Here is a 113,577-nt window from a genome sequence, read left to right as displayed (position 1 = left end):
TTCTGAAAGGCACGCGAGGCGGCGGTGAACGGTACCTTTTCAAACCGCTGAAGCCCAAGCTCCGTCAGCACGAACTCGGCCCAGTCCTGGCGCAGGTTGCCAAAGAACATCAGCCGTAACCGGTCGCACACGTCCATTACGTTAAGGCGCACGATGCTGTCCGACGCTTTTGGCCACCACTCGGTTAACGGTTTTATCTCAGTGAGCTGGGGCGTTAGCGTGGCCTGGAGTACCGCTTTGCCAGCAGACGCGGGCAGCCCCGCATCGCGTATAGGCGTTGCCAAGGCTGAGCGCAGCTCGGCCAAGCGCAGTTGATGAAACAGCTCATTCACACTCAGCGCCGGGGCAGTATCCACCCAACCAAGCGAGGCCAAAGGTGCGAGGGCATCTGCCGTGTCGCCTATTTCCGGGTAGTTGAGTTTGTAAAGCCGGAACAGCTCGCCCTTGCGCATTACCATACGGGTAAGCAACGCCTGGGAAGAGCGCGGCAGCGTATCAAAGCGGCTTATAAAGGTGAGTTCGTCGGTATCTAGAAGGTCAGCGTGGCGCTCACCCACCCACCCCAGCACGAAGCGGAAGTTCGTCAGGTAGTAGAAGGGGTCGTCGAGCGAAGCAGTAACGGAAGTGGCAGAAGCACTGTTCATGCATCCATTGTATCAGCGCGATTTGCCCCGCGTCATGGGCTATTTCAGCCCACGCGGTGCTGCCTTAACACCTCAAGTGCATCATCCACTTCGTCATGGGAAACGCTGGAAGACACGGGGGATTGGCGGGTGGTGCGAGGCTTCGCACTATCACCTACCAGTACGTACCATTCGGCTTCGGTGAGGTAGTGCTGACACCAACGACCCAGGCCGTCGGCGACTACGTCACGGCTCTGCTCGCCACCGCGAAAGCCGTGGGCCAAGTAAAGCAGGTCCTGCCGGGCGGTGCGCGCACGGGCATTGCCGCCATGCACCTTGGAAAGCGGGCAGCGCCGGTCGTAGGCCGCGTTGGTTAACGCATTAAGCCAACGCTCCAATTCATGCCCCTGAATACCGCCGTAAACTGCCACGCCTGCGCTCCCTGCCCGTTAGTGGGGGCGTTAGCCTGCCCTAATAAAGGCCAGCTGTCATCTATCTCGCGAGTTTATCTGCTCAAACCCTTGTAGCACATTGACGACGTTGACACCTATTTCTTCAACCGCATAGCCTCCCTCCATTAAAAAGGTGGTGGGTAGACCGGCTTCTGCCAAACGCTTGCCCAAGGCAATAAAGTCATCGCGCTTGAAAGTGAACGCGCTAATAGGGTCGCCTTCGAAGATATCCACGCCGAGCGATACGATCAACAGCTCACACTCATGGGTTTTGATGGCAATAAGCGCCTGCTCCAGCGTTTGCATCCAGGTGGCTACGCTGGTGCCAGGCGCCATCGGGTAGTTGAGGTTGAAGCCCTGCCCTTCGCCCGTACCGGTTTCATCGGCGTAGCCTAGATAGTAGGGAAAGGTCACATCAGGGTCGCCATGTAGCGAAGCAAATAGAACGTCGTTACGCGCATAGAAAATCTGTTGGGTGCCGTTGCCATGGTGGAAGTCGACATCCAGCACCGCCACGCGGCGTCGGCCTGCATCCAGCGCGTGCTGGGCAGCAATCGCGGCATTGTTAAAAAAGCAGTAGCCACCAAACTGGTCAAATGCAGCGTGGTGCCCCGGCGGGCGGCACAACCCAAAGCTGGGCTCTCCCGTGGCCAAGGTATATTCCTCAGCACCCAACGCGGCGTCCTTACTCGCCATGGCCGCTTCAAAGGTGCCTTCACAGATAGAGGTTTCCGCCGCAAGCGCGTAGTAGCCAAGCTGGCCACTCACCGAGAGCGGAATTTTATCCTGACGCAGGGTGCGCGCTGGCCAGATATTGGGGATCGCCTCACCGCTATGCCCGGCTGCTTGCCATGCCTGCCAGCAGGTTTCAAGGAAGCTGACGTAACTGGCGTCGTGAATCGCACATACCGGCTCAAGGCCATAGGCGTCAGGAGCGCGCACTTCGAAACCGGCCTGGCGCAGTTGTTCGAGCACCAGGTCAACACGCTCGGGGCACTCAAAGGGGCTGACAAGTGCCCCGTCATGAAGCTCCGTTCGCGCCTGGCGCAAACGACTATCCTCAGAGAAAAACGTCAGCATGTTGGCTCCTGAATAACCGGGAAAGGCGGCAGGCTCGTATAAAAACGAGCGCTTTAGCTTTACGTTAGCTTAATCCACTTCTATCGAAAGCGGCCAGCGCGTTGCCCAATGACGTTTTTGAACAGAGGTTTGCTGTTTCAACTGATACTCCGCCCGGCTGGCGGCGGCCCTATCTTCAAACGGCTGGGCGCCCAGCAGAGCAACCGGTGGGTTAGCACGGGTATAACGCGCCCCTTTGCCCGCACAGTGGGCGCGATAGCGTTTAGCGATATTGTTGGTGATGCCCACATAAGTCCCGCGTCGGCACTCTAATAAGTAAACATACCAAGGGGTTGAGGGTAACGACATCCCAGCTCCTTAGGGAGATAAATGGGCAATAAAGGCTTGCAGGGCTTCCACTGGCATCGGCTTGGCCAGTAGATAGCCCTGGAAAATATCACACTGATAGCCCAGCAGGCGCTGATACTGCTCTTCGGTCTCCACTCCTTCAGCCACGACCTTGAGCCCCAAGTGGTGAGCCATGGAGATAATCCCTTGCACAATCGCCGCATCATCGTAGCTATTGGTGAGTTCATTAATAAAGCTGCGGTCAATTTTCACCGTGCTAATAGGCAGGTCCTTAAGATAACTAAGGCTTGAATAGCCCGTACCAAAATCATCAATCGACACGCCAATATGCATACTGCGCAGGGCATGCAGCGTATCGATCGCGCCTTCAGCGTTATCCGTCAAAATACCTTCGGTCAGTTCCAGACTCAGCTGTTCAGCCGGTAGGCCGGTGGTTAGCAGGGTTTGGCGCAGCGTGGCAAGAAAATTGGAGCGCTGGAACTGGAGCGGTGAAAGGTTAACCGCCACACGTATTTTACCCAGCCCTTGTTGCGCCAGTGACTGCATATCCTGGCAAGCACGTTGGAGTGCCCACTCACTGATCGGAATAATTTGCCCGGTGGTTTCTGCCAGCGGAATAAACCGCGCGGGAGAGATAAAGCCTTTTTCCGGATGCTCCCAGCGCAGTAGCGCTTCTACACCGGCAAGCTTTCCTTCCCGATTCATTAACGGCTGGTAATGCAGTGCGAACTCTTCGCGCTCAATGGCTTCCTGGAGATCATTACGCAGCACCATGCGCTCGCTAACCGTATCGGTAAACGCGTGGGTAAACCACTCGTAGGCATTACGCCCTTGCTGCTTGGCCTTGTACATCGCCATATCGGCTTGTTGAATCAGCGTTTTTGGCTGAAGTGTATCTGGCTGGCTCATCGCGATACCGATACTCGCGGTCAGGTAAAGCTCTTGGGATTCAATACGGTAAGGGCGCGCTAACATAGGCAGCAACCGCTCCACCAAATCAACAACGTCAGACTCGTCGTTAATCGCCGTTTGCAGAATAACGAACTCATCCCCGCCCATACGGGCAACCGTATCCTCAGGCCTGACCGCATTGATAAGCCTACGGGCGACTTCGACCAACACCTGATCACCCACTGCATGCCCCAAGTTGTCGTTAATGGGCTTGAAATCATCCAGATCCACAAACAGCACGGCCAGACGCTTTTTATCCTTACCCAGCGTAGAAAACTGCTTTAACAGCATTTCCTCAAAGAATGTACGGTTAGGCAGGCGGGTCAGGTCATCATGTGAAGCATTGTGAGCCAAACGCGCCTCGTACGCTTTATGCTCGGAAATATCTTGCTGCACGCCGACAAAGTGCGTTACCTGATCGTCCTGGTCGCGTACCGGCGCTATATACAGATCATTCCAGAATAGCGTGCCATCTTTGCGGTAATTGCAGATAGTGACGTTGACGTCTTTCTGCTCATTAATACAAGCACGAATGCGTTGGATAACCGCCGGATCGCTGCCAGGCCCCTGAAGCAGGCGACAGTTTTTACCAAGGATTTCCTCCTGGCGATATCCCGTTATTAACGTAAACGCTTTATTGGCATAAACAATGGGCAAATCAGGCTGTCCAGCATCGGCGATCACAATGCCGTTAACGCTGGCTTCCACACTGCGCTCCAGGATACGCAGGCGAGACTCCTGTTGACGGGCAGCTGTCACCTCCTGAGCAATGGCATGCACCCCTTGCACGGTGTTATGCACCACCATCGGCAGATGAATAATATCCAATTGATGCAAACGACCCGCGCGGTCTTTCAGATTGAGTTCATATCGGTCAATCCCCCCTTGCAGGGCCGTTTCAATATAGGCCTCTACGCGCGTCACATCCTGTTCAGCAATAAAGAAGGTGAACGGCTTGCCGAGCATTTCCTCAACGGAGTAACCGGTCAGTGACGCGCAGGTGGCATTGGCCGTTACAAAGCAGCCCGCCTCATCCAGGGTAAATACCGCATCAGGATGATGGGTAAACAATGAGCGATAGCGCTGCTCGCTCTCCTCCAACGAGCTCCGCACCTGAAAACGCTCAACAGCCAGCGCCATCAAGCCAGCCGCTTTTTCAATTCGCACCGTATCGGCACTGCCTGGGGTGCTGGGCTTTGGGTAGTAAACTGCAATAGTGCCTACCAGTTGGCCCTCGCCACCGTAGACAGGGCTCGACCAACAGGAGGCAAGCCCCGCCTGTTTGGAAACGCCATGATAGCCCCGCCAGCGCTCGTCCTCGGCAATATTAGCGCATATCACCGTTGCCCCCTGATAGGCGGCACTACCACAAGCGCCATTATTCGCGCTGATCAAAATGCGTTGTATCGCGCTGCGATAAGCGGCGGGCAGTCGGTCTCCCGCGATGAATTCCAGGTGAGTACCTGTCTCGTTAGCCAACATGACAGAACAGATTGCCGAAGGTAACTCGCGCTCCAACATAAGACACAGACTTTCCAGCGTTTCCTTTAGGGGCTGCTCTTGGGCAATCATGTGCTGAATCGCCTGCTGGTCTTCCAATGACTGACGCGTCTGAACAAGCTCGCGGGCACGAGAAACACTGACGCTCACAACGCCAAGACTAAAAGCCAACAAACCACTAAGCAGCAAGCTGCCTAACGCAACCGCAAACGACAGCAGGTTCAATTGATGCCAGTTGTGCTGGTTACCTGGGTAGACATAAAGCACCAGGTTAATGCCGCCGGGCAAGCCGATATAGCGTGACGCCAGCGCAAGCTCTGGCGTTTCCATGCGGTCGGCAGCAAAACCAGCGGGGTGTAGCTTCATCAGCGGCATGTCATCACGATTCACTCTCACCTGGAAAGGGCCCACCTCTAGGCGCAACTCGTTTTCCAACATGGTGGCCAGGTTAAAACTGGCGAACAGGTAACGATTGTTAGCGGGAACCGGGATAACAAATACCGCTTCGTGGGGTCGGCTGGTATCCGTCATCAACATCCTTGGACGACCGAGCGGAATTTGCATCCAGGCACGTGTTTGCTCTTCCTCCAACTGCTGACGTAGCCATCGTTCCATTTCAACCGTCCGCCCCACTCCCCACTCCCAGGACAACTGCTGCTGATCAACTATCGCAATGGCGCTAATACTGGGGATGTCCCGCAGATAGTGTTGTGCGTCATTATCCAACAGGTTCACATCCCAGTCTGTGCCCATGGCGTTCAGCCGCTCCGCCATTCGTTGCATTAATCGCAAGCGGTCTTGTGTTGCCCGCTCGATATTGAGTTGAACGTTATCCAATAGATAGGCGGCTTGCTGTTGCAGCGACGTTTGTTGATAAGCGTTTAACAATAACCAGATAAAACAACTGATCGTAACGCCCCATAGCGAGGCGACGACGGTCACCCGACCTGGATTTAGACGTTGCGGTTTACCCCGTAAGCCTGCTGCCAGCATGGCGGTACCTAAAAAGCAGGTAATGACCAATGCACTCATGGGCGACGATGAGAACAGAGGAGATGCACCGCTTAGCGTAAGCCATAGTTTTCCAACCACAAAAAGGGCAAGCCCCCACAGGCTTAGCCCACCGGCTATCCATAACCAGCGCCGCCATGCGGTAGAAAGCCCCAACCAAAAGCACACCCCAATCATTAAAAAAAAGCCTGCCGACAAGCTGGTGATACGCGGCCCATTGCTGAGCCATGAGTCGCCTCGACCGCCTTCCAGGCTATTATGTACCAAGGTGTAGGTGACAACCAAAAACAGAGATAAGATACTGATAGTTCTTGTTTTTCTCCACCCCTGAAGCGACGCCAGCAGCGCAATGCCGACCAGCAGAGTGACCAGTGCTCCATCCGGCACTAGCGTTGCAAAAAATGGCCGTGTCGGCACACTGAGACCGACCACCACCCCGACGACTCCCATGCAAACGAGGGTTGCCGATATCATAAGTAGCAGGGTTTCCAACGCCAATTGGCGCGTATTTATCCGCATGGTTCTACGCCCCATCAGGCCTTGGCATTGATATCTTTCACCGTCCCAAGTGTACCCGTTCTGTGAGTGATACCAGCTCATTAAATTGCTCATCCAAATAGTCGCGATAAGTGCTCAGCGACCGATAATCAATTAATGAGCCATACTCATGTGTAATCCGATGACGTAATGGCTCGCTGGCAAGCGCGTAAGCTAACGCATCGTTCAAAACGGCAAGCTCTCCCGGTGGTGTTCCTGCAGGCGCAAACACACCTCGGTCGCTCGTATGGACCAGATCAATTCCCTGCTCACGAAGCGTAAGAACGTCCGGCAACCCAGAGAGTCGCTCACTCCCCGCTACGGCCAGTGGCACCAAGGCACCCGAGACAAAAAGAGTGCCCGCCGAGGGCAGGTTAAGCATGGCGAAATCAATTTCTCTAGCCACCAAAGCTTCTACCTCGGAGGCCGTATCAGGAAAATGAACCAACTGTACATCCGAGAGCGAGATACCGCTTTGTTCAAAAAACTGCAGCCAGAACAAGTGGTCGGTGGAGTTAGCGATAACGCCAAACTTGAGCGGGGTTGAGGAAGTCTGCACTAACGCGCCAATATCGCTGGCTTGTTGAGCCGCATGCCCTGCATACGTGGCGGGAATATTAATCGTGCGAACCAGCAGTGACACCGGCGCAAAGTCTGCATGGGAAAACGAAGCGAGCCCCGCCAGGTACGAAAGATCAATCGTTTGATGACTACCGAGCAACGTATAACCATCGGGCGAGGCATTTTTGACATACTGAGCGCCCCGCATGGCTTCACGACCGGGCATATTAACCACAAGCACTGGCTGGTCTAGATAAATTTGTGCCGTGTCAAAAATATCCCGAAACAACACATCGGTCGCCCCTCCTAAACCAAAGGGAATGACAACGGTAATTTCTCTATCCGGGTACCGATTTTCAGCAAACGTGAACGTCGTTCCCCACAATAACAACCCACTGACAAACCCTAATGTGATGCAATAACGAGCGAGTCCCCTGCCACTATATGCCATGACATCAACCCCTCGTTTTTATTAGTTAACGCATAGCTACTCTTTGCAACATAGCTTTAATTTTCGGCCGCTACCACAAAAGCAGGGATCGTTACGCCGCGGCTTGAGACGCACGACCTCAGGCGTCCCATCCACGTACCACCACCGGCTCTGCTCAAACACGAAACGCGAGTTTTCTTCAAGCATGTGCCAGCGGCCACGCTCTTTGAAATAAGCGCGAAAATGAATATAACCTTTATCAGCATCGGGGGGCGTCTCTTCGGATGCTGCTTTAACAATGATGAGAGCTTTCCACTCGGTGTTAAGGTCCGGTGATAGCGCTTCAGGGCGAGTGCTCACGTGCCAAGTGGCAAGCACGTAGTCGCATAGATTCAGCGCAAAGGCACTGTAGCGAGAGCGCATTAGCGCTTCCGGGGTAGGGGCTGGCGCGCCATCGTGGTAACGGCCACAGCATACGTCAGTCGACAACCCTGTACCGCAAGGGCAACTTTTTTCAATTAGAGACATCATAGAAAGGCTCATATATCACGGTCACTTAAGCCTAACCGATAATCCTTAAAACCGTCCTACACATGGCCTATGTTTTATTCGATTTTGGTCCCATGTTAAGCGTATAGTGGCTGAGCAAGATTTTTTTGGCTTACGGAGTACGAAACACGACCCAATATTCTTTCCAAATGCAGCGGAGGTTCTCATGAAGGTTTATAAACCCGAATGGCAGTGCACGTTTAGCGTAAACGAAGGCGCAGAAGAATCAGCCAACTGGAAAGAGCGAGTCGCCTGGCGGCTGCGGGCGATAGCCGACCGTTTGGACGGTGTTGGTCGGACGCTGAAGGTTAATTGTCATGTTTCTCCTCAGGTCAGCCAGGAGGAAATGGATACCTGCCTGGGCAAAGGGTTTGAAGTCACCCAGCAGCTATTGACCCAACTGGCGCACCAGCAGGCGTGTGAAGATGTAATGCGCAATGCCAAAGCCGAGCTTTTCGAGCATAACCATCAGCACTGAAGTGGTTCGCAAGCAGTCTCGACTTTCCACTCCGCAACGGGGTGGGAAGTTTCTTGTAGGATCACTTTATTGCTTCGTCAGCCTTGCTGATCAACATCCGAATGAACCCCTCCAGCAGCGGATTCGCCTCCCCCTTTCGGCTCACCGCCACCAGCATGGTACTGATGTCAATGTCATTGACAGGTAGAAACACGACATCTCTTCGGTTATTGGTCGTAATCGAACCGCTCACTAACGTGACTCCCAACCCTGCTCCCACCAGAGCCAACGCCGTGTGTATTTCAATCGCGTCATGGATGACCGCTGGGCGCACGCCTCTTTCGTCGAGATACGTCAGCATCTTTTGACCGAAAGGGCTACGTTTATCTTTCGGATAGAGAATGAAGGGTAATTGCTCGAAATCGCGGATGGAAAAGCTGTCGCGCTTGGCCAGCGGATGATCGATGGGCAAGGCGACCCAGAAAGGGTCATTGATGATAACCTCGTACTGCATGTCCGCCTGCCGCTCGAAGGTGCCGATGAATCGCGAGACACCGACATCGATGCGGTGCTGCCTTAATCGCTCTTCCTGATATTCCGACAGTACTTCAACAAGATCCAGATGAACCTCTGGATGCTCCTCACGGTAACTCTTGATCACGCTGGGCAATAATGAAAAAAGCGTTGAGCGGATGAAACCCACTCCCAACCATCCACCGCTCCCATTAGCCACTTGCCTAGCCTCTTGCTCCAACCGTGAAGCCTGAGCCAATAGCTCTTTTGCACGGGGATAGACGAACTTTCCCAGCGAAGTGAGCTTCATCGGCCGCGTTGCGCGATCAAAGAGCTCCCCACCCAAGACTTGTTCCAGCAGCGCGACCTGCGCACTGATAGCAGTCGGCGCCACAAAAAGCCGCTTGGCAGCCGCACTTCCGCCACCGGCATCGACCACTTCGCAGAAATAACGTATCTGTCGTAAATTCATTTTTTTTGGACTTATGTGCGCTATTCGCTGATTGATTAAAGATAATCGATTATAGACAATCAATAGACAATAGTGAAATTGTTGTCAACCTAGGAACACAATAATGATAAATAAGCATCTCGCTTCACAACTCAGTCAGTTCAGTAGCGCCTCTATCTATGAAGCGCAAGGTGCTGTCGGCGCACTCGACAGCGGTATCAAGCCTCTCTGCTCCTCCATGCGCCTTTCTGGGCCCGCGTTCACGGTCGATATACGCCCAAGCGACAATCTCATGCTGCATTACGCCTTACTGCATATTCAGCCGGGTGATGTACTGGTGGTCGATGCCAAGCGCTTCATCGAAGCGGGTCCTTGGGGGGATATTCTCACCGAGCAGGCGATCAGCAAAGGCGTTTCGGGTCTCATCATCAACGGTTCGGTCAGGGATGCCCAAGTGATAAAAACGCTGGGCTTCCCTGTCTTCTGCCGCGGCTTGAGCATCAAAGGCACCGCCAAGAAGCAGCCGGGCAGAATCAATGTTCCTATTTGCATCGGGGACACGGTCATTCACTCAGGGGACTATGTGTTTGGAGACGAGGACGGTGTCGTGGCGGTTCCGCAGCAGAATCTCGCTGCGGTGCTAGAAGCCACTGTAGAGCGCGAAAGCACTGAAGCCTCATACCGAGAAGAGATCAAGAAAGGGCGCAACACAGTCGATCTGCTCGGCCTGAAGGATACCTTGCAGCGCCTCGACCTGGTCTGAAGCCGGCGAAAACTATGTCTTTTCAGACCATGGCCATTAGACGCCAGCCACGCATCCATAACTATAAATCTATACGACAGATATAAAGAAAGAGGTTAAACATGAAAACGATAACAACCATCAGCATACTCTCCTGCCTTTCACTGCCCATGATGTTCGCCGCCCCTGCGGCAGCGGATACCTATCCAGAAAGGCCCATTTCGGCGCTCATATCCTTCGGCGCCGGAGGTAATACGGACGTGGGCGCACGTATCCTGTTTCCGGGCGTCGAGCGCGAGCTTGGCGTACCACTCAATATCATCAACCGTCCAGGCGGCGGTGGCTGGGTAGGTTGGACGCAACTGCTCAATTCACCCAGTGACGGCTACACCCTGGGATACATCAACACACCCAACTTGATCACGGGCTACTTGGACCCCCAATATCGCCGTAATGTCGACCTGGATGACTTCGAGTTCATTGCCAACCATGTCACGGACTACGGTGTTATTTCGATCAATAAAAACGAGACACGCTTCAGCAATATCGACGAGCTGGTGGAGTATGCTCAGTCAAACATATTGACAGCATCCACCACGGGGGCAAATGGTGATGATCATATCGCCATGTTGAAGATGAACCGCCACTACGATACGCAATTCGTGCCTGTACATACCACCGGCACCGCAGAACAACGTGCCGCCATTCAGGGAGGTCACGTCGATGTCAACTTCTCCAATGTGGGCGATACCAACATGGCGCATCGCAACGGTGACCTGAACATCATTGCGATCATGGCGCCGGAACGTTCGGCGTTCATTCCCGACGTTCCCACTCTTGAGGAGCTTGGCTATTCAGGCGTGATCTCTTGGTCGGCACGAGGTATCGCAGCACCAAAAGGGATCGACCCTGCTCAGCGCGAGCTGCTGGAGGCAGCATTCGTTCGCGGCATGCAGGACCCTGAGCACATGGCCAAGATGGAAGAGATGGGCCTGATGGTCGATATCCGCACTGGAGAGGCCTACCGAGAGATGCTGGAGGAAGAGGAGGAGAGCGTTCGCGCACTCGAAGGCCTGCTCGGCTGGTAGTCCGAGTCCCTGGCCGCGGCAGTTTCCCACTTCACGGCCAGCCCCATCTCACGCCGTTCTCTACAAGAATAAATTGGTGGTTTTATGAAAACGCTCCATATGGACGTGGCTATTGGGTTAGCCATGCTGCTGTTCACGATCGTGTTTTATAGTCTCACAGTGATGATGCCCGCTGACCCAGCGGTGTTCCCCAAACTCATTCTTTCCGTTTTAGGCCTGTTTTCGCTACTGATCCTCGCCTCGGGCATCTCCAAGACACGGGGCCCCCTAAAGGCAAACGTCAACTCCGCGCCCATTTTCACCCATGTGCGCGGTCCTGCCGTGACGTTTACCGCCCTGTGTATCTATTTAGCGCTCATCAGCGTACTTGGCTTCTTTACGGCCAGCTCCCTCGCCGCCATTTTTTTCATGTTTTACTTTGGCCTCAAGTCGTATGTCCAAATGTTATTCGTCCTCGTGCTGATGAATACTTTTGTCTATTTACTGTTCGTCTGGCAGCTTCGTATCTCGCTGCCTACCGGACTACTTTTATAGAGGAGAGGGATCATGACTATTGATACGACCCTGCTATTGTCGGTGCTCTCCCAGCTTACCTCTCCAGATGTTCTCCTCATGCTGGTCATTGGGGTCCTGGGGGGCATTTTCCTGGGCGCGCTGCCAGGACTGAGTGCCACCATGGGCATTGCCCTGTTAATTCCAGTAACGTTTGGAATGCAACCCGTAGCGGCGATGGTATTGCTTGCAGCCATTTATGCGTCGGCCGTATACGGGGGATCCATTACGGCGATCCTGATTCATACGCCGGGCACTCCGGCATCAGCCGCGACGGCAGTCGATGGCTATCAAATGACGCTGCATGGCGAAGGGCTCAAGGCACTGGGAACATCCACGCTCTGCTCCGTCATCGGCGGCCTAGTGAGCGTGGTGGCCCTGCTATTACTCGCGCCTCCTTTGGCACAAATTTCGCTGCGTTTCAGCGCACCGGAATATTTTCTAATCGCTATATTCGGCTTGACCATTATTGGTAGCCTCTCGAGCGATGCTCTAGTGAAAGGCCTCTCTGCCGGGCTGCTGGGTCTATTGATCAGTTTAGTAGGGGTCGATGTCATGACCGCCTACCCGCGCTTCACCTTTGGCGTGGCTGAGCTGGAGAGTGGAATTTCGTTGATTCCCGCCATGATCGGCCTCTTCTCTATCTCGCAGGTTATGATTCAGTCGGAGAAGCTGCACAGTACCCACGCCCCTAGCTCCCAAGCCCCCACGTTGAGCGGGCAGCTCTTCCCCAGCCGAGTAGAGTGGAGAAAACTGAGGCGCACGATTTCACGCTCTTCGGTCATTGGCGTAGTGGTGGGCGCCTTACCGGGCGCAGGCGGCGACGTCGCCTCATGGGTGGCGTACAACGAAGCCAAGCGCAATGCCAAACAGCCGGATCGTTTTGGCAAGGGCGAAATCGAGGGGTTGGCAGCAGCGGAAACAGCCAATAACGCCGTGACCGGCGGCGCCATGATTCCCTTACTTACGTTGGGTATCCCAGGCAGCGCGGCGACTGCCGTCATGCTGGGCGGCCTGTACATTCATGGCTTGCAACCCGGGCACGAGCTGTTCAGCGTCAATGCGCATATCGTCTATGCCATTATCGTTGGACTGCTGCTGGCTAATATATTGATGGGTATCGTCGGCTTGGCGTTGGCAAAGCAGGTTGTCAAGGTAGCGACGGTACCTTTTGCTATCCTTGCGCCGATCATCGTGATTCTGTCGGTCGTGGGTTCCTACACCATCAACAACAGCATGTTCGATGTTTATGTCATGGCCGCGTTTGGACTGCTGGGCTACCTGATGAGAAAGACCGGCTTCCCGACCGCCGCCATTGTGCTGGCCATGATTCTAGGTGCGATGGCCGAGATCGGTTTCCGTCAATCGCTGGTCATGTCGAAAGGCAACATGCTGAGCTACTATTTTGATCGGCCATTTTCACTGCTCCTCATGGGGTTGATCCTGCTGGCCCTGATCTCTCCCCTCATCCTGCGCTGGAAGCGGTACAAGGCTCAGCAGGAGGTCTAGCGCGAACCGCTCAACAGCAGCCATGGCGGGTCATCGCCATGGCTGCTCCAGCGCCTTCCCCAAACAGCCCATAAACGCCAGGCACGCCTCAAGTTCGCTTTTCTCAATATATTCATCCGGCTGATGCGCTTGAGCGATACTGCCCGGACCCAGAATAATCGTTTGTAACCCTTGGCCTTGAAATTGCCCCGCCTCGGTGGCGTAGGCCACTGCGTGGTTGCAGCACTTACCTGGCAGGTGGTCCTTGGCCAAGCGCAGTACAGCGTGGTTATCTCGGTCGGCAAGGCCTGGCACCGTTACATTCAGCGGTTCGGTCGTAATCTGTACGTCCTTGCCACGCGCCCTTAGCTCGGCACTTAACGTATCGGCATACGCTTCAAAACGCGCAAACACCTCATCAAACGTCTCGGTGGGCAGGTGGCGTATTTCCCACTCAAACTGGCACTCTCGCGCCATGATATTGATGGCCGTACCGCCCTTGATCTTGCCCACGTGGAGGCTGGTGTGGGGTACGTTGAACGCCTCATCCACTTTGCCCTCCTCCACCAACGCCGCCATGGTGTCTTCGATGAAGGTGACCAGTCGCGCTGCCACATGAATGGCCGAAGTGCCCTGGTTCACCTGACTGCTGTGCGCTTCGCGCCCTACGACGGTGGTGCGCAGATTAGTGGCGCCCTTCTGGGCCACGACGGGCTGCATGCTGGTCGGCTCACCAACAATGACGTGCGCGGTGGTTGAGTAGTGCTCGTAGAACCGTTTGATCAGCGCAGGCGCACCGACACAGCCAACCTCCTCGTCATAGGAAAAACCAAAATAGATCGGCTGCTGCAAAGGCGTTTTCACCCACGTGGGCACCATGGCAAGAGCGCAGGCAATGAAGCCTTTCATATCACAGGTGCCACGGCCGTAAAGCTTACCGTCCTGGCCGTCATGCAGGGCGAAAGGATCCGTCGACCAGGGCTGGCCTTCCACCGGCACCACATCGGTATGGCCAGAGAGCATCACCCCACCCGGCGCATCAGGGCCTATACGGGCAATCAAGTTCGCCTTGGTGCCGCAGGGGCTCATCACCCGTTCGGAGGCGGCGCCGTACTCTTCAAGATAAGCTTCGACAAATTCGATCAGCGCCAGGTTAGAGCCACGGGAGGTAGTATCGAAAGAGACCAGTTTGGTTAATAGCGCTATTGCGTCACTCATACGACTCTCATTAGTTATGCACATTGTCTCAACCCTATCATCGCCCTCGCAGAGCGCCTACTACCAATGCCCTTGGATAAAACCCAAAGCTTTTATAAAACCTTGGTCCAGTTAGCATTCATCAAAATGTCATCTACACTCACTAATGTTCAGTGCACCCACAAATCTTAAAAACGCATTGTGCCACCTGGCTCTCGCCAGGCCCAAAAGGAGCTTACATGTCTCGTTTTATGTTACGCGCGTTATCTGCCGGTATTGCCGCGGCCACTCTGAGTGTTTCTGCCCACGCCGCTACCGAGATCACCTGGTGGCACTCCATGGGCGGCGAGCTGGGCGAGCGCTTGAGCGCGCTTGCCGAAGACTTCAACGCCACCCAGGATGAGTACCGTGTCACGCCTTCCTACCGGGGCGAATACGAACAAACCATGGTGAACACCATTGCTGCCTTCCGCGCAGGCGAGCAGCCCCACATCGTACAAATTTACGAAGTGGGCACCGGCACCATGATGGCCGCCCAGGGCGCTATCTATCCGGTGTTTGAGCTGATGGAAGAGCACGGCAACACCTTTGATCCGGCTGATTATCTGCCCGTGGTAACCGGTTACTACACCGACACCAACGGCAACATGCTCTCCATGCCGTTCAACTCGTCCACACCGATTCTTTACTACAACAAAACCATTTTTGAAGCGGCTGGCCTCGACCCTGAATCACCGCCTACTACGTGGGCTGAGATGGGTGAGATGGGTCAGCAAATCGTCGATGAAGGCGCGGCCTCTTGCGGTTTCACCATGGCCTATGCGGCTAACTGGGTCGGCCTTGAGAACTTCTCAGCACTGCACAATCAATCCATCGGCACCCAGGAAAACGGCTTCGGCGGTCTGGACACCGAGTTTGCCTTTAACGGCGACGTACAGGCGCGCTTTTGGGATCAGTTGAAAGAGTGGTCGGATAGCGGCGTCTACAGCTACGCAGGCCCAGCAAACGGCCCGGACGCGGCACCCTCGTTCTATTCCAGCGACTGCGCGATGTACATGAACTCGTCAGCATCACGCGCCGATGTGTTGGCTAACTCCGACTTCGACGTAGGTTTTGGCATGCTGCCCTACTACGACGACGTAGACGGCGCACCGCAAAACTCGATCATCGGCGGCGCGACTCTGTGGGTGCTTTCTGGCCACGAAGACGACGAGTACACCGGCGTTGCTGAATTCCTTGAGTACCTCTCCTTGCCTGAGATTCAGGCCGAGTGGCACCAGGGCACCGGCTACCTGCCGATTACCACCGCCGCTTATGAGCTGAGCCAAGAGCAGGGTTACTACGACGAAAACCCAGGTGCGGATATCGCCATCGAGCAGATCAACTTAAACGAGCCGACAGAGAACTCCAAAGGCCTGCGCTTTGGCAACTACCCCCAAGTGCGCATGGTTCTGGACGAAGAGTTCCAGGCCGTACTAGCCGGCGACAAGAGCGGTCAGCAAGCGCTGGATGATGCGGCAAGCCGCGGCAACCAGATCCTGCGCGACTTTGAGGCAGCCAATAACTAAGCACTTCGCATTACTTGTCAACAAACCCCGGCTTTTATAGCCGGGGTTTGTTATAGGAGCCATCCCATACGCCCAAGTCACCGGGGCCTATGGGATGGCTTACTTCCTGGCAGCTGAGCACAGCAGCCAGCCGCACCAACGCCCGTACGACAGGATGTGTCATGCAGACCAAACGTTCCACCTATCAAAACCGGTGGCTCCCTTTCTTACTGTTAGCGCCGCAGTTGGCGATTACGCTGGTGTTTTTTATCTGGCCGGCAAGCCAGGCGGTTAAATCGAGCTTCGAGCGCACCGATGCATTCGGCTTTAAAACAACGTTTGTCGGTCTGGAGAACTATGCACGCGTTCTGGCCGACCCCAGCTACCTGAACGCGCTGGGGCGCACCGCGATTTTTTCCGTCTCGGTGACGGTGCTTTCCATGAGCCTGGCGCTTTTACTGGCCGTTTGCGTCAACCGTGTGCTGAAGAGCGCCAAGTTCTACACCACGCTTCTGGTATGGCCCTACGCCGTCGCCCCAGTGGTAGCAGGTGTATTATGGTGGTTTCTGTTCAACCCCACCATCGGCCTCCTGCCGCATCTGCTCGACTGGTTCGGTATCAGCTGGAATCACCGCGTTTCGGGCTCTCAAGCAATGATTTTGATCACCATTGCCGCCGCTTGGAAGCAGATCTCCTATAACTTCCTGTTTTTCCTGGCAGGGCTGCAATCTGTGCCGCAGTCACTCATGGAGGCAGCGGCCATTGATGGTGCGGGCCCCTTCAAGCGCTTCTGGACCATCGTGCTCCCGCTTCTATCGCCCACCACCTTCTTCCTGCTGATCATCAACATCAACTACGTGATGTTCGACACCTTCGGGGTGATCGATGCCACCACCGCTGGCGGGCCTGGCCAAGCCACCATGACATTGGTCTACAAGGTCTACACCGATGGCGTAGCGGGGCTGAATATAGGCTCCTCATCCGCCCAGTCGGTCATGCTGATGGGCATCGTGATTATCTTGACGTTTATCCAGTTCCGATACGTGGAACGCCGGGTCAACTACTAGTGCGTTAAGGAAGTAAACATGGTTGAAAACAGACCCTTTCTAAATATTCTGACCCACCTGGTGCTCATTGCAGGCGTATTGGTCGTGGCGTTCCCGGTATACGTGGCCTTTATCGCCTCGACCCACGAATCCAGCGCCTTCGTGCGTGGGGTGTTGCCGCTGCTTCCCGGCGACAACATGTTTGCATCCTACCGGCAGATGCTCAGTTCCGGTTGGCAGGTAGGCGGCACGCCGCCGGTCTGGCTGATGCTGGGTAACTCGCTGATCATGGCGCTGACAATCGCGATCGGCAAGATCGCCATTTCGATTCTTTCCGCTTTTGCGATTGTCTATTTCCGCTTTCCGTTTCGCATGCTGGCGTTCTGGATCATTTTTATCACGCTGATGCTGCCGGTCGAAGTGCGCATCATCCCCACCTACGCCGTTGTGGCAGATCTCGGCATGCTGAACTCCTATGCGGGCTTAACCCTGCCACTGATTGCCTCTGCTACTGCGACCTTCCTGTTCCGCCAGTTCTTCATGACCGTGCCGGAAGAGCTGATGGAGGCCAGCCGAGTGGATGGCGCCGGGCCGATGAAGTTCTTCAAGGACATACTGCTGCCGGTATCGATCACCAATATCGCCGCTCTCTTCGTGATCATGTTTATTTACGGCTGGGTGCAGTACCTGTGGCCACTGCTGGTCACCACCGACGAAGACTTCTACACCATCGTGCTGGGCATCAAGCGCCTGATGGCCTCGTCCGACCGCGTACCCGCCTGGAACCTCATTATGGCGACCGTCACGCTTGCCATGCTGCCGCCGGTATTAGTGGTGCTGTTTATGCAAAAACTGTTTGTGAAAGGCCTGACCGAGACGGAGAAATAAGATGGCCAGTATTACCTTGGAAGGGCTTAGAAAGACCTACGCTGGCGATGTTCAGGCAGTGAAAGGCGTCGATCTTGCGATTGAAGACGGTGAGTTTGTGGTGCTGGTAGGGCCTTCGGGCTGCGGTAAATCCACGCTGTTACGTATGGTAGCCGGGCTTGAAACGATTACCGACGGCACGCTCAAGATTGGTGATCGGGTGGTCAACAGTCTCGAACCCGCCGAGCGCGATATCGCCATGGTATTCCAAAACTACGCGCTCTATCCGCACATGACGGTGTACAACAACCTCGCTTACGGGTTGAAAAACCGCGGCTTTAAAAAACCCGAGATCGAAGAGCGGGTACGTAAAGCGGCCAAAATGCTTGAAATCGAAGAGTATCTGGAGCGCAAGCCGCGCAAGCTCTCCGGCGGTCAGCGCCAGCGCGTCGCCATGGGCCGGGCATTGGTGCGCGAGCCCGCGGCCTTCTTGTTCGACGAACCGCTCTCTAACCTGGATGCCAAGCTGCGTGTGCAGATGCGGGTGGAGATCAAGCAGCTTCAGCGGCGCTTGAAGACTACCAGCCTCTACGTAACCCACGACCAGTTAGAAGCGATGACGCTGGGCGACCGTCTGGTGGTGCTTAGCGCTGGCAAAATCGAGCAGGTGGGCACGCCCATGGAGATCTACGCGCGCCCTGCGTCGATGTTCGTGGCAGGGTTTATCGGCTCGCCTGCGATGAACATGGTGCCGCTTGAGTACCTGCAAACGCGCGGCACCCATGACCTGCTAAACGATCTTCCCGCCGAGACCGACACAGTCGGCATTCGCCCGGACGATATGCGCCTATCGCCACCCGATACACCGCACCTCGTGGTCGACTCCACGCTTGAGCTTTTTGAAGCCGCCGGCGCCGAAAGCCACCTTTACGTGCGGCTCGCCGACAGCGACCAGCCCACTGTGATTCGGGTGAGTGGCCAGCCGCCGGTCAACGAAGGCGAAACGCTACGCTTCTATGTCACCCGCGAAGCGCTGCACCCGTTTAACAGTGTAACCGGCCAGCGCGCGGGGGATTGACTCGCCTTTTACGAAAACAACAGCCAGTAGAAAAAGAGCAAGTAAAAAGGGGCGCTATAGGCTAGGTTTGAGAAAGCATTATTGACTATTATCCACTTTGGCGCCCCTATAGATGCGAATGGGTCTTCTACCATGCGTCCTAAACCCTCCTTACTCGATGCCCTTTACCGTACTCATGCCAGACGTGTTCAGGCCACCCTGATCCGTCTGCTGGGAGACTTCGAGCTTGCCGAGGAAGCCATGCAAGATGCCTTTGTCGCCGCAGCTCAACAGTGGCCTGCCAAAGGCGCCCCCGATAACCCTCAGGCGTGGCTGATCCGCACCGGCTATTACTGCGGAATCGATCAAATTCGTCGACGCAGTACAGCACGCCGCCGGGCACATTTGCTATTACCGATGGAAGAAACCTGGGAATTCGACGATGTCGCTATCGCGGATGACTCACTGCGGCTGCTGTTTACCTGCTGCCACCCAAGCTTAAGCATAGAAGCACGCCTTGCGCTAACACTACGTGAGATGTGTGGGCTAACCACTGAGCAAGTCGCCCGTGCCCTACTGATGAAACCTTCAACCGTGGCACAGCGCATCGTACGGGCAAAACGCAAGATTCGCGATGCACATATTCCCTATGCGGTACCTGCGCCGGAGGCATTGCCCGAGCGTTTGCCGGACGTCCTCCAGATTATTTACCTGGTTTTCAATGAAGGTTATTCAAGCAGTAGCGGCACAATGGTGGTCGATATCAGCCTGACCCGCGAGGCGCTACGTCTTGGCGAGGAACTGGCAGCGTTGCTACCCCAGGGTGAAGTGTTTGGGCTACTGGCACTCATGCTGCTTACTAACGCCCGCCGAGATGCCCGCCAGGATCAACAAGGCGGCCTGGTCACACTGGAAGCGCAAAACAGGCACCTATGGCACCAGAAGGAAATTCACACAGGTATTGAGTGGCTCGAACAGGCACTCGCCCTTACCCCTGTTGGTTTTTATACCCTTCAAGCCTCTATTGCCGCCGTACACGCCCAAACCCATGACTCTGGGCAAACTGACTGGGCACGGGTTGTCAGGCTGTATGACGCTTTATGTCGCCATTATCCATCGCCTGTCCTGACCTTGAATCGCGCGGTGGCCGTTGCCATGCATGATTCTCCAGCAACCGGATTGAGACTGCTTGATGAGCTATCTCATCATCCTCAACTCTCTCGCTACTATTTATTGTATGCGGCACAGGCGGATTTGCTACGTCGACAGGGCAACAATGACGCAGCGCGCGATGCTTACCAAAAGGCCCTGACATTAACCACTCAGGATCCAGAAAAACGCTTTTTGCTCGACAGATTGACCGAACTTTAAGCATCGTTATAAAAACATCGCTATAAAAACCTTGTTATAAAAAAATAATCTGCAGGCCTGTCGATTTGCGAACACGCCAGACGTCTAGAGAGTATCCACCACAATAAAAGAGACTCTCAATGAAATTCATGCTGATACGGCGTGCCGATGCGGCCACCGAAAATGGCGTTATGCCATCCCAGGAAATGCTTGCCGCCATGGCTGATTACAACGAGCGCATGATGCAGGCAGGTGTACTCGTAAGCGGCAACGGCTTACATCCAACAAGCGATGGCTGCCTGATCCAGTTCAATAACGGCACTCCCACTATCCTCCCCGGCCCTCTGGCTCCTGCCAGTGAGCGTATCGCTGGTTATAGCGTGCTGGAGACACCTTCACTTGACGTCGCTTTGGAGTGGGCACAACAGTGGCCAACGCTGGATGCCGACGGCAACGTACTCCTTGAGCTAAGGCGCTACTTTACACTTGAGGAGTTTGAGCCCGGCGCAGGCCTGGATAAGCATCACGACCATGCTCGCGTACCGGATGCCATGAATGTGTATGTCGCCTTTCCTGGCACCTGCCGGGAAGCCATGCAGTTCTATGCCGACGTGCTCGGCGGCCACATAGAGTGCTTGCTGACTTACGCAGAAACCCCAGCGGCGGAACATGCGCCCCCTTCACTGCATGACCGCATCATCCACGCCTCGCTGAACCTACGCGGTCGTCGCTTGATGGGCGCCGACATGGCGCTTGAACAGCACATGCCACCACAAGGCGTGCAGATTCAGCTGGAGTATCAGGAGATCGAGCAAGCCTCCCGAACCTTTGCACGACTTTCCGAAGGCGGAGAGGTGATCATGCCTTTTGAACCAACATTCTGGTCTGCAGGGTTTGGCATGGCCACTGACCGCTTTGGCGTGCAGTGGATGATCAATGTGTCGGCGGATAGTTGCCTTTCTACTGAAGGAGAAACGCCATGAAATATGCGGCATTAGTGTACTACCAGGAACAACTTATTAGTGCCATGAGCGACCAGGCGTGGCATGACCTTAATCAGGAGTGCATCGCGGGGGTAGAGCGACTGAGCGCTCAAGGAAGTTACCTGGCCGGTGAAGCGCTGCAACCAATAGACACTGCTACCACGGTGCGTGTACGCAATGGCGAGACAGTGATTACCGACGGCCCGTTTGCGGAAACCAAAGAACAGCTGGCCGGTTTTTACCTGCTCGAAGCGCGTGATTTAAACGAGGCACTACAGCTAGCCAGCCGCATCCCACCCGCGAGACTCGGCAGCATTGAAGTACGCCCCATTCGAGAACTCCCGCCCAAAGCCCAGACTGGAGAAGCATCATGAGCACCACCACTCAACGCTATATTGATGGTTTCGTCGCGGCCGTGCCCACGGCTAATAAAGAAATATTCATCGAGCACGCCCGTGTTGCTGCCGAAGTTTTCAAAGAGCATGGCGCGCTGCGGGTAGTCGAGTGCTGGGGCGAGGATGTCCCCGAAGGGGAAATCACCTCTTACTCCATGGCTGTTCAGCGCAAGGATAATGAAACCATTATCTTCTCGTGGATCGAATGGCCATCCCGCGCCGTGCATGATGAGGCGATGCCCAAGGTCATGAAGGACCCACGCTTACAGCCGGATATCAATCCCATGCCGTTTGATGGCAAGCGGGCGATATTCGGTAGTTTTGCCACGCTTATCGATGAGTGACCAAGCTTCTGCGTGGCTTTCATGACTCTGAATAAGGGCCGCCTCTACGTAACGTCCGGACGGCCCGTCATCCGCGTTTAATGCTGGCGAGCCTGGTCCGTGATGCGCCCTTCAACCTGATAAACCACTTCGCCAACAGCCACCATATAGTCACGCAGCATTTCCCAGTCGGTATTGCCAACAATGGTGCTGCGCTCATCATCATAGGCGGCTTCTAGCGCCGTATGGCTGTCGCCACCGGCAGCGGTGAAGTGGTTGGTGGCGATGGTGTAGGTACTTTCAGGGTCTACCGGCTGTAACGTGCCATTGTGCGTCACCTTCAAGCTTACAACGCGCTCACCAACGGGTTGGCGGCTGTCATATACCAACTCGGTACCGTTCGACACCTGCAGAAAACCGCCGCTTTCATCCGGGGCATTTGCCAGTCCGATCTCGAACGTTTCCAAAAGCTCCGCGCCCGTCACACTCACCAGCGCCAGGCGATTGCCAAACGGCTGCACGGCAACCAGCTCACCCACACTCACATCACCTAGGGCAATGGGCTCACGAATACCGCCGCTATTTTGAATAGCCAGCACGGTTTCCAGGTTCACCCGGCGGGCAGCAGCAAGCTGACCATCGGCAATCAGATTGCCCAGCGCCGTTTCATCGGCACGCACGCTCTGTTCATCACCCTTGCCGTGGCGGGGGTTAGGCAGGGCTGAAACCACCCGAGCGCCCACCAGCGTATCGCGTACTTCTTCAATTTTCGCGGTGTACGGCGCCAAGAGGGCGGCAGCTTCGGCGTCTGGCTCGCGCTCGGCAGTGGCAAGCAGCTCCCCGTTAGCCTCCAGTACGTTGCCATTATCATCGAACGTTACCTGCATGACGCCCAGGTGCTGACCGTACTCGCCTGCCTGACCAATCACGGTGGGCGCTATCGGCTCGCCCCGGTCGTTTTCGGTTAGCATAACAGGGGCTTGCAAGTGAGTATGGCTGTGCCCGCCGATGATCACGTCCACCCCCTCCACGTGCTGGGCAAGTAACAGGTCGTTGCCCATACTCGGGTCGCTGTCGTAACCCAGGTGAGTAAGCGCGACGATCTTGTTGACCCCTTGGGCTTCAAACGTTTCCACCATCGCCTCAGCGGCCGCCCTATAGTCGTCAATAGCTACCTTACCAAGGCTGGAGACGGTCTCGCTGCCTTGCGTGCTTAGCCCGAAGATGCCGATTCGCTCGCCACCTTGCTCTACCACAATGCCATCGTAAAGGTGGCCAGGCTTAGGCTTATGTTCGGGCTCGGCACCGATCGAATCACCGAGTAGCTCGGCAAACTCCGGCGAGGTAGAGAAATCCAGATTCGCGCCCACAATAGGAAAGTCTGCGGCAGCAAAGAAAGCCGCAAGAGCCTGATGGCCCTCTTCCGGATCGCCCAGGTCGAACTCATGGTTACCGGGCACGAAAGCGTCATAGCCCATCAAATTCATGAACTCAACGGCGTCCTGCCCTTGGTATTCGGTGAAATAGAGCGTACCCGAAAAGATATCCCCAGCGTCCAGCAGCAAGCCATAGCCGAATTGCTCGCGCGCCTCGTCCAGCGTGGTGATGAGCTGAGGGTAGTGGTCGGTACGTCCGTGCAGGTCATTGGTATGAAAAATGGTCAGCGTATAGGGCGCAGCATACGCCGAGGTAGTCAGCAGCCCCGCCGCTATCCCTAGCGCAATACTGTGAGGAATAAGACGCATCAGTATGGTTCCTTTTATATAAGCGTTATAGCAAAACGATAGCGTGCCCTAAAAGCCTGACAAATTGGTGACGGTCCTTATGCATGTCATTTCAGCGCACTCATTTACCTTAGCTTAAGTGATACAAAAATAGCCTTTTACCTCATTTCACTCACGGCAACAGGCAGACTAAATAGCCCTCACTGTTCCAACCACCATGTCATGAGATAGAGACAAGACCGTCATCTTCGCTACACCAAAGTGTCATCAACAGCTGCCACTCTATGGAGCCATCACTCCATGCTAGGCAAGCTACAGCTGCGTCGCCTCTGATATCTCCTCTCTTGGGAAGCTCACAATGCACAAGTCACTCCTCGCGCTTGCACTCTCCACCGCCGCAACGCTGGCAACAACCGCCACCACCTATGCCAATGAAGATTTAAGCGGCATTTGCCCTAACCCACTGCGCATGGCCGATACGGGTATTGAAGGCATGGGGCCACTGGCAGAAGCGTTTGGCCCCTTCGCTGAGGCGTTTGAGGAAACGACCGGACTTGAGCTTAAGATGTTTAGCCTAAGCAACCGTACAGCGGCAGGCACAGCGCTTCAATATGACGATGTGGACCTGGTATTTGCCGGTCCTTCGGAATTCGTGCTGTTCGATCGCGAAAGCGATATTGAAATTCTGTTCGCCATCGAGCGCCCACACTATGGCAGCAGCTTCTATGTGCCCGCCGATAGCGATATCGAATCTCTTGAAGATTTAGCAGGCAATCGCGTAGCGCTGAAGGATGTTGGCTCTACCAGTGGACATATTTTCCCAAGCCAAATGCTGGTGGATGCCGGGCTGGATATTAACCGGGACCTGGAAATCATCATGGCTGGCGACGCGCGTATTGCTGCCTTGGTCAATGGCGATGTTGATGCCATGGGCGGCGGCAATCGCGACATTGATGAGATTCAGGCCATGGATCCTAACGGCGAATACCGTGTTATCGCCACTAGCGATGTGCTGCCTGGCGATCCGGTGGTTATGCGGGGCTCTTTAGATGATGCCTGTAAAACAGCACTGCGTGACACGCTAAATGCCAATGCCGATATGCTGTGGAGTGCTCTGATTGCCACAGAGCGCAACGAAGGCAAATTCTTAAACCGAGACTCATCACTGGGCTTTGACCGCACCAATGAAGATTACGACGTAGTCCGTCAAGCGTACGAAGCCGCGGGCATTCCCCTTTAACGGTTAGTTACTCAACATGCACAAGGACGTGCCGTTTAAAGGTTTCAACATGATGGCCTATAACCTCCCCCTCCTGGCAGTAACGCAGGAGGTTTTTGTATGAATGCGATCACGATTACCGACTTGCATAAATACTACGCAAAGCTTCATGTACTACGCGGCTTAAATCTCAGCGTTCGCCAAGGCGAATGCGTTATTTTGCTGGGCGCCAATGGATGCGGCAAATCGACGTTGATGCGCTGTCTCAATGGTTTGGCACCTCACGACCAAGGCAGTATCCACATCCTTGGCGAGCCGCTAACGCGCCTGTCGACAGCCCAAATGCGCAGGCTGCGCCAGAAAATAGGCGTTGTGTTCCAGCAGTTCAATCTGGTTCAAAACGTGAGTGTTTTTCAAAACGTTTTATACGGTGCACTTGGCCAGCAGCGTTTAGGACTTCTCACCAGCCTTGCCTGTTTCGCCAGTGATGAGCTGCGCGAACGGGCGATGGCGGCGCTTGAGCGAGTAGGGTTGGCGCATAAAGCACAGGCTGAGTGTCGGGCACTTTCAGGCGGCCAACAGCAGCGCGTGGCCATCGCCAGAACACTTATGCAGGATGCCGAAATTATTATTGCAGATGAGCCTATTGCCAGCCTTGACCCTAAAGCCGGCCGTGAAATCATGGACTTATTGCTGGATGTCGTGACAGAGCGAGGCATGACGGTGCTCTGCACGCTGCATCAGCTAGAGCTCGCCCAGCAATACGGCGACCGTATTGTAGGGATGAAAGCAGGAAGAATTGTCCTAGACTCGCTACGCCAACAGGTCGAATTAGACGATATGCAGCAACTGTATCAAGGCGAGACCCGTGTCGATCAACCACTGCTTTCGACCCCTACTCGTTTAACGCCCGTTACCCACTAACTGCCGAGAGCAGCCCATGCCTACTAATCGTCCGCTTGCGACGGCGTTGCCGCCCCGATTTAAGCGACCGTCACTGTTTACCTGGGGTATTGCCCTGGCGTTTTTAGCCCTGTTTATTCAAGGGGCTATGGCGACCAATGTCACGCTTGAGCGCTTGCTGCGCGGAATCGTGAATCTGAGCCATTTTTTGGGTCGCGCCTTCCCCCCCGATCTCAGCAATCTGGATGTATTGGCATGGTCGATGTTTGAAACGCTAAACATTGCCATTGTGGGCGTGACCATTGGGGTAATACTTAGCCTACCGTTTGCCTTGCTGTCGGCACGTAATACCACCCCCGCCTCCTGGGTTCGCACCCTAACGCGGTTTATTGTTTCGACGATGCGCACCATTCCGGACCTGATTTGGGCGCTCATTTTCGTGGTGGCCGTTGGCTTGGGCCCCATGGCCGGCGTGTTGGCGATCATCATGGACACCATTGGTTTTGCAGCGCGCTTTTTCTCGGAGCGTATCGAAGAAGTCCACCCGGGGCCTTCTGAAGCGCTTAGCGCTACCGGTGCGGGTAAGCTTTCAGTGATCGGCGGCGCAATTTTGCCGGAGACGTTGGCCTCCATGACCGCGACTAGCCTATATAGCGTCGAAAAGGCCCTGCGCTCAGCAGTTACGTTAGGCCTGGTCGGGGCTGGCGGCATCGGTGTTGAGTTAGCTGCTGCCATGCGGCTTTTCAATTTTGATCGCGCACTGACTATTATTCTATTCATTCTGGTGGTCGTAATTGCCTTTGAACAATTGTCCTCACAAATCCGGAAACGAGTGATTTAGCGAACAATCAAATATAAGCGCTTACTTATCTAAAATCGCCGTTGGCTGTCACTATAAATGCGCTAATACAGAAGGCCGCGGCGTCTCCGGAATACTCATTCAAATTCCCCTTTCACGCTTTAACTTAAGTTCAATCCCGAGCCGCCCGCTTTTACAACCCTCCCCCCTTGACTACCTTTTGACCAATACATCTGCGCATTAAAGAGGACTGATACCAGGATAAAAACAAGGGATCCATGGAGGAATGCCCACATGAACCGACCGTGCACGATTACGTTTGATGATAAAACATTAACCGGCAACGCCGATGAACCGCTAATCGACTTTCTAAAAGCCCAAGGCATTAACTTACCCAGCGTCTGCTATCACCCTTCCTTGGGGCCTATCGAAACCTGCGATACGTGCTGGGTTAATGTTAACGGCGAGATAAAACGAGGCTGTACGCTGCGTACCGAAGAGGGTCTTAACGTTTCCAGCCAAGACAGAGAGGCCGAAGCCGCTCGCCATGAAGGAATGGATCGCTTGTTAGCCAAGCACGAGCTTTACTGCACCGTGTGCGAGAACAACAATGGCGACTGCACGGTGCACAATGCGCTGGTAGAAATGCAGATACCCATCCAGCGCTACGAATTCACGCCCAAGCCTCATGAAAAAGATACTTCTAGCCCTTTCTATACCTACGATCCGGACCAGTGCATTCTGTGCGGCCAATGCGTGGAAGCGTGCCAAAACGTCGAAGTTAATGAGACGCTGAGCATCGACTTTTCCAGCGAAGACCCGCGCGTACTCTGGGATGGTGGCGAAAAGATCAACGACTCAAGCTGCGTACATTGCGGCCACTGTGTAACGGTTTGTCCGTGTAATGCGCTGCAGGAAAACAGCATGTACGGCCAGACAGGCCCGCTGACCGCACTGCCCTGGTTGCTTAAGCGGCCGATGATTGAAATAGTCAAGGAAGTCGAAAACACCACCAGCGCCATACCCATCACCGGTGTTTCAGAACTGGATGCCGCTTTGCGCGAGCCGGGCATCAAACGTACAAAAACGGTATGCACCTACTGCGGTGTAGGCTGCGCGTTTGAGATGTGGACCCGTGATCGCAACATTCTTAAGGTTCAGCCCACGCCAGATGCCCCGGCTAACGGTATCTCAACCTGCATCAAGGGCAAATTTGCCTGGGACTTTGTAAACAGTGAAAAACGCCTCTCGACACCGCTGATTCGGGAAAAGGGTCAGTTCCGTGAAGCCAGTTGGGACGAAGCGCTGGATCTGGTGGCGAGCCAACTGATGAGCGTGCGCGACACCCACGGCCCACAGAGCGTGGGCTTTATTGGTTCCAGTAAAGCCAGCAACGAAGAGGCCTACCTAACGCAGAAAATTGCCCGGCTGATCATTGGCACCAACAGCGTGGATAACTCATCCCGCTACTGCCAAAACCCGGCGACTAAAGGGCTTTTCCGCACCGTGGGTTACGGTGGCGACGCCGGTACCATCAAGGACATAGAGCAGGCTGAAGTAGTGGTGCTGGTAGGCAGCAATACCGCCGAAAACCACCCAGTGATTGCCTCGCGCATCAAGTCCTCACAGAAGCTGCACGGCCAAAAGCTGGTGGTGTTCGACCCGCGCCAACATGAAATGGCCGAGCGGGCGAATCTTTTCATGCGCCCCAATGTCAGCACCGATTTAATCTGGGCGTCGGCGCTATCACGCTATATGTTCGATAACGACCTGGCCGACCATGAATTCCTCGGGCGCTGGGTCAATAACGTCGATGAGTATCGTGAATCGCTGGCGCCGTTTACGCTTGATTTTGCGGAACAGAAAACCGGCATTCCCAAACAGCAATTGATTGAGGCCGCTGAATTAATCGGCCGGGCAAAACGTGTCTGCCTGCTATGGGCCATGGGAATTACTCAACATAGCCACGGTTCGGATACCAGCACCGCGCTTTCCAACTTGCTGCTGGTCACTGGTAACTACGGCAAGCCAGGTACCGGCGGTTATCCCATGCGCGGCCATAATAACGTGCAAGGCGCCAGCGACTTTGGTTGCTTGCGCAACATGTACCCAGGCTATGAAAAGGTCACCGACGAAGATGCCCGTAAGCGGTGGGCCAAAGGTTGGGGCGTTAAGCCTGAACAGCTCTCCAGTGAAATCGGTTATGGCAACTTCCTGATGGTGCAAGCCGCCGCCGAGGACAAGCTTAAAGCCATGTACATTATTGGCGAGGAAACGGCCTTCTCCGACTCCAATACCCATAACGTCCATTCCGCATTTGAAAGCCTCGACTTTATGGTCGTGCAGGACATGTTTTTAAGCCGTACCGCTGAGTTTGCCGATGTCGTGCTGCCCGCCTGCCCCAGCGTCGAGAAAGACGGCTCCTTTGTTAATACCGAGCGGCGTATTCAGCGCTTCTACCAAGTGCTTGACCCACTGGGCGATAGCCGCCCGGATTGGCGTATTTTAACGGACCTTGCCGCGCAAATGGGCCACGACTGGGGCTATAACCACCCCTCCGAGATCATGGCAGAGTGCGCATCTATATCCCCCATGTTCGCGGGGGTCAGCTACGAGCGCCTGGAAGGCTGGAAGTCGTTGCTCTGGCCGGTTGCCGAGGACGGCACCGATACGCCACTGCTGTATACCGATGGATTTCCGACGGAGGATGGCAAAGCTAGCCTGTTTCCGCTGGAGTGGAAAGAGCCTTCAGAGGCCTCGGATAAAGAGTACGGCCTAATGTTGAACAACGGTCGTCTGTTGGAACAGTTTCAGGGAACCAATCAGACTGGCCGCTCGCCGGGTATTTGTGACCAGGTAGCCCATGGGTTTGTTGAAGTTAGCCCCGAGCTTGCCGCCGAGCGCGGGATCGAAGACGGCACATGGGTCAAGATAGCTTCACGTCGGGATAGCATTGAGTTTCCAGCTATCGTCACCGAGCGTGCCGCAGGAAAAACTCTTTTTATGCCCATTCACTTCGGCAAACTGGGGGTTAACTCGCTGACCGGCGAACATAACGACCCCGATGTGCAAACACCTGCCTATAAGGAAGTTGCCGTAAAGCTTGAAGTGCTCGACAAACACACCGCCCTCCCGCTCCCCAGTAACAACTACCGCTACGGCCACCGTACGCCCAATAAGGGCGTTGCGGTCGAGGTCAAATGGGCAAAGGATGACTACCAGCTTCCGCCTGCCCAGCAAACCAATCCGAGGAAAATGTGATGGCCGAACGAATTTCCTACGACGTGCCGCCGCCTACTATCGGCCCGGATGCTCAGGAGGAACTTGATAGGCTGGTGCAAACGCTCCATGAGCACGGTCTGCTGCGGTTTGCCAATGACATGGTTGCCTCTAATCATGAGCTAATGCGTATTGCGGTAGACGGGTTAAATAAACCCGGCTCGCTTAACACTATTCAGAACTTATCGGTCATCGTGATGACGCTTTCAACGCTACCACCAGATCGGTTTTACCAAGTGATGTTTGCGCTTAAAGAGGGAATTGAGCAGGTTGGCAACCATCGCCATGAGGACAAGGCCAAGCACAAGGAGCAAGCACGAAGCCAGGACAAAGAGAAAGAAGAAAAAGACAGCGCCCCCGGCATCACCGGGGTGTATCACATGCTCAAAGATGACGAGCTGTGGTATGCCCTTAAACCGATTCTGGCAGGCCTGCGGGCTTTTTCCGAGCGGCTGGACCAGCCCATAGATAAACCGGTGACGGATTTCACCAGCAAGCCTACCGAAGGGCCTTAAACATATTGCTTAAGGCTGTGTATGGTTATTAACGGTGGCGTGAGTTTAATCCTTCTCAAGATAGACAGTCCGAGAGGGGAAGGCAAAATCGGCGTCATGACCATGCACGATAGTGATGATATTAAGGTAGATATCTTGCTGGATCGCCAGCCATTCAGCCCATTTCGTGGTCCTGGTAAAACCATAGACCATAATATTTAGTGAGGAATCCGCAAATTCGTTGAAGTAGACGAGGAGAGTCTGCGTGAAATCAATGCCGTCGTGCTTCTGAAGCATCGCGCGAATATCGTTGACGACGGCGGCAACCTTGTCGGCATCCTCGTACCTGAGGCCGACCGTAGTACTGATGCGCCTGTTACGCATCTGCCCCGGATTTTCGACGCTGATCGTTGAGAAAACGGAGTTAGGGACGAAGAGCGGGCGGTTATCGAAGGTGATGATCTTCGTCATTCTCCAACCGATTTCCTCGACGGTACCCTCAATATTACGGTCTGGAGAACGAATCCAGTCGCCAAACTTGAAGGGGCGGTCGAAATAGAGCATCACGCCGGAGAAAACATTGCTTAGAACATCCCGTCCGGCAATACCGATGGCGATACCGCCGAAGCCGCCAAAGGCCAAGAGGCCCGAAAAGCTCAGGCCCAGATGTTCACCGAACAAAAGCAGTAACACCAGCACCATTGCAAGTTTAAGGATGCGAGCGATGCTTGTGGCCGAGGTTTTATCGCTTCCCTTCGTTACCTGATCGGCCGTCAGGCGGTTAATCAGCAGGAAGGTTTGCTGCATGGCGGTCAGACCAATAGCCACCAAGGTCAGGTCGTCAATGATATCCGGCTTTATGGCGGAGACCTTTCTGTCGACCAGTATCTGATTGATGGTCTTGTTCAGAGTCAGCAGGAAACCCGCATTCGCGGCGAACAGAACAACGTGAACGGAGATGCTGTGGGACCAGCTCTTTCTTTTCCGCATGATAAAACCGGAGGCCAGCGCGACCGTCAGAAAAGCTATCAAGAGCCCCGCATTTATCCAGTCGTTGATCATCATGTTTCCGTTCCTTGTTCCAGGCGCCGCCAATTTCGCCCAGCTTCATCGCCATGTAAACCCGTGTTCATTCATAAATACCCATCCGGGCATGGCAAATCTTCTTTATTAAAACGTTATTAGAGCCTAATTAAACATATCACTTCTTAGCAACGCACTACCAATATGCTCAAGCCAAATCACACAACGTAGTGGCATGCGCCCACGACTCTTTTTAGTTGTCCGTGACAACCCTATTGTCCTAATAACACTGCAGCTCACCCAGCGGTAAAAAAATAACCAACGAATCTTTTATTATAAAATTCCTCTTTCAGTCGCTTTTATCAGGTTGTAATCTCTTAATAATAACGTCGTTAAAAGCAGGCCTATCAATAATTAAATAAACGGCGATTGATATTTGTGTCACTAGTTTTTCACTGTCCTGACTTGGCAATGTCATCGTTACCGACCACACTAAGTTAAAATATGATTAAGGGGCGTATCGTTTATGCGGCTATGTATTGTGAGTGAAACGTGGTCACCCGATATCAATGGCGTTGCGCACACGCTAAGCCGCATTAACCACGAACTGCACCAGCAGGGCGTAACGGTCGATGTGATTCGCCCACGCCCCAAAGTACCCGGAAGCGCTACGCATATTGCCCAGGAAATGCAGGTTAAATCTGTCGCTTTACCTGGCTATGCGGAAGTACAGGTAGGCTTGGTAACGCCCGCTAAGCTGCGCCGTTTCTGGCGTAAGTACCGTCCTGATACGATCTATCTTGCTACCCAAGGCCCGCTTGGCTGGGCAGCACGACATGCGGCGAGGAAACTCAATATTCCTCTGGTGGCGGGCTGGCATACCAACTTTGACCACTACTGCCACGATTACGGCGTGTCGTGGTTATCCTCCGCCACGCGGCGCTATTTGCGCTACTTTCATAATGGCTGTACCACCACGCTGGTCCCCACCCATTTACAAGCCGAGACGCTACGCCGCCAAGGCATCCACGGCGTTCAAGTGCTGTCGCGCGGAATCGACGGAGAGCGCTTTTCACCCACTTTTCGAGATAGCGCGTTACGCCGTCAATGGGGAGTGAGTGACCATCAGCCCGTGGCCGTTTATGTCGGTCGTTTAGCCGCTGAGAAAAACCTCACGCTACTCCAGGAAACACTGCAAGCCATGCGTGAAGTGCGCCCGGATATGGCCCAGGTCATTGTGGGTGATGGCCCAGCGCGTGCGCAGCTTGAAAAGGCGCTACCTGATGCACACTTCACCGGGTTCGTCGATAAACATGAATTAGCCCGCCACTATGCCAGCGCCGATATCTTTGTCTTCCCTTCGCTGTCAGAAACCTGGGGCAATGTGATTACGGAAGCCATGGCCAGTGGTCTGGCTGTTGTGGCCTATCGATACGCAGCAAGCGCTGAACTGATCGAAAATGATCAAAACGGAATGACGATAGCGCTTGATGATGGCGACGCGTTTCAGCAAGCGGCCGTCGAGCTTTGCCAACACCCCGCCGACTATGCACGGCTAGGGCGTGTTGCGCGCCTTCGCGCACTTGAGCAAAGCTGGTCGGGCATTGCAGACCAGTTTATGCAGTACCTTCAGCAAGCCCAGGAGAATTACCATGCGTCCGCGCCCGCTTGTCGTATTCGATCGTCTTGATTTACTGGAGTGGCGCCTCTGCCAGCGGGTGACACGGCTCAACCTGTTTCGCCCGTGGCGAATTCTCTTGCAAGCCGCCAGCCGAATAGGTGACTGGCCTATCTGGGTACTGCTGATAGCCGCTCAGCCTTGGCTACAGCCGGATGGAATCTGGCGTATGGTGCAATACACCAGCATCGCACTGCTGGCGATGGCGGCTTATCGCTTAATCAAAACGCGCCTGTGCCGCGAGCGGCCCTTTATTACCTACCTGGGTGGCGTGCATTGCGGTGAGCCTGCGCGTGACCGTTACAGTTTCCCCAGTGGCCACACCATGCACGCCGTAATGTTTAGCGTACTGGTGGCGGCTCATACGCCGTGGCTACTTCCTTTGGTGGTGCCACTGGCCCTGCTAATTGCCGTTTCCCGTGTTGGCCTCGGGCTCCACTACATTAGCGATGTTCTTGCAGGCGCCGCTATGGGTTATGGCTTTGCTCTACTTAGCCTCTATTGGGCAGGCTAAGCATTAACTATTCGCCAATTTAACCACGACGCACTACGTTAAAACCAACCCTGTCATTTACTTGGTCTTGTGAAGACGGCATACGTCCTCTCGCATTCATTAAGGAGTGATGTGATGACCATGACGGTTGGTGAACTTTTTATTGCACTGGTGATTATCTCTCTCGCGCTCGTCGCAAGTAATGCGCTGCGGCTTCGGATTGGTTGGCTACGTAGGCTGTTCTTACCCAGTTCCGTCATTGCTGGTCTTGTGCTTTTATTGATGGGCCCGGACGTTATCGGCCGCTTGCTGCCTACTTTTTTTGAAGAGAGCCCCGGCCTTTTCCCCGCGTATGTACAAGAGAGCTGGTCTGCGCTACCTGGCCTTTTGATCAACGTGGTATTTGCTGCCCTCTTTATCGGTAAAACGATTCCTGGCATTCGTACTATTTGGCTGCGCGCAGGCCCCCAGGTCGTTGTTGGCCAAACAATGGCGTGGGGTCAATACGTGGTGGGTTTGACGCTGGCGCTGTTGATACTTGCTCCCTTGTTTAACATGAACCCCATGGCGGGTGCCCTTATTGAAATTGGCTTTGAAGGCGGCCATGGTACGGCCGCTGGCATGGCCGATACGTTCGCTGACCTGGGGTTTGAAGAAGGCGCTGACCTTGCACTTGGTCTCGCCACCGTGGGCATTGTTTCCGGTGTACTCATTGGCACGCTCATGATTAATATTGCCGCGCGCCGCAACATCATTACGCCCAGCAACGAGAACGATGAACCTGATGACATGATCCGTGAGGACAGTCGTCCTTCTACTGAAGAGTTTAGCGAATTTAAAAAAGACCTCATGCATGAAGCAGGAACCACTGACCCGCTTAGCCTGCATATTGGGTTGGTGGGCATTGCCATTTTAATAGGTTGGCTGCTGCTCTCTGGCCTGCAGTGGATTGAGCAAGCCACCTGGGCAAGCAATGGAGGTCTTGAGATATTAGCGCATGTGCCGCTATTTCCTATCGCGATGATTGGCGGCGTCATCGTCCAGTTAGTGATCACGCGCTTTGGCCTGGAGCACCATGTTTCCACACGCACCATGGCGCGAATTGCTGGCACCGCGCTTGATTTCACCATTGTCGCAGCACTGGCCACGCTGTCACTCACCACCCTAGGGGAGTACTTCCTGCCCTTTTTACTGCTTGCCGTCGCTGGCATTGCCTGGGGGTTATTCGTTCTTATCGTGATTGCCCCCCGAGTAATTCCAGAAGGCTGGTTTGAGCGGGGCATTGGAGACTTTGGACAATCCATGGGGGTCACGGTGACGGGCTTATTGCTGATGAGAATGGCTGACCCCAGCAATAAATCCGGCGCGCTTGAGAGCTTTGGCTATAAGCAGCTTATGTTTGAACCGGTGGTAGGTGGTGGGTTATTTACCGCCGCTGCTCTGCCCTTGATAGGCGAGTTTGGTGCGCTCGCTATACTGGGCTTTTCGGCTATTTTAACCGTTGGCTGGTTAGTCTTTGGCCTGCTGTACTTCGGACGCATGGTGCCCGACAGAGGCCGTGGCCGCTGGCAGAAACAGTAGCCCGCCGCGTTATGCTCACCCCAAACGATCATGCCCACTTGCGTGGGCATGATCGTTTAGTGTACGTATTCTTTTTAGAACGCGCCGTTGGGCGGTAACCATCAAATGTCGGGCGGTATGTCTTCGTGGTTGTCTGTTGTGACCATAAAAGAACTTTTAAACATCATGTATAACCCGATGGCGGAAAACACCAAGAACAGCACAAACATGCATAACATCAATCCCATCGCCATAACGCTTGTTCCTGAAATGCGCGGCTACTGCATTGGCATGTTCTAACCGCTTAGATTTAGTGTGCTGCAAGGATAGACTAAATCGGCGGCGTCATCTGTACAAATCTTTTGCAAATTATAGCCAGGAATCAACAATTTTATAATTTTCAACAACTTAAAAAACACACACAACGCAAAAAAACCACAACGCTTACGCGAAATGGTCATTTTGCATCTCAGCCAATCCCTGGCCTCGACGATTAGCATATCCTTATGCTAATACAAATGAGCGGGTGAATGTCCTTTAACGTCCTGTTCTTCTACTTGGCTCCTGCCTTCCCTTGCTTCCTATCAATCCGCTCATGTTGTTCCTACTCATAATACTGCAGGCTTTAGGCCAACTGCCAACATAAAAACAAAAAACAAACAAAATCAAAAGTTTGAAATAAAAAACACTTTCCTAAAAACAACGAAAACCCTCTTTAGCCGTGTGTAAAAAAGGCACATGCGACAAAAATACCTGCTCATCGAATGGTCACCGTGACACCAATCACCACTTGGGAAGCTGAACGTTTGGCTATTGCTCACTTTATTTCGGCAAAAACGTACTACTTCTTACCCTAACGTGTTATTGCTGGCTAATATAAAGAGAAGGCAAGATACTTCGAAGGCGCGCTTGGTATGGGCTACTGCGTTGCTGATGGCAGCCTTACTGTTTTATGCAAGAATGGTTTTACGCAGGACTGTTTCTACTCACGACTATTTCTGATCAACAAGAAGGGATCATTCAATGAAACGCACATGGGCGATGGGTGTAGTGCTATTAACCACACTGCTGGCGATCAGCGGTTGTAATACGATTCATGGCGCGGGAGAGGATATCTCGGAAGGCGGCCAGGCGATTGAAAGAGCAGCGGAATAACCATAATGATGACCGTCTATCTTTCACACGGCCTGGAAAGCGGGCCCGGTGCCTTGAAAATTCAGGCACTCAAAGGGATCGCCGAAACGCTCGATGATTGTGAGCCGGTCGTTATGGATTACCGTGGCATGGCAGAGCCCCCCAGGCGGCTGGATCACCTGTTGGATACTCTGTCAAAACGCAATGATAACCCCGCAGCGTGTGTGCTAGCGGGTTCAAGCCTGGGAGGATGGCTGAGCGCTGCGGTTAGCGCTCAGCATCCCCTTTTAGGTTGTTTTTTACTTGCCCCTGCGCTTGGCTTACCGGCATACCCTGAAACCTCGCCGATGATTCAGGCTCAGCTTACCCATATCATCCACGGCTGGCAGGATGATGTCGTGCTGCCCGGCCCCGTTATTGAACGCGCCCAGTTACAACAACTCTCGTTACGGATGGTCAATGACGACCATCGTCTTCACGCTAGCCTGGACACCATACTGAGCGACTTTGAGCGTTTTCTAATGCAGTGCCAAGCGCTTACCAAGCAATCAATGCTCGTTTAGCGCGCACAGTGGCAGCGTTATTCGTCTGCCAGGGCGGGTAGCAACGTCTTTAATTTACGCGTTAGTGTATTGCGCCCCCAGCCTAACAATTCCGCTGCTTCTCCTTTACGCCCACCGGTATGTTTTAACGCCGTCTCAATCAGAATTTTCTCAACGTCGGGTACGGCCTCTTCCAACAGATGTGTGTGCCCTTCGGCCAGAGCACGGTCGGCCCACTCCCGAAAGGCACTGCGCCAGTCGCCGTGACCGGCGCTTTCAGTTGCTTGGGGGGAGCGTAGCTCTGGCGGTAAATCCTCCACCAGAATTTCACGCCCAGACGCCATTACCGTTAACCAGCGACAGATATTTTCCAGTTGGCGCACGTTACCCGGCCACGCTAGGCGCGTCAGGTGCTCCTCGGTTTCGGCCGTGAGTACCTTGATGTCGGTGGCAAGTTCTTTGGCGGCTTCAGCAAGAAAATGCCGTGTGAGGCGTGGGATATCCTCACGGCGTTCGGCAAGGCGCGGCAAGTGAATGCGGATAACGTTCAGGCGATGGAAAAGGTCCTCACGAAAGCGCCCGTCATCCACCAGCGACTCAAGGTTCTGGTGCGTCGCAGCGATAATCCGCACGTCGACCTTGACCGGAGTATGCCCGCCCACTCGGTAGAACTCCCCGTCGGCCAATACGCGCAGCAAGCGGGTCTGAGTTTCAGCCGGCATATCGCCGATCTCATCCAGAAACAGCGTGCCGCCGTTGGCCTGCTCAAAGCGCCCCTGGCGCTGGGCAGCGGCCCCGGTAAACGCGCCTTTCTCGTGGCCAAACAGTTCAGACTCAATCAGATCACGCGGGATGGCTGCCATGTTCAGGGCAATAAACGGCTTGCCCGCCCGGGGGCTGTGCTGGTGGAGCGCCTGGGCTACACGCTCTTTACCGGTGCCCGACTCGCCATTGATGAGCACAGTAATATGCGAATGAGAGAGCCGCCCAATAGCCCGAAACACCTCCTGCATGGCCGGCGCTTCACCAATGATTTCTGCGTTCAAACCTTCGGGAACGCTGATCGGCCGTTGGCGCTCGCGCGCATGAGCCACCGCCCGGCGCACAAGCGCCAGCGCTTCATCCACATCAAACGGCTTGGGCAGGTACTCAAACGCACCGCCTTGATAAGAGGCCACTGCGCTGTCGAGGTCCGAATGAGCGGTCATGATGATGACGGGCAAATCCGGATGCGCCTCGCGAATGTGCGACATCAGATCCAGCCCATCAATGCCCGGCATACGAATGTCAGTCACCAGCACATCCGGTGGGGTTTTCAGCAGTCGTTCCAGTACGGTATCGGCGCGTTCTATGCACTCTACATCAAGATCCGGCTGCGCCAATGCACGTTCAAGCACCCAGCGGATAGCGCGATCGTCATCCACAACGACCACCCGTGCAACCTCGTTACGTGTCGCCTCTATCATGATGCTTCTCCGGTGCAATTAATAACCAATGGAATCAGTAAGCGGAACTCGGTGTGCCCGGGCCGTGAGTCACATTCAATCAAGCCTTGATGCTGATGCAGGATCGACTGAGCGATGGACAACCCCAATCCGCTGCCTTCAGCACGCCCTGACACCATCGGGTAGAAGAGCGTTTCTTTAAGCCCTTCCGGGATGCCAGGGCCGTTGTCGACCACACCCACCTCGCTCACTAACCGGTGGCGCTCAGCCCCCAGGGTAAACTGACGCCGTGCGCGGGTGCGCAGCATCAATTCGGGCACAGGGGTCTCGGCATCGCTCATGGCCTGCACGGCGTTTCTGGCCACGTTAAGCACGGCCTGGATCATCTGCGCCTCATCCCCGGAAAGGTCCGGCAGGCTAGGGTCGTAATCGCGGTGGATGGTGATATTCGGATGTTCAGCCACCAGCAGCGTTCTTACCCGCTCCAGCACTTTGTGGATGTTCACCGGCGCGTGCTTAACAATGCGATTCGGGCCAAGCATCGAATCCACCAGATCACGCAAGCGGTCAACCTCCTCCACGATGATATGGGTAAACTCACGCAATTCAGGCTTATCCAGGTCACGCTCTAATAGCTGAGCCGCCCCGCGGATGCCGCCCAGCGGATTTTTCACTTCATGGGCCAAGCCTCGGGCTAGCACTTTGATGGTTTCCTGGCGCGTGGTTAGCGCTTCCTCGCGGGAAATTTGCATCAAGCGGTCACGAGGTTCTACTTCCAGCAGAAGCTCGTCTGCCGACAGGGGCGTCACGGTGTAATCCACCGTCAGCGCTTCACCGTTAACCGGGGTAATGCGCGCCTCGCGCTGGGTGTAGGGATGAAAGGCATCCCGCGCCTTGGCCAACACCTGGTCAATACTTTCATCACCGCCCAGCAGGGTATCCTGGCTGCTCCCCTGCACACGGCTAAAGCTTACTGCCAACAGCGCTTCGGCGGCAGGGTTCATCCAGCGTACGCGGAGCTCACCGTCCAGCAGCAGCACTGCCATGGAGAGATGTTCTAGTAAACGCTGATACATGAAGTGTCCTGAATGTCGCTGATAAAAACGTTCAATACGCAAGAGAAACTGCAAAAAGCACGCCAGGTTGGCCCCTTTCATCAGCATGCACGCCTTATGGGCGCCAAGCCTTGATTCAACGAGCGTTAAGCGCGCAACCTGCCATGGTGCGATCCACCACATGCACTATTTTAGTGCATGGAGTACCGTTAAGGCGCACCCTCTCACTGGTTAAGTGCAATAAAAAACCCCGCCGAAGCGGGGTTTTAGGGCTATCGCGTCAAAACGCGATTAGCAGCTGTAGTACATATCAAATTCGATAGGGTGCGTGGTCATGCGAATACGCTCTACTTCTTCCATCTTGAGTTCGATATAGGCATCAATCATATCGTCGGTGAACACGCCACCTTCGGTCAGGAACGCACGGTCAGCGTCGAGCGCTTCCAGAGCCTGGTCCAGGCTGTTGGCAACGGTCGGTACCAACTTGCCTTCTTCTGGCGGCAGGTCGTACAGGTTCTTGTCCATGGCATCGCCAGGATGAATCTTGTTCTTGATGCCGTCGATACCTGCCATTAGCAGGGCAGCAAACGACAGGTACGGGTTAGCGGTCGGGTCAGGGAAGCGGGTTTCAACGCGCTTGCCTTTGGGGCTGACCGTATAGGGAATCCGGATAGAGGCGGAACGGTTACGGGCGCTGTAAGCCAGCATAACCGGCGCTTCAAACCCCGGCACCAAACGCTTGTACGAGTTGGTAGAGGCGTTGGTGAAGGCGTTCAGAGCGCGTGCGTGCTTGATCACACCGCCGATGTAATACAGCGCCATTTCCGACAGGCCTGCGTATTCATCACCGGCAAACTGGTTCTGACCATCTTTCCAGAACGACTGGTGAATATGCATACCAGAACCGTTGTCGCCAACCAGCGGCTTGGGCATGAAGGTCGCGGTTTTGCCGTACGCGTGGGCCACGTTGTGGATCACGTACTTCATTTCCTGAACTTCGTCCGCCTTCTTCACCAGCGTATTGAATTTAACGCCGATCTCGTTCTGCCCCGCATTCGCCACTTCGTGGTGGTGAACTTCAACGGTCTGACCAATCGCTTCCAGGGTGTTACACATAGCGCCACGGATATCGTGGAAGCTGTCGACCGGAGGAACCGGGAAGTAACCGCCTTTAACGCGCGGACGGTGCCCCAGGTTGCCGCCCTCTACCTGATTACTGGTCGCCCAGGCGCCCTCGTCGGAAGAAATCTTGTACATGGAACCCTGAATATCAGACTTCCAATGTACTTCGTCAAAAATAAAGAACTCAGGCTCCGGACCGAAGAAAGCAGTATCGCCCAGGCCGGTGGACTCCAGGTACGCCTCAGCGCGCTTAGCAATAGAACGCGGGTCACGATCATAGCCCTGCATCGTGGCTGGCTCAATGATATCGCAACGCAAAATCAGAGTAGCGTCTTCGGTGAAGGGGTCGAGGAAAGCAGTGCCATCTTCCGGGCGCAGGATCATGTCGGATTCGTTAATGCCTTTCCAGCCCTCGATTGAGGAGCCATCGAACATTTGACCATTTTCGAAGAACTCTTCGTCTACATCGCGGGCAGGCACGGTAACGTGCTGCTCTTTACCACGAGTATCGGTGAAACGCAGGTCCACCCACTTAACATCATGTTCTTCAATTAGCGCGAGAGTCTTGGCTGACATTGTGCCTCCGATATGGGCGTGGCTTAAAGCATGTAACAGTAAGCTATCGATAAAAGTGTTATTAGACAAACCCCGTCATTCAATAAAGTACGTGCCTGACAGGCCTATCCTTTTTGTTCGCTTAACATTTGCCTGAAATTGAATCACACATCGCCTAGTGATCGTTTCAAACCGGCTATTGTTGTAGCACGCCGAGAGGCATCTGCCTACGGTGGCTAGCCGCTGACAAGTATAATGCAGAGAACATGCCAACCCTGCACCAAAATGACCGGAACAATTACTAACTTGTTGTTTTAATGAATAAAAAATCTGCGCCTACTTGCCTCTCTATGACGCATAAATATTTCCCGAGGCTTTTAAACACACACGGAGCTGTTTTTTTGACCCAAAATAGATCAAACATAAGCATAAACGCACCTAATTGGTGCATGGAAAGATAGTAGAGCGCCCCTCTCGGCTTCCAACCCACCGCACGGCGCGTCAACGCCCTATACTTTTAGCCGCTTGCCAAACATCATGGCCCCGGCTTTTGTGGTGTTCGCCATTTTACTGAGCAGGATAGAGCCCGTGGCACCCATTACTATCAGCAGCAGCACGTAAACCGTTATAGGCAACGCCAACGGCATCACCAACACATCGGTAATGGCAAAAAACATGGGGTGCGCCAGGTAAATACCAAACGAATACTGGTTGATATAGCGCACCCAGCGAGGCGCTGTGATGTCTTTTAAATAACGCATCGCTACAAGCGTTGAGAGCATGAACAGCGGTATCACCCACACTTCCTTGGATGAGAACTGCAGCCACCCCGCCACGCTGGCCGCGACCAGCAGACAAACCAACACGACCAACCACAAAGGCCACGACAGGTACTGCATCCATAAAGGCCGCAGCGGTGCCTGGACTCCACTATCAAAGGGGTAGTAACGCACCAGCACCAGGGCCAGAAAGAACAGATATATCCAGCCCAGAGGAGCCACCCAGAGCAGATACCCCGGCAGCGCCACACCCAACCAATACGCCACTCCCCAGTACGCCATACTCACCCAACAGCTCACCCACAGCCACGGCACCGGGTTAAAGCGCCACAGCTGCCAGCGGGTAAACAGCCAATAAGCGATATAAAACTGCATGGCGATAATCAAAAAATAACCGTGCCACCCGGCGAAAACAAAGTACGCCAGCGCATTAGCGACAAAGCCTACCGGCTCCCCTGCCACGTATAGCCGAACCCACTCGGCCGTCGAGTAGATAAAGCCATATACCAGATAAGGCAGCATGACGTACTTTACCCGTTGGGCCAAAAAGCCAGGCGGCACCGCCTTGTCATAGCGCATGGCAAACACAAACACTGAAATGAACAAAAAGATCGGCGTGCCCAATACCAGCGGCAGGCGCATTAGGTCGGTGGCCAGGTTATCCACACGCTGATTAACGTGGTCCAGCAAATGAAATAAAAACACGGCCACGCAGCCGTATGCACGCAACCAGTAAATTTCCTCTATCCTTTTATGCATACCTGCTCCGTGTATGCCTGACATTCGCCTGCGCTGAACAGTGTCGGCGGGTACGGTGTACGACGCTATAACCCTGCGATAATTCCCGGAGGCTGTTTGTCGCTCTTCTCATTTTCACGTGTATTTCATGGGTTGTTACGTTCCTTGTTGACCAGCCTGACAGCCCTGGCGGGCCTATGGAGCCTGTTTAACACCGCCGTTGCTGGCGAGGTGCACTACGCCACCTTTGACTCGCCCACGCTGGGCCACGCCTACCCTTACACCGTGTATCTACCCGACCATTATGACGCCACTGCCGCCGAGCCTTACCCAGTGGTTTATCTGCTCCATGGCTCTTTTGGTAACGAACGAGACTGGCTAGCCAAGGGCAACCTTGCCCAAACCGCTGATCGTTTGATTCGCGCTGGGCACATTCCGCCTGCCGTTTTCATCATGCCCGGTAGTCGCAGCTGGTGGGTAGACGGCCATAATGAGGCCGCCCGCAGCGCCTTTTTTAACGACTTGATGCCGCATATTGAAAACCAGTACCGAGTGGGCGCCACGCGAGCGCTTCGCGGTGTAGGCGGACTATCCGCCGGAGGGTTTGGCGCGCTTAATTTTGCCCTGGAAAAGCCCGAGATGTTTGCCGCCGCCGCAGCGCTAAGCCCGGCAAGCTATCTTCCGTATCCGCCGAGCAACTCCTCAGCACACCGCCATCCCGCGTTCTTGGATGAACAAGGCCATTTTGATACGGCTTTATGGGACCAGCTCAACTACCCCGCTTACCTTGAAGCGTATCGCATTAACGTAACGCCCCGGCCCAGCGCAGAAGAGAGCGACATCCCGATCGTGCCACTTTACATTAGCGCAGGGCGCAGCGATGTGTACGACGCCGAGTTTCACGCCCGTAAGCTACGCCAAGCCATGGAACGCATTCAACCTAATGATGTACGCTTGGACCTCTACCCCGGCGGGCACACTTGGCGCGTTTGGCGTGCCAGCCTACCTGCGGCCTTAACCTTTATGTTTCAGCATATTGGCAAAGGTCCCATTAACCCATAACTAGCAAAACTAATAAAAACCAAACTACACTTGTGTTTTTCGGCCCACTTACAAGGAAACCACGATGCATCGACATATCGAATGGGAAGACCCCGGCAAAGACAGCGTATCCAAACTGTTTGCTAACGACCACCATGAACACGCCCGCATTGGCACCGGCGATATTTTATCCGCTCGCTACCAAGGTCACATCGTTCACGTAAAAGTGGAAGCCTACCGAGAAGAAGACGCCGTGAGTATTGGCAGCGTTGCCGCCATCATGGACACCAAAGGCCACCATCTTAAAGGCCTTCCTGATCTCAACATCGGTGACATTGTCCGGCTCCCCGATGACAAGCGCGCCTTTGAACACTGGGACAAGGATAAATAAGCGGTTCCAGCACTGTTATGACAAAGAGCCTCCATTGAGGCTCTTTTGCTTAAAGCTGAACGCTAGCGTTAATTTCAAGACAGCACTACAACCTCGCCAACTTTCAAGTATTAACCCATTCAAGCAGCGCGGCAGTAACCGTTAGCGCACCCGCGATGGAGGGATGGTCATCTAAATACCCCAACTCATTATCGCTCGCGCAGGGATCAACTTTTCCATTATCGCTCATATCGACCACTGACGGTTCATCCCCGCCTGTGCGGGAATCGCCTTTAAGCGCCATTGACCTTAGTCATACTTAACGTCAGGCTTCCGCGAAAATCCCCTTCCAGTACATGCTACGCTTAATGCCATCCCCCTTTGATGACAGGACTTTCCCGATGCGTTTACACCCTCTTTTAGGCGTACTGCTGTGCGTTGTAGCACTGCCAGCCTTGGCGCAACCCACCAATGAATGGGCGGGTTACGACGATGTATTTGAGCGCGGTGCGCGGCAGGCCAATGTGTGGGAGTGGGGGTGGACAGGTATTTATGGCGCAAGCCTTGTGGTGGATGCTTACCAGGCAAGCGAAGCAAGCGACCGCGATGACCGTTTTGATGCGCGGATCGGTGTGGTGAAATCAGCCTTGGCGCTTGGCGGGGTGTTGTTGGATAGCCAGCCACACCAGGCGGCGTTGGCGCAGTACGAGCGCTTAAAAGCCCGTGGCGAGCTAAGCGGTGTGCAAGCGCTGGGGTTGGAACTTGCCCAGGCCGAGCGGGCACGCCGTGGCTGGGGTGAGCGGGTGAACTCACTGGTGATCAACAGCATTGCGGGCGGTATTATTGCGGCCGATGGCCGCGAGCGCGACGGGGCGATGAACTTTGCCATGGGCATGCTGGTCAATGAACTTCAGATTTGGACCCAGCCCAACCAGGCGTCTTCCGCTATTAACCGCTTTCAGCCCGCCCGCGTTTCGCTTGGCCCAGTGACGATGGACGGCGAGTATGCGCTGCTGGTCTCTCCCCAGCAGATTAGCGCTACATGGCGTTACTAAAACGCCCTGTGGATAAGTTACTTTGGGATGAGTGTGTGAGCGCGTTTGTCATTGTCACGACGTGGTAAGCGCGTAAAATATTCAGCAATTTTTTTGGCTTCGCCAATTGTTATGTTATAACTTATTCTATTGTTAAGAGGGTACTCTGTGAGTCATCGCACGCACCGCCATAACCGGGAGGGGCCTTGCCACTTCTCTTTAATGTCATTGTCGGCCACGAAACGGCTGCTACTGGTGACGATACCGCTTGTGGCGCTGTGGGCGCTGGTGGTGTGGGCTGGTGGGTGGCCTAAATGAGTCAGCGCACAACATCACGCTTACAGCTTAAGAATTTGCACTTGTCCCAAGGGCATCGCACCGTGCTTGAGCATGTGGATGGCGATATCAGGCCGGGGGCTATTACGGCGTTAGTGGGTGCCAATGGGGCCGGTAAAAGCACTCTGATCCAGGCCATTATGGGCGAACTTCGCCCGGCAGGTGGCAACGTCATATGCAGCGTTCCTTCTGAGCGCCGTGCCTGGCTGCCCCAGCAGTTGGCGCTGGACTTAACCTTTCCCATGAGCGTGGAGGAGTTGGTCATGACCGGCAGTTGGCCAAGCCATGGGGCACTAAAAGGCTACTGTGCGGCGCACTACCGTAAAGGTCGCGACATCATGGCGCGCTTGGGTATTTCGCACTTGGCTCACCGCCCGTTAGGCGAGCTTTCCGGTGGCCAGCGCCAGCGGGCCTTGATTGGGCGTACGTTGATGCAGGAAGCCGAGCTGTTACTGCTGGATGAGCCTTTTGCCAACGTGGACAGCGACACGGTCGATATTTTAATCCGTATCCTGCGCCAGATGGCCGATGACGGTACGACGATTATTATTGTTCTGCACGATATGGACCATTTACGCCGCTTGGCCGATGAAATATTGATGTTAAACGGCGGCCATGCCCGCTGGGTGGCACCCAGTGAACTACATCATCAGCCACTGCCCGCCCAGGCAGTACCTTTTACACTGGGGGAGCACCATGCTGGAACTGCTTAACACGTGGCTAATTGCGCCGTTTGATTATGGCTTTATGCGCCGCGCGGTAGTCGGCGGGTTAGCGCTGTCCATTGCGGCCCCGCCCTTGGGCGTTTTTCTGGTGCTACGCGGCATGAGCCTGATTGGCGATGCCTTGGCGCACGCCATTATGCCAGGCGTGGCAATCGGCTTTCTACTGGCCGGGTTCTCGCTGCCCATTATGAGTATTGGCGGCGTATTGTGCGGGTTAATGGTGGCGCTACTTGCCGGAGCTGTATCGAAGATAGGCGGCCAGCGTGAAGATGCGGCCATGGCGAGCTTTTTTATTATCTCGCTGGCGGCGGGGGTCATGCTGATCTCGATGGGAGGCAGCAGCGTTGACTTAACCCACGTTCTGTTTGGATCGATTTTGGCCGTTAACGCCACTGCATTACTACTGATTGCAGGCATCAGCACGCTGATTTTGGTGACCCTGGCGATCATCTTCCGCGCGCTAGTGGTGGAGTGTTTGGACCCGCTTTTTTTACGCGGCCAAAACCGCCGCAACGGCTGGGTGCACAGCGTATTTTTAGCCTTGCTGGTGCTCAACATGACGGCGGGCTTTCAAACGTTGGGCACGATGATGGCGGTAGGTTTAATGATGCTGCCCGCCACCGCCGCGCGTTTTTGGAGTAGGCGCCTTGAAGGCTTGATGGCGATTGCCGTTGTGATCGCCATGGTCGCCAGTACCGGCGGCTTGCTGCTCTCTTTTCATCTGGATATTCCCTCAGGGCCGAGCATTATTCTGCTGGCCGGCGTGGGTTATCTTTTCTCGGCGATGTTCGGGCGCTACCACAGTCTGGCTGCCCGGCTAAGGCGTAAAACAGCCCCGCTCAGTGCGGAGGCATCTACGTAACATCATTCAACAGGAGTCGGTATGTCTTTACGGTTATCTTCGCGCTTATTGGTTGGCGTATCCGCCATGTTGGCACTGCCCGCGGCCATCGCAGCAGACCGCGTTCAGGTGGTGACAAGCTTCTCCATCCTGGCCGATATGGTCGAGAACGTGGGCGGTGAGCACGTTGAAGTAACATCACTGGTGGGGCCTGACGGTGATTCGCACGTCTACTCCCCTCGCCCAGGCGATGCACGCGCACTGACAGAAGCGGATCTTGTGGTGTTCAATGGCCTACTGTTCGAAGGCTGGATGGAGCGGCTCATTGAATCCAGCGGCTACAACGGCGCATTGATCACGGCCACTGATGGCATTAACAAGCTCGACTACCATGATCATGGGCACGACCACGGGCATGACCACGATCATAATCACGACCATGACCACGGGCACGACCATGCGCATGGTGAATTTGATCCTCATGCCTGGCAGGATATGGCCCAAGCGCGGATTTACGTTGCCAATATTCGTGACGGGTTGATTGAGGCCGATGAAACTAACGCCGATGAGTACCAGGCTAACGCCGATAATTACCTGGCCAGCATGGCAGAAGTCGATGCTGAAATTCGTGAGCTCATCAGCGAAATCCCGGCCTCGACCAGCGTGATTACTGGCCACGACTCCTTTGGCTACTTCTCGAATGCTTACGGCGTCAACTTTTTGGCACCTGGCGGCTTATCGACCGAAGTAGAACCCAGCGGCGCCAGCATGGCCGAGCTGGTGGACGTGATCAACGACCAGAACGTACAAGCCCTGTTCCATGAAAATATGACCAATCCTGCGGTCATTCAGCAGCTTTCTGAAGAGACGAGCCTGCCGATTGCCGGAACGCTGTATGCCGATGCGCTCTCTTCCGAGGGCGAAGCGAGCACCTACCTTGGCATGATGCGCCACAATGCGGTAGTGCTGCACGAAGCACTGGCCCAGCCGGGCCATGATGACCATGCGCATGACCATGACCATGACCACGGGCATGATCACAGCGAGCACAGCCATAGCCACTAGGCATTGGTTGCTAAGGTCAGCCACTCTCTAAAACAGGCCATGGCCTGGGTTTCTGGCCGCGATTGTAAGCGCGTCAGCCAGTACCCGCCTAAACTCACCGCGGTGCTGAACGGTTGTACCAAAGCACCGCTGGTGAGCTGGCGTGAGAACATTGAAGGCGGTGCCAGGGCGATGCCTACGCCCTGCTGTGCGGCTTCTATCATGGCAATAGAAGAGTCAAACACGATACTTCTTGGCACAGAAACACTGCTGGATAACCCCGCCGCCAGTAGCCACTGCGTCCACTCATCGGTGCGATAAGAGCGTAGCCATGTTTCACCCACGACATCGGCCGGCGTCTTTAGCCGGGTGGCGATGTCAGGCGTGCACATGACCGACAGCGAGGCTGGCAACAAGGGCTGGGCCGCAATACCGTGCCAAGCGCCTGTTCCAAAGCGGATAGCAAAGTCGAACCCTTCCGCGGCCATATCCGTACGGTTGTTATGGGTCGAAAGGCGCAGATCAATAAACGGATAACGCTCCTGAAAGTCAGCAAGCCTGGGCAGCAACCAGCCAACAGCGAACGTGCCCACCGCGCCCACATTCAATACCTCCCGATAGTTCTGCTCGCCTAATTGATCCAACGTGTGCGTAATCTGATCAAACGACGCCTTGAGGACCGGCAGTAGCATTTCGCCCTCTTGCGTTAACATCAGCCCGCGCGGCAGGCGGGTGAACAGCGCTACCTTCAACTGGCTCTCCAGCAGTTTTACGTGATGACTTACGGCCGCTTGCGTCACGCATAGCTCGGCAGCCGCTCGGGTAAAACTCAGGTGCCTGGCCGACGCTTCAAAGGCACGCAGGGCTTTTAGTGGTAAGTAGGGACGCACGACACAGACCCCCAAATTTTTCTAATGGCTTATGCAAAATATCGCTGTTTGTCACCTTGTACGGTTCGCCGTAACGTAAGCAACGAATCAGCGGGGCCAACACCCGATGTTAACCAACAACACGTAACGGGTTTTCTGATGAACAAGATGTTAACAGCAAAGAATGCGCTTATTGTGGCAGGTTCGTTTCTTATCAGCGCTTTTGGCTATGCGAATGATGATCCGCGCAGTCTGCCGGTGGCGTCGGTGGTCAACGACACTATCGTAGCCTTGATGGACGCGCACAGTATCCCGGGCATGGCCGTAGCGGTGAGCGTTAAGGGCACGCCCTATTACTTTAATTATGGGGTCGCCGATCAAGAGGCTGGCGTGCCGGTAACCACCGATACGCTGTTTGAGTTGGGTTCCGTCAGTAAGACGTTTACGGCGACGCTGGCGGCTTACGCTCAGGCCAGCGGTGCTCTGTCACTTTCCGACCCCGCCAGCCAGTACCTGCCAGCCCTTGAAGGGAGCTCCTTTGATAACATCAGCCTGTTGGAACTGGGCACCTACACGGCGGGCGGGCTGCCGTTGCAGTTTCCAGATAGCGTCAACAACGAAGACGACATGGTCGCCTACTACCGCCAGTGGGCACCGACGTATGCGCCAGGCACCCATCGACTCTATTCAAATCCGAGCATTGGATTACTCGGTTACCTGACCGCCCAGCGGCTTGGAAAACCTTACGCCCAGTTGATGGAAGCGCACGTGCTTTCAGCACTCGGCCTTGAACACAGCTACTTGCAGGTACCTGAAGACGCCCAGGCGAACTACGCCTTCGGGTACTCAAAAGAGGATGAGCCGATTCGAGTGAACCCCGGCGTACTGGATGCAGAGGCCTACGGGGTAAAGTCGAATAGCGCCGATATGCTGGCGTTCATTAACGCCAACATGGACAACTCAGCGGTGGATGAACCGCTGCGCGAAGCACTGGAAGCAACCCGGATGGGCTACGTCAACATGGGCGATATGACCCAAGGCCTCGGTTGGGAACGCTATGCCTACCCTGTGTCGCTTGACCAGCTACAAGCAGGCAATTCAATGGAGATGGTGCTGGAGGCGAACGAGGCCGAGCAGCTTCAGACACCGCTACCGGCAGATGACGATGTGTGGTTTAACAAGACGGGCTCAACCAATGGCTTTGGCGCTTATGTCGCCTTTGTACCCAGCCAGCAAATAGGCATCGTGATGCTCGCCAACCGCAATTATCCCAACCAGGCACGCATTGAGGCCGCCCACCATATTCTGACGACACTTACGGCGACGCCCTGAAAAAAACCGCCTTTATGCCACGAGCCTTCCTAAAGGCTCGTCATTAAAGCGCTCTTTTATGCATTGCATTTTGGGTGGTGGATAAGGAGACTTGCACTACCGCGATCCCCCCACTGCAAAGAGCCAATACCATGCGCCTTAACGCCGACTTTAGCCACTTTGCCTGCGTAACGCCGGACCAATATCAATGGGTCGATTCGCCCAGTGCAGGCGTCACACGCATGATGCTTGATCGCATCGGCGAGGAAGTCGCCAGAGCGACCAGCCTGGTACGCTACGCGCCCAACAGCCAGTTCACCGCACATACCCACGACGGCGGGGAAGAGATCCTTGTACTAGAGGGCGTGTTCGGTGATGAGCACGGCCGCTACCCCGCGGGCACCTATCTGCGCAATCCTATCGGTACGGGCCACACCCCGCACATAGGCGATGAGGGCGCGCTCATCCTGGTGAAGCTTCACCAGTTTGCAGCCAATGACATTCTTCAACTGGCCGTTCCTGCTCACCGTTTACCTTGGCAGCCGGACCGTCGCCCAGGCATTACCTATAAAATGCTGCATACCTTTCACCAGGAGCGCGCCAGCCTGGAGCGGTGGGAGGCGGGCGTGACGATTGCCTACCCGACGCTGGGCGGTGGCCTGGAAGCGTTTGTTCTGGAAGGCTCCTTGTGCGACGGCGATACCGAATACCCGACGGGCAGCTGGTGTCGCTACCCTCCCGGCGCCGCTCCCCAACTTAGCGCGGGCAGCGCAGGGGTCAAGCTCTACTTAAAACGCGGGCACCTGCGGCTTGATTAACGAGTCAGGCCAAGAAATGGCAGCAGCGTAAGCAGTGCCACCATAACGACCGCCACCATTACCAGGGTGACCTGAAAGGGATGCGCCGCCAAGCGGCGCCATAAGGTAGGTGCATCGCCTTGGCTCACGGCCTCGGCGTGCGCTTGCCGAGCCTTGGTGAAGCGCTCGGCTTGATACACCGCCAGTGCTGCTTCGGCCGCCTCACGCTGGGTTTCATCACGCAGCCAGATCGCGTCCACCCCTAAGCGGAAAAAACCGGCCTGCGTTTCATAGGTATCAAAACCATGTTCTGCCAGTAGTGAGCGGACTTCCATGGCTTCTTCATCGGTAACGTAGCGCAGCCGAAACAGCAAGTGTGCCATATCAGTCGCCCATCGCCGCCATTAGGTCGGCCTGGATAACTTCGATCCAGTAGCCGTCCGGGTCTTTCACAAAAATGACGCCCTGCATTTTGCCTTGATCCGCCCGCTTTATGAACGTCACATCGTGCTCATCAAACCATGCCTGGGCCGCTTCCAAGTCCGGCACGCTAAAGCAGATATGTCCAAAGCCCTGCGGTTCGGCATTGCCATCGTGGTAGGCAAAATCGTCCTGGTCTTCGGTGCCCCAGTTATGGGTAAGTTCTAACAGCCCCTTTTGGCTGAAGGTCCAGGCCGTACGCGCCTGGGTATCTTCCGGCACCTGGTCGTTGGCTTCCAGGTTCGCCAGAAAGTAGAGCGAAAACTGCATCTCTTCGAAATCCAGCCGACGCAGCACCTGCATGCCAAATACCTGGGAGTAAAAGGCCAATGAACGCTCGGGGTCTTTCGCCCGCAGCATCGTATGGTTTAAGCGAAACCCTTGGGTTTGCGCAGGGGCCGGACGAACGCCTTTATGCTGTTCACCTTGCAAAGTCATCTTGGGCTCCTTGTGGGAATTATGCTGTTAAATGAATTGATTGAGCGGTTATCTTTGACAAAAACCATACCGTGTACAAGCCTATCGCTAACCGTTTCACACCGCATGATGCCGTTGTGATGACATACCATGAGGGCAGAACAGCCATTATTCCAGCCCCGCTTACCCTACCGGCCTCCCCTTACACATCGTCTGCGCTTTACAGCACCGCCCAAGGCAAGGATAGTAGCCTGACGACAGGGGCGCTTGAGACTCTCAAGCTGAGATGCACCCTTAGAACCTGAACCGGATAATACCGGCGTAGGAAGTCGCGGTGTCATCACACCCGATCTACGCTGTGAGGTGGCCATGACATCACTCCCGCTGAGCGACGCGCTTTCCGCTGTACAACGCACCACGCCGTTAGTGCACTGTATTACCAATTTTGTAGCGATGAACAGCACAGCTAACTGCCTGCTGGCTGTCGGCGCTTCCCCTGCCATGCTGCATTCAACTGAGGAAGTCGCTGAGTTTACTCGCTTGGCCGGGGCACTTTCGATCAATATCGGTACGCCTTCACCACACTGGGCAGAAGGTATGCAACTTGCCGCCAAAACGGCCAACGAGCACAATACCCCCTGGGTATTGGACCCGGTTGCAGTGGGCGCCACTTATTACCGTCAAACGCTTTCACAAACGCTATTGGCTTTTAAGCCCAGCGTGATCCGTGGCAATACCTCAGAAGTCATGACGCTTTCCGGCTTGACCCACGCGGGCCGTGGGGTGGATGCCACGGCCTCTACGGATGAAGCGCGTGAGGCCGCCATTAACCTCGCCAAGCAGCAGCGCTGTATTGTCGCGATGACCGGCGTGCAGGATTTTATTACCGATGGCACTCAGCACTGGCGCTTGAGCGGCGGACACGCGCTTATGCCGCGTGTCACTACGCTTGGCTGCGCGTTAAGTGCCACCGTTGCCGCCTTTGTAGCGGCCAGCCCCGGAGCTCCCTTGAACGCCACGTTAGCCGCACTTACAAGCTTTGCTATCGCGGGTAGCCGCGCTGGACAACAGGCGGCAGGCCCGGGTAGTTTTCAGGTAGCCCTGTTGGACGCCTTGTATCAGCTAACGCCTACAGACGTCCGTCAGTTTACCGGGCTGGAGGAAGGATAATGCGTTTTGATCTTTCGCTTTATCTGGTCACTGACGCTCAACTCTGTCAAGCCGCAGGGCTAGAGCGCACCGTTATTGAGGCCGTCAAAGGGGGCGTCAGTTTTGTTCAACTGCGCGATAAACACGCAAGCGATACCGACATGATTGAACAGGCCAGGCGCTTGAAAGCCGCCCTGGCGGGTAGCGGGGTACCACTGGTGATTAATGACCGCTTGAACGTTGCCTTGCAAAGCGGCGCCGATGGGCTGCATGTCGGCCAAAGCGATACAGCGGTTCAAGAGGCACGGGCGGCCATGGGGCCAGAGGCAATTATCGGGCTTTCGATTAATACGCTTGAGCAGCTTCATGCAGCCCCCGTGGCCCTGCTCGACTACGTGGGCCTGGGCCCGGTGTTTACCACCCAAAGCAAGCAGGACCATGCTAAACCGTTGGGGTTTGAAGGCCTGGCTCAATTAGCCGCGGCCTGCACCTTGCCAAGCGTGGCCATTGGTGGGCTCAAGGCTGAACACGCCCAGCAGGTCGTTGCAGCCGGTGCCAATGGCCTGGCGGTTATCTCCGCCATTTGTGGCCAGCCTGATCCTTACCAGGCCGCACGGGCGTTGGCTCGGCCATGAACCAGCTCGATCATATTGCCGCTTTTGTCAAAGTTGCCGAGCTTGGCAGCTACACGCGGGCCGCTGCAGCATTGGATCTTTCCCGCACGCGGGTATCACGTATTGTCATGGCCCTTGAAGAGACGCTCGGGGTGCGGCTTATTCAGCGCACCACGCGGCGCCTGCATTTAACCGCCGAGGGCGAGCGCTACCTTGCGCATGCCCAAGCGATTTTACAGGCGCTTGATGAGGCTGCCGCCGACGTAGGCAGCGGTGTTTCTGAAATAAGCGGCCGTTTACGCATCAACGGCCCCATGAGTTTTGGCATGCGCCACCTCTCCCCGCTGGTGGCGCGCTTTATGGTGGCGTATCCTGGCCTGGACGTACGCCTGGACTTAGGTGACCGCCGCGTGGATCTTCTCGAAGAGGGCTACGATGTGGCCATTCGTATTGGCAACCTGCCCGACTCAAGCCTGATCGCCAAGCGTCTGACGCGCTGTCAAATGCTGTTTTGCGCATCCCCGGCGTACCTTGAAACCCATGGCGTGCCGGAAAATGCAGAGGCGCTTGCGCACCACCGCTGCCTGCGTTACCGCAGCGATTTAGCCAATAGCAACTGGCGTTTTGAAAATATGACGCTGACACCCCAAGGCCCGCTTGAAAGCAACAATGGCGATGTTTTAACCCATGCCGCCGAGGCAGGTATCGGTATCGCTCATCAACCCAGCTTTTTGGTAACGGAGAGCATTATCGCTGGGCGCCTGGTTCAGTTACTGCCGCACATCCCTCCCAAGATGCTGGATATTCATGCCATTTACCCTGCGCGACGCTTTTTACCTGCCAAGGTAGAGCGGTTTATTGAGTTGTTAACGGATGCCTGGGGTAGCCCGCCTTACTGGGAGCAGGAGATGGGATTGTCGCCTATTTCGCAACAGTGATGTTTGGTACGCGTGGATTATCTCTGCCGTCAATGAACGTAAAGTGTCCCCATTGAACTTTCATCACTGCCCAATGGAGATACCCCATGAATGCATCTTCTTCCACCATGAGCACAAACCTTCAACCCCACGCCATCGCTCTGCTGCGACTATCACTTGGCGTGATGGCACTCGCCCATGGCCTGACCAAGGTGTTTGTGTTTACCCTGCCGGGCACGGTCGCCTACTTTGAGTCACTGGGCCTACCAAGCGTTATAGCCTACTTAACGATTCTGGGAGAAGTTGGCGGCGGCCTGGCCTTGATTCTGGGTATTTATACGCGCTGGATTAGCCTTGCAATGATTCCTCTGCTGCTGGGTGCTACGTCCGTGCATCTTGGCAACGGCTGGGCGTTTACCAACGCTGGCGGTGGTTGGGAGTTCCCGGCATTCTGGACCGTTGCCCTGCTCGTGCAGGCAGGTTTAGGCGGCGGCAGCTTTACACTGAACCGCCGCGTTAGCTAATCGCGTTAGGCGCACCCAAACGAGTTTATCTATCACCTTTTCTCCGCCATGCCTTTGCTCGCGCCCTGGTCACTGCCAGGGCCTTCTGCCAGGAGACGTTGTTATGCTACCCAGTCTTTTTATATCCCACGGCTCTCCCATGCTGATCCTCACCCCTACGCCTGCCCATCACTTTTTACGTTCGCTGGGCAAGCGACTGACGCCCAAGGCGATCATTGTGGTTTCGGCGCACTGGGAAAGTCAGACGCTGAAAGTCAGTAACAGCCCTTCGCCAGAAACCCTTCATGACTTCGGCGGCTTTCCCCGCGAACTGTTCGAGCAGCAGTACCCGGCACCTGGCGAGCCTGCACTGGCCAACCGCTTGGCCAAATTACTGGGGGCCTCAGAAGTGGAACGAGGGTTTGACCACGGCACCTGGGCACCTCTTTCGCTGATGTTTCCCAAGGCGGATATTCCTGTCGTTACGCTATCGCTGCCTGTGCGTTGGTCTAACGACAAGCTCGTTGAGCTGGGTAAGCGCCTGGCGCCACTGCGTGAAGAAGGTATTCTAGTGATCGGGTCGGGCAGCCTGACCCATAACCTTTACGAAACCATGCCGCTTGATAACCCGATGCCCAACTGGGTCGGCGCTTTTGCAGAGTGGGTCGATACTCAGCTTGTGAACAATGACCGTGAGGCGTTGCTTGCCTGGCAAACGGCCCCCGAAGCGAGCAGGAACCATCCAACGCCCGAGCATTTTCAGCCGTTACTGGTAGCCATGGGCGCAGGCGATGATGTCACACCGCTCCACCGCAGCGTTGAGCATGGCGTGCTGGCAATGAACGCGTACGCCTTTGCCTAGCCTAAGCGATTGCGCGCGTACGTGTGCACTGGTGAAAAGCCGTTGTGGGTCGTGACATCAACCATAAAAAAACCCCACCAGCTCATAAAAGCTGGTGGGGTTTTTTGACATTTAAAACAAGGCTTAAAGGCTTGCGTTGACCACCATGCACTCCATGCCTTGCAGTTGTAGTTCACGGCAGGCTTCACGGGCGCGATGCTCATCCAAAGCCACCAGGCGAGCACGGTATACCGGCGTCTGGCCTTCAAGTGTATCCACCTCCACGCGCCCGGCCAAGTTTTGCGTTAAGCGTTGGGCCGCTTGTTGGGCCAGCTGTTGAGCCTGCCCTTGCTGGCTAAATGCACCCACCTGGATACCCCAGGCGCCGGCCGGGGGAGCTTCCACCAAGCGCTCACTTTGAATAAAGTCCTGCAAAGGGTCAGCGTTAGACGCGCGGGACGCCTCGGCCGGGCCTTCAACGGTGATCGTGGCCAGTTGCTCGTCTACGCTGGTATTAGGGGCAGGTGACAGCGTGGTCGTTTCAATACTGGCAAGCATTTGGCTTGGCGCAGGTGTTGGCGCCTTGGGGGGTGCCACGGGAGGTGTAGAACCACCAAACCCCATAAACTCCTGAGAAAAACTGGTATTGGCGACCCATGTACGCTGATCGCGCAGCTCAGCGCGCATAAAGCCTCGGTCGAGTAAATCGGCCATATGAGTATCACGCGATGAAGAGCTAAACCCTCCCATCACAATGGCAACCAGCCGCCGGCCATCATGCACGGCAGTCGTCGCGACGTTAAAACCAGAGGCACGAATAAAGCCGGTTTTTAAGCCATCAGCGCCAGGGTAGTCGCGCACCAGCCGATTATGACTGGTGTGGCGCTTGTCGCGATAAGTAAATTCCTGAAGACCGAAGTAATGGTAATACTGTGGAAAATCCTGCATGACACGCACCGAAAGTGTGAGCATGTCCCGCGCGGAGGTGATTTGCTGGTCATCAGGAAGTCCCGAGGCGTTGCGGAAGGTCGTGGCTGTCATACCTAACTCTCGCGCCTTTTCGGTCATAAGCCGCGCAAAGCGCTGCTCGCTACCGCCCAATGCTTCAGCCACCACAACGGCGACATCATTCGCCGAACGCACAGCCAGGGCGCGGATAGCGGTATCGACAGGAATCGTACTGCCCGCAGAAAGCCATAATTTGGTAGCGGGCATGGCCGCGGCCTGGGCAGAAACAGCGAGGGGCTCATTGAGCGTTAAAGTGCCACTTTCCAGCGCTTCAAAGGTCATGTACAGCGTCATCATTTTGGTCAGCGAAGCAGGATAACGCGGTGCATCCACATTTTCTGCGTATAAAACTTCACCGTTATCAAGGTCGACCACAATACCTGCGTAACGTGGATTCGCCTGCACGGTCGAGGTGGTGATGATCAATAGCAGTAACATCGTTACCGTAAGCCATGCCCTCGACGCCTTGTTATCGTTTACTCCCCTCTTCACCATGTCTGCCCCTTGATGATTCATTTACGCTGGAAACGAGACGCACACTTCTTCCTCGGCTTGCACGCGTACACCCCCGCATTGAATAATGCGCCATGAATCAGTTCCCAAGGGTAAACAACTGCAGCGCCAATGGCCCCGTCAATTCACTCTAGACTAGCACGCTCGTCGGACAATTTAACGTTTATAGCGGCATTACTCGATACGCCAGGCATAAAAAAAACCGACCCAGCTGGGTCGGTTTTCATTCTGCTTTAAAGAGGCAGCAACTAAAGATTTACTCTTCAGCAGCGGCTTCTTCAGCAACCGGACGGTCTACTAGCTCAACGTACGCCATAGGCGCGTTGTCGCCGGTGCGGAAACCGCACTTGAGAATACGGATGTAGCCACCCGGACGCTCGGCGTAACGCGGACCCAGCTCATTGAACAGCTTGCCAACGGCTTCTTTGGAACGTGTGCGAGAGAACGCCAAACGACGGTTCGCAACGCTATCCTGCTTGGCTAAGGTGATCAGCGGCTCGATAACGCGACGCAGTTCCTTGGCCTTGGGCAGGGTTGTCTTGATGACTTCATGTTCGACCAGCGAGACAGACATGTTCTTGAACATGGCCTGACGATGCGAGCTGGTGCGATTCAGATGACGACCACTCTTACGATGACGCATGGTTGTAATTCCTTACCAAACTGGGACTCAAGTCGACACTCACGCGGTGGCCTTGTCGTCCTTCAGGCTAGCGGGCGGCCAATTTTCCAACCGCATGCCGAGGGACAAGCCGCGCGCCGCCAAAACGTCCTTGATTTCATTCAAGGATTTTTTACCGAGGTTCGGTGTCTTCAACAGCTCAACTTCTGTGCGCTGGATAAGATCACCGATATAGTAAATATTCTCGGCTTTTAGGCAGTTCGCGCTGCGAACGGTCAACTCAAGATCGTCTACGGGGCGCAATAGGATTGGATCAACGTGATCTTCTTCCTCTTCGACTTCCTGCTCTTTATCAGCTTCAAGGTCGACGAAGGCGGCCAGCTGCTCTTGCAGAATGGTCGCACTGCGACGGATAGCCTCTTCCGGATCCAAAGTACCGTCGGTTTCCAGATCGATAATCAGCTTATCGAGGTCGGTGCGCTGCTCAACACGAGCGGCTTCAACCGAGTAGGAAACGCGGCGGACAGGGCTGAAGGTGGCATCCAGCTGCAGGCGGCCAATAGCACGGGTCTCTTCATCAGAGCCACGGGCGTCAGCCGGTTCGTAGCCACGACCCAGCGCTACCTTAAGCTGAATTTTCAGCTCGGCACCTTCATTGACGTGTGCAATGACGTGGTCCGGGTTGACGATTTCGACGCTATGATCAAGCGCAATGTCGCCAGCAGTGACGACGGCTGGGCCCTGCTTGTTCAGCGAGAGCACCGCCTCATCGCGGCTGTGCATCTTGATCGCAACATCTTTCAAGTTCAGGAGGATTTCGATGACATCTTCCTGCACCCCTTCGAGCGCACTGTACTCGTGCTCTACACCCGCAATTTCAGCCTCTACCACGGCAGCGCCGGGCATAGACGAAAGCAGAATGCGACGCAGTGCATTCCCCAGGGTGTGACCAAAACCACGCTCGAACGGTTCGAGAACGATTTTGGCATGATGTGCGCTGATTTCTTCGACCTTGATGTCGCGAGGACGAAGAAACTCTGTCACTGAACGCTGCATATGAACACCTTTCAGGCTGCCAAACGGATACTGAGTTCTTAAGAACCGTACTCAAGAGCATCTGGGCGGTTAGCTTTGCTATCCCGCCCAGGCTTCAAGAAGCAGATTAATTAACGCCGCTTACTTGGAGTACAGCTCGACGATCAGGTTTTCGTTGATGTCGGCAGTCAGGTCACCGCGTTCAGGCAGAGCCTTGAAAGTGCCTTCCATCTTCTTGGCGTCGATTTCAATCCAGAGGATATCGCCACGGTTGGCCGCAATGGTCAACGCGTTTTGAATACGTGCCTGGTTCTTCGCCTTTTCGCGAATAGCAACAACGTCACCCGGCTTCACTTGGTAGGAAGCAACGTTAACGGTGCGGCCGTTCACGGAAATCGCCTTGTGGCTAACGAGCTGACGCGCTTCAGAGCGAGTCGAGCCGAAACCCATACGGTAGACGACGTTATCCAGTCGGGATTCAAGCAACTGCAACAATACTTCACCGGTCGCACCTTTCAGGCGAGCAGCTTCTTTGTAGTAGTTACGGAACTGTTTTTCGAGTACGCCATACATGCGACGTACTTTTTGCTTCTCACGAAGCTGCAAGCCGTAGTCTGAAAGACGCTGACGACGCTGGCCGTGTACACCCGGGATTTGCTCGGATTTACACTTTTTCTCGAAGGGAGTCACGCCACTCTTCAAAAAGAGATCGGTGCCTTCACGACGAGACAGTTTGCACTTCGGTCCAATATAACGAGCCATGAATCTGTCTCCTTAAACGCGGCGTTTCTTAGGCGGACGGCAGCCATTATGGGGAATGGGCGTCGCGTCTACGATGCTTTGCACGCGGAAGCCTGCGGCATTGAGTGCGCGCACGGCGGATTCACGACCGGGACCTGGGCCTTTAACCAGTACGTCTACGTTTTTCACACCATACTCGGCTGCAGCAGTCGCTGCACGCTCGCTTGCTACTTGAGCAGCGAACGGGGTGCTCTTGCGAGAACCACGAAAACCCGAACCACCGGCAGTTGCCCAAGAAAGAGCATTGCCCTGGCGGTCTGTGATCGTCACGATCGTGTTGTTAAAAGAGGCATGGATATGCGCAACGGCGTCCACTACCTGCTTTTTAACCTTTTTACGGTTACTACGCGGGTTAGCCATGTTGATGTCTATTCCTGTCGTTACGCCGGCTCTCTATTAAAGAGCCTGCGTATTATTTGCGGATCGGCTTACGCGGGCCCTTACGGGTGCGCGCGTTAGTCTTGGTCCGCTGACCACGCAGCGGAAGACTACGACGATGACGCAGACCACGGTAGCAGCCTAAGTCCATGAGACGCTTAATGTTCAGCGTAACATCACGACGAAGGTCGCCTTCTACGGTGTACTTACCAACTTCAGAACGCAGGGTATCCAGCTCTTCGCCAGATAGGTCCTGGATCTTGGTAGTCAGCGCGATACCGGCAGCAGCACAGATATGCTGCGCGCGAGTACGGCCAATCCCGAAGATATAGGTCAGCGAGATCGCCGCATGCTTGTTGTCCGGGATATTGACGCCTGCAATACGGGCCATCAGCTTACTCCGAAATTTGAGCGGCTTGCTCGTTTATTCATCTACAAAAGGCGCAACAGCATACCCCTTTAAATGCCCTAAGGCAAGGGGTATGCCGAACACCCACTTAAAACAACGTAGGAATTAACCCTGACGCTGCTTGTGCCGTGGTTCGATGCAGATGACGCGAACAGCGCCATTGCGACGAATGATCTTACAGTTACGGCACATTTTCTTTACGGAAGCTCGAACTTTCATCGTTCTTTCTCCAAAAACGGCTCGCGGCGCGCCAATCGTAAGGCGGCGCCTCAGCGCATGATGCCGCCGCTACCGTAGCCTTTCAGGTTGGACTTCTTCATCACCGAGTCATACTGATGCGACATGAGGTGTGACTGCACCTGAGCCATGAAGTCCATGATGACCACCACCACGATCAGGAGCGAGGTGCCGCCAAAAAAGAATGGCACATTCCACGCAACGATCAGGAACTGGGGCATCAAGGAAACCGCAGTGATATACAGGGCACCGAACAAAGTCAGACGCGTCATGACTTTGTCGATATAGCGAGCGGTCTGCTCGCCGGGGCGAATGCCCGGCAGGAACGCACCTGACTTTTTCAAATTGTCAGCTACATCCTTCGGATTGAAGACCAGCGCTGTGTAAAAGAAGCAGAAGAATACCACTGCCGCCGCGAAAAGCAAGATGTAAAGCGGTTGCCCAGGGGCTAATGCTTGTGATGCACGCTGTAACCACTCCATACCTTCACCTGCACCTACCCACTGACCAATAGAAGCCGGGAAGAGTAGGATACTGGACGCGAAGATCGCAGGAATAACACCCGCCATATTCACTTTCAAAGGCAGGTAGCTGCTTTGGCCTGCATACATCTTGTTGCCAACCTGGCGACGTGGGTAGTTCACTTTCAAGCGGCGTTGACCGCGCTCAATGAACACCACAAACGCGACGGTGGCAATACCTAGCACTGACAGCGCTAACAGCGGAAGGACATTCCAGGCCCCTTCGTTACGAGCAAGTTCAAACGCTTGCCCCACGGCACTGGGCAGCCCAGCGACGATACCAGCGAAGATCAGCAACGAAATACCGTTGCCGATGCCCTTCTCGGTAATCTGCTCACCTAGCCACATCATAAACACCGCGCCTGACACAAACGTAATCACGGCGGTGAAATAGAAGCTGAAGTCAGCGCTGTAAGCGATGCCTTGGCTAGCCAGACCGACCGACATACCGGTAGCCTGGACAAGAGCCAGTATCACCGTGCCGTAGCGGGTGTACTGGCTAATCTTGCGGCGGCCGGACTCACCTTCCTTCTTGAGCTGTTCAAGATGGGGTGAGACCGCAGTCATCAGCTGCATGATAATCGACGCAGAAATATAAGGCATTATGCCCAAAGCGAGGACGCTCATGCGCTCCAGGGCGCCACCCGAGAACATGTTAAACATGCCCAGGATGGTGCCCTGTTGCTCCCTAAACAAGGCAGCAAGCTGGTCAGGATTGATACCGGGAACGGGAATGTGGGCACCGATACGGTACACCACGATGGCGAGGAGCACGAAGCGCAAACGCGCCCACAGTTCACTCAGACCGCTGCCCATCGCCGGCATATTTCCTGACTTGGCCATTTAGTCCTCTACCTTGCCGCCAGCAGCTTCGATCGCTTCACGGGCACCTTTGGTGACCTTGATTCCACGAACGGTAACTGCCTTGTTCAGTTCGCCTGAAAGGATGATTTTCGCGTGTAGCGTTGCATCCTTCAGCACGTTGGCTTGCTTCAGTGTTTCCATAGTGACTTCGTCACCGGAAACCTTGGCAAGTTCAGCCAGGCGTATTTCTTCAGAGACCAATGATTTAGCAGACGTAAAACCGAATTTCGGCAAACGACGCTGCATGGGCATCTGACCGCCTTCGAAACCAGGCTTGACGCTACCGCCACTGCGTGATTTCTGACCTTTGTGACCACGGCCGCCGGTCTTACCAAGACCGGAACCGATACCACGACCAACGCGCTTTTCAGCGGGTTTGGAGCCCGGGGCCGGGCTTAAGGTATTAAGTTTCATGGATTACTCTCCCTCAACACGCACAAGGTAATTTACCTTGTGGATCATGCCGCGAACGGCAGGGGTGTCTTCCAGTTCAACCGAGTGACCGATGCGACGCAGGCCCAGGCCTTTCATAGTAGCCTTGTGCTTGGGCAAAACGCCGATGGTGCTGCGGATCTGGGTAACCTTGATCGTTGCTGCCATGGTGCCTTACCCCGTGATCGCGTCGACAGACAGACCGCGCTTGGCGGCGATGTCTTCCGGTGCATGCATAGCAGAGAGACCTTTAACAGTCGCTCGTACCACGTTAACCGGGTTGGTGGAACCGTAGCACTTGGCCAGTACATCGTGGACGCCAGCAAGCTCTAATACAGAGCGCATAGCACCACCGGCGATGATACCGGTACCTTCGGAGGCTGGCTGCATGTAGACCTTGGAAGCACCGTGACGGGCTTTCACAGGGTACTGCAGCGTGTTGCCTGCAAGGTTAACCTTGACCATGTTGCGACGAGCCTGGTCCATTGCTTTCTGAATTGCGACCGGCACTTCACGCGCCTTGCCACGACCGAAACCAACACGACCTTTACCATCACCTACGACGGTCAGCGCGGTGAAGCCGAAAATACGACCACCCTTGACCACCTTGGCGACGCGGTTAACCTGCACTAACTTCTCTTGCAGATCACCGTTTTGCTGTTCGTTCTTCGCCATCGTAAAACCCTTTAGAATTCCAGGCCGCCTTCACGAGCGGCGTCGGCCAGAGCCTTGACGCGACCGTGATACTTAAAGCCAGCACGGTCGAAGGCCACCTGGGTGATGCCTGCTTCTTTAGCGCGTTCAGCAATCAGAGCACCGACCTTGGAGGCCGCATCTGAGTTACCGGTCGCACCCTCGCGCAGTGCTTTGTCCAGCGTTGAAGCGCTGGCCAACACTTTGCCACCATCCGGCGAGATAATCTGCGCGTAGATGTGACGCGGGGTACGGTTGACGCACAGGCGATACACGCCCAGCTCGCGGATCTTGGCGCGAGCACGGCGGGCACGACGGAGACGAGATTCTTTCTTCGCGTTCATAACCCTGCCTTACTTCTTCTTGGCTTCTTTGCGACGCACCTGCTCGTCGGCGTACCGAACACCCTTGCCTTTATACGGCTCAGGCGGACGGAAAGCGCGGATTTCCGCGGCGCACTGACCGAGCATCTGCTTATCCGCGCTTTTCAGCACGATCACGGTGTTTTTCGGCGTTTCCGCTGTGACACCTTTCGGCAGTTCGTAGTCGACCGGGTGCGAGAAGCCCAGTGAAAGATTGAGCGTCTGGCCCTTAGCTTGGGCACGATAACCGACGCCAACAATTTCGAGAGTTTTTGTGAAACCCTCGGATACGCCCGTTACCAGGTTCTGAACCAAGGCGCGGGTAGTACCGGCCATTGCCCAGCTCTTGGCAGATTCGCTCGGGGCGAAGGTCAGCTGGCCATCTTCTTGACCAATCACCACGTCCTGGTGAATGGGCAGTGACAGCGTGCCTTGGCCGCCTTTGGCGGTCAGCTGGCTAGCATCGATTTTGATCTCGACACCAGCAGGCACTTTAACCGGATATTTCGCTATGCGGGACATTCCAGCCTCCTAGAATACGGTGCAGATGACTTCGCCACCTACACCCGCCTGGCGTGCGGCACGAGCGGTCATGACACCATTAGAGGTGGTGACAATCGCGATGCCCAGACCATCGGCAACCTTGGGCAGGTTGTCCTTGCCCTTGTACTGACGCAAAGACGGCTTGGAAACCCGCTGAATGTGCTCAATGACCGGCTTACCCTCAAAGTACTTGAGAGTCACGGTTAGTGCAGGCTTAACGCCTTCATCAACCGCAAAGTCGGTAATGTAGCCTTCTTCCTTTAGCACGCGGGCCACTTCCACTTTCAACTTGGAAGACGGCATGACTGCCGTCTCCTTGGTGGCCATCTGCGCATTGCGGATACGGGTAAACATATCCGCCAGAGTGTCTTGCATGCTCATTTAATGTGCGCTCCTGATGATTCTACGTGGCGTTACCAGCTGGACTTTTTCAGACCAGGGACGTCGCCACGCATGGCGGCTTCACGCAGCTTGTTGCGGCCAAGGCCGAACTTGTTGTAAAAACCGTGCGGACGACCCGTGATGCGGCAGCGGTTACGCTGACGTACCGGGCTTGAGTCGCGCGGCAGTTGCTGCAGCTTCAGCGTCGCCTCGAAGCGCTCTTCCTCAGACGTATTCACGCTTGAGATGATTGCCTTGAGCTCAGTACGCTTGGCCGCATACTTCTCGACCAGCTGCGTACGCTTGAGCTCACGCTCTACCATACTTTTCTTAGCCATGATCCAACCCTTATTTCTTAAACGGGAAGTTCAGTGACGCTAGCAGCGCACGACCTTCCTCGTCGGTGTTGGCAGTAGTAGTGATAGTGACGTCCAGCCCCCGAATGCGATCGATTTTATCATACTCGATCTCCGGGAAGATGATCTGCTCACGCACACCCATGGAGTAGTTGCCGCGACCGTCAAAAGACTTCGGGTTAAGACCACGGAAGTCACGCACGCGAGGAATCGCAATGTTAACCAGACGGTTCAAAAAGTCCCACATACGCTCACCGCGCAGCGTTACCTTGACACCAATCGGCCAACCTTCGCGCACCTTGAAGCCCGCGATGGACTTACGTGCTTTGGTCACCAGCGGCTTTTGACCGGACAATTTCTCCAGGTCACCGACGGCATTGTCGATCAGCTTTTTATCACTAACCGCTTCACCGATACCCATGTTCAGAGTCACTTTCGTGATCCGTGGTATCTGCATAACGTTGTTGTAGCTGAACTGCTCTTTGAGTTGAGCTACGACCTCGTTTTGATAACGTTCTTTCAAGTTCGCCATTTTGCTACCCGACTCGCGTTAGGCGTCGATCTGCGTCTGCGTCGACTTGTAGATACGTACCTTGGTACCGTCTTCCTTAACTTGGAAGCCGACGCGATCCGCCTTACCGGTCTCCGAATTGAAGATGGCTACGTTGGACGCGTGAATCGGAGCCTCACGCTCGACGATACCGCCCTGATTTCCCGCCATGGGATTCGGCTTGGTGTGACGTTTAATCATGTTCACACCCGATACCACGAAGCGGTTTTCTAATACCCGCTTAACGGTACCACGTTTGCCTTTATCCTTCCCGGCGATGACGATGACTTCATCGTCACGTTTGATCTTTTGCATATCCGCCTCGCTCCTTACAGCACTTCAGGCGCTAGGGAAATGATCTTCATGAACTTCTCATTACGAAGCTCACGAGTAACCGGCCCGAAGATGCGCGTGCCGATCGGCTGTTCGTTGGTGTTATTCAACAAAACCGCCGCATTTCCATCGAAACGGATCAGCGAACCGTCACTACGACGGACGCCACTACGGGTGCGAACCACTACCGCTTTCATGACTTGGCCTTTTTTGACCTTGCCACGCGGAATAGCTTCTTTCACCGTTACCTTAATGACGTCACCAACGCGGGCGTAGCGACGGTGTGAACCGCCTAGCACCTTGATGCACTGCACCCGGCGCGCTCCGCTGTTGTCGGCGACATCCAGCATTGTCTGAGTCTGAATCATCGGTTTTCTCCAAACCTAATCTGACTGCACTGATCGGCAGACTTTAGGTAATTAACCCTTAGCCTGCTCAACCACCTCGACCAGCGTCCAGGCTTTCTTTTTGGAAAGCGGACGGCACTCCTGAATGGAAACCGTATCGCCTGCCTTAGCCTGGTTCGCCTCATCATGGGCGTGCAGCTTGGTGGAGCGCTTAACGTATTTTCCGTAGATCGGGTGACGTTCACGACGCTCGATCATAACGACGATGGATTTATCCATCTTGTCGCTCACCACCTTACCGGTGAGCGTACGGGTTTTTTTCTCTTCGGCCATCTCAATCACCTGCCTTCTCGTTGAGCACAGTCTTAACGCGGGCGATATCCCGACGGACCTGCTTGAGCAGATGAGTCTGGCTCAGTTGGCCAGTGGCCTTCTGCATGCGCAGGTTAAACTGCTCGCGGAGTAGCTCGAGGAGCTGCTCTTTGAGCTCTCCTGCTGACTTTTCACGAATTTCCTGGGCTTTCATCACATCACCGTCCGTTTCGCAAAGGTGGTGGATAAGGGCATCTTCTGTGCGGCCAGTTCAAACGCTTCACGGGCCAGCTCTTCGGATACGCCTTCAATTTCGTACAGGACCCGACCCGGTTGGATCTGGGCTACCCAGTACTCAACAGAACCTTTACCTTTACCCATACGAACTTCGAGCGGCTTCTTGGAAATCGGCTTATCAGGGAAAACGCGGATCCAGATTTTACCGCCACGCTTAACGTGACGTGTGATCGCACGACGGCCGGCTTCGATCTGACGCGCAGTGATGCGGCCGCGACCAGTAGCTTTCAGACCGTACTCCCCGAAGCTGATCTTGCTTCCGCGATGCGCCAGGCCACGGTTGCGGCCTTTCATCATCTTGCGGAATTTCATACGCTTGGGCTGTAACATCGACTCGCTCTCCCCTTACCTGGAACCTTTCTTCTTGGGCGCGTTGCCGGCAGGCTGCTGTTGCTTAGCCTTGGCACGTACTTCCTCGATACCGCCGAGGATTTCGCCCTTGAAGATCCACACTTTAACGCCGATGACGCCATAGGTGGTGTGAGCTTCGTAAGTGGCGTAGTCGATGTCCGCACGCAGAGTGTGCAGCGGAACGCGACCTTCGCGGTACCATTCGGTACGTGCGATTTCGGCACCACCAAGACGACCTGACAGCTGAATCTTGATGCCGCCAGCGCCAAGACGCATTGCGTTCTGTACCGCGCGCTTCATGGCACGACGGAACATGACGCGACGCTCAAGCTGACCCGCTACGTTAGCAGCGACTAGCTTGGCATCCAGCTCTGGCTTGCGAACTTCTTCGATGTTCACATGAACCGCAACGCCCATCATTTCGGTAAGATCGCGACGCAGACGGTCGACATCTTCACCTTTTTTACCAATCACGATACCCGGACGGGCAGTGTGAATGGTGATGCGGGCATTGTTAGCCGGACGCTCGATGTGAATGCGGCTTACGGAAGCGCTTTTAAGACGCTCTTCCAGGAAGCTGCGCACTTCGAGATCGTTATTGAGCTTATCGGCATAGGCGCCGCGCTCGGCATACCAGACAGAAGCATGGTCTTTGACGATGCCCAGTCGAATGCCTGTTGGATTGACTTTCTGACCCATCTGGTCGACTCCTACTTCTCGGCTACCTTGACGGTGATGTGGCAGGTGCGCTTCAAGATACGATCCGCACGGCCTTTGGCGCGCGGCTTGATACGCTTGAGCGTCATGCCCTCATCGACGCAGATGGTCGAGACACGCAGCTCGTCGATGTCCATGCCGTTATTTTCTTCCGCATTCGCGATGGCGGACTGAAGCACTTTCTTGACCAGTTTGGCAGCCTTCTTCGGTGAGAAGGTCAGCAGGTCAATAGCTTCGGCGACCGGTTTACCGCGCACCTGGTCAGCCACCAAACGGGCCTTCTGTGCGGATAAAGCAGCGCCACTCAGCTTAGCTGTGACTTCCATCTCTAAATCCTCTCTGGCTTACCGTTTGGCTTTCTTGTCCGCCACATGCCCGCGATATGTGCGAGTAGCAGCGAATTCGCCAAGTTTATGACCCACCATTTCCTCGGAGACGTGCACCGGGACATGCTGGCGTCCGTTATGGACCGCAATAGTCAGACCTACCATATTGGGCAGGATCATCGAACGACGCGACCAGGTCTTGATCGGTTTACGGTCGTTCTTCTCCACTGCAGCCTCTACCTTCTTCAAAAGATGAAGGTCAATGAAGGGACCTTTCTTTAGTGAACGTGGCACAGCCGTTACCTCTTAAGTTCTTGGCAATTTCGATTAACGCGTCTTGTTACGACGACGGATAATCAGCTTGTCGGTGCGCTTGTTCTTACGCGTCTTGTGACCCTTAGTCGGCATGCCCCACGGGGATACCGGGTGACGACCACCGCTAGAGCGGCCTTCACCACCACCGTGCGGGTGGTCTACCGGGTTCATCGCGACACCGCGAACAGTCGGACGCACGCCTCTCCAGCGCTTCGCACCGGCCTTGCCAAGTTGACGCAGGCTGTGCTCGGAGTTGCTCACTTCACCCAGCGTTGCGCGGCACTCAGCCAGGATCTTACGCATTTCGCCAGAGCGAAGACGCAAGGTGGCGTAGTTACCTTCACGAGCAACCAGCTGAGCGCTAGTACCGGCACTGCGAGCAATCTGCGCGCCTTTACCCGGCTTCAGTTCGATACCGTGAACGGTAGAACCAAGCGGAATGTTGCGCAGCGGCAAGGCATTGCCTTTTTTGATGGGCGCGTTGACACCAGATTCCAGCACGTCACCCGCGCTGACACCTTTCGGTGCAATGATGTAACGACGCTCGCCATCTGCATATTTCAATAGTGCAATATGCGCGCTACGGTTCGGATCGTGCTCAAGACGCTCAACAGTGGCTGGAATGCCATCTTTGGTGCGTTTGAAGTCGATCAAACGGTAGTGCTGACGGTGACCACCGCCCACGTGGCGGGTGGTGATGCGACCGTTATTATTACGGCCACCGGACTTGGACTGTTTTTCCAAAAGCGGTGCATACGCACGGCCCTTGTACAGCCCCTCGCCAACGATCTTGACGACGTGGCGACGACCGGCGGATGTGGGTTTGGTCTTGACGATTGCCATTATCCGTACTCCTGCCCTTATTCGGCGCCAGAGAAGTCTTCGAGCGTTTCACCCGCAGCCAGGGTCACATACGCTTTGCGGTAACCCTTACGCAGGCCAACGCCGTGTGCAGTACGTTTGGTTTTACCCTTAACGTTCAACACTTGAACGCTGCCGACCTGTTTGCCGAACAGTATTTCAACGGCTTTCTTGATCTCGGGCTTGGTAGCATCAGATGCCACCTTGAAAACGTACTGGTTGCGCTCTGCAGCCATCGCGGCCTTTTCGGTCACGTGCGGTCCAAGCAGAACCTTGAATACGCGTTCCTGGTTCATGCCAGCTTCTCCTCGAATTTACGCAGGGCGGAGACGGTGACCAGGACCTTATCAAAGGCAACCAGGCTCACCGGGTCAGCTGCCGCGACATCCACCACGTCAACGTGGGGAAGGTTGCGTGCGGCTAGATAGAGCGTTTCGTCCATTTCTTCAGTGACGATCAACACTTTCTCAAGGTTGAGCTCTTTCAGCTTGGCAGCTACCTGCTTGGTCTTGGGCGCTTCGACGCTGAACTCTTCAATTGCGACTAAACGCTCTTGACGGACAAGTTCAGACAGGATGGAGCGCATCGCCGCGCGGTACATTTTGCGGTTAACCTTCTGGGTATAGTCTTGCGGACGTGCCGCGAAGGTTACGCCGCCACTGCGCCACAGCGGAGAACGGATGGTACCAGCACGTGCACGACCGGTACCTTTCTGACGCCACGGTTTTTTACCACCACCGCGAACATCGGAACGGCTCTTTTGAGCGCTAGTACCTTGACGGCCACCAGCCAAATAGGCGGTAACAACCTGGTGAACTAGCGCTTCGTTGAATTCTTTGCCAAAAGTGGCGTCGGCTACTTCAACGGTACCCGTGCCTGCAGCAAGATTCAGATTCATTGGTAATTATCCCCTTCAGCCAGCTTTCACGGCGCTGCGAACGATAACGTCGCTGCCGGGTGCTCCCGGTACGGCGCCCTTGATCAGCAGCAGGTTACGCTCGGCGTCAACACGGACGATCTCAAGGCTCTGTACGGTGCAACGGGCGTTACCCATTTGACCGGCCATTTTCTTGCCTTTAAATACGCGACCAGGTGTTTGACACATGCCGATAGAACCCGGCGCGCGGTGCGACAGGGAGTTACCATGGCTGTTGTCTTGGGTACGGAAGTTCCAGCGCTTAACAGCACCCTGGAAGCCTTTACCCTTAGAGGTGCCGGTCACGTCGATCATTTGACCAGCTTCGAAGAGGGATACGGTGAGCTCGCCACCCACTTCTGGAGCTTCTTCGCCTTCTGCAAGGCGGAATTCCATCAGTGAACGACCAGCCTCAACACCCGCTTTGGCAAACTGACCAGCCTGCGCTTTGGTGAGGTGTTTGGCTTTACGAGAACCTGTAGTGATCTGAACCGCTGCGTAGCCGTCAGACTCAATGGTCTTAACGCGCGTCACACGATTAGGATCAACTTCAATAACGGTCACGGGCACGGATGCGCCATCTTCGGTAAAGACACGGGTCATCCCGGCCTTTGTACCGACTAAACCGATAGTCATACTCAGTCTCCTATAGTGTACGGGGCTATCACCCGCTATGGCTGCCCTTTCCAGAGCATTCCACTAGCACATTGTGTGGCGCCTCACGGCGCGGCGGCTGCTGTTCATGCGATAAATGATGAACGCTGGGCCGCAAGTGTCTAGTGTAATTAGTTGAGTTTGATTTGCACGTCTACGCCAGCGGCGAGATCAAGCTTCATCAACGCATCAACTGTTTTTTCAGTTGGCTCAACGATGTCGAGCACACGCTTGTGCGTACGAATCTCATACTGATCACGCGCATCCTTATTGACGTGCGGTGAAACCAGGATGGTGTAACGCTCGCGGTTGGTCGGCAGCGGGATCGGCCCACGAACCTGAGCACCAGTACGCTTAGCGGTTTCAACAATCTCCGCTGTGGACTGGTCGATCAGGCGATGGTCGAACGCTTTCAACCGAATGCGAATCTTTTGGTTCTGCATTTGCCCTAAACTCCAATGGATGTCGACGGCGCGAGCCGTCTACCCACGCATTCAAAGGATGCGCATTATAGGCACGCCAAAAGCCCATGTCAAACATTTGCTATTGGTGCGCAGAAAAGGGGGCTCGCGAGAGCCCCCTTCATCGATCAAGTAAATCGATTACTTAACGATTTTTGCCACAACGCCAGCACCAACGGTACGACCACCTTCGCGAATAGCGAAGCGCAGACCGTCGTCCATAGCGATCGGAGCAATCAAGGTAACAACCATCTGAACGTTGTCACCCGGCATTACCATTTCAACACCTTCCGGCAGTTCACAGGTACCGGTGATGTCAGTGGTACGGAAGTAGAACTGAGGACGGTAGCCCTTGAAGAAAGGAGTGTGACGACCACCCTCTTCTTTGGACAGTACGTAAACTTCTGCTTCGAAGGTAGTGTGCGGGTGAATGGTGCCCGGCTTGGCCAGAACCTGACCACGCTCGACGTCATCACGCTTAGTACCACGCAGCAGGGCGCCGACGTTCTCACCTGCACGACCTTCGTCGAGCAGCTTACGGAACATTTCAACACCGGTAACGATGGTTTTAGTGGTGTCGCGAATACCCACGATTTCCACTTCTTCACCAGACTTAACGATACCGCGCTCTACACGACCAGTAACAACAGTACCACGACCAGAGATAGAGAAGACGTCTTCGATCGGCATCAGGAACGGCTGATCAATAGCACGCTCCGGCTCAGGAATGTAAGCATCCAGAGCTTTGATCAGATTAGCAACGGCGGTAGTACCCATACCGTTCTCATCTTCACCGTTAAGGGCCATCAGCGCTGAACCAGTGATGATCGGCGTGTCATCGCCCGGGAAGTCGTACTCGTCGAGGAGCTCACGAACTTCCATCTCAACCAGCTCAAGCAGCTCTTCGTCATCGACCATGTCCGCTTTATTCAGGAACACAACGATGTACGGAACACCAACCTGGCGAGACAGCAGGATGTGCTCACGCGTCTGCGGCATCGGGCCGTCAGCAGCAGAACATACCAGGATCGCGCCGTCCATCTGCGCAGCACCGGTGATCATGTTCTTGACGTAGTCAGCGTGTCCTGGGCAGTCAACGTGCGCGTAGTGTCGCTCTTCAGACTGATATTCCACGTGGGAAGTCGCGATAGTGATACCACGCTCGCGCTCTTCAGGAGCGTTATCGATAGTATCAAATTCACGCCAATCGCCGCCGAAAACCTCAGCAGACACGCGGGTCAGGGCCGCAGTCAGAGTCGTTTTACCGTGGTCGACGTGACCGATGGTGCCGACGTTGACGTGCGGTTTGGAACGTTCGAATTTTTCCTTAGCCACTGCTATAACCTCTTTACGTTAGCTAACGGTTAACCGTTTTGATTGATGACGGCTTCAACGACGCTGGAGGGCGCCTCGTCGTACTTCGAGAACTCCATAGAGTAGCTCGCACGGCCCTGGGTTTGTGAGCGCAGGTCGGTTGCGTAACCGAACATCTCACCCAGCGGCACCGTTGCACGAATGACTTTACCAGAAGAAGAGTCATCCATACCCTGCACCAGACCGCGACGACGGCTCAGGTCGCCCATGACGTCACCCATAAATTCTTCGGGAGTCACGATTTCGACCTTCATCACCGGCTCCAGCAGCACGGCCTTGGCCTTCCTGGCACCTTCCTTCACTGCCATAGAAGAAGCAATCTTGAACGCAGTCTCGTTAGAGTCTACGTCGTGGAAGGAGCCGTCGAACAGCGTCACTTTAACGTCGATCATCGGGTAACCCGCGATGACACCGTTTTTAAGCTGCTCGTAAGCGCCTTTCTCAACCGCAGGGACGTATTCCTTGGGAACCGTACCACCTACGATCTCAGAGTTGAATTTGAAGAAAATCTCTTCTTCGCCTTCACCCTTCTCTTCAGCAGTCAGCGGCTCAATACGCAGCAAAACGTGACCGTACTGACCACGACCACCGGACTGACGTACAAACTTGCCTTCCTGCTCAATGCTGCCACGAATAGTTTCGCGGTATGCTACCTGCGGCTTACCGATATTGGCTTCCACCTTAAACTCGCGACGCATACGGTCAACGAGAATATCCAGGTGAAGCTCACCCATACCAGAAATAATCGTCTGGCCGGTCTCTTCGTCGGTTTTCACCTGGAAAGAAGGATCTTCCTGGGCCAATTTACCCAGTGCAATACCCATTTTTTCCTGGTCAGCCTTGGACTTCGGCTCAACGGCAACCGAGATAACCGGATCCGGGAACTCCATGCGCTCAAGAACGATCTTGTTATCAATATCACACAGGGTATCACCCGTGGTGACATCTTTCAGACCGATACATGCTGCAATATCGCCAGCGAGTACTTCTTTGATCTCTTCGCGCGAGTTAGCGTGCATCTGTACGATACGGCCAACGCGCTCTTTCTTCTGCTTAACGGAGTTATATACACCGTCACCAGACTTCAGAACGCCCGAGTAAACGCGGATAAAGGTCAGCGTACCAACGAAGGGGTCGGTAGCGATCTTGAATGCCAACGCTGCAAACGGCGCACTGTCATCGGCTTCACGCTTAGCGATGGTGCCATCTTTATCGTCCAGCTCACCTTCGATCGCCTTAACTTCAGTTGGCGAAGGCATGTACTCGATAACACCGTCCAGCACCGCCTGAACACCTTTATTCTTAAAGGCAGAACCGCAGGTAACCAGAACAATCTCATTGGCCAGAGTACGCGTACGAAGACCCGCCTTGATCTCTTCGATCGACAGCTCTACGCCTTCCAGGTACTTGTCCATTAGCTCGTCAGAGCCTTCGGCAGCCGCTTCAACCATCTGCTCGCGATATTTCTCGGCAGTCTCTTGCAGCTCAGCCGGAATATCCACGAGTTCGAAATTCATACCCAGGCTAGCCTCATCCCACAGGATAGCCTTCATCTGAATCAGGTCGATAACGCCCTTAAAGTCTTCTTCCGTACCCCAGTTAATCTGGATCGGCACGGCATTCGCACCCAAGCGCTCTTTCAACTGGTCAACAACCATGAAGAAATCAGCGCCAGTACGGTCCATCTTGTTAACAAAGACCATACGCGGTACTTCGTACTTATCGGCCTGACGCCATACTGTTTCGGTCTGCGGCTGAACGCCGGAAGACCCACACAGTACGACAACCGCACCATCTAGCACGCGCAATGAACGCTCAACTTCGATAGTGAAGTCAACGTGCCCAGGCGTATCGATGATGTTGATACGGTGCTCATCAAACTGCTTGGCCATACCTTGCCAGAAGGTGGTGACAGCGGCAGAGGTGATCGTAATACCACGCTCCTGCTCCTGCTCCATCCAGTCAGTCGTTGAGGCACCCTCGTGTGTTTCACCCAACTTGTGATTCAAGCCGGTATAGAACAGTACCCGCTCGGTCGTTGTGGTTTTACCCGCATCAACGTGCGCTACGATACCAATATTGCGATAACGATTAAGTGGTGTCTTGCGTGCCACGGTGAAACTCCCGTTAGTTGGCGATGCTCGTTAACTTAGCAGTGGCAAAAGTGAGCCTTACGCTACCGCCGCTATCACAGAATGATAACGGCGGGGTGTTGCAACAAAGCGACTCGACCTACCACTTCCAACGACGCCCTGCTGAAACAACGTGCATATATAAACGCGAACTTTATAAACACTGCGCTTACAAACGCCGTACTTAAAAACGTCACTCTTGAAAGGGACGCTCTTAGAAACGATAGTGCGAGAAAGCCTTGTTGGCTTCGGCCATACGATGCACGTCTTCGCGCTTCTTAACAGCAGAACCTTTACCTTCTGCGGCATCCAGCATTTCACCTGCCAGACGCTGAACCATCGTTTTTTCACCGCGGCGACGCGCCGCGTCTACCAACCAGCGCATAGCGAGCGCTTGGCGGCGAGACGGACGAACTTCAACCGGAACCTGATAGGTCGCACCACCCACGCGGCGCGACTTCACTTCGACCATCGGCTGGATGGTTTCCAGCGCTTTGTCGAAGATTTCCAGCGGCTCTTCACTACTACGCTCGGCAACCTTGTCCAACGCACCGTAAACAATGCGCTCAGCTATGGACTTCTTGCCGCTGACCATCAGGTGGTTCATGAACTTCGCCAGACGCTCACTTCCGAACTTAGGATCCGGCAGGATTTCGCGTTTAGCTACAACTCTTCTTCTAGGCATGATAAGCCCTCAATTAAGGATCCTTCAGGTAAACCCGGAACTCGCGCTTAGTATCGACTACCCTGCACTGCCCGACCTTACTCTTATCAGACCATCATATTCGTGTTGGACATTACGTTACATACGCTGCAAACACAGCGTGACGGCAAGCTGTCTTAAGACTTCGGACGCTTAGTACCGTACTTGGAACGGCCCTGCTTACGATTCTGTACGCCAGAGGTGTCAAGGGCGCCACGAACGGTGTGATAACGCACACCTGGCAAATCCTTTACACGACCGCCGCGAATCAGAACAACAGAGTGCTCCTGCAGGTTGTGACCTTCACCACCAATGTAAGAAGAAACTTCGAAACCGTTGGTCAGGCGCACACGGCAAACCTTACGCAGGGCCGAGTTCGGCTTCTTGGGAGTAGTGGTGTATACGCGCGTACATACGCCGCGCTTTTGCGGACAAGCCTGAAGCGCGGGCACGTCACTTTTAGTAACGGGGCGCTTGCGCGGCTTACGCACTAGCTGATTAATCGTTGCCATGGTGTTTAGCTGACTCCAATGGTTGCCTAGCCTTTAACAAATACGGGCAGCGGATGCGGGCGCACCCACCCCACTGTTAAAGGCTGCGCATTCTAAAGGCTGACCCTAGTCGACGTCAAGTCTTGCCGGCGGTTTTACCGGCAAGATAGCGCTTCCAGGGTCAGATGCTCATTTTTTACTACTCATTTTTAGAGCTCGTCGTCAGAATCAAGTGCTGTCAACTGTGCTCCAAGCTCCTGCTCTACCTCAGTCGCTGAGGGATTGAACAGGCGCTCAACGTCTTCGCGTTTGCGGCGACGTTCAGCGTGGTGAGTCAGACCGGTACCTGCCGGAATCAGACGCCCAACTACCACGTTTTCTTTCAGGCCGCGCAGATAATCGCGCTTGCCGGTAACAGCCGCTTCGGTCAGTACGCGGGTTGTCTCCTGGAAGGAGGCCGCAGAGATGAACGATTCGGTCGCCAGGCTGGCCTTGGTGATACCCAGCAACAAGCGCTGATACTTCGCCGGGAATTTACCTTCTTTTTCGAGACGAGCGTTCTGCTCCAGCACGCGCACAAGCTCAGCCTGGTCGCCGGTGATGAAGTCAGAATCGCCTGAATCGGCAATTTCGACCTTACGTAGCATCTGACGCACAATAACTTCGATGTGCTTGTCGTTGATGCCTACGCCCTGCAGACGGTAAACATCTTGCACTTCGGCCGTAATGTACTTGGCAAGCTCCGCTACGCCGAGCAAACGCAGAATATCGTGCGGATTGCTCGGGCCATCGGAGATGACCTCACCCTTCTCAACACTTTCGCCTTCAAAAACGGCGATTTGACGCCATTTCGGGATCAGCGCTTCAAACGGATCGCCAGACCCTGGCGTAATCGTCAAACGACGCTTGCCTTTGGTCTCTTTACCGAAGCTCACCACACCGCTGATTTCGGCAAGGATCGCCGGTTCTTTCGGCTTACGTGCTTCGAATAGGTCAGCAACGCGTGGCAGACCACCGGTGATATCCTTGTTACCTGATGCTTCAACCGGAATACGGGCAACCACCTCACCCACACCGATGGTGGAACCATCATCAACGGAGATAATGGAATTGCCTGGCAGCAGATATTGCACTGGCGTGTTCGAGCCGGAAACCGACACGTACTCACCGGCCGCATCTTGCAGCATGACCATCGGACGCTTGTCGCGACCAGCCATCGGGCGAGCGGCGGACTCAATGACTTCGATAGAGGAGAGACCGGTCATCTCGTCGACTGAGCGGTGCATGGTGACACCTTCGTCGAGATCGATGAACTGCGCCTTACCCTCTACTTCAGCAATGATCGGATGGGTGTGCGGATCCCACTTGGCAACCATCGCACCGGCATCAACCACGTCGCCGTCGCGTACGGAAAGTTCAGCACCGTAGGGCAGCTTGTAGTACTCACGCTCACGACCGTGATCGTCAGCCACCGCCAGGGCGCTAGAACGCGATACCACGACCAATTTGCCGTCGGCACGCTCTACGTGCTTAATGTTGTGCAGACGAACCTTACCGCCGTGCTTGACCTGTACGCTATCGACGGCCGATGAACGCGATGCCGCGCCACCGATGTGGAACGTACGCATGGTCAGCTGGGTACCCGGCTCACCGATTGACTGAGCGGCGATAACACCGACAGATTCACCGATGTTGACCTGGTGACCGCGGGCAAGATCACGTCCGTAACAGGACGAACATACGCCGTGCGGTGTGTCACAGGTAATGGTTGAGCGTACGATAATCTCATCCACACCCATGGTGTCGAGCTCAGCACACCACTTCTCGTCTAGCAGCGTGTTACGTGGGATCAGAACTTCTTCAGTACCTGGATCAACCACATCCAACGCAACCACACGACCCAATACGCGCTGTGATAGCGGTACGATGATGTCGCCACCCTCGATAATCGGGTGCAGGGTCAGACCGTTTTCAGTACCACAGTCAACCTCGGTGATCACTAGATCCTGGGCCACGTCCACCAGACGACGCGTCAAGTAACCGGAGTTAGCCGTTTTCAGAGCCGTATCCGCCAGACCTTTACGTGCACCGTGGGTCGAGATGAAGTACTGAAGTACGTTCAGGCCTTCACGGAAGTTGGCCACGATCGGCGTCTCGATGATCGAGCCATCCGGCTTGGCCATCAGGCCACGCATACCCGCCAACTGGCGGATCTGAGCGGCACTACCCCGTGCACCGGAGTCGGCCATGATGAAGACGCTGTTGAACGATTCCTGCTCAACTTCGTTGCCATCGCGGTCAATAACGGTCTCTTTGGAAATACCGGTCATCATCGCCTTGGCGACTTTATCGTTGGCCTTGGACCAGATATCGATAACCTTGTTGTACTTCTCGCCCGCAGTTACCAGGCCAGAAGAGAACTGGTCTTCGATCTCTTTGACTTCAGCTTCGGCCGCGTCGACGATCTCGGTTTTGGCATCCGGGATGACGAAGTCGTTAACGCCGATAGAGGCGCCGGACCAGGTCGCCAGACGGAAACCGGTGTACATCAGTTGGTCAGCGAAGATGACCGTCGGCTTGAGGCCGGAGCGGCGATATACTTCGTTGATCAGGCCAGAAATCGCCTTCTTCTTCATCGGCTGGTCGATCAGCGCAAACGGCACGCCTTCAGGCAGAATGCGGAACAACAGCGCACGGCCAACCGTGGTTTCGTATAGACGACGATGGAATGACTTCTCGCCGGTCTCTTCTTCGATGTCGACCTCGTCCAGACGCACCTTGACACGGGCGTGCAGCGATACCGACTGAGTACCGAAGGCGCGCTCAACCTCGTTGAGGTCAGAGAACACCATGCCTTCGCCCTTGGCGTTGATCTTCTCACGGGTCATGTAGTAAAGACCCAGAACAACGTCCTGCGACGGCACGATGATCGGCTCGCCGTTGGCGGGCGACAGCACGTTGTTGGTCGCCATCATCAGCGCACGGGCTTCGAGCTGGGCTTCCAGGGTCAGCGGCACGTGTACCGCCATCTGGTCACCGTCGAAGTCGGCGTTGTAGGCCGCACACACCAGCGGGTGCAACTGGATCGCTTTACCTTCAATCAGCAGCGGTTCAAACGCCTGGATACCCAGACGGTGAAGCGTCGGTGCACGGTTAAGCAGTACCGGGTGTTCGCGGATAACATCGGCAAGGATGTCCCACACTTCCGGCAGCTCGCGTTCAACCATTTTCTTCGCGGCTTTAATCGTTGAGGCGAAGCCTAGCGACTGAAGCTTGGAGTAGATAAACGGCTTGAACAGCTCCAGTGCCATTTTCTTCGGCAGACCACACTGATGCAGGCGCAGAGTAGGACCCACGGTAATCACCGAACGGCCCGAGTAATCGACGCGCTTACCCAACAAGTTCTGACGGAAACGACCCTGCTTACCTTTGATCATGTCGGCGAGCGACTTCAGCGGGCGCTTGTTGGAGCCCGTGATCGCGCGGCCACGACGACCGTTGTCAAGCAAAGCATCGACCGCTTCCTGAAGCATACGCTTCTCGTTGCGCACGATGATATCCGGCGCATTAAGGTCGAGCAGACGCTTCAAGCGGTTGTTACGGTTGATCACACGACGGTAAAGGTCGTTGAGATCGGAGGTCGCGAAGCGGCCGCCGTCCAGCGGTACCAGCGGACGTAAATCCGGTGGCAGGACAGGCAGCACTTCCATGACCATCCACGCCGGCGCATTGCCGGAGTGGTAAAACGCTTCCAGCAGCTTCAAACGCTTGGAAAGCTTCTTGATCTTGGTTTCAGAGTTAGTCTGCGGAATCTCTTCACGCAGGGTGTTTATCTCTTCTTCAAGATCAATATCTTTGAGGAGTTCTTGCACCGCTTCGGCACCCATGCGGGCATCGAAGTCATCGCCGAACTCTTCAAGGGCTTCAAAGTACTGCTCATCGTTCATCAGCTGACCACGCTCAAGCGTGGTCATGCCTGGATCGATAACAACGAAGGACTCAAAGTACAGCACGCGCTCGATATCACGCAGGGTCATATCGAGGAACATGCCGATACGCGACGGCAATGATTTCAAAAACCAGATGTGAGCAACCGGCGAGGCCAGCTCAATGTGCCCCATACGCTCACGGCGCACGGCTGCCTTGGTGACTTCAACGCCACACTTTTCACAAATGATGCCGCGGTGCTTCATGCGCTTGTACTTACCGCACAAGCACTCGTAATCCTTTACCGGGCCAAAAATCTTGGCGCAGAACAGACCGTCCCGCTCCGGCTTAAAGGTACGGTAGTTAATGGTCTCAGGCTTCTTCACCTCGCCAAACGACCAGGAGCGAATCATGTCCGGCGACGCCAGAGTAATCTTGATCGCGTCAAACTCTTCGGACTGAGACTGCGATTTGAGTACTTTCACCAAATCTTTCATAGCACGGCTCCTAGCTCTCTAACTCAATATCGATGCCCAGCGAGCGGATTTCCTTCACGAGTACATTGAAGGATTCCGGCATGCCTGCCTGCATGGTGTGGTCGCCATCCACGATGTTTTTGTACATCTTGGTGCGGCCTTCGACGTCGTCCGATTTGACGGTGAGCATCTCTTGCAGGGTGTAGGCCGCGCCATAGGCTTCCAGCGCCCACACTTCCATCTCACCAAAGCGCTGACCACCGAACTGTGCTTTACCACCCAAGGGCTGCTGGGTAACCAGCGAGTAAGAGCCGGTAGAACGAGCGTGCATCTTGTCGTCTACCAAGTGGTTCAGCTTCAGCATGTACATGTAGCCGACGGTGACCGGGCGATCAAACGCATCACCGGTACGGCCATCGTGCAGCACCATCTGGCCAGACTCAGGAATGTCAGCAAGCTTCAGCAAGTGTTTGATTTCGTGCTCTTCGGCACCATCAAATACCGGCGTGGCCATGGGGACACCGCCTTTCAGGTTTTTCGCCAGCGCGATAACTTCGTCATCACTGAGCGAATCCAGATCTTCAAGGCGCGCACCCGGCGTGTTGTATACCTGGCCAAGGAAGTCACGGATCTCGGCAACCTGCTGGCCGCGCGCATCACGTAGCATAGCGTCGATTTTGACACCCAAACCACGCGCTGCCATTCCCAGGTGAGTTTCAAGAATCTGACCCACGTTCATACGCGACGGTACACCCAAGGGGTTAAGTACCACATCGACCGGCTCGCCCTTCTCATCGAACGGCATGTCTTCGATCGGCATAATCGCGGAGATAACACCCTTGTTACCGTGACGACCTGCCATCTTGTCGCCTGGCTGGATACGGCGCTTGACCGCCATGTAAACCTTGACGATTTTGAGCACGCCAGGCGCCAGGTCATCGCCCTGAGTCAGCTTGCGTTTCTTGTCTTCAAAACGCTCGTCCATCTCTTTACGACGGTTTTCCAACTGCTCGTCGGCCTGTGCCAGAAGCTCGTTGTAAGCCTCATCCTGCATGCGCAGCTTGAACCACTGCTGACGCGGCAGCTCGTCGAGGTAAGCCTCGTCCAGCACGTCGCCTTTCTTGAGGTTCGGACCGCCGTTAACGGCTTGGCCATCCAGCGTACGCTGCAGACGCTCAAACGTTGCGTCTTCAGCAATACGGTAGGTTTCCTGCAGGTCCTTACGCACTTCATCCAGCTGCATTTGCTCGATGGAGAGCGCACGTGAATCTTTTTCAACGCCGTCGCGAGTGAACACCTGAACGTCGATAACCGTACCTTTCATGCCCGTAGGAGCACGCAGGGAGGTATCTTTTACGTCAGACGCTTTCTCACCGAAGATCGCACGCAGCAGCTTCTCTTCTGGCGTCAGCTGGGTTTCACCCTTCGGCGTTACCTTACCGACCAGAATGTCGCCCGGGCCAACTTCAGCACCGATGTACACGACGCCCGCCTCGTCCAATTTACCCAGCGCGGACTCACCGACGTTGGGAATATCAGAGGTGATCTCTTCCGGCCCCAGCTTGGTGTCGCGAGACACACAGGTCAGTTCCTGAATGTGGATCGTGGTGAAACGGTCTTCTTGAACGACCCGCTCAGAGAGCAGAATGGAGTCCTCGAAGTTGTAGCCGTTCCAGGGCATGAACGCGATGCGCATATTCTGACCCAGTGCCAGGTCACCCATGTCAACAGACGGGCCGTCGGCGAGAATATCGCCACGTGCAACGCTGTCGCCAGGACGCACAATGGGGCGCTGGTTCATACAGGTGTTCTGGTTCGAGCGGGTGTACTTGGTCAGATTGTAGATATCAACGCCGGCTTCACCACCGATGATCTCATCTTCGCTAACCCGTACTACCACACGACGCGCATCTACCGAGTCGATAACGCCGCCACGACGCGCCACGGCACATACGCCGGAGTCACGCGCAACGAAACGCTCCATGCCGGTACCTACCAGCGGCTTGTCAGCACGCAGAGTAGGAACGGCCTGACGCTGCATGTTCGCACCCATCAAGGCGCGGTTAGCATCATCGTGCTCCAGGAACGGAATCAGGGCAGCCGCCACCGACACGACCTGGCGAGGAGAAACGTCCATCAGCGTCACTTGCTCAGGACGCATAAAGGTGGTTTCACCACGGTGACGCACCTGAACCAGGTCGTCAGAAAGCTTATTGGACTCATCTACCGCTGCAGAAGCCTGAGCGATGATGTAGTCGCCCTCTTCAATAGCAGAGAGGTGCACAATATCGTCAGTTACCTGACCCGCATTCACCTTACGGTACGGCGTTTCGAGGAAGCCGTAGCTGTTGGTGTGGCTGTAGGTGGCCAGCGAGTTGATCAGACCGATGTTCGGTCCTTCAGGTGTTTCGATCGGGCATAAACGGCCGTAGTGCGTGGCGTGTACGTCACGTACTTCAAAGCCAGCGCGCTCACGGGTCAAACCACCCGGGCCGAGTGCAGACACACGACGCTTGTGGGTAACTTCCGAAAGTGGGTTGTTCTGGTCCATGAACTGGGACAGCTGGCTTGAACCGAAGAACTCTTTCACCGCCGCTGCAACTGGCTTGGCGTTGATCAAGTCCTGGGGCATCAGGCCTTCGCTTTCCGCCATGGAAAGACGCTCTTTTACCGCACGCTCAACGCGTACCAGGCCGACACGGAACTGGTTCTCGGCCATTTCGCCCACACAGCGAATACGACGGTTACCCAGGTGATCGATATCATCAACGTCACCAAAGCCGTTACGGATATTGATCAGCTCGCGCAGCACATCGAGGATGTCCTTGCGATCCAGTACGCCGGAACCCGTGTCGGATTCACGACGCAGGCGACGGTTGAACTTCATGCGGCCAACGCCCGACAGGTCGTAGCGGTCCTCAGAGAAGAACAGGTTGTTAAACAACGTCTCGGCAGACTCTTTTGTGGGCGGCTCGCCGGGACGCATCATGCGATAAATTTCAACGAGCGCTTCAAGTGCTGAGCCAGTCGTATCCAACTTTAAGGTGTCGGAAATGAACGAGCCGCAGTCGAGGTCATTGGTGTAAAGCGTTTCAATGCGCTTGATGCTGCCTTGCGCCATGCGCTCAAGCACTTCAGGCGTAATTTCGGTGTTGCACGGGCAGATCAGCTCACCGGTTTTGGTGTCAATCTGATCCTTGGCCAGCGTTTTACCGAACAGGTATTCCATCGGCACTTCCAGACGCTCAAGGCCGGCTTTTTCAAGCTGACGAATGTGCTTCTGAGTAATCCGACGACCTTCTTCAACAATAATGTCGCCGTTGCCATCCTTGATATCAAAGGTGGCGGTCTCGCCGCGCAGACGCGAGGGCACCAGCTCCACGGAGAAGCCAGACTTCTCGATGTGGAAAACGCTGGTTTCGAAGAACTCACCGAGGATTTCTTCAGTACTCATGCCTAGCGCACGCATCAGCACCGAGGCCGGCAGTTTGCGGCGACGGTCAATACGTACAAACACGTTGTCTTTGGGGTCGAACTCGAAGTCCAACCAGGAACCACGGTAAGGAATTACGCGAGCAGAGTAGAGCAACTTACCAGAAGAGTGGCTCTTGCCCTTGTCGTGATCGAAGAACACACCGGGCGAGCGGTGGAGCTGGGAAACGATAACCCGCTCAGTACCATTGATAACAAAGGTACCGTTCTCAGTCATCAGGGGGATTTCCCCCATGTAGACTTCTTGCTCTTTAATATCCTTGATTGCCTTGTTCGAGGAATCGCGATCATAAATGATCAAGCGAACCTTGACGCGCAGCGGGGCGGAATAGGTCACGCCACGCAGCTGACACTCCTTAACATCGAACGCCGGCGTACCAAAGCGATAGCTAACGTACTCAAGTGCCGCGTTGCCCGAGAAACTCTCGATCGGGAAAACGGACTTGAACGCCGCATGCAGGCCAACTTCGTGACGCTCGTCAGGCGAACGATCTTGCTGGAGAAAGTCGTAATAGGAATCAAGCTGGATGGCCAGCAAGTAAGGCACATCCATCACTTGGGGCAGTTTGCCGAAATCCTTGCGGATGCGTTTTTTCTCAGTATATGAGTAAGCCATCTGTATTCCCCAGCTTGTTCACCATGGGTGACCGATGCGTGGTCATCGCTGCCCTGCGCGGGCGTGTCAGACGCAGACAGCAAGCTCCTAAACCGGTAGCTCGCCGTCGAAAATCTTGATCGATAACAGTATTACAACAACGGTATTACTGTGTTTCTGCTGCAACCTAAACGTTGCAACAGAAAAAGGCCGGCAGCGGGAAAACCCGCCGCCAGCCGTGGAAGCTTACGCAGCGCGTAAAGCCGTCAGCACAAGAATTACTTGAGCTCGACGCTTGCGCCCGCTTCTTCCAGCTTCGCTTTTGCTGCTTCTGCGTCGTCTTTGGACATGGCTTCTTTGATCGTTGCCGGAGCGCCGTCAACAGCGCCTTTAGCTTCTTTCAGGCCAAGACCAGTGATTTCGCGAACGGCTTTGATGACGTTAACTTTCTTGTCACCAGCAGCGGTCAGAACCAGGTCAAACTCGGTTTGCTCTTCTGCAGCAGCTTCGCCGCCAGCAGCCGGGCCAGCCATAACAGCTGCAGCAGCTGATACGCCGAATTTCTCTTCCATTGCTTCGATCAGCTCAACAACTTCCATTACGGACATGTCGGCTACAGCATTGATGATATCGTCTTTAGACAGTGCCATTTTTCATTCCTAACTTTGCGGGAGCCTCGGTCGGCCGAGGACTCAGGATTCATTGCTCGGTTCAGGCAACGTAATCGGCATAGCGTTCACGCCGCCTGCAAAAAGGTCTGCTTACGCAGCTTCTTCTTGCTTCTGATCGCGCAGAGCGGCCAGGGTACGAACCAGCTTGCCAGCGGAGGCTTCTTTCATTACCGACATCAACTTGGCAATTGCTTCGTTGTAAGTCGGTAGGGTTGCCAGACGGTCGATGTCAGCAGCCGGGATCAGTTCGCCTTCGTAGGCCAACGCCTTCACTTCGAAGTTCTGCTCAGTTTTAGCGAACTCTTTGAACAAACGAGCGGCAGCGCCCGGATGATCGGTAGAGAAAGCCAACAGAGTCGGACCAACAAAGCTCTCGTTCAGACACTCCCACTGAGTGCCCTCGAGGGCGCGGCGAGCCAGCGTGTTACGAACAACACGAAGCTCTACACCATTCTCACGTGCCTGCTTGCGCAGATCGGTCATTTTACCGACCGTTACACCGCGAGAATCGGCAACTACGACGGAGAGTGCGCCCTTGGCCGCTTCACTGACCTCGGCAACAATCGCTTTCTTGCCTTCAAGTGCTAGTGGCACAGTGATCACTCCTTCGTGCCGGAGCCTTTTTAAGGCGCCGGAGGTTACCATCTCTTCCAGGCCTACTCTAACCAGCACTGGAAGCCTTAGGGGATGGTGCTCACCAGAAAGCAATGTCGCTAAAAAGCTTCAACCAACTGGCGGCCACACCATCTGCGCAGGCGCTTTAGGCAATTAAGCCGCGTGAGATAAAAACATCCAGCGCGGCACCTGCGGTCTTTGACGGTGCTCCAGTAGGCTTACCTAACTAGAGGACCGCAAAGTTCTTGCTCGGTTCTTACTTAAACCTGTCGACGGTCTGCTTATACAAACGCAGAGTGGTCGATAGTCAGACCTGGGCCCATGGTAGTGGACAGGGTGACTTTCTTAAAGTAAATACCTTTAGAGGAACTCGGCTTGAGCCTCTTAAGGTCAGCAACCAGCGCTTCCAGGTTGCCTTGAACAGACGCAGCATCAAACGTCACTTTACCCAGCGTCGTGTGGATAATACCGTTTTTGTCAGTACGGAAACGTACCTGACCGGCTTTGGCGTTCTTAACTGCGGTTGCAACGTCAGGCGTTACGGTGCCGACTTTCGGGTTCGGCATCAGGCCGCGCGGACCAAGAATCTGGCCCAGCTGACCAACAACGCGCATAGCGTCCGGAGAAGCGATAACGACGTCAAAATCCATCACGCCTTTCTTCACTTGCTCAGCCAGCTCATCCATACCCACAATGTCAGCGCCTGCTTCTTTAGCAGCATCAGCGTTAGCACCTTGAGTGAAGACCGCTACGCGTACATCTTTACCAGTACCGTTAGGCATGACGGTTGCGCCACGAACGACCTGGTCAGATTTACGCGGATCAACACCCAGGTTGATCGCGACATCAACAGACTCATTGAACTTAACAGTAGACAGCTCAGAAAGCAGTGCAACCGCGTCTTCCAGAGAGTACGTCTTGTTGGCATCTACTTTCTCGCGAATGACCTTCGCGCGCTTAGACAGTTTAGCCATGATCAGAGACCCTCCACGTTAAGGCCCATGCTACGAGCGCTGCCTGCGATAGTACGTACGGCGGCATCGAGATCAGAAGCCGTCAGATCAGGCTCCTTGGTTTTGGCGATCTCTTCAATCTGCTCGCGCGTCACGGTACCGACCTTCTTCTTGTTCGGCTCACCAGAACCCGACTTGATACCAGCGGCTTTTTTCAGCAGCACGGCAGCAGGCGGTGTTTTGGTAACGAACGTGAAGCTACGGTCAGAGTAGACAGTGATCACGACAGGCGTCGGCAGACCCGGCTCAATCTCTTGAGTCGCTGCGTTAAACGCCTTACAAAATTCCATGATGTTCACACCGTGCTGACCCAGTGCTGGGCCTACGGGCGGACTTGGATTGGCTTTACCTGCAGCTACCTGCAGTTTGATATAAGCCTGGACTTTCTTGGCCATGGTAAACACTCCAATTGGGTAATAGCGCCTTGCGGCTCCCCGGGACTAGCGAGACAGCCAACGGCTGCCTCTTACGAATTTACGACGTTTTCTTAACCTGCATCCTACTCTTTCTCGACCTGAGAAAATTCAAGCTCGACAGGTGTTGCACGCCCAAAGATCAATACACTGACCTGCAAACGGCTCTTGTCGTAGTTGACTTCTTCAACCAAACCGTTGAAGTCGGCAAAAGGACCATCGATAACACGTACCGACTGGCCCGGCTCAAACATTGTCTTGGGCCGCGGCTTATCAGTTCCGTCTTTAACGCGACGCAAAATAGCGTCCGCTTCACGGGTCGTGATCGCAGCCGGTTTCTCTTTCGTTCCGCCGATGAAGCCCATAACGCGCGGAGTCTCATTAACGAGATGCCATGTCTCATCGACCATCTCCATCTCGACTAATACATAGCCGGGATAGAATTTACGCTCACTCTTGCGGCGTTTGCCGTCGCGCATTTCCACGACTTCTTCCGTCGGCACCAGAATTTCGCCAAAACGATCTTCCATACCGTACATTTTTACGCGCTCAATCAGTGAGCGCATAACATGCTTCTCAAAACCGGAATAGGCGTGGACGACGTACCAACGTTTGGACATGAAAACTCCTAACCAATGACGCCGGACATTGCCCAGCCAAGAAGAGTGTCAATCAACCACAGCATCAACCCCACCACGAGAACCGCCACCAGAACAATCGCAGTGGTTTGAATAGTCTCGGGACGGGTCGGCCATACAACGCGCTGAATCTCTTTCTTGGCGCTTACGGCAAGCTCTGTTAAGTCGCGACCTTTAGTAGTGGTAAGTGCGATAAAACCTGCAAGCGCACACAACACCACCACACCTAATACGCGGTAGAGCAAGCCAATATCGGCGAAATAGGTATTACCAACGACAGCAACGACAAGCAGCGCTGCAACCACAGCCCACTTAAGCCCGTCATGGCGCGCCTGCTGCACCTCGGTACCGTGCTTTACAGAACCAGGCTTCATAAAACGAGACTCCTTGGGATGCGGCTACAATAAAGGAATTCTGAAAAAACATGCCAACCTGGGGAAGGTTGGCAGGCCAGGAGGGACTCGAACCCCCAACCTGCGGTTTTGGAGACCGCTGCTCTGCCAATTGAGCCACTGGCCTATCATCGCTGCATAGGATAAGAAAAGCCTACACAACAGCGGGCGCCATGATAGCGGAGAAATAACCACCTGACAACCCCACTCTGCATCGAACACTCAAAATATACAGCGCCCTACGACAGAGACGAACTCAGAAACAAAAAAAGCGAGCTTCGCTCGCTTTTCTCGAAATATGGAGCTCATGGACGGAATTGAACCGTCGACCTCACCCTTACCAAGGGTGTGCTCTACCCCTGAGCTACATGAGCCAAATCACATCAACTGGAGCGGGCGGCGGGAATCGAACCCGCACCATCAGCTTGGAAGGCTGAGGTTCTACCGTTGAACTACGCCCGCGTAACTGCTGCATGGATTACAAGCCGCTGCACGCCGAACGATAGACAATGCCCTCTACCGGCTTTCATCCCACAACACCGACAAACGTCGCTGCTGCTTAAATCTGGTGGAGAGAGAAGGATTCGAACCTTCGAAGCTTTCGCGGCAGATTTACAGTCTGCTCCCTTTGGCCACTCGGGAATCTCTCCAGCGTTGGCGGCACATTATGCCAGCCTCCAAAACACTGTCAAGCTAGATATTTACTTAATTTATCGTAGCTTGCGATGCTAGCGCATCTGTTAGCTGCCTTGGAACGCGCTGCATTCTGTCAAAGCAGCATAGAGAATGCAAGCCCTGCGCGAATTTTTTCTAACGATACAGGCTCAGGCACCCGCGGCGCACCGGCCATTTTTCCTGCTCGTTCAGTGAAGGTAAGCGGAAAACTGGCCTCAAGCCCCCCATACACCATATCAGGCCATACCGCGTGAGGCACTTGTACGCCTCGAGAAACCACGCGTGCATCGCCGCCTGTCAACAGCACGGGTAGCGCAATGCCCTGCTGATCGCACACTTCGCTATAAATACGGTTAATCGCGCTAACAGCCGCCATATAAATCCCGTGATTAACCGCATCGACGGTGCGACGCCCAGGCTCCAGCAAAGCGTCCGCCTCGCTTTCAGGATCAATCGCGACATTGCGGGTACCCAGCTTTAAGCTCTCTTTCATTAGCCGTAACCCTGGGATAATAAAGCCCCCCAGGTGCATACCGCCAGGCAGCACAAAATCAATAGTGATGGCACTACCACAGTCGACCGCACAGCAGCCTCCGGCCAGTTGGTAGCCGGCAAGCGCTCCCATCCATCGGTCGACCCCCAACCGAGCGGGCTCCTCATAGCCGTTAACAACGCCCAACGCCTCAGGTGTTGAGTGCGCCACATAGACATGGCGCACCTTGTGGCGCAGCAGCGTCACCGTCTCCTCCAACACAGCGGCCCGAGCAACGCTTGAAATACGTACGGCCTCAACCACATCAAGGTCTGGAATATCCGCCCCTGGGCGCCACTCTTCGCGCGTCCAGACAGCACCGCGCGAGCGTATTTCACTACTTTCGGCATCCTTGAGCCGCCATTTCGACAAGGTATTACCGATATCTAAATCCAGAATCATAAGCGCCTGCGTACGCTGATCTCACCGCCTGCCAAGCGCCGCGAGTGACCGTTTTCAGTAACCCATAAGTTACCGCTGTTATCGACGTCGCCTGCGATCGCATCGCTGACGCGCTCCCCTTGAATGATACGTACCGGCGCGCCTACATACGCATGGCGCGCATTCCACTCATCGCGCCATGCGGCAAAACCGACGTGTTCAAAATCTGCCAGCATGCTCAGAAGCCCCGCCACAACATCTGACGCCAACTGATTTCGCGTATGCCCGGCATGCACATCAAACAGCGCGGCTACCGGCTGGTCAATGGCGGCGCGCTGAGACTCGGTTAACGACAGGTTCATACCCATGCCAATCACAACCTCGCAAGGCCCCGCCGCATCGCCCGTCACCTCAATCAATATGCCAGCCAGCTTGCCCAGCTCGTCGCCTGCATCCACCATCAGAATATCATTGGGCCATTTTAGCTTAGGCGCAGCGCCTAGTTGCTCAAGCACCTGAGACACAACCACGCCTACCGCAAGACTTAACCCTTCAAGCGAGGCTACCCCCGCGTCAAAGCGCCAGCCCAACGAGAGCATCAAACTTTGCCCCCACGGGGTTGTCCATACTCGCCCACGGCGACCACGACCGGCGGTTTGGAGTTCAACCAGGCACACTTCGCCATGCCCCGCACCCTGATTAAATCGCTGACGCAGATACTCATTGCTTGAAGGCAACTGGTCTTCGACAAATAATCGTGTCAACAAATGGCGTGCCTGAGCAGGCAGGTGCTCAACAATTCGAGCACCTTCCAATGGCTCAAGGCGGTGAGCTAATCGATAGCCCCTCCCTTTGACCGCCACCAATTCCACGCCCAAGGCTTCCAATTTTTTTAGCTGTTTCCATACAGCAGCCCGCGAAACGCCCAGCGTTTCGCCTAATTGTTCACCAGAGTGAACATTGCCATCGCTCAACAAACGCACCAGGTTACCGATGGTCATGTGCTTGCCCCAACTGGGAAAACGCCTATCTTAACGGATGCACGTAGGAGGCGAAAACTGCCGCGTTTGGGTTATTGACTTAACGCTTTATTTGAGACAAGGCTGGTAGTCGACCATACCGAGACCCTATAATGCCGCCCTATTTTCCCAGCAGGATCGCGTCGTGATCGAGAATCTTCGTAACATTGCCATCATCGCCCACGTTGACCACGGCAAAACTACCTTGGTAGACAAGCTGTTAAGTCAATCGGGCACACTAGACCGCAAGGCCGAAGCCCAAGAGCGGGTTATGGACTCCAATGACCAGGAGAAAGAGCGCGGCATTACGATCCTGGCCAAAAACACAGCCATTCAGTGGCAAGATGGCAATGGTACGGGCTACCACATCAACATCGTTGACACCCCTGGGCACGCTGACTTCGGTGGTGAAGTAGAGCGCGTTATGTCCATGGTGGATTCAGTGCTACTGCTGGTTGACGCAGTTGATGGCCCGATGCCGCAAACCCGCTTTGTGACTCAAAAAGCGTTCTCTCAAGGCCTCCAGCCGATCGTCGTGGTGAACAAGATTGACCGCCCTGGCGCACGCCCTGACTGGGTTATCGACCAGATTTTCGATCTGTTTGACAACTTGGGTGCCACCGACGAGCAGCTCGACTTCCCAATCATCTACTGCTCAGCACTCAACGGCATTGCCGGCATGGAGCCTGACGCACTTGCCGAGAACATGGACCCCATGTTCCAGGCGATTGTAGATATCGTTAAGCCGCCGCAAGTTGAAGTCGACGGTCCCTTCCAGATGCAGATTTCCGCACTGGATTACAACAGCTACGTGGGTGTTATCGGTCTTGGCCGCATCAAGCGCGGCAGTGTCAAGCCGGGCCAACAGATCACCGTCATCACCAAGGAAGGCGCTACCCGTAAAGGTAAAGTCGGCCAGGTCATGACGCACATGGGTCTGGAGCGTGTACAAACGACCGAAGCGACCGCAGGTGACATCGTTTGTATCACCGGTATCGAAGATCTGGCGATTTCCGATACGCTGTGCGACAACAGTGCCGTTGAAGCCCTGCCGCCGCTTTCCGTTGATGAGCCAACCGTGTCCATGACCTTCCAGGTCAATGACTCGCCGTTCGCCGGTAAAGAAGGCAAGTACGTCACCAGCCGTAATATCAAGGATCGTCTTGATCAAGAGCTGATTCACAACGTGGCACTGCGTGTTGAACAGGGCGACACCCCTGAAAAATTCAAGGTTTCCGGGCGCGGCGAGCTTCACTTGTCGGTACTGATCGAAACCATGCGTCGTGAAGGCTTTGAGCTGGCCGTTGGCCGTCCCGAAGTTATCATCAAAGAGATCGACGGCGAGAAGCAGGAGCCCTACGAAGAAGTCATCATTGACTGTGAAGAGCAGCATCAGGGCTCGATCATGGAAGAGCTTGGCTATCGTAAGGGTGAACTGACTAACATGAATCCGGATGGTAAAGGCCGTGTTCGCTTGGACTTCATCATTCCTGCACGTGGTTTGATCGGTTTCCGTGGTCAGTTCTTGACCCTGACATCCGGCACCGGCATCTTGACCAGCCGCTTTGACCACTACGGTCCGCTGAAGCCCGATGCGTCTATTGAGCGTCGTAACGGCGTTCTGGTCTCCATGGTAGGCGGTAAAGCGCTGGCCTATGCCCTTTACGCGCTGCAAGAGCGTGGCAAGCTGATCATCGATCACGCTACCGAAGTCTACGAAGGCATGCTGATCGGTATTAACAACCGTGCCAACGACATGGTAGTTAACCCGACCAAGGGTAAAAAGCTCGATAACATGCGCTCCACCGGTAACGATGAAAACATCGTACTGACGCCGCCGATCAAGTTCACGCTGGAACAGGCCATTGAATTCCTGGATTCCGATGAGCTGGTGGAAGTCACGCCGACGCACATCCGCCTGCGTAAGAAGCACCTGACAGAGAACGAGCGTAAGCGCGCTGGCAAGAAATAAGTCAGCTGAGCAAACGCTCAACAAGCTCTAAAGCAAGACCGAAAGCCCGCCACCGTGCGGGCTTCCTTGTATCTGGGGCGCTCTTTGCAAACGTTTGCGCCATTCATTGCCCCGCGGCTACCTCCGCTACTCTTTTTTAAAGCCCCGCCAAGTGCACCAATAAACGCAGCCTAAACGCCAAGGCGCTGGAAAGCGCACGCATTCTACCGCACAGTAGCTTACAACTGGCGACGCCAAAGCTTTCTGCCAAACTGCAATACATACAGGCATTTGGATACCGATCTTTGCCTATCACTTGCACAGGAACACTCTGTACATGAGTGGACACAACGTCTGGACGCACAAGGGTACTTTTTTACTGGCGGCGGTAGGCTCCGCCGTGGGCTTGGGCAATCTTTGGCGTTTCCCGTATTTAACCGGTGAAAACGGTGGCGGGGCGTTTATCCTGGTGTATGCCGCCACCATTTTGGCCGTCGGCACTCCTATCCTGATCGCCGAGACCATGCTGGGCCGCACCAGCCGTCAGAGCCCTATTATGGGCATGCGGCACTTAACCAAAACGCACAAAGCCTCGCGCGCCTGGGAGTTAATCGGCTGGCTGGGCGCGGCTTCGGCTTTTTTGATTTTAAGCTTTTACTCGGTCATCGCTGGCTGGGCACTGCACTACACCGGGCTGATGCTGACCGGCTCGCTTGTGGGTGCCGACGCGCAAACGATGGCGGCGAGTTTTGACGCACTGCTGGCGTCCCCTTCCCTTATGACGCTGTATCACACGCTGTTCATTGCGGCGTCTGCACTCATCGTCAGCATGGGCGTTCACCGAGGAATTGAGACGGGCCTGCGCATTATGATGCCTGCGCTGTTCATTATTCTGACGGTAGTGCTTGCTTACAGCGTGATGAATGGCGATATACATGCGGCGGCGCGCTTTCTGTTGACCTTTAACATCGCGGACCTGAGCCTTGAGGGCTGGCTACAGGCCGTGGGGCAGTCCTTCTTTACGCTAAGCCTGGGGATGGGCGCTATTATGGCCTACGGCGCCTATATGCCCGGCGATGCCTCTCTTACGCGCACCGCCATTGGCGTGGCCGTAGTGGATACGGCGATTGCCATGGTGGCAGGGCTGGCGATTTTCGCGCTGGTATTTGGGGCAGGGCTTGAAACCGGCCAGGGCCCAGGACTGATGTTTGTGACATTGCCACTTGCCTTCGCTGAAATGCCGCTGGGGGCGCTAATCGGCGGCGTCTTCTTTATTTTAGTGCTGGGGGCTGCGATTAGTTCCTCCATCTCGCTTATCGAGCCCGTGGCCGCTTTTCTGGTCGAGCGCTTCAACCTTACCCGACCCCAGGCAGTCATCATCGTGGTGGTGGCGGCTTGGGCAATGGGACTGCTCACCGTCGCAAGCTTTAACATCGGCGCAGAAGACAGCCTTTTCCACCATCTATTTGGCCGCAGCGCCTTTGATGTTATCGAACTATTGACCAATATCTTTATGCCGCTGGGTGGCCTGATGATTGCGCTATTCGCAGGCTGGGTGCTCACTCAAAGCGAAGTGATGAAAGAGCTGGATACTACCCATGCCTGGTTTATTAGCTGGCGGTTTCTAGTGCGTTTTGTTGCCCCTACCGCGGTCGCGTTTGTCTTTTTACGCACTATTCCCCAGGTTGAGGGCTATATGATTCCTGCGCTTGGCGCACTGCTACTGGTCGGCCTCTTTGCGCTTAGCCAACGACGCCAAAAACCGCGCTGACCAGCACCCTACAATAACAATACAGACGATCCAATGGTCGCCTACATCACGAGGGCACTATGCATCCTCTTATTGAAGTACAGCAGGTGAACAAGGCGTTTGGTGGATGACAGGTGATTAACAACTGCTCCATTCGCGTCGAGAAAGGCTCAATTACCGGCATGATCGGCCCTAATGGGGCAGGTAAATCGACCCTGTTTAATCTGATCGCTGGTTCCCTGACGCCGGATAGCGGCCATGTATTTCTCGACGGTGACGATATTACCGCGCTCAGCGCCAACCAACGCTTCCACAAGGGGCTTTTACGCACCTTCCAGATTGCCCATGAATTTAGCCAAATGAGTGCGCTGGAAAATCTGATGATGGTGCCGCCTCATCAGGCGGGAGAACGCTTATTCAACACGTGGTTTAAACCGGCACGGGTGCGTGAAGAAGAAGCGGCGGTCCGAAAACGTGCGCTTGAGGTCATCGAGTTTGTCGGCCTGCACCATGTCCGCAATGAGCTGGCAGGCAACCTGTCTGGCGGGCAAAAAAAGCTGTTAGAGCTTGGCCGCACCATGATGACGGATGCCAAGGTCGTGCTGCTTGATGAAATTGCCGCAGGCGTTAACCGCACCCTGCTGGGCGACTTGATCAGCAATATTGAGCGTTTGAATCGCGAGTTGGGTTACACCTTTTTAGTGATCGAACACGACATGGACATGATTGCCCGGCTATGCGACCCGGTGATTGTCCTGGCTCAAGGGAGCATGATGGTCGAGGGGCATATTCAGGATATTCAAAATAACCCAGAGGTGATTGAAGCTTACTTTGGCACCGACGCTGTCTGATCAAACGCTCCCTATAAACGACAACAAGCCGCTTAAAAGCGATGCAGCGAGATACTTTTGCCATGTCATTAACAACATCAACGACGCCACTGCTTGAGGCACGCAACGTGCACGGTGGTTATGGCGCCATGAACATCCTTAACGGGGTGAACATGTCACTTTATGCCCATGAAGTGGGCGTTATTGTAGGGCCCAACGGCGCTGGCAAGTCGACCATGCTCAAAGCCGTATTTGGACTGTTAAACGTTAGTCAGGGCGACATTCTGCTCAACGGCGAGCCCATTCATAACCTGGCCTCCAATAAACTTGTTGAGCGCGGAATGGGCTTTGTCCCCCAGGAGAAAAACATTTTCCCAAGCCTTACCGTTAAGGAAAACCTGGAGATGGGCGCCTATCTCAAGCCCCACAACGTCAAGCGCATGCTGGAGCAGGTATACGCGTTTTTCCCGCCATTGGTAGAGAAGCGCCATCAGCCCGCCGGTGGGCCGCAACGGTAGTGGCTAATGCGCGCCTTATTGATCATATTATTTGTCGCTCCCAGTGAGATAGCCCGTCCTGCGCAAGCGCAGAAACTTCCTCTAATTTGGAACCACAACGTTAAAAATACAAGCAACACTTTCTAACGCTACTTTGATGGTTTATCGACTACGCGCTGCATCTATAACCAGCGTAACAGGCGTTAAAGCACCGCCATCTGTAAGAGCAGTACGCACAGCATTAGCCAACCCAGCCACCGCCTGCATCCTTTACTCATGGCGGCTATTACCCACCCGCTGGTCTTGTTGTTTACGCTGTCGATTACGGCGGTACACGCGCACCAGCGCAATACTTAGCGCCGCGGCTAACATGAAGCCCAAGGTGAGTCCTTGCCAGGGCCGTGCCGCACTTTCCAATAGCGTCTCCAGCGTGATGATAACGATCAGGCCCAACGCCTGAGAACCAATAGCCAGCGCGCGCAGCACGTCAAAGGCGGGTTGTGACATAGTCAGACTCCGTAATTTTCAACTCACGTGGTATGGTCTCGTAGTGTACCTGCTTATCGGAAAGACCATGAATGCCATTGCCCTTGGGCCGCTATTGATTTCATTACCCAGGTTATACGCCATCGGCTGTGCGCTGCTGGTGCTACTGTCGGCGCGTTACTTACTGCGCTTACCACCGCCACTGTTAAATCGCTGGTTCACCGGGCTAATCCTTGCCTGGTTAATCGGGGCGCGTATCGCGCACATTACGCTTCACCTGGAGAGCTATAGTGCCAATCCGCTTGATGCACTTAAAGTCTGGCAACCGGGATACCACGGCATCGGCGGATTATTGACCGGCTTGCTATGGTCCGCTTGGACGCTTCGCAAGCGGCTTTCAGCGTTACTTGGGAGCACCGTCATTCTGCTCTGCGCCTCGGGTCTATGGCTTATGCTGGTATCCCTGTCGCCCTTGGGTAGCGCATCTGCCGTCAGCCAATTACCCGAAATCCACCTGGAAAACGTAGACGGCGCCGACGTGTACCTGCCCGACCTGGCAGACGGCAGCGACCGGGTGATTGTTAACCTCTGGGCCACCTGGTGCCCACCCTGCCGACGCGAAATGCCATTACTCGAAGAGGCTGCCCAGCGCGAAGGCGTAAGCGTCGCGGTCGTTAACCAAGGGGAAGATTTGTTGCCTATCGTGCGTTATTTGGACGCAGAAGGGTTGGATTTTACCCATGCACTGCGCGACCCAGGCCAAACGCTGATGGCCCTGTTTGAAGCGCCCGGGCTACCCACTACAGTGCTTTTTGATGGCCAGGGCACTACCTTGGATATCCACGTTGGCGAGCTTACCCGTGCCCATCTTGAACACTGGTTGGAAGATTGACGCCGATACACCTTAATCCCCCGGCGCCTTTGCGTTAGAATCCCCCGCCCTACCGCTGCTGATGGCGTGCCCTCGGCAGCGTATGACCCGTTTTTGTAGACTTCCCCGAGGCATCATGAGCGATTTTTCACCCGGCCAGCGCTGGATTAGCGACGGCGAAGCCGAGCTTGGGCTTGGCACCGTGCTTAACTGCGACTTCCGTAGCGTTACCATCTTGTTCAGTGCCAGCCAGGAAACCCGAACCTATAACACGCGCCAGGCGCCGTTGACCCGCGTGATGTTCGGCAGCGGCGATCGGGTACTGTCGGCCGATGGCTGGCAGATGATCGTTGATGACAGCAAAGAGTCTCACGGCCTGATTACCTATATCGGTGAGGACAGCGAAGGCACGCCGCGCGAACTTCCCGAAGCCAAGCTGGCTGACACCATGCAGTTTGATCAGGCACGTGATCGCCTGCTGACAGGCCAGGTAGACCGCAACGACTGGTTTGATCTGCGCTTTCGGACGCTGCACCATCACCAGCGCATCGAGCAGCACAACGCCCTGGGCTTTGCCGGGCCGCGCATCGATTTGATTCCGCACCAGCTGTATATCGCCGACGAAGTTGCTCGCCGTCATGCACCGCGCGTGCTTCTGGCGGATGAAGTAGGCCTGGGGAAAACCATTGAAGCCGGACTGATTCTGCACCGCCTGCTGCTGACCGGCCGTATTGAGCGGGCGCTTATATTGGTGCCCGACAGCCTGACCCACCAGTGGCTGGTGGAGCTTCTGCGCCGCTTCTCGCTGAATGTCAGCCTGCTTGATGAGCATCAAAGCCAGGCCCATGGCAGCGCCAACCCGTTTGAGAGCGCCCAGCTAGTGCTGGCAAGCCAGGGCTGGCTGTTTGCCAACATTCATCGCCAGGACCAGGCGCTAGCCAGCCGTTTTGACCTGCTGATTGTCGATGAAGCTCACCACCTGGACTGGAGCGCCGAGGGTAGCGGCCCAGGTTATCAATGTGTTGAGCAGCTCGCTGCTGAAATTCCTGGCCTGCTGCTGTTAACGGCCACACCTGAGCAAATGGGTATTGAAAGCCACTTTGCCCGCCTACGCCTGCTGGACGCCGAACGCTATCACGACCTGGAGCGCTTCAAAGACGAAGAGCGCCACTACACCGCTGTCGCCAGCGCCATTGACGCTTTAGATGAATTGCCTGCCACGCCGGATGCCCGTGCCCGAATAGATGCCGTCGCCGACGACCGCGACAGCCAGGCGCTGCTGGCAACGCTGTGTAACGCTGAAGCCAGCACAGAGCAGCACGATGCGGCCCGTCATCAACTGCGTGACGCCTTGCTTGACCGCCATGGCACGGGGCGGGTGATGTTCCGCAATAGCCGCCGTCATGTTGGCGGCTTTCCCGAGCGTCGCCTGCACCTCTCCTCGCTTGAGCTACCCTCCGCGTATCGCCGCGTGCTGCGCCGCCTGGAGCGTGATGACGACTACCTGGACGAGCTGCTGATCGAAACCGGCATGGATCATCCGGATGTCTTGATCTATCCGGATGCCATGTACCGTGAGCTCAGCAACGATCCGCTCAACGGTGAAGCCTGGTGGCATATCGACCCACGGGTTAACTGGCTGCTGGATAAGCTCAGCGACGATAGCGAAACAGGCTTTGCCAACGACAAAGTACTGGTCATTGCCCACCATCGTGAAACCGCCGAGGGGCTGGCTGAAGGGCTGCGCGTGCTGGGCGGCTATCAGGCGCCGGTCTTCCATGAAGGGCTTTCACTGGTTGAGCGTGACCGCGCCGCCGCCGCTTTTGCCGATGAAGAAGAGGGCGTGCAGGTACTCGTCTGCTCGGAGATTGGCTCAGAGGGGCGCAACTTCCAGTTCTGCCGCCACTTGGTCATGTTCGATATGCCCCAGCACCCTGACCAACTGGAGCAGCGCATTGGCCGTCTGGACCGTATCGGCCAGAAGCACGCCATTGAGCTTCACGTGCCCAGCTTTATTGGCAGCCCCGGCGAGCGGCTGCTGCGCTGGTATAACGAAGGCATGGATGCGTTCAGTGCCCCCCATGGCATCGGCAGCGACCTCTACGAGGCCTTTGGCGATGCACTTGCCGATGCGCTTCTCGACGATGAAACGCTGGACGAAATCATCGTTGAAACACGGGAAATGTTTACCGCCAAGCTGGCCGAACGCGATGCCGGGCGCAACCGCCTGCTGGAACTTAACGCCTGTCGGCCAGCACGCGCCCAAGAGGTGATTAGCGCTGTACGCGAGTTGGATGAAGATACCGCGCTCCCACGTTATGTAGAGCGCGCGCTGGACGTATTTGGCGTGGACAGCCAGGAGATCGGCAAAGGGCTTCTTCACTTGCAGCCCAGCCAGCATATGCTGGACGGACTGCCTGGCCTGGTGAAAGGCGAAGAGGGCTTTACTGCGACCTATAGCCGTGCCCAAGCGCTTGCGCGGGATGATATTCAACGCCTTTCGTGGGAGCATCCGCTGCTGCGCGAAATGATGGAGCGTATTCTGGACGGCACCATGGGCAACACGGCCCTGGCACTGCTGCGTCACACGGCCATCCCCAGTGGGCGGCTAATGGCAGAGCTTGTCTTCCGCACCCACTGCCCGGCGCCGAAGTCACTGCACCTTAACCGCTTCTTGCCGCCCACCGCCGTACGCGTTCTGCTGGATGAATCAGGTGCCAACCTGACCAGCAAAATCTCGTTCACGGGGCTTGGCAAAAACCTGCAAAAGGTCAATAAATCGCTAGCGCGGGATTTAATTAAAAGCCGCCACGATCAGTTGCGTGAGCTGCTTATTCAGGGTGAAGGCGAGGCAGAACGTGAGCTGCCCAGTATTGTAGAGGCCGCTGAAACGCGCATGCGCGCCCAGTTGGATGCCGAGCTTGCCCGCCTAACAGCGCTAGCCGAGCATAACCCCTCGGTACGCGCTGAAGAGCTGGATGCCCTGAAGCAGGAGCGCCAGGCGCTGAGCGAGGCGATAGAAAATACTCGCCTGCGGCTGGACTCCGTTCGGGTCGTGATTACCGTTGACCCCAACGCCTAAGCGCTCAATCTCGCCTTAATATCTCGGCCAGCGCCTTATCGAGTGTCGGGTACTGAAATTCAAACCCCGCCTCGATAAGGCGCGCCGGGCGCATGTCAGCCCCGGTTAGCAGCAGCCGAGACATTTCCCCCAGGCCTGCTTTTAACACAAAGGCAGGCACGGGGAGTATGGCCGGGCGGTTAAGCCGTTTGGCTAGCGTTTTGGAAAACTCGGCATTAGTGGCTGGGTGCGGCGCACTGCCGTTAAAGGCGCCATTAAGGTCCTCTTTTTCCAGCAGGAACACAATCGCGTCCACCAGATCCTCGCGATGAATCCAAGGCATATACTGCTCACCACTGCCAAAACGTCCGCCTAGCCCCAGCTTAAACGGCGGCAGCATTTTCTGGAGTGCTCCACCTCCTGCATCCAGCACCAGCCCCGTTCGCAGAAGCGCCAAACGTACGCCGAGCGCTTCAACAGGCTTTGCGGCGGCTTCCCACTTAACGCATAGCCGGTGGGCAAATTCATCGTGCGCGGTAGTGTCTTCGGTAACGACACGCCTACCTTGATCACCGTAGTAGCCCATGGCCGAGCCACTTACCATCACCTTAGGCAAGGGCTGCCCATTGGCCTGAAGCTCTTCACATAGCGTAACGAGCTGGTGAGTCATGTGGGTGCGTGACTGAATAAGCGTCTCTTTCTGCGCATCACTCCACCGTTTAGCAGCAATCGGCTCACCGGCGAGGTTAACGATTGCCTCGGGCGGCGCCGCTAAAAAATCAAGCACGCTGGCGCGAATATCGCACTCGCGAGGCAACCGCTTACGCGCTTTCTGCGGGTCTCTTGATACCACTTGTACGGCATGTCCTTGGCCTTGCAGCTTTTCGCAAAGGCGTTTTCCGACAAAACCGCTGCCTCCGGTGACTAATATACGCATGGTGTTGCTCCTGTTGTGACGCCGCGCAAATACGCGCTAGCCACGCGCTTGCTTCTTCACCAGGCATAGCAGGCCATTCCCAGCACGGCAAACACTCAGGTTGGCTTACTACTCACTAATGTAGCGTTAAGTACACTACCTATACACTAACCGCACCTAAACATTCCCAAGGATAGCTTTGGTAGTATCTATGTAGAAGTTGATAGCAATATAACCCTTGGCTATAGAAGCATAACAAGTAAGCTACCCCAGTAACATCACACACTTAGGCCCGACGTGACGTTTCACCAAGACCTCCTGTACAGACAAAGGTTGTACCTGATAGCGACAAGTTGTACAAAGAGAGCTACGATAGCGCGTTATTTTTATGTGTATTCAAGCGACACAACATGGATTGTGAATCATTTTTGCCCCAGAGAATGCAAATAGCCTTTTGTATCCTGCGGCTTCAGACGACCAAGAGGCACAGGCGCCCATGAGTATCAAGGCGACCCACCCACCCGATACCCCGCTCTATCCGATCCGGGAAGTCTCCCGTTTAACGGGTGTGAATTCGGTCACCCTGCGCGCCTGGGAGCGTCGCTACGGTTTGATTCGCCCTAAACGTACACCTAAAGGGCATCGCTTATACGCCCAGGATGATATCACCCGCATTGAACGTATTTTGCAGTGGCTCAACCGAGGCGTTCCCGTTAGCCAAGTCGTTGACCTGCTTGACCAGCCAGAAACGGTAGAAACCCCCGCGCCCAATGCCGGCGATTGGATTAGCCAGCGTCAGCAGCTGCAGGTGGCGATAGAAGCGCTCGACTTACCCAGGCTTGAGACGCTTTATTATCAGAGCCTGGCCCTGTACCCGCTAAGCACAGCAGTAAGCGAGCTCTGGCAGCCGGTCATCCTGGCACTGGAAGCCAAGTGGACGATTCAGCCAGACATTTTGGCACGACGGACACTTGAAGCCTTTTTACGTAGTCAAGTGGGCACACGCCTTCATTACGCGAACCAGGCCACGCGTGGGCCTTTACTGCTGCTGGCTGCCATGCCCGACGACCAAGGCCCTCTATGGGTATTGATCGTCGCCTTGATGGCCAGCGAGCAGGGTTACCGTATACAGATGTTTGATCACACGCTGCCTCTTGAAGCATTGCCCCAAGCGGTGACTCGGCTACATGCCTCAATGGTGCTGCTAACGAGCGGCCAGCGAGAAAGCGATAGCTATATTCATACGGTACTACCCAATGCAGCCGAGGCGCTTAGCGTTCCACTGGGTATCTGCGGTGAAGTCGCCCGGCTGCGTGATAGCGAGCTGCGTGATAGCCCCGTGCATACGCTAGGTGATGAGCTCCCCCAAGCCATTGCACGCCTGCGCCCACTGCTACGTGAGTCTGGCGTTTTATAGACCATTTAACCCCTTGTGCCAGCGATGGGCTTTAAATGTCGTTAGATGAGTGGCCGCACGGAGATGGTTTTTGAAATGGTTTTTCACCGCGCCGGAGGCAACATGGACGTTCAATTAGTTTGGTTACGTAGCGATCTGCGCATTCATGACAACACAGCCTTGGCTGCTGCGGCGACTAAAGGCCCGGTGATTGCCGTCTTTCTTCGCAGCGTGGCCCAGTGGCAATCCCACGACCATGGTGCTAACAAGATCGACTTTTGGGCGCGCGGTGTAGCGGCCGTTAAAGATGCCCTTCACGGGCTTAACATTCCTCTCTTGCACCGCGACATCGGCCACTATCGAGAGGCGCCCAAGGCGCTCCTCGACATTGCCCGCGAGTACTCGGTTAAACAGCTACACTTTAACTACCAATACCCGTTAAACGAACAGCAGCGCGATAACGCGGTGTTGGGCGCCTTTAAAGAAGCTGGTATTACCGCTCATGGGTATCATGACAGCGTGGCGTTCGCGCCCGGCACGCTGCTAACCGGCAAAGGCGACTATTACGGTGTTTTTACGCCTTTTTCCAAGGCCTGGCATAAGCAGATCAGTGCTGAACAGCTGGCTTTACGCGATACGCCAGAACCTCAACAGCGTTTACCGATTAAAAGCGATACATTACCAGGTCTCCCCAGGCTCGATGACACACCGGTCGATCATCAACAATGGCCTGCTGGAGCGGAAATAGCAGGCGATTACCTGGCACGGTTTTTACGTTTTCGTGGCCGCCACTACCGCCAGCAACGCGACATTCCAAATGTATGCGGCACCAGCGAGCTTTCACCCTACCTCGCACTGGGGATGATATCGCACCGCCAGTGCATGCAAGCGGTGATGAGCGAGAACAGCGGACACTTGGCCGATGGCGATGCCGGGCTTACCACATGGGTCAACGAGCTTATCTGGCGCGAGTTTTATCAGCACGTTGCGGTAGGCTTTCCTGAGGTATGCCGCCATCAACCGTTCCAGAAGCATACCCAACAGCTTGCCTGGCGCGATGATGACGCAGGTTTTAACGCCTGGTGCGAAGGGCGCACAGGCTACCCACTGGTGGATGCCGCGATGCGCCAGTTGGTCGCCACGGGATGGATGCATAACCGACTACGCATGGTGACAGCGATGTTTTTGAGCAAGCATTTGCTGATCGATTGGCGACGCGGCGAGGCGTTTTTTATGCGCCACCTGGTAGACGGTGAGTTTTGCGCTAATAACGGTGGCTGGCAATGGGCGGCGTCAACAGGCACCGACTCAGCACCTTATTTTCGAATCTTTAACCCTACCACCCAATCCAAACGCTTTGACCCAGACGGGGAGTTTATTGCTCGCTGGCTCCCTGAGCTTGGCACATTGCCAGCCAAGGCACGTCATGCGCCGCCGCACGATATGCTTACCCAATTGGATTACCCTGAGCCCATCGTTGAGCATAAGGCAGCTCGTCAGCGGGCGTTAGATGCCTTTAAAGCCCTTTCCAAATCGCCAGGCGGCTAGACCGCGGCCGCTTCAAGGAGTGGCGATGCCCAGCGCTGTTCCAGCTCAGCGGCAGGCATCGGCCTGGCGAAATAGAAGCCTTGCACGATAGTGCAGCCCGCATCCACCAGAAACAGGCACTGCTCCAGGGTTTCGACCCCTTCGGCGACGACGTCAAGCCCCATACCTTCGGCCATCGCGAGCACCGCCTTGACGATAGCGGCGTCCGCTTTGCTATTGGGTAGCTCTCGGATAAACGCACGATCCAGCTTGATTTTATCGACCGGCAGCCGCTTAAGATAACCAAGCGACGAGTAGCCGGTTCCGAAGTCATCAATGGCAATGGCATATCCCTGCTCACTTAGCGTTTTTAATCGAGGCCCCATATCGCCTGCGCGTTCATCCAGCAGTACCGACTCGGTTAGCTCCAGGCCAATCTGCGAAGGTTCCAGCTGGTAGCGCTTTAAGCAGGTGTTTAGCTGCGTCTCTAAATCGCCCTGGAAAAGCTGCAACGCGGAAATATTGACCCAGATGGTCAACCCTGACATGCCGCTGTGTTGCCAATGGGCCTGCTGGGCGCAAGCCTTTTCAATCACCCAGCTTCCCAGTTCTGCCATTAACCCATGGCGTTCGGCCAAGGGGATAAAATCGCCCGGTGAAATCATGCCATCCAAGGGATGGCGCCAGCGTAATAGCGCCTCCATCCCCAACAACTCACCGGTGCCGGGGTGGTGCTGGGTTTGGTAATGTAGCTCAAGTTGATCACCAGATATCAGCGCGGCACGCAGGTCACTGACCAGAGCAAGCTGTGGGTTATCCTGCTTATCCAGCGCCGGGCGAAAACGCAGGCTATGGTTACGGCCTAATCGTTTGGCACTATAAAGTGCCGACTCCAAACGCTGAAAAAGCACCCCCGAATCACGCCCATCTTCTGGAGCACGGCAGCTGCCAATGGTAACGCCCAAACGCAGCAGGTGATCACTCACTTCAAAAGGCCGACACATATGCTCACGCAGTGATACAATCCATGGGTCGTGATCATCAAACGTGGTGGTACGGATAACCATGAATTCATCACCGCCCAAACGCCCGACCACGCTACCCGCGACATAGCCTGCAAGCCGCTGGGCAAAACACGCCAGCAGGCGGTCGCCTTGCTCGATGCCCAGGCTGTCGTTAACCGACTTCAAACCATCGATATCGATCAGAGCAATATCTAAACTCTCGCCTGCGCGTAAATGGCGCAAGCGAGATGTCATTAAGTCGTGCAGGCGGCGACGGTTGGGCAAGCCGGTTAGTGGGTCTTCGTATCCAATCCGCCGCAAATCATGTTCGCGGGCTTTTTGCACTGAGATATCGGTGAACAGGCTAATAAAGTGGCTAATATTGCCCTGTTTATCGGTAACCGCGCGTACTTTTAACCATTCAGGATACTCATCGCCGTGTTTGCGGCGATTCCACATTTCCCCTTCCCAGCGTCCCGTCGCTTTTAGCGTGCTCCAAAAGTTTTGATAAAACACTTTATCGTGACGAGGAGCGGCCAGTGTTTCCAGCTTGCGGCCCACTATTTCCTGGCTGTTATAGCCGGTAATTTCTGTAAAGGCTGGATTAACGGCCATGATCCGATTATCGGCATCACAGACCACTATCGCATCGCTTGCCAGGTTAATTGCGCTTTGGGACAGTTGATAACGCTGGCGCTGCTGACGCACTTGGCACCACATATCCCACAACCCAAAAATAACCAGGCTCGCAGCTACCATGCGTAACATCGCATCGGTTAACCAGATACAAGCTGGCAGCGCCGCTAATGCTACCCAAACCAACGGTCGATTAAGAGAAATTGGTAGCCACATGGCGGTTCGCTATATCCTGTCACTAAAAACTAACACTAATTAAATAAACATAATTTTCTAGCAGCATACCCATCCTGTCCTGGACCAAAGGCTTGAATAACGCATATAACGTTAATAAGCCGTTTATCCAGGCCAACTTACTGATGCCGATGGGGCGTAAAAGCTTACCTTAAAACCTCTATTACTTAATAAAAAAACGTTCGATGTACGCGATAGGTAGTGACTTACGTGCATTCGTCTGTTTCGGGAAGTAGACTAGCTAGACCTTGCGGGCCGTGTCTCGACACTGCATTTCCGTGCTATGCTCCGGTGCTACACCTCAGCTATAGGTGCCGCACGCGGCCAACAATCATTTTGAAACTCGGAACGATTCAGTGACCAAGCAACATTCCTTTGATCGCGAAGAACTGCTGGCCTGCTCACGCGGCGAGCTATTTGGACCCGGTAACGCGCAGCTTCCGGCTCCCAACATGCTAATGCTCGACCGTATCGCACACATTCATGAAGAAGGCGGTGAGTACGGCAAAGGCGAGCTGATCGCCGAGCTGGATATCTCTCCTGACCTGTGGTTTTTTGACTGCCACTTTCCAGGTGATCCGGTGATGCCCGGCTGCCTGGGCCTGGATGCCATGTGGCAGTTAGTGGGTTTCTACCTGGGTTGGCTGGGTCACCCAGGGCGCGGACGCGCACTTGGCTGTGGCGAGGTAAAATTCAGTGGCCAGATCATGCCAGATGCGAAAAAAGTAACTTACCGCATTAATATAAAGCGTATTATTACCCGTCGACTTATTTTGGGCATTGCTGACGGCACCGTTTCCGTCGACGGACGCGATATATACCAGGCTAATGATTTACGCGTTGGCCTATTCACCTCTACTGCGAATTTCTAACAGGAGGCTCCCATGCGACGAGTGGTAGTCACCGGCCTTGGCATTGTGTCGTGCTTAGGCAACGACCAGCAACAGGTCCTGGACGCTCTCCAAAACGGGCGCAGCGGTATTCGTTTTAAGGAAGAGTACGCTGAACGTGGCTTTCGTAGCCATGTTGCGGGCAGTGTCGATATCGATCTGGACCCCCTTATCGACCGTAAACTGCGCCGCTTTATGGGCGATGCTGCAGCGTATGCCTATGTATCCATGGCTCAGGCCATTGAAGACTCAGGGCTTTCCGAAGAACAGGTTTCCAACGAACGTACCGGCCTTATTGCAGGCTCCGGCGGCGCTTCTAGTGCTAATCAGGTCGAAGCGGCTGACGCCATGCGTGAGAAAGGCTTGCGCCGCGTTGGCCCTTACCGCGTTACCCGCACAATGGGCAGCACGGTCTCAGCCTGTTTAGCAACTCCGTTTAAAATCAAAGGCGTAAACTACTCAATCTCATCTGCCTGTGCCACCTCGGCACACTGTATCGGCAGCGCGATGGAGCAGATTCAGCTCGGCAAGCAGGACGTGGTTTTTGCCGGCGGCGGTGAAGAGGAGCACTGGACCCTCTCGTGCCTGTTTGATGCCATGGGAGCGCTCTCTACCCATTACAACGATACGCCTGAAAAAGCCTCGCGCCCCTACGACCAAGCGCGCGATGGCTTTGTTATCGCTGGCGGCGGTGGCATGCTGGTATTAGAAGAGCTGGAGCATGCCAAGGCCCGCGGCGCTAAAATATATGGCGAGCTGGTAGGCTATGGCGCCACCTCTGACGGCCATGACATGGTCGCGCCTTCCGGCGAAGGCGCGGTGCGCTGCATGCATCAGGCAATGGCGACCGTGGAAGGCGATATTGACTACATCAATACTCACGGCACCTCAACGTCTGTTGGCGATGTAGCTGAGCTAAAAGCGGTACGTGCCGTGTTTGGCAACTCCACGCCTGCGATGAGCTCAACCAAGTCGCTGACGGGCCACTCTCTGGGCGCTACCGGTGTTCAGGAAGCCATCTACTCACTGCTGATGATGCAACACAACTTTGTTGCCGCCTCTGCCAATGTTGAACACCTCGACGAGCAGGCAGACGGCTTTGATATTGTGACAACACGGCGTGACGATGTGGCGCTTGAACGCATCCTGTCGAATAGTTTTGGTTTTGGCGGCACTAATGCCTGCCTGGTCTTCCAGCGCTATAACGGCTGAGCAATGCCTTAATGGCTGACGAGTTGTTGCAGTAATAAAACGGCGCCTTATCAAGGCGCCGTTTTTGCTGTTAGCGTTTGTCGCTATTCATGGCGAGCTACCCGCCCTTTATCGGCTCAAGGTCTTTGGCTAGTCGACGGGCGCGGCACCTCTGAAATCTCCTGCAACTGCGCCTCTATCCAGGCTTCAACGTCGGCCAGTACCTCATCAGGTGTGCGCCCTTCGGTCTCAATTGGCGGACCAATGCGTACCCGCAGCACCCCAGGCTGCTTCACCCAGTGGCGCCCAGGCCAGCGTTCGCCTGCGTTATGTGCGATTGGTAGCACCGGCACACCCGCGCGGCAAGCCACCACGCTGCCGCTCTTGTTATAGCGCTTACGCACACCGGGGTCGACTCGCGTTCCTTCCGGGAAAATCAGCACTGAAAGACCCGTTCCTAGCCGCTCCACACCTTGCGTCAGCACCTGTTTCAAGGCACGCGCGGGCTTGGAACGGTCCAGGCTAATCGGTTTTAGCAGGCGCAATCCCCAGCCAAAAATCGGGATATGCAGAAGCTCCTGCTTAAGCACCGTGCATACCGGCGGCTTCATGACTTGAAGAAAAACCGTTTCCCACTCGCACTGATGGTTCGCCTGAATCACACAAGGCCCATCCGGAATACGCTCGCGCCCCTGAATATCGTAGCGAACCCCACAGGCTAGTTGAAACCAGGCCACTAAAAAGTGGTTATACAGGTTCAACAGCCGGTAGCGGCCTGCCAACGGTAAAAAAGGGGCGATGGGTAGAAACAGCACGCCAATAATCAGCATGGCAAGAAAGTACCCGGCATAAAACACCAGGCTACGAACCACATTGGTCAAACGGACTCTCCTGTACTAGCGTCTTGCTGGCCATCACGCGTTAAACACCAGGCATCCAGCATACGCCCCACCTCTAGCCGCCACGGCTTTTGATGCACACCAAAGACATCCAGCACCCGGCGACAATTTAAAACACGCCGCAGTTTTGCATCGTGATGATGATTAAGGGCCGTGACTTCGCCAAGCTCAATTTGCTCACCACGGCCTTCCAGATGCGTTGCCAACTGAGTACGCACCATGGAGCTAAACGTAAACACACTGACAGGTTCAGTGCCTGCCAAATGGTAGGCCCCCCACGCGTTGGCGCCACACGCCTGCTGCTGAAGCATGCCTACCAGTGCCATAGCGACCGCATCGGCTGACGTTGGGCAACACACGACATCTTCTGCGGCCCGCACACTTTGCCCTGTCACCAGGCTATCCAGCATTTCATTCAACCAGGCGTGGCTACCTTCAAGCGCAAACAAGGGACCCAGACGAATGATCAGATGGTGATGGTGCTCGGCCCGAATACGGTCACCCGTGGCAACCAGACGCCGCAAACACTCATCACGCGGAGTCGGTACTACGTGCTCGTCGATAGGCTCATCAAAGCCATCCTCATAGAGCTGGTCTGAAACACACCACACCAGCGGCACCGACTGCGCAAGACATGCCTCCAGGCAGCTGTCAACCGCGTCGGCATGTGCGCCTACCTCGGCGGGTGTCATGTTCAGCGGCTGCGCCAGCGCTGGAATAACCACCGCATCCGGGGCAATCTCGTGTAACTGCGCCGCCGTTATGGTGGTGTCCTGCTCAATCACCAGCTCCATATCCGCACGACGGCTTACTTCCCGGGCCAGTGCCAAACTTAAGCAGTGCCCGGAATTCAGTATTAGCAGTTTCAAGACAGACCCCTTCTATCAACGAACATAGCGTAATGGGCTTGATCAGCCGCTTTAGAACGGGATTTCGTCGTCGAAATCGTCAAAGCTACCCGGATCAGGCGCGCCATAGTTGCTGTTCTGTTGGCCTTGCTGGGGGGCAGCATTTCCCTGGTGAGCGGGCTGGGCCTGCTGGGGCGCAGGTTGGGGGCGAGGAGCCTGCTGACCACCCTGCTGAGGATTGCCCTGGCCCTGGTTGCCCGGGTTGTTATTGCCATACCCTTGGCCGCCAAAGTTATTGCCCTGTGGAGCACCACCTTGCTGGGGATATCCCCCTTGAGGCGCCGCGCCTTGAGCCATGCCGCCCTGGTTACCAGGGTAATTATTCTGCGATGCACCGCCACCCTGGAAGTCGCCGGAACGGCCATCCAGCATCTGCATATCGTTGGCAACGATTTCAGTGCTGTAACGATCCTGGCCGTTTTGATCCTGCCATTTACGGGTTTGCAAGCGCCCTTCGATATAGACCTTGGAGCCTTTTTTCAAATACTGCTGGGCAATTTCAGCCGTCTTATTAAACAGCACGATCCGGTGCCACTCAGTACGCTCCTGGCGCTGGCCGCTTTGGCGGTCCATCCACGTATCAGAGGTGGCCAGATTCAAGTTGGCCACTGCCGTACCGCTGGGCGTAAAGCGCACCTCAGGATCTTGCCCGAGGTTACCGATCAGAATCACTTTGTTGATACCGCGAGCCATAAGGCGCTCCTTCCATTGTGTTACGTATAGATAAACATCGACGCGATCATGCCTACACTGCCGATACCACTGATTATTGCCTGCGGCTGGCAGCCAGCCGCATTAAGATTTGGGGGGAATCAGCCTGGCCAGTGCCGCCCTATCAAGCTGCTGACGATTCACTTTTAAATAGACCAGATGTTCTTCGGGCACCAGCATGACATCTTCGACGCCCACAACCTCTGCCAGCCGCTCCATCAATACATCCAGCGTATCTGGCAGCGCGTCATTTAAGTCCACCACCTCGCTGGAGAGCGGCGGTGGTGAGGGCATTTTCCACATCGCAAGCCACCATAGCAGAGCCAGTGCCGCACAGCCGATAAAAACGGCATCAAGGCCCCACACATTCGCCAATAGCCCTCCCAGCGTACCGCCCAGAAAAGCCCCTAAAAACTGGCTTGTAGAGTACACGCCCATGGCGGTGCCTTTAGCGCCAGCGGGAGCAAGCTTACTGAGCATTGATGGCAGCGTCGCTTCCAGCAGATTAAAACCGGTAAAGAAAATAAACAGCCCAACAAACAGCCAGTGCCCATGAGAGAACGACGACCCAAGCCCGCCCAGGCTTACCGTAATGGCGCCAATAGCCAACAGGCATACGACTTTAATCTGCTGCTTTTTCTCGGCCACTATCATGAGCGGCACCATGGCAACAAATGAAAGCCCCATAATGCCCAGGTACGCCAAACCGTGATGCGCCAGCGGTATGCCGGCTTCCTGCAACCGAAAGGGCACCGCGACAAAAATAGCCATCAGCACCAGATGTAGTGTAAAAATCGACAGGTCCAGACGCCACAGATCAGGGCGCATAATCACACTTTTAACCTGCTGACGATCCATCCCCACATCACGGTGGCGCAGCCGCCGAGGAGCGGGCGGCACCCAGCGCCACAGAACGACTAGCCCTAAAAGGGTTAGCAGCGCGGTAAACCAGAACACGCCGGAAAGCCCCGCCCATGAGGCAAGCCAAGGGCCCACGACCATGGCAATACCAAACGAGATGCCAATCGACAGCCCGATGGTCGCCATTGCCGCCGTACGCACCTGTTCGCGCGTTTGGTCGGCAAGCAGTGCCATGATGGCCGCCGCCACCGCACCACCGCCCTGCAAGGCTCGCCCAATAATAACCCCTCCGATGGAGTCGGCCATCGCGGCCACCACACTGCCTATGGCGAAAACAAGCAGCCCAAAGGCGATAACCCGTTTACGCCCAATGCGGTCGGACAGCCAACCAAAGGGGATTTGCAGTATGGCCTGGGTAAGCCCATAAACACCTAATGCAAAGCCCACCAGCAAGGGTGTCGCCCCTTCAAGCGCGTCGGCATACAGCGCCAGCACCGGCAACACCATGAAAAGCCCCAACATACGAGACGCATAAAGCCCAGCCAAGCCGCTGATTGCACGACGCTCAGAGGCCATTAGCAGTGCGGAAACCTTGCGCATAATGCCCTTGTGTATGGTGGATAAGGTAATTTTCTCGGATAACCCCCCATTCTAGCGGTTTGCAACCACGCTGGAAACGCCGTCCTGCGTTAACGGATAACAAAGCGTTTTTGCCGAGAGGGGGTGGCAAACGTATAATTACTTTTTTGCCGCGCGAGTCGAGGTGTTGATGGACAGCATTCTGGTCAGGGGTGCACGCACCCACAACCTCAAGCAGATCGATGTGGAACTGCCCCGCGACAAGCTGATTGTGATTACCGGCCTATCCGGTTCGGGAAAATCGTCGCTGGCGTTCGATACGCTGTATGCCGAAGGGCAGCGACGCTATGTAGAGTCGCTCTCTACCTATGCGCGCCAGTTCCTGTCGATGATGGAGAAACCCGATGTGGATCACATCGCGGGACTTTCGCCTGCAATCTCCATTGAGCAGAAATCCACCTCTCACAACCCGCGCTCAACCGTGGGTACCATCACCGAAATATACGACTACCTGCGCTTGCTGTTTGCCCGTGCGGGCACCCCACGCTGCCCAGAACACGGCGAAGAGCTTGAAGCCCAAACCATTTCACAGATGGTCGACCAGGTAATGAATCTGGCCGAGGGCACCAAGCTAATGCTGTTGGCACCTGTGGTTAAAGGCCGCAAGGGAGAACACTTACAGCTGCTTGCCGAGCTTCGCGCTCAAGGGTTTGTGCGTGCGTTAATCGACGGCCAAGTGCTGGAACTTGACGATATCGCACCGCTGGATAAACGTAAAAAGCACGACATCAGCGTTGTGGTTGATCGTTTCAAAGTGCGCGACGATATCGCCCAGCGCCTGGCAGAATCTTTTGAGACGGCCATCAATCTCGCCGATGGCACCGCCATGATTCATTTTATGGACGGCGAGCAGGAAGACATGGCGTTTTCATCACGCTTTGCCTGCCCGGTCTGCGGCTATTCTCTGTCAGAACTTGAACCCCGAATGTTCTCGTTCAACAACCCTGCGGGTGCCTGCCCGACCTGTGATGGTTTAGGCATACAGCAGTATTTTGACCCTGAAAAGCTGATTAGCCATCCTGAGCTCTCGTTAGCAGAAGGCGTGATTAAAGGCTGGGATCGGCGCAATATTTATTATTTCACTCAGTTACAAGCGCTCGCCAAGCACTATCAGTTTGAGCTGGAAACGCCCTGGAAAGATTTGGCGCGTCACGAACGTGACATCATTCTTAGCGGCAGCGGTGATGAACAGATTCCCTTTGCCTATGTAGGCGACCGGGGGCGCAAGGTCACTCGCGAGCATGCCTTTGAGGGTG

115 protein-coding genes, 4 tRNA genes, 1 pseudogene and 1 riboswitch (2 of these 121 running past the window's edge) are annotated in these 113,577 nt (G+C 55.1%); of the genes and pseudogenes, 47 read left to right on the top strand and 73 right to left on the bottom strand.

Features of this window, described 5'->3' with window-relative positions:
- From ACT3T6_RS04690 to ACT3T6_RS04660, 7 genes are all read right to left on the bottom strand, one after another.
- Window positions 1-644 carry the 5' end (the start) of a VRR-NUC domain-containing protein gene (locus ACT3T6_RS04690; RefSeq protein WP_193053599.1) on the bottom strand. It extends 1,051 nt beyond the left edge of the window, so 644 of the gene's 1,695 nt are visible here — the first part of the coding sequence; it begins with the start codon at window positions 642-644; its stop codon lies beyond the left edge, outside the window.
- Between the two features lie 44 nt (window positions 645-688).
- Window positions 689-1,054, bottom strand: a complete 366-nt coding sequence (locus ACT3T6_RS04685; protein ID WP_193053600.1) for a hypothetical protein — start codon at window positions 1,052-1,054, stop codon at window positions 689-691.
- Between the two features lie 57 nt (window positions 1,055-1,111).
- Window positions 1,112-2,155: a histone deacetylase family protein gene (locus ACT3T6_RS04680; protein WP_193053601.1), complete on the bottom strand. Its 1,044-nt coding sequence runs from the start codon at window positions 2,153-2,155 to the stop codon at window positions 1,112-1,114.
- Window positions 2,156-2,224: 69 nt separating this feature from the next.
- Window positions 2,225-2,503: a GIY-YIG nuclease family protein gene (locus ACT3T6_RS04675; RefSeq protein WP_087108829.1), complete on the bottom strand. Its 279-nt coding sequence runs from the start codon at window positions 2,501-2,503 to the stop codon at window positions 2,225-2,227.
- 9 nt (window positions 2,504-2,512) lie between these two features.
- Window positions 2,513-6,484, bottom strand: coding sequence for an EAL domain-containing protein (locus ACT3T6_RS04670; protein ID WP_226912061.1), 3,972 nt, complete (start codon window positions 6,482-6,484; stop codon window positions 2,513-2,515).
- Window positions 6,485-6,521: 37 nt separating this feature from the next.
- The gene (locus ACT3T6_RS04665; RefSeq protein WP_193053602.1) at window positions 6,522-7,514 is read right to left on the bottom strand and encodes a tripartite tricarboxylate transporter substrate binding protein; all 993 of its coding nucleotides are present in this window, start codon (window positions 7,512-7,514) and stop codon (window positions 6,522-6,524) included.
- 36 nt (window positions 7,515-7,550) lie between these two features.
- Complete coding sequence (locus ACT3T6_RS04660; protein WP_193053603.1) at window positions 7,551-8,024, bottom strand: YchJ family protein; 474 nt, start codon at window positions 8,022-8,024, stop codon at window positions 7,551-7,553.
- 184 nt (window positions 8,025-8,208) lie between these two features.
- On the opposite strand from ACT3T6_RS04660, the gene ACT3T6_RS04655 reads away from it, so the two are divergent.
- Entirely contained in the window at window positions 8,209-8,520 is a 312-nt protein-coding gene (locus tag ACT3T6_RS04655) for a hypothetical protein (protein ID WP_193053604.1), read from the top strand.
- Between the two features lie 61 nt (window positions 8,521-8,581).
- Here the strand turns inward: ACT3T6_RS04655 and ACT3T6_RS04650 are convergent, their stop codons facing one another.
- The gene (locus ACT3T6_RS04650; RefSeq protein ID WP_193053605.1) at window positions 8,582-9,484 is read right to left on the bottom strand and encodes a LysR family transcriptional regulator; all 903 of its coding nucleotides are present in this window, start codon (window positions 9,482-9,484) and stop codon (window positions 8,582-8,584) included.
- Between the two features lie 103 nt (window positions 9,485-9,587).
- On the opposite strand from ACT3T6_RS04650, the gene ACT3T6_RS04645 reads away from it, so the two are divergent.
- The 4 genes from ACT3T6_RS04645 to ACT3T6_RS04630 all read left to right on the top strand — a co-directional run bounded on the left by ACT3T6_RS04645 (window position 9,588) and on the right by ACT3T6_RS04630 (window position 13,354).
- A complete protein-coding gene (locus ACT3T6_RS04645; protein ID WP_193053606.1) occupies window positions 9,588-10,226 on the top strand; it encodes a 4-carboxy-4-hydroxy-2-oxoadipate aldolase/oxaloacetate decarboxylase in 639 nt (212 codons plus the stop codon).
- Window positions 10,227-10,327: 101 nt separating this feature from the next.
- On the top strand, window positions 10,328-11,293 hold the full coding sequence (locus ACT3T6_RS04640) for a tripartite tricarboxylate transporter substrate binding protein (protein ID WP_193053607.1): 966 nt from the start codon (window positions 10,328-10,330) through the stop codon (window positions 11,291-11,293).
- Between the two features lie 84 nt (window positions 11,294-11,377).
- Window positions 11,378-11,827 carry a tripartite tricarboxylate transporter TctB family protein gene (locus ACT3T6_RS04635; RefSeq protein ID WP_193053608.1) on the top strand — a complete coding sequence of 150 codons (450 nt, stop codon included), beginning with the start codon at window positions 11,378-11,380 and terminating at the stop codon, window positions 11,825-11,827.
- A gap of 12 nt (window positions 11,828-11,839) precedes the next feature.
- Window positions 11,840-13,354 (top strand): tripartite tricarboxylate transporter permease, encoded by a 1,515-nt coding sequence (locus ACT3T6_RS04630; protein ID WP_193053609.1) that lies wholly within the window; start codon window positions 11,840-11,842, stop codon window positions 13,352-13,354.
- A 30-nt stretch (window positions 13,355-13,384) separates the two neighbouring features.
- Here the strand turns inward: ACT3T6_RS04630 and argE are convergent, their stop codons facing one another.
- The gene (gene argE / locus ACT3T6_RS04625; RefSeq protein WP_193053610.1) at window positions 13,385-14,551 is read right to left on the bottom strand and encodes an acetylornithine deacetylase; all 1,167 of its coding nucleotides are present in this window, start codon (window positions 14,549-14,551) and stop codon (window positions 13,385-13,387) included.
- Window positions 14,552-14,769: 218 nt separating this feature from the next.
- Between argE and ugpB the strand changes: the two genes are divergently transcribed.
- From ugpB to ACT3T6_RS04585, 8 genes are all read left to right on the top strand, one after another.
- Entirely contained in the window at window positions 14,770-16,098 is a 1,329-nt protein-coding gene (ugpB, locus tag ACT3T6_RS04620) for a sn-glycerol-3-phosphate ABC transporter substrate-binding protein UgpB (protein ID WP_193053611.1), read from the top strand.
- Between the two features lie 161 nt (window positions 16,099-16,259).
- Window positions 16,260-17,144, top strand: coding sequence for a sn-glycerol-3-phosphate ABC transporter permease UgpA (gene ugpA, locus ACT3T6_RS04615; protein ID WP_193053612.1), 885 nt, complete (start codon window positions 16,260-16,262; stop codon window positions 17,142-17,144).
- An 18-nt stretch (window positions 17,145-17,162) separates the two neighbouring features.
- Window positions 17,163-18,011, top strand: coding sequence for a sn-glycerol-3-phosphate ABC transporter permease UgpE (gene ugpE / locus ACT3T6_RS04610; protein ID WP_193053613.1), 849 nt, complete (start codon window positions 17,163-17,165; stop codon window positions 18,009-18,011).
- Between the two features lies 1 nt (window position 18,012).
- Complete coding sequence (locus ACT3T6_RS04605; RefSeq protein WP_193053614.1) at window positions 18,013-19,068, top strand: sn-glycerol-3-phosphate import ATP-binding protein UgpC; 1,056 nt, start codon at window positions 18,013-18,015, stop codon at window positions 19,066-19,068.
- A gap of 132 nt (window positions 19,069-19,200) precedes the next feature.
- On the top strand, window positions 19,201-20,418 hold the full coding sequence (locus ACT3T6_RS04600) for an RNA polymerase sigma factor (RefSeq protein WP_193053615.1): 1,218 nt from the start codon (window positions 19,201-19,203) through the stop codon (window positions 20,416-20,418).
- 119 nt (window positions 20,419-20,537) lie between these two features.
- Complete coding sequence (locus ACT3T6_RS04595) at window positions 20,538-21,380, top strand: VOC family protein (protein ID WP_172117668.1); 843 nt, start codon at window positions 20,538-20,540, stop codon at window positions 21,378-21,380.
- Window positions 21,377-21,754, top strand: coding sequence for a YciI family protein (locus ACT3T6_RS04590; RefSeq protein ID WP_172117669.1), 378 nt, complete (start codon window positions 21,377-21,379; stop codon window positions 21,752-21,754). The genes ACT3T6_RS04595 and ACT3T6_RS04590 overlap by 4 nt, the downstream gene beginning before the upstream one ends.
- Entirely contained in the window at window positions 21,751-22,119 is a 369-nt protein-coding gene (locus tag ACT3T6_RS04585; RefSeq protein WP_193053616.1) for a DUF1428 domain-containing protein, read from the top strand. The genes ACT3T6_RS04590 and ACT3T6_RS04585 overlap by 4 nt, the downstream gene beginning before the upstream one ends.
- A 77-nt stretch (window positions 22,120-22,196) precedes the next feature.
- Here ACT3T6_RS04585 and ACT3T6_RS04580 read toward each other — a convergent pair whose 3' ends face one another.
- Window positions 22,197-23,843, bottom strand: coding sequence for a bifunctional metallophosphatase/5'-nucleotidase (locus tag ACT3T6_RS04580; protein WP_193053617.1), 1,647 nt, complete (start codon window positions 23,841-23,843; stop codon window positions 22,197-22,199).
- A gap of 337 nt (window positions 23,844-24,180) precedes the next feature.
- Here ACT3T6_RS04580 and phnD point away from each other — a divergent pair, with 337 nt between their 5' ends.
- From phnD to ACT3T6_RS04555, 5 genes are all read left to right on the top strand, one after another.
- Window positions 24,181-25,062 (top strand): phosphate/phosphite/phosphonate ABC transporter substrate-binding protein, encoded by an 882-nt coding sequence (gene phnD, locus ACT3T6_RS04575; RefSeq protein WP_193053618.1) that lies wholly within the window; start codon window positions 24,181-24,183, stop codon window positions 25,060-25,062.
- Window positions 25,063-25,161: 99 nt separating this feature from the next.
- Window positions 25,162-25,965: a phosphonate ABC transporter ATP-binding protein gene (gene phnC / locus ACT3T6_RS04570; protein ID WP_193053619.1), complete on the top strand. Its 804-nt coding sequence runs from the start codon at window positions 25,162-25,164 to the stop codon at window positions 25,963-25,965.
- A gap of 16 nt (window positions 25,966-25,981) precedes the next feature.
- Window positions 25,982-26,785, top strand: coding sequence for a phosphonate ABC transporter, permease protein PhnE (phnE, locus tag ACT3T6_RS04565; RefSeq protein WP_193053620.1), 804 nt, complete (start codon window positions 25,982-25,984; stop codon window positions 26,783-26,785).
- Window positions 26,786-27,037: 252 nt separating this feature from the next.
- A complete protein-coding gene (gene fdhF / locus ACT3T6_RS04560; RefSeq protein ID WP_193053621.1) occupies window positions 27,038-30,004 on the top strand; it encodes a formate dehydrogenase subunit alpha in 2,967 nt (988 codons plus the stop codon).
- Complete coding sequence (locus ACT3T6_RS04555) at window positions 30,004-30,537, top strand: DUF1641 domain-containing protein (protein WP_193053622.1); 534 nt, start codon at window positions 30,004-30,006, stop codon at window positions 30,535-30,537. The genes fdhF and ACT3T6_RS04555 overlap by 1 nt, the downstream gene beginning before the upstream one ends.
- Window positions 30,538-30,582: 45 nt before the next feature.
- On the opposite strand, the gene ACT3T6_RS04550 is transcribed toward ACT3T6_RS04555, so the two are convergent.
- On the bottom strand, window positions 30,583-31,581 hold the full coding sequence (locus tag ACT3T6_RS04550) for a mechanosensitive ion channel family protein (protein ID WP_193053623.1): 999 nt from the start codon (window positions 31,579-31,581) through the stop codon (window positions 30,583-30,585).
- Window positions 31,582-32,065: 484 nt separating this feature from the next.
- Here ACT3T6_RS04550 and ACT3T6_RS04545 point away from each other — a divergent pair, with 484 nt between their 5' ends.
- The 5 genes from ACT3T6_RS04545 to ACT3T6_RS04525 all read left to right on the top strand — a co-directional run bounded on the left by ACT3T6_RS04545 (window position 32,066) and on the right by ACT3T6_RS04525 (window position 36,967).
- Window positions 32,066-33,229, top strand: coding sequence for a glycosyltransferase family 4 protein (locus ACT3T6_RS04545; RefSeq protein WP_193053624.1), 1,164 nt, complete (start codon window positions 32,066-32,068; stop codon window positions 33,227-33,229).
- On the top strand, window positions 33,192-33,731 hold the full coding sequence (locus ACT3T6_RS04540; protein ID WP_172117678.1) for a phosphatase PAP2 family protein: 540 nt from the start codon (window positions 33,192-33,194) through the stop codon (window positions 33,729-33,731). The genes ACT3T6_RS04545 and ACT3T6_RS04540 overlap by 38 nt, the downstream gene beginning before the upstream one ends.
- 114 nt (window positions 33,732-33,845) lie before the next feature.
- Window positions 33,846-35,291, top strand: a complete 1,446-nt coding sequence (locus tag ACT3T6_RS04535; RefSeq protein WP_193053625.1) for a sodium/glutamate symporter — start codon at window positions 33,846-33,848, stop codon at window positions 35,289-35,291.
- A gap of 1,002 nt (window positions 35,292-36,293) precedes the next feature.
- Window positions 36,294-36,425, top strand: a complete 132-nt coding sequence (locus ACT3T6_RS04530) for an entericidin A/B family lipoprotein (protein ID WP_087108872.1) — start codon at window positions 36,294-36,296, stop codon at window positions 36,423-36,425.
- A 5-nt stretch (window positions 36,426-36,430) separates the two neighbouring features.
- A complete protein-coding gene (locus ACT3T6_RS04525) occupies window positions 36,431-36,967 on the top strand; it encodes a YqiA/YcfP family alpha/beta fold hydrolase (RefSeq protein ID WP_172117680.1) in 537 nt (178 codons plus the stop codon).
- Window positions 36,968-36,984: 17 nt separating this feature from the next.
- Here the strand turns inward: ACT3T6_RS04525 and ntrC are convergent, their stop codons facing one another.
- From ntrC to ACT3T6_RS04505, 4 genes are all read right to left on the bottom strand, one after another.
- A complete protein-coding gene (gene ntrC, locus ACT3T6_RS04520) occupies window positions 36,985-38,412 on the bottom strand; it encodes a nitrogen regulation protein NR(I) (protein WP_193053626.1) in 1,428 nt (475 codons plus the stop codon).
- Window positions 38,409-39,467: a nitrogen regulation protein NR(II) gene (gene glnL / locus ACT3T6_RS04515; protein ID WP_193053704.1), complete on the bottom strand. Its 1,059-nt coding sequence runs from the start codon at window positions 39,465-39,467 to the stop codon at window positions 38,409-38,411. The genes ntrC and glnL overlap by 4 nt, the downstream gene beginning before the upstream one ends.
- A gap of 270 nt (window positions 39,468-39,737) precedes the next feature.
- Window positions 39,738-41,144, bottom strand: coding sequence for a glutamate--ammonia ligase (gene glnA / locus ACT3T6_RS04510; RefSeq protein WP_172117682.1), 1,407 nt, complete (start codon window positions 41,142-41,144; stop codon window positions 39,738-39,740).
- 488 nt (window positions 41,145-41,632) lie between these two features.
- The gene (locus tag ACT3T6_RS04505) at window positions 41,633-42,661 is read right to left on the bottom strand and encodes an acyltransferase family protein (protein ID WP_193053627.1); all 1,029 of its coding nucleotides are present in this window, start codon (window positions 42,659-42,661) and stop codon (window positions 41,633-41,635) included.
- Between the two features lie 165 nt (window positions 42,662-42,826).
- Between ACT3T6_RS04505 and ACT3T6_RS04500 the strand changes: the two genes are divergently transcribed.
- A complete protein-coding gene (locus tag ACT3T6_RS04500) occupies window positions 42,827-43,702 on the top strand; it encodes an alpha/beta hydrolase (protein ID WP_226913444.1) in 876 nt (291 codons plus the stop codon).
- Window positions 43,703-43,766: 64 nt separating this feature from the next.
- Window positions 43,767-44,072 (top strand): hypothetical protein, encoded by a 306-nt coding sequence (locus tag ACT3T6_RS04495; RefSeq protein WP_193053628.1) that lies wholly within the window; start codon window positions 43,767-43,769, stop codon window positions 44,070-44,072.
- 103 nt (window positions 44,073-44,175) lie between these two features.
- Here ACT3T6_RS04495 and ACT3T6_RS04490 read toward each other — a convergent pair whose 3' ends face one another.
- Complete coding sequence (locus ACT3T6_RS04490) at window positions 44,176-44,355, bottom strand: hypothetical protein (protein ID WP_193053629.1); 180 nt, start codon at window positions 44,353-44,355, stop codon at window positions 44,176-44,178.
- Window positions 44,356-44,452: 97 nt separating this feature from the next.
- Between ACT3T6_RS04490 and ACT3T6_RS04485 the strand changes: the two genes are divergently transcribed.
- The 4 genes from ACT3T6_RS04485 to ACT3T6_RS04470 all read left to right on the top strand — a co-directional run bounded on the left by ACT3T6_RS04485 (window position 44,453) and on the right by ACT3T6_RS04470 (window position 48,052).
- Window positions 44,453-45,106, top strand: a complete 654-nt coding sequence (locus ACT3T6_RS04485; RefSeq protein WP_193053630.1) for a hypothetical protein — start codon at window positions 44,453-44,455, stop codon at window positions 45,104-45,106.
- A gap of 293 nt (window positions 45,107-45,399) precedes the next feature.
- Window positions 45,400-46,134, top strand: coding sequence for a metal ABC transporter ATP-binding protein (locus tag ACT3T6_RS04480; protein WP_193053631.1), 735 nt, complete (start codon window positions 45,400-45,402; stop codon window positions 46,132-46,134).
- Window positions 46,118-47,008, top strand: coding sequence for a metal ABC transporter permease (locus ACT3T6_RS04475; RefSeq protein ID WP_172117693.1), 891 nt, complete (start codon window positions 46,118-46,120; stop codon window positions 47,006-47,008). The genes ACT3T6_RS04480 and ACT3T6_RS04475 overlap by 17 nt, the downstream gene beginning before the upstream one ends.
- A 21-nt stretch (window positions 47,009-47,029) precedes the next feature.
- Window positions 47,030-48,052 (top strand): metal ABC transporter solute-binding protein, Zn/Mn family, encoded by a 1,023-nt coding sequence (locus tag ACT3T6_RS04470; protein ID WP_193053632.1) that lies wholly within the window; start codon window positions 47,030-47,032, stop codon window positions 48,050-48,052.
- Here ACT3T6_RS04470 and ACT3T6_RS04465 read toward each other — a convergent pair.
- Window positions 48,049-48,921: a LysR family transcriptional regulator gene (locus tag ACT3T6_RS04465; RefSeq protein ID WP_287077399.1), complete on the bottom strand. Its 873-nt coding sequence runs from the start codon at window positions 48,919-48,921 to the stop codon at window positions 48,049-48,051. The genes ACT3T6_RS04470 and ACT3T6_RS04465 overlap by 4 nt on opposite strands.
- Before the next feature lie 147 nt (window positions 48,922-49,068).
- On the opposite strand from ACT3T6_RS04465, the gene ampC reads away from it, so the two are divergent.
- Entirely contained in the window at window positions 49,069-50,232 is a 1,164-nt protein-coding gene (gene ampC, locus ACT3T6_RS04460) for a class C beta-lactamase (RefSeq protein WP_412767869.1), read from the top strand.
- A gap of 131 nt (window positions 50,233-50,363) precedes the next feature.
- Window positions 50,364-51,029, top strand: coding sequence for a cupin domain-containing protein (locus ACT3T6_RS04455; RefSeq protein ID WP_193053635.1), 666 nt, complete (start codon window positions 50,364-50,366; stop codon window positions 51,027-51,029).
- Here ACT3T6_RS04455 and ACT3T6_RS04450 read toward each other — a convergent pair.
- Complete coding sequence (locus tag ACT3T6_RS04450) at window positions 51,026-51,391, bottom strand: DUF6164 family protein (RefSeq protein ID WP_087108910.1); 366 nt, start codon at window positions 51,389-51,391, stop codon at window positions 51,026-51,028. The two genes, ACT3T6_RS04455 and ACT3T6_RS04450, sit on opposite strands and share 4 nt — an antisense overlap.
- Before the next feature lies 1 nt (window position 51,392).
- On the bottom strand, window positions 51,393-51,926 hold the full coding sequence (gene gloA / locus ACT3T6_RS04445) for a lactoylglutathione lyase (RefSeq protein ID WP_172117697.1): 534 nt from the start codon (window positions 51,924-51,926) through the stop codon (window positions 51,393-51,395).
- A 228-nt stretch (window positions 51,927-52,154) separates the two neighbouring features.
- A riboswitch (TPP riboswitch) is annotated at window positions 52,155-52,250 on the top strand.
- A 24-nt stretch (window positions 52,251-52,274) separates the two neighbouring features.
- Between gloA and thiM the strand changes: the two genes are divergently transcribed.
- The 5 genes from thiM (at window position 52,275) to ACT3T6_RS04420 (ending at window position 55,950) form a co-directional block, all read left to right on the top strand.
- Window positions 52,275-53,075, top strand: a complete 801-nt coding sequence (gene thiM, locus ACT3T6_RS04440; protein WP_172117698.1) for a hydroxyethylthiazole kinase — start codon at window positions 52,275-52,277, stop codon at window positions 53,073-53,075.
- Window positions 53,075-53,689: a thiamine phosphate synthase gene (thiE, locus tag ACT3T6_RS04435; RefSeq protein ID WP_193053636.1), complete on the top strand. Its 615-nt coding sequence runs from the start codon at window positions 53,075-53,077 to the stop codon at window positions 53,687-53,689. The genes thiM and thiE overlap by 1 nt, the downstream gene beginning before the upstream one ends.
- On the top strand, window positions 53,686-54,606 hold the full coding sequence (locus ACT3T6_RS04430) for a LysR family transcriptional regulator (protein WP_193053637.1): 921 nt from the start codon (window positions 53,686-53,688) through the stop codon (window positions 54,604-54,606). The genes thiE and ACT3T6_RS04430 overlap by 4 nt, the downstream gene beginning before the upstream one ends.
- 86 nt (window positions 54,607-54,692) lie before the next feature.
- Window positions 54,693-55,109, top strand: coding sequence for a DoxX family protein (locus ACT3T6_RS04425; protein ID WP_193053638.1), 417 nt, complete (start codon window positions 54,693-54,695; stop codon window positions 55,107-55,109).
- Window positions 55,110-55,212: 103 nt separating this feature from the next.
- The gene (locus ACT3T6_RS04420) at window positions 55,213-55,950 is read left to right on the top strand and encodes a DODA-type extradiol aromatic ring-opening family dioxygenase (protein ID WP_193053639.1); all 738 of its coding nucleotides are present in this window, start codon (window positions 55,213-55,215) and stop codon (window positions 55,948-55,950) included.
- A 123-nt stretch (window positions 55,951-56,073) separates the two neighbouring features.
- On the opposite strand, the gene ACT3T6_RS04415 is transcribed toward ACT3T6_RS04420, so the two are convergent.
- The 47 genes from ACT3T6_RS04415 to ACT3T6_RS04185 form a co-directional block, all read right to left on the bottom strand.
- Window positions 56,074-57,432, bottom strand: coding sequence for a D-alanyl-D-alanine carboxypeptidase family protein (locus ACT3T6_RS04415; RefSeq protein WP_412767868.1), 1,359 nt, complete (start codon window positions 57,430-57,432; stop codon window positions 56,074-56,076).
- A gap of 274 nt (window positions 57,433-57,706) precedes the next feature.
- Window positions 57,707-58,093 carry a 50S ribosomal protein L17 gene (gene rplQ / locus ACT3T6_RS04410; RefSeq protein WP_018917717.1) on the bottom strand — a complete coding sequence of 129 codons (387 nt, stop codon included), beginning with the start codon at window positions 58,091-58,093 and terminating at the stop codon, window positions 57,707-57,709.
- A gap of 39 nt (window positions 58,094-58,132) precedes the next feature.
- A complete protein-coding gene (locus tag ACT3T6_RS04405; protein WP_172117703.1) occupies window positions 58,133-59,128 on the bottom strand; it encodes a DNA-directed RNA polymerase subunit alpha in 996 nt (331 codons plus the stop codon).
- 120 nt (window positions 59,129-59,248) lie between these two features.
- A complete protein-coding gene (gene rpsD, locus ACT3T6_RS04400; protein WP_087108925.1) occupies window positions 59,249-59,869 on the bottom strand; it encodes a 30S ribosomal protein S4 in 621 nt (206 codons plus the stop codon).
- Between the two features lie 12 nt (window positions 59,870-59,881).
- Window positions 59,882-60,268: a 30S ribosomal protein S11 gene (gene rpsK, locus ACT3T6_RS04395; RefSeq protein WP_009099028.1), complete on the bottom strand. Its 387-nt coding sequence runs from the start codon at window positions 60,266-60,268 to the stop codon at window positions 59,882-59,884.
- Window positions 60,269-60,320: 52 nt separating this feature from the next.
- Window positions 60,321-60,677 carry a 30S ribosomal protein S13 gene (gene rpsM, locus ACT3T6_RS04390; RefSeq protein WP_192536496.1) on the bottom strand — a complete coding sequence of 119 codons (357 nt, stop codon included), beginning with the start codon at window positions 60,675-60,677 and terminating at the stop codon, window positions 60,321-60,323.
- A 123-nt stretch (window positions 60,678-60,800) separates the two neighbouring features.
- Window positions 60,801-60,914, bottom strand: a complete 114-nt coding sequence (gene rpmJ, locus ACT3T6_RS04385; RefSeq protein ID WP_009099023.1) for a 50S ribosomal protein L36 — start codon at window positions 60,912-60,914, stop codon at window positions 60,801-60,803.
- A gap of 50 nt (window positions 60,915-60,964) precedes the next feature.
- Entirely contained in the window at window positions 60,965-62,296 is a 1,332-nt protein-coding gene (secY, locus tag ACT3T6_RS04380) for a preprotein translocase subunit SecY (RefSeq protein ID WP_087108929.1), read from the bottom strand.
- On the bottom strand, window positions 62,297-62,731 hold the full coding sequence (rplO, locus tag ACT3T6_RS04375; protein ID WP_193053640.1) for a 50S ribosomal protein L15: 435 nt from the start codon (window positions 62,729-62,731) through the stop codon (window positions 62,297-62,299).
- Window positions 62,732-62,734: 3 nt separating this feature from the next.
- Window positions 62,735-62,917 carry a 50S ribosomal protein L30 gene (rpmD, locus tag ACT3T6_RS04370; protein WP_087108933.1) on the bottom strand — a complete coding sequence of 61 codons (183 nt, stop codon included), beginning with the start codon at window positions 62,915-62,917 and terminating at the stop codon, window positions 62,735-62,737.
- Window positions 62,918-62,923: 6 nt separating this feature from the next.
- Window positions 62,924-63,424 carry a 30S ribosomal protein S5 gene (gene rpsE / locus ACT3T6_RS04365; RefSeq protein WP_172117708.1) on the bottom strand — a complete coding sequence of 167 codons (501 nt, stop codon included), beginning with the start codon at window positions 63,422-63,424 and terminating at the stop codon, window positions 62,924-62,926.
- A gap of 11 nt (window positions 63,425-63,435) precedes the next feature.
- Window positions 63,436-63,786 carry a 50S ribosomal protein L18 gene (gene rplR, locus ACT3T6_RS04360; protein ID WP_008959159.1) on the bottom strand — a complete coding sequence of 117 codons (351 nt, stop codon included), beginning with the start codon at window positions 63,784-63,786 and terminating at the stop codon, window positions 63,436-63,438.
- 9 nt (window positions 63,787-63,795) lie between these two features.
- Window positions 63,796-64,326: a 50S ribosomal protein L6 gene (rplF, locus tag ACT3T6_RS04355; protein ID WP_193053641.1), complete on the bottom strand. Its 531-nt coding sequence runs from the start codon at window positions 64,324-64,326 to the stop codon at window positions 63,796-63,798.
- 9 nt (window positions 64,327-64,335) lie between these two features.
- The gene (gene rpsH / locus ACT3T6_RS04350) at window positions 64,336-64,728 is read right to left on the bottom strand and encodes a 30S ribosomal protein S8 (protein WP_172117710.1); all 393 of its coding nucleotides are present in this window, start codon (window positions 64,726-64,728) and stop codon (window positions 64,336-64,338) included.
- Between the two features lie 32 nt (window positions 64,729-64,760).
- Window positions 64,761-65,066, bottom strand: a complete 306-nt coding sequence (gene rpsN, locus ACT3T6_RS04345; RefSeq protein WP_172117711.1) for a 30S ribosomal protein S14 — start codon at window positions 65,064-65,066, stop codon at window positions 64,761-64,763.
- A 10-nt stretch (window positions 65,067-65,076) separates the two neighbouring features.
- Window positions 65,077-65,616 carry a 50S ribosomal protein L5 gene (gene rplE, locus ACT3T6_RS04340; protein ID WP_193053642.1) on the bottom strand — a complete coding sequence of 180 codons (540 nt, stop codon included), beginning with the start codon at window positions 65,614-65,616 and terminating at the stop codon, window positions 65,077-65,079.
- 18 nt (window positions 65,617-65,634) lie between these two features.
- Window positions 65,635-65,949 (bottom strand): 50S ribosomal protein L24, encoded by a 315-nt coding sequence (gene rplX / locus ACT3T6_RS04335; protein ID WP_009723895.1) that lies wholly within the window; start codon window positions 65,947-65,949, stop codon window positions 65,635-65,637.
- Between the two features lie 14 nt (window positions 65,950-65,963).
- Complete coding sequence (gene rplN, locus ACT3T6_RS04330; RefSeq protein WP_172117712.1) at window positions 65,964-66,335, bottom strand: 50S ribosomal protein L14; 372 nt, start codon at window positions 66,333-66,335, stop codon at window positions 65,964-65,966.
- A gap of 51 nt (window positions 66,336-66,386) precedes the next feature.
- Complete coding sequence (gene rpsQ / locus ACT3T6_RS04325) at window positions 66,387-66,647, bottom strand: 30S ribosomal protein S17 (protein WP_009723897.1); 261 nt, start codon at window positions 66,645-66,647, stop codon at window positions 66,387-66,389.
- 1 nt (window position 66,648) lies between these two features.
- Window positions 66,649-66,840 carry a 50S ribosomal protein L29 gene (gene rpmC / locus ACT3T6_RS04320; RefSeq protein ID WP_027337514.1) on the bottom strand — a complete coding sequence of 64 codons (192 nt, stop codon included), beginning with the start codon at window positions 66,838-66,840 and terminating at the stop codon, window positions 66,649-66,651.
- A complete protein-coding gene (rplP, locus tag ACT3T6_RS04315) occupies window positions 66,840-67,253 on the bottom strand; it encodes a 50S ribosomal protein L16 (protein WP_007112000.1) in 414 nt (137 codons plus the stop codon). Before rplP ends, rpmC begins: the two co-directional genes overlap by 1 nt.
- Before the next feature lie 15 nt (window positions 67,254-67,268).
- Window positions 67,269-67,973 carry a 30S ribosomal protein S3 gene (rpsC, locus tag ACT3T6_RS04310; RefSeq protein ID WP_193053643.1) on the bottom strand — a complete coding sequence of 235 codons (705 nt, stop codon included), beginning with the start codon at window positions 67,971-67,973 and terminating at the stop codon, window positions 67,269-67,271.
- Between the two features lie 11 nt (window positions 67,974-67,984).
- Window positions 67,985-68,317 (bottom strand): 50S ribosomal protein L22, encoded by a 333-nt coding sequence (gene rplV, locus ACT3T6_RS04305; RefSeq protein ID WP_009723900.1) that lies wholly within the window; start codon window positions 68,315-68,317, stop codon window positions 67,985-67,987.
- 18 nt (window positions 68,318-68,335) lie between these two features.
- A complete protein-coding gene (rpsS, locus tag ACT3T6_RS04300) occupies window positions 68,336-68,611 on the bottom strand; it encodes a 30S ribosomal protein S19 (RefSeq protein WP_027337511.1) in 276 nt (91 codons plus the stop codon).
- Window positions 68,612-68,644: 33 nt separating this feature from the next.
- Window positions 68,645-69,475: a 50S ribosomal protein L2 gene (gene rplB, locus ACT3T6_RS04295; RefSeq protein ID WP_193053644.1), complete on the bottom strand. Its 831-nt coding sequence runs from the start codon at window positions 69,473-69,475 to the stop codon at window positions 68,645-68,647.
- 17 nt (window positions 69,476-69,492) lie between these two features.
- Entirely contained in the window at window positions 69,493-69,789 is a 297-nt protein-coding gene (gene rplW, locus ACT3T6_RS04290) for a 50S ribosomal protein L23 (RefSeq protein ID WP_087108950.1), read from the bottom strand.
- Window positions 69,786-70,391: a 50S ribosomal protein L4 gene (rplD, locus tag ACT3T6_RS04285; RefSeq protein ID WP_193053645.1), complete on the bottom strand. Its 606-nt coding sequence runs from the start codon at window positions 70,389-70,391 to the stop codon at window positions 69,786-69,788. Before rplD ends, rplW begins: the two co-directional genes overlap by 4 nt.
- 15 nt (window positions 70,392-70,406) lie before the next feature.
- Complete coding sequence (gene rplC, locus ACT3T6_RS04280; protein WP_193053646.1) at window positions 70,407-71,045, bottom strand: 50S ribosomal protein L3; 639 nt, start codon at window positions 71,043-71,045, stop codon at window positions 70,407-70,409.
- Between the two features lie 149 nt (window positions 71,046-71,194).
- Window positions 71,195-71,506, bottom strand: coding sequence for a 30S ribosomal protein S10 (rpsJ, locus tag ACT3T6_RS04275; RefSeq protein WP_087108956.1), 312 nt, complete (start codon window positions 71,504-71,506; stop codon window positions 71,195-71,197).
- Between the two features lie 159 nt (window positions 71,507-71,665).
- Window positions 71,666-72,859: an elongation factor Tu gene (tuf, locus tag ACT3T6_RS04270; protein WP_193053647.1), complete on the bottom strand. Its 1,194-nt coding sequence runs from the start codon at window positions 72,857-72,859 to the stop codon at window positions 71,666-71,668.
- A 29-nt stretch (window positions 72,860-72,888) separates the two neighbouring features.
- Complete coding sequence (gene fusA / locus ACT3T6_RS04265; RefSeq protein WP_193053648.1) at window positions 72,889-75,012, bottom strand: elongation factor G; 2,124 nt, start codon at window positions 75,010-75,012, stop codon at window positions 72,889-72,891.
- Between the two features lie 232 nt (window positions 75,013-75,244).
- Complete coding sequence (rpsG, locus tag ACT3T6_RS04260; protein WP_018917738.1) at window positions 75,245-75,715, bottom strand: 30S ribosomal protein S7; 471 nt, start codon at window positions 75,713-75,715, stop codon at window positions 75,245-75,247.
- Between the two features lie 155 nt (window positions 75,716-75,870).
- Window positions 75,871-76,245: a 30S ribosomal protein S12 gene (rpsL, locus tag ACT3T6_RS04255; RefSeq protein WP_009098973.1), complete on the bottom strand. Its 375-nt coding sequence runs from the start codon at window positions 76,243-76,245 to the stop codon at window positions 75,871-75,873.
- A gap of 188 nt (window positions 76,246-76,433) precedes the next feature.
- The gene (rpoC, locus tag ACT3T6_RS04250; protein WP_193053649.1) at window positions 76,434-80,648 is read right to left on the bottom strand and encodes a DNA-directed RNA polymerase subunit beta'; all 4,215 of its coding nucleotides are present in this window, start codon (window positions 80,646-80,648) and stop codon (window positions 76,434-76,436) included.
- Between the two features lie 10 nt (window positions 80,649-80,658).
- On the bottom strand, window positions 80,659-84,735 hold the full coding sequence (gene rpoB, locus ACT3T6_RS04245) for a DNA-directed RNA polymerase subunit beta (protein ID WP_172117719.1): 4,077 nt from the start codon (window positions 84,733-84,735) through the stop codon (window positions 80,659-80,661).
- Between the two features lie 257 nt (window positions 84,736-84,992).
- On the bottom strand, window positions 84,993-85,364 hold the full coding sequence (rplL, locus tag ACT3T6_RS04240) for a 50S ribosomal protein L7/L12 (protein ID WP_087108966.1): 372 nt from the start codon (window positions 85,362-85,364) through the stop codon (window positions 84,993-84,995).
- Between the two features lie 111 nt (window positions 85,365-85,475).
- Entirely contained in the window at window positions 85,476-85,979 is a 504-nt protein-coding gene (gene rplJ, locus ACT3T6_RS04235) for a 50S ribosomal protein L10 (RefSeq protein ID WP_018917742.1), read from the bottom strand.
- A 302-nt stretch (window positions 85,980-86,281) separates the two neighbouring features.
- Entirely contained in the window at window positions 86,282-86,974 is a 693-nt protein-coding gene (rplA, locus tag ACT3T6_RS04230; RefSeq protein ID WP_193053650.1) for a 50S ribosomal protein L1, read from the bottom strand.
- Window positions 86,975-86,976: 2 nt separating this feature from the next.
- Complete coding sequence (rplK, locus tag ACT3T6_RS04225) at window positions 86,977-87,408, bottom strand: 50S ribosomal protein L11 (protein ID WP_172117721.1); 432 nt, start codon at window positions 87,406-87,408, stop codon at window positions 86,977-86,979.
- Window positions 87,409-87,512: 104 nt separating this feature from the next.
- Window positions 87,513-88,046 (bottom strand): transcription termination/antitermination protein NusG, encoded by a 534-nt coding sequence (gene nusG, locus ACT3T6_RS04220; protein WP_193053651.1) that lies wholly within the window; start codon window positions 88,044-88,046, stop codon window positions 87,513-87,515.
- Window positions 88,047-88,054: 8 nt separating this feature from the next.
- Entirely contained in the window at window positions 88,055-88,438 is a 384-nt protein-coding gene (secE, locus tag ACT3T6_RS04215) for a preprotein translocase subunit SecE (protein WP_193053652.1), read from the bottom strand.
- A gap of 69 nt (window positions 88,439-88,507) precedes the next feature.
- A tRNA-Trp gene (locus tag ACT3T6_RS04210) sits at window positions 88,508-88,583 on the bottom strand.
- 172 nt (window positions 88,584-88,755) lie between these two features.
- A tRNA-Thr gene (locus ACT3T6_RS04205) sits at window positions 88,756-88,830 on the bottom strand.
- Window positions 88,831-88,844: 14 nt separating this feature from the next.
- Window positions 88,845-88,918 (bottom strand) — tRNA-Gly (locus ACT3T6_RS04200).
- Between the two features lie 104 nt (window positions 88,919-89,022).
- A tRNA-Tyr gene (locus tag ACT3T6_RS04195) sits at window positions 89,023-89,106 on the bottom strand.
- 119 nt (window positions 89,107-89,225) lie between these two features.
- A complete protein-coding gene (locus tag ACT3T6_RS04190) occupies window positions 89,226-90,065 on the bottom strand; it encodes a type III pantothenate kinase (RefSeq protein ID WP_193053653.1) in 840 nt (279 codons plus the stop codon).
- Window positions 90,062-91,045, bottom strand: coding sequence for a biotin--[acetyl-CoA-carboxylase] ligase (locus tag ACT3T6_RS04185; RefSeq protein ID WP_172117725.1), 984 nt, complete (start codon window positions 91,043-91,045; stop codon window positions 90,062-90,064). The genes ACT3T6_RS04190 and ACT3T6_RS04185 overlap by 4 nt, the downstream gene beginning before the upstream one ends.
- A gap of 163 nt (window positions 91,046-91,208) precedes the next feature.
- Between ACT3T6_RS04185 and typA the strand changes: the two genes are divergently transcribed.
- From typA to ACT3T6_RS04165, 4 genes and pseudogenes are all read left to right on the top strand, one after another.
- Window positions 91,209-93,035, top strand: coding sequence for a translational GTPase TypA (typA, locus tag ACT3T6_RS04180; RefSeq protein ID WP_193053654.1), 1,827 nt, complete (start codon window positions 91,209-91,211; stop codon window positions 93,033-93,035).
- Window positions 93,036-93,351: 316 nt separating this feature from the next.
- Window positions 93,352-94,785, top strand: coding sequence for a sodium-dependent transporter (locus ACT3T6_RS04175; RefSeq protein ID WP_193053655.1), 1,434 nt, complete (start codon window positions 93,352-93,354; stop codon window positions 94,783-94,785).
- A gap of 113 nt (window positions 94,786-94,898) precedes the next feature.
- Complete coding sequence (locus tag ACT3T6_RS04170) at window positions 94,899-95,615, top strand: ABC transporter ATP-binding protein (protein WP_287077452.1); 717 nt, start codon at window positions 94,899-94,901, stop codon at window positions 95,613-95,615.
- A gap of 62 nt (window positions 95,616-95,677) precedes the next feature.
- Window positions 95,678-96,097, top strand: a pseudogene (locus ACT3T6_RS04165) (ATP-binding cassette domain-containing protein); the annotation flags it as partial.
- A gap of 264 nt (window positions 96,098-96,361) precedes the next feature.
- Here ACT3T6_RS04165 and ACT3T6_RS04160 read toward each other — a convergent pair.
- Window positions 96,362-96,598 (bottom strand): hypothetical protein, encoded by a 237-nt coding sequence (locus ACT3T6_RS04160; RefSeq protein ID WP_193053656.1) that lies wholly within the window; start codon window positions 96,596-96,598, stop codon window positions 96,362-96,364.
- A 67-nt stretch (window positions 96,599-96,665) separates the two neighbouring features.
- Between ACT3T6_RS04160 and ACT3T6_RS04155 the strand changes: the two genes are divergently transcribed.
- The gene (locus tag ACT3T6_RS04155) at window positions 96,666-97,469 is read left to right on the top strand and encodes a TlpA disulfide reductase family protein (RefSeq protein WP_172117734.1); all 804 of its coding nucleotides are present in this window, start codon (window positions 96,666-96,668) and stop codon (window positions 97,467-97,469) included.
- A 115-nt stretch (window positions 97,470-97,584) separates the two neighbouring features.
- Entirely contained in the window at window positions 97,585-100,530 is a 2,946-nt protein-coding gene (gene rapA, locus ACT3T6_RS04150) for an RNA polymerase-associated protein RapA (protein ID WP_193053657.1), read from the top strand.
- 4 nt (window positions 100,531-100,534) lie between these two features.
- Here the strand turns inward: rapA and ACT3T6_RS04145 are convergent, their stop codons facing one another.
- Entirely contained in the window at window positions 100,535-101,446 is a 912-nt protein-coding gene (locus ACT3T6_RS04145; RefSeq protein WP_193053658.1) for a TIGR01777 family oxidoreductase, read from the bottom strand.
- Window positions 101,447-101,921: 475 nt separating this feature from the next.
- On the opposite strand from ACT3T6_RS04145, the gene ACT3T6_RS04140 reads away from it, so the two are divergent.
- Window positions 101,922-102,842, top strand: coding sequence for a MerR family transcriptional regulator (locus ACT3T6_RS04140; protein ID WP_193053659.1), 921 nt, complete (start codon window positions 101,922-101,924; stop codon window positions 102,840-102,842).
- Between the two features lie 102 nt (window positions 102,843-102,944).
- Window positions 102,945-104,369, top strand: coding sequence for a deoxyribodipyrimidine photo-lyase (phrB, locus tag ACT3T6_RS04135; protein WP_193053660.1), 1,425 nt, complete (start codon window positions 102,945-102,947; stop codon window positions 104,367-104,369).
- Here the strand turns inward: phrB and ACT3T6_RS04130 are convergent.
- On the bottom strand, window positions 104,366-106,204 hold the full coding sequence (locus ACT3T6_RS04130; RefSeq protein WP_193053661.1) for a putative bifunctional diguanylate cyclase/phosphodiesterase: 1,839 nt from the start codon (window positions 106,202-106,204) through the stop codon (window positions 104,366-104,368). The two genes, phrB and ACT3T6_RS04130, sit on opposite strands and share 4 nt — an antisense overlap.
- Before the next feature lie 374 nt (window positions 106,205-106,578).
- Between ACT3T6_RS04130 and fabA the strand changes: the two genes are divergently transcribed.
- Both fabA and fabB read left to right on the top strand, forming a co-directional pair.
- Window positions 106,579-107,094 carry a 3-hydroxyacyl-[acyl-carrier-protein] dehydratase FabA gene (gene fabA / locus ACT3T6_RS04125; RefSeq protein WP_172117740.1) on the top strand — a complete coding sequence of 172 codons (516 nt, stop codon included), beginning with the start codon at window positions 106,579-106,581 and terminating at the stop codon, window positions 107,092-107,094.
- 12 nt (window positions 107,095-107,106) lie between these two features.
- Entirely contained in the window at window positions 107,107-108,324 is a 1,218-nt protein-coding gene (gene fabB / locus ACT3T6_RS04120; RefSeq protein WP_193053662.1) for a beta-ketoacyl-ACP synthase I, read from the top strand.
- A 116-nt stretch (window positions 108,325-108,440) separates the two neighbouring features.
- On the opposite strand, the gene ACT3T6_RS04115 is transcribed toward fabB, so the two are convergent.
- From ACT3T6_RS04115 to ACT3T6_RS04100, 4 genes are all read right to left on the bottom strand, one after another.
- On the bottom strand, window positions 108,441-109,184 hold the full coding sequence (locus ACT3T6_RS04115) for a lysophospholipid acyltransferase family protein (protein ID WP_172117742.1): 744 nt from the start codon (window positions 109,182-109,184) through the stop codon (window positions 108,441-108,443).
- Complete coding sequence (locus ACT3T6_RS04110; RefSeq protein ID WP_193053663.1) at window positions 109,181-110,071, bottom strand: sugar nucleotide-binding protein; 891 nt, start codon at window positions 110,069-110,071, stop codon at window positions 109,181-109,183. Before ACT3T6_RS04110 ends, ACT3T6_RS04115 begins: the two co-directional genes overlap by 4 nt.
- Window positions 110,072-110,122: 51 nt before the next feature.
- Entirely contained in the window at window positions 110,123-110,803 is a 681-nt protein-coding gene (locus ACT3T6_RS04105; protein WP_193053664.1) for a single-stranded DNA-binding protein, read from the bottom strand.
- 102 nt (window positions 110,804-110,905) lie between these two features.
- Window positions 110,906-112,282, bottom strand: coding sequence for an MFS transporter (locus ACT3T6_RS04100; protein WP_172117745.1), 1,377 nt, complete (start codon window positions 112,280-112,282; stop codon window positions 110,906-110,908).
- 169 nt (window positions 112,283-112,451) lie between these two features.
- On the opposite strand from ACT3T6_RS04100, the gene uvrA reads away from it, so the two are divergent.
- Window positions 112,452-113,577, top strand: partial view of an excinuclease ABC subunit UvrA gene (uvrA, locus tag ACT3T6_RS04095; protein WP_193053665.1) — the 5' portion only. Its footprint extends 1,718 nt past the window's final position; 1,126 of the gene's 2,844 nt are visible here — the first part of the coding sequence; its start codon is at window positions 112,452-112,454; the stop codon falls past the right edge of the window.

Origin of the sequence: Halomonas sp. 72, from assembly GCF_052379785.1 — a bacterium.
Classification (GTDB): Bacteria; Pseudomonadota; Gammaproteobacteria; order Pseudomonadales; family Halomonadaceae; genus Vreelandella; species Vreelandella citrativorans.
The sequence above is the reverse complement of the archived record's forward strand: the minus strand, read 5'-3'. Positions and strand labels throughout refer to the sequence as shown.

Bases quoted from the DNA above. Each gene is read 5' to 3' on its own strand.
- ACT3T6_RS04430 (WP_193053637.1), top strand. From the start codon at position 53,686: ATGAACCAGCTCGATCATATTGCCGCTTTTGTCAAAGTTGCCGAGCTT.
- ACT3T6_RS04655 (WP_193053604.1), top strand. From the start codon at position 8,209: ATGAAGGTTTATAAACCCGAATGGCAGTGCACGTTTAGCGTAAACGAA.
- rplB (WP_193053644.1), bottom strand. From the start codon at position 69,475: ATGGCAATCGTCAAGACCAAACCCACATCCGCCGGTCGTCGCCACGTC.
- ugpA (WP_193053612.1), top strand. From the start codon at position 16,260: ATGCAGACCAAACGTTCCACCTATCAAAACCGGTGGCTCCCTTTCTTA.
- rpsC (WP_193053643.1), bottom strand. From the start codon at position 67,973: ATGGGTCAGAAAGTCAATCCAACAGGCATTCGACTGGGCATCGTCAAA.
- rpsD (WP_087108925.1), bottom strand. From the start codon at position 59,869: ATGGCTCGTTATATTGGACCGAAGTGCAAACTGTCTCGTCGTGAAGGC.
- ugpE (WP_193053613.1), top strand. From the start codon at position 17,163: ATGGTTGAAAACAGACCCTTTCTAAATATTCTGACCCACCTGGTGCTC.
- rpsN (WP_172117711.1), bottom strand. From the start codon at position 65,066: ATGGCTAAGAAAAGTATGGTAGAGCGTGAGCTCAAGCGTACGCAGCTG.
- rplX (WP_009723895.1), bottom strand. From the start codon at position 65,949: ATGCAAAAGATCAAACGTGACGATGAAGTCATCGTCATCGCCGGGAAG.
- rplK (WP_172117721.1), bottom strand. From the start codon at position 87,408: ATGGCCAAGAAAGTCCAGGCTTATATCAAACTGCAGGTAGCTGCAGGT.
- nusG (WP_193053651.1), bottom strand. From the start codon at position 88,046: ATGTCCAAACGTTGGTACGTCGTCCACGCCTATTCCGGTTTTGAGAAG.
- rplP (WP_007112000.1), bottom strand. From the start codon at position 67,253: ATGTTACAGCCCAAGCGTATGAAATTCCGCAAGATGATGAAAGGCCGC.
- rpsJ (WP_087108956.1), bottom strand. From the start codon at position 71,506: ATGCAGAACCAAAAGATTCGCATTCGGTTGAAAGCGTTCGACCATCGC.
- ACT3T6_RS04530 (WP_087108872.1), top strand. From the start codon at position 36,294: ATGAAACGCACATGGGCGATGGGTGTAGTGCTATTAACCACACTGCTG.
- rpmD (WP_087108933.1), bottom strand. From the start codon at position 62,917: ATGGCAGCAACGATCAAGGTTACCCAGATCCGCAGCACCATCGGCGTT.
- ACT3T6_RS04425 (WP_193053638.1), top strand. From the start codon at position 54,693: ATGAATGCATCTTCTTCCACCATGAGCACAAACCTTCAACCCCACGCC.
- secY (WP_087108929.1), bottom strand. From the start codon at position 62,296: ATGGCCAAGTCAGGAAATATGCCGGCGATGGGCAGCGGTCTGAGTGAA.
- ACT3T6_RS04640 (WP_193053607.1), top strand. From the start codon at position 10,328: ATGAAAACGATAACAACCATCAGCATACTCTCCTGCCTTTCACTGCCC.
- ACT3T6_RS04525 (WP_172117680.1), top strand. From the start codon at position 36,431: ATGATGACCGTCTATCTTTCACACGGCCTGGAAAGCGGGCCCGGTGCC.
- ampC (WP_412767869.1), top strand. From the start codon at position 49,069: ATGTTAACAGCAAAGAATGCGCTTATTGTGGCAGGTTCGTTTCTTATC.
- glnA (WP_172117682.1), bottom strand. From the start codon at position 41,144: ATGTCAGCCAAGACTCTCGCGCTAATTGAAGAACATGATGTTAAGTGG.
- ACT3T6_RS04475 (WP_172117693.1), top strand. From the start codon at position 46,118: ATGCTGGAACTGCTTAACACGTGGCTAATTGCGCCGTTTGATTATGGC.
- ACT3T6_RS04190 (WP_193053653.1), bottom strand. From the start codon at position 90,065: ATGATTCTGGATTTAGATATCGGTAATACCTTGTCGAAATGGCGGCTC.
- ACT3T6_RS04185 (WP_172117725.1), bottom strand. From the start codon at position 91,045: ATGACCATCGGTAACCTGGTGCGTTTGTTGAGCGATGGCAATGTTCAC.
- rplE (WP_193053642.1), bottom strand. From the start codon at position 65,616: ATGGCGAACTTGAAAGAACGTTATCAAAACGAGGTCGTAGCTCAACTC.
- ACT3T6_RS04490 (WP_193053629.1), bottom strand. From the start codon at position 44,355: ATGGCGCTTAAAGGCGATTCCCGCACAGGCGGGGATGAACCGTCAGTG.
- ACT3T6_RS04650 (WP_193053605.1), bottom strand. From the start codon at position 9,484: ATGAATTTACGACAGATACGTTATTTCTGCGAAGTGGTCGATGCCGGT.
- ACT3T6_RS04145 (WP_193053658.1), bottom strand. From the start codon at position 101,446: ATGCGTATATTAGTCACCGGAGGCAGCGGTTTTGTCGGAAAACGCCTT.
- ACT3T6_RS04485 (WP_193053630.1), top strand. From the start codon at position 44,453: ATGCGTTTACACCCTCTTTTAGGCGTACTGCTGTGCGTTGTAGCACTG.
- thiE (WP_193053636.1), top strand. From the start codon at position 53,075: ATGCGTTTTGATCTTTCGCTTTATCTGGTCACTGACGCTCAACTCTGT.
- rplF (WP_193053641.1), bottom strand. From the start codon at position 64,326: ATGTCCCGCATAGCGAAATATCCGGTTAAAGTGCCTGCTGGTGTCGAG.
- ACT3T6_RS04505 (WP_193053627.1), bottom strand. From the start codon at position 42,661: ATGCATAAAAGGATAGAGGAAATTTACTGGTTGCGTGCATACGGCTGC.
- ACT3T6_RS04160 (WP_193053656.1), bottom strand. From the start codon at position 96,598: ATGTCACAACCCGCCTTTGACGTGCTGCGCGCGCTGGCTATTGGTTCT.
- ACT3T6_RS04680 (WP_193053601.1), bottom strand. From the start codon at position 2,155: ATGCTGACGTTTTTCTCTGAGGATAGTCGTTTGCGCCAGGCGCGAACG.
- rpsK (WP_009099028.1), bottom strand. From the start codon at position 60,268: ATGGCTAACCCGCGTAGTAACCGTAAAAAGGTTAAAAAGCAGGTAGTG.
- rpsM (WP_192536496.1), bottom strand. From the start codon at position 60,677: ATGGCCCGTATTGCAGGCGTCAATATCCCGGACAACAAGCATGCGGCG.
- rplA (WP_193053650.1), bottom strand. From the start codon at position 86,974: ATGGCTAAACTGTCTAAGCGCGCGAAGGTCATTCGCGAGAAAGTAGAT.
- thiM (WP_172117698.1), top strand. From the start codon at position 52,275: ATGACATCACTCCCGCTGAGCGACGCGCTTTCCGCTGTACAACGCACC.
- rpoB (WP_172117719.1), bottom strand. From the start codon at position 84,735: ATGGCTTACTCATATACTGAGAAAAAACGCATCCGCAAGGATTTCGGC.
- ACT3T6_RS04420 (WP_193053639.1), top strand. From the start codon at position 55,213: ATGCTACCCAGTCTTTTTATATCCCACGGCTCTCCCATGCTGATCCTC.
- rplD (WP_193053645.1), bottom strand. From the start codon at position 70,391: ATGAATCTGAATCTTGCTGCAGGCACGGGTACCGTTGAAGTAGCCGAC.
- phnE (WP_193053620.1), top strand. From the start codon at position 25,982: ATGCCTACTAATCGTCCGCTTGCGACGGCGTTGCCGCCCCGATTTAAG.
- phrB (WP_193053660.1), top strand. From the start codon at position 102,945: ATGGACGTTCAATTAGTTTGGTTACGTAGCGATCTGCGCATTCATGAC.
- rpsQ (WP_009723897.1), bottom strand. From the start codon at position 66,647: ATGGCCGAAGAGAAAAAAACCCGTACGCTCACCGGTAAGGTGGTGAGC.
- ACT3T6_RS04635 (WP_193053608.1), top strand. From the start codon at position 11,378: ATGAAAACGCTCCATATGGACGTGGCTATTGGGTTAGCCATGCTGCTG.
- ACT3T6_RS04175 (WP_193053655.1), top strand. From the start codon at position 93,352: ATGAGTGGACACAACGTCTGGACGCACAAGGGTACTTTTTTACTGGCG.
- glnL (WP_193053704.1), bottom strand. From the start codon at position 39,467: ATGTATCAGCGTTTACTAGAACATCTCTCCATGGCAGTGCTGCTGCTG.
- ACT3T6_RS04555 (WP_193053622.1), top strand. From the start codon at position 30,004: ATGGCCGAACGAATTTCCTACGACGTGCCGCCGCCTACTATCGGCCCG.
- rpsE (WP_172117708.1), bottom strand. From the start codon at position 63,424: ATGGCGAAGAACGAACAGCAAAACGGTGATCTGCAAGAGAAGTTAGTG.
- ACT3T6_RS04455 (WP_193053635.1), top strand. From the start codon at position 50,364: ATGCGCCTTAACGCCGACTTTAGCCACTTTGCCTGCGTAACGCCGGAC.
- ACT3T6_RS04450 (WP_087108910.1), bottom strand. From the start codon at position 51,391: ATGGCACACTTGCTGTTTCGGCTGCGCTACGTTACCGATGAAGAAGCC.
- rplN (WP_172117712.1), bottom strand. From the start codon at position 66,335: ATGATTCAGACTCAGACAATGCTGGATGTCGCCGACAACAGCGGAGCG.
- ACT3T6_RS04595 (WP_172117668.1), top strand. From the start codon at position 20,538: ATGAAATTCATGCTGATACGGCGTGCCGATGCGGCCACCGAAAATGGC.
- rpsH (WP_172117710.1), bottom strand. From the start codon at position 64,728: ATGAGCATGCAAGACACTCTGGCGGATATGTTTACCCGTATCCGCAAT.
- rapA (WP_193053657.1), top strand. From the start codon at position 97,585: ATGAGCGATTTTTCACCCGGCCAGCGCTGGATTAGCGACGGCGAAGCC.
- phnD (WP_193053618.1), top strand. From the start codon at position 24,181: ATGCACAAGTCACTCCTCGCGCTTGCACTCTCCACCGCCGCAACGCTG.
- ACT3T6_RS04140 (WP_193053659.1), top strand. From the start codon at position 101,922: ATGAGTATCAAGGCGACCCACCCACCCGATACCCCGCTCTATCCGATC.
- ACT3T6_RS04495 (WP_193053628.1), top strand. From the start codon at position 43,767: ATGCATCGACATATCGAATGGGAAGACCCCGGCAAAGACAGCGTATCC.
- rpmC (WP_027337514.1), bottom strand. From the start codon at position 66,840: ATGAAAGCCCAGGAAATTCGTGAAAAGTCAGCAGGAGAGCTCAAAGAG.
- rpmJ (WP_009099023.1), bottom strand. From the start codon at position 60,914: ATGAAAGTTCGAGCTTCCGTAAAGAAAATGTGCCGTAACTGTAAGATC.
- ACT3T6_RS04105 (WP_193053664.1), bottom strand. From the start codon at position 110,803: ATGGCTCGCGGTATCAACAAAGTGATTCTGATCGGTAACCTCGGGCAA.
- argE (WP_193053610.1), bottom strand. From the start codon at position 14,551: ATGAGTGACGCAATAGCGCTATTAACCAAACTGGTCTCTTTCGATACT.
- rplQ (WP_018917717.1), bottom strand. From the start codon at position 58,093: ATGCGTCATCGTAAGAGTGGTCGTCATCTGAATCGCACCAGCTCGCAT.
- ACT3T6_RS04415 (WP_412767868.1), bottom strand. From the start codon at position 57,432: ATGGTGAAGAGGGGAGTAAACGATAACAAGGCGTCGAGGGCATGGCTT.
- ACT3T6_RS04600 (WP_193053615.1), top strand. From the start codon at position 19,201: ATGCGTCCTAAACCCTCCTTACTCGATGCCCTTTACCGTACTCATGCC.
- ACT3T6_RS04645 (WP_193053606.1), top strand. From the start codon at position 9,588: ATGATAAATAAGCATCTCGCTTCACAACTCAGTCAGTTCAGTAGCGCC.
- ACT3T6_RS04585 (WP_193053616.1), top strand. From the start codon at position 21,751: ATGAGCACCACCACTCAACGCTATATTGATGGTTTCGTCGCGGCCGTG.
- rpsL (WP_009098973.1), bottom strand. From the start codon at position 76,245: ATGGCAACGATTAATCAGCTAGTGCGTAAGCCGCGCAAGCGCCCCGTT.
- rplW (WP_087108950.1), bottom strand. From the start codon at position 69,789: ATGAACCAGGAACGCGTATTCAAGGTTCTGCTTGGACCGCACGTGACC.
- ACT3T6_RS04660 (WP_193053603.1), bottom strand. From the start codon at position 8,024: ATGATGTCTCTAATTGAAAAAAGTTGCCCTTGCGGTACAGGGTTGTCG.
- ACT3T6_RS04470 (WP_193053632.1), top strand. From the start codon at position 47,030: ATGTCTTTACGGTTATCTTCGCGCTTATTGGTTGGCGTATCCGCCATG.
- fdhF (WP_193053621.1), top strand. From the start codon at position 27,038: ATGAACCGACCGTGCACGATTACGTTTGATGATAAAACATTAACCGGC.
- rpoC (WP_193053649.1), bottom strand. From the start codon at position 80,648: ATGAAAGATTTGGTGAAAGTACTCAAATCGCAGTCTCAGTCCGAAGAG.
- ACT3T6_RS04550 (WP_193053623.1), bottom strand. From the start codon at position 31,581: ATGATGATCAACGACTGGATAAATGCGGGGCTCTTGATAGCTTTTCTG.
- ACT3T6_RS04480 (WP_193053631.1), top strand. From the start codon at position 45,400: ATGAGTCAGCGCACAACATCACGCTTACAGCTTAAGAATTTGCACTTG.
- rplO (WP_193053640.1), bottom strand. From the start codon at position 62,731: ATGAAACTTAATACCTTAAGCCCGGCCCCGGGCTCCAAACCCGCTGAA.
- gloA (WP_172117697.1), bottom strand. From the start codon at position 51,926: ATGACTTTGCAAGGTGAACAGCATAAAGGCGTTCGTCCGGCCCCTGCG.
- ACT3T6_RS04670 (WP_226912061.1), bottom strand. From the start codon at position 6,484: ATGCGGATAAATACGCGCCAATTGGCGTTGGAAACCCTGCTACTTATG.
- ACT3T6_RS04675 (WP_087108829.1), bottom strand. From the start codon at position 2,503: ATGTCGTTACCCTCAACCCCTTGGTATGTTTACTTATTAGAGTGCCGA.
- ACT3T6_RS04545 (WP_193053624.1), top strand. From the start codon at position 32,066: ATGCGGCTATGTATTGTGAGTGAAACGTGGTCACCCGATATCAATGGC.
- ugpB (WP_193053611.1), top strand. From the start codon at position 14,770: ATGTCTCGTTTTATGTTACGCGCGTTATCTGCCGGTATTGCCGCGGCC.
- ACT3T6_RS04630 (WP_193053609.1), top strand. From the start codon at position 11,840: ATGACTATTGATACGACCCTGCTATTGTCGGTGCTCTCCCAGCTTACC.
- ACT3T6_RS04130 (WP_193053661.1), bottom strand. From the start codon at position 106,204: ATGTGGCTACCAATTTCTCTTAATCGACCGTTGGTTTGGGTAGCATTA.
- rplR (WP_008959159.1), bottom strand. From the start codon at position 63,786: ATGAACGCGAAGAAAGAATCTCGTCTCCGTCGTGCCCGCCGTGCTCGC.
- ACT3T6_RS04605 (WP_193053614.1), top strand. From the start codon at position 18,013: ATGGCCAGTATTACCTTGGAAGGGCTTAGAAAGACCTACGCTGGCGAT.
- rpsG (WP_018917738.1), bottom strand. From the start codon at position 75,715: ATGCCTAGAAGAAGAGTTGTAGCTAAACGCGAAATCCTGCCGGATCCT.
- ACT3T6_RS04665 (WP_193053602.1), bottom strand. From the start codon at position 7,514: ATGGCATATAGTGGCAGGGGACTCGCTCGTTATTGCATCACATTAGGG.
- ACT3T6_RS04405 (WP_172117703.1), bottom strand. From the start codon at position 59,128: ATGCAGCGTTCAGTGACAGAGTTTCTTCGTCCTCGCGACATCAAGGTC.
- rplL (WP_087108966.1), bottom strand. From the start codon at position 85,364: ATGGCACTGTCTAAAGACGATATCATCAATGCTGTAGCCGACATGTCC.
- ACT3T6_RS04590 (WP_172117669.1), top strand. From the start codon at position 21,377: ATGAAATATGCGGCATTAGTGTACTACCAGGAACAACTTATTAGTGCC.
- ACT3T6_RS04535 (WP_193053625.1), top strand. From the start codon at position 33,846: ATGACCATGACGGTTGGTGAACTTTTTATTGCACTGGTGATTATCTCT.
- rplV (WP_009723900.1), bottom strand. From the start codon at position 68,317: ATGGAAGTCACAGCTAAGCTGAGTGGCGCTGCTTTATCCGCACAGAAG.
- rplC (WP_193053646.1), bottom strand. From the start codon at position 71,045: ATGACTATCGGTTTAGTCGGTACAAAGGCCGGGATGACCCGTGTCTTT.
- ACT3T6_RS04100 (WP_172117745.1), bottom strand. From the start codon at position 112,282: ATGCGCAAGGTTTCCGCACTGCTAATGGCCTCTGAGCGTCGTGCAATC.
- secE (WP_193053652.1), bottom strand. From the start codon at position 88,438: ATGAAGCCTGGTTCTGTAAAGCACGGTACCGAGGTGCAGCAGGCGCGC.
- phnC (WP_193053619.1), top strand. From the start codon at position 25,162: ATGAATGCGATCACGATTACCGACTTGCATAAATACTACGCAAAGCTT.
- fabB (WP_193053662.1), top strand. From the start codon at position 107,107: ATGCGACGAGTGGTAGTCACCGGCCTTGGCATTGTGTCGTGCTTAGGC.
- ACT3T6_RS04155 (WP_172117734.1), top strand. From the start codon at position 96,666: ATGAATGCCATTGCCCTTGGGCCGCTATTGATTTCATTACCCAGGTTA.
- ACT3T6_RS04580 (WP_193053617.1), bottom strand. From the start codon at position 23,843: ATGCGTCTTATTCCTCACAGTATTGCGCTAGGGATAGCGGCGGGGCTG.
- ntrC (WP_193053626.1), bottom strand. From the start codon at position 38,412: ATGATAGAGGCGACACGTAACGAGGTTGCACGGGTGGTCGTTGTGGAT.
- ACT3T6_RS04540 (WP_172117678.1), top strand. From the start codon at position 33,192: ATGCGTCCGCGCCCGCTTGTCGTATTCGATCGTCTTGATTTACTGGAG.